Origin of the sequence: Pelagerythrobacter marensis (genome assembly GCF_001028625.1) — a bacterium.
GTDB classification, from domain to species: Bacteria; Pseudomonadota; Alphaproteobacteria; order Sphingomonadales; family Sphingomonadaceae; genus Pelagerythrobacter; species Pelagerythrobacter marensis.
Window position 1 is genome coordinate 333,492 of sequence record NZ_CP011805.1, and the last position, 112,503, is coordinate 445,994.

General features: G+C 64.2%; 108 protein-coding genes, 1 tRNA gene and 1 other RNA gene (2 of these 110 running past the window's edge). 59 read left to right on the plus strand and 51 right to left on the minus strand.

The window, feature by feature from the left end:
* Positions 1–390 carry the 5' portion of a ParA family protein gene (locus AM2010_RS01570; protein ID WP_047805581.1) on the minus strand. The gene continues 327 nt to the left of window position 1, outside the view, so the window shows 390 of its 717 coding nt (coding positions 1–390); it begins with the start codon at positions 388–390; the stop codon falls past the left edge of the window.
* 202 nt (positions 391–592) lie between these two features.
* On the opposite strand from AM2010_RS01570, the gene AM2010_RS01575 reads away from it, so the two are divergent.
* The 4 genes from AM2010_RS01575 (at position 593) to bfr (ending at position 4,013) form a co-directional block, all read left to right on the plus strand.
* A complete protein-coding gene (locus AM2010_RS01575) occupies positions 593–1,753 on the plus strand; it encodes an SPOR domain-containing protein (RefSeq protein WP_047805582.1) in 1,161 nt (386 codons plus the stop codon).
* 105 nt (positions 1,754–1,858) lie between these two features.
* Positions 1,859–3,145, plus strand: coding sequence for a DUF418 domain-containing protein (locus AM2010_RS01580; protein WP_053043850.1), 1,287 nt, complete (start codon positions 1,859–1,861; stop codon positions 3,143–3,145).
* A gap of 64 nt (positions 3,146–3,209) precedes the next feature.
* Positions 3,210–3,401 carry a (2Fe-2S)-binding protein gene (locus tag AM2010_RS01585; protein ID WP_047805583.1) on the plus strand — a complete coding sequence of 64 codons (192 nt, stop codon included), beginning with the start codon at positions 3,210–3,212 and terminating at the stop codon, positions 3,399–3,401.
* Positions 3,402–3,527: 126 nt separating this feature from the next.
* Positions 3,528–4,013 carry a bacterioferritin gene (bfr, locus tag AM2010_RS01590; RefSeq protein ID WP_047805584.1) on the plus strand — a complete coding sequence of 162 codons (486 nt, stop codon included), beginning with the start codon at positions 3,528–3,530 and terminating at the stop codon, positions 4,011–4,013.
* 34 nt (positions 4,014–4,047) lie between these two features.
* Here bfr and AM2010_RS01595 read toward each other — a convergent pair whose 3' ends face one another.
* Entirely contained in the window at positions 4,048–4,536 is a 489-nt protein-coding gene (locus AM2010_RS01595; RefSeq protein WP_047805585.1) for a DUF2721 domain-containing protein, read from the minus strand.
* Positions 4,536–5,960, minus strand: coding sequence for a ribosome biogenesis GTPase Der (gene der / locus AM2010_RS01600; protein WP_047805586.1), 1,425 nt, complete (start codon positions 5,958–5,960; stop codon positions 4,536–4,538). Before der ends, AM2010_RS01595 begins: the two co-directional genes overlap by 1 nt.
* Before the next feature lie 118 nt (positions 5,961–6,078).
* On the opposite strand from der, the gene AM2010_RS01605 reads away from it, so the two are divergent.
* Complete coding sequence (locus tag AM2010_RS01605; protein WP_047805587.1) at positions 6,079–6,876, plus strand: CHAP domain-containing protein; 798 nt, start codon at positions 6,079–6,081, stop codon at positions 6,874–6,876.
* Between the two features lie 4 nt (positions 6,877–6,880).
* Here the strand turns inward: AM2010_RS01605 and AM2010_RS01610 are convergent, their stop codons facing one another.
* Both AM2010_RS01610 and AM2010_RS01615 read right to left on the minus strand, forming a co-directional pair.
* The gene (locus AM2010_RS01610) at positions 6,881–7,162 is read right to left on the minus strand and encodes a DUF3297 family protein (protein WP_047805588.1); all 282 of its coding nucleotides are present in this window, start codon (positions 7,160–7,162) and stop codon (positions 6,881–6,883) included.
* A gap of 72 nt (positions 7,163–7,234) precedes the next feature.
* Complete coding sequence (locus tag AM2010_RS01615) at positions 7,235–7,414, minus strand: hypothetical protein (protein WP_047807601.1); 180 nt, start codon at positions 7,412–7,414, stop codon at positions 7,235–7,237.
* Positions 7,415–7,573: 159 nt separating this feature from the next.
* On the opposite strand from AM2010_RS01615, the gene AM2010_RS01620 reads away from it, so the two are divergent.
* Both AM2010_RS01620 and tig read left to right on the plus strand, forming a co-directional pair.
* Positions 7,574–7,658, plus strand: a tRNA-Leu gene (locus tag AM2010_RS01620).
* 60 nt (positions 7,659–7,718) lie between these two features.
* Positions 7,719–9,326 (plus strand): trigger factor, encoded by a 1,608-nt coding sequence (gene tig, locus AM2010_RS01625; protein WP_047805589.1) that lies wholly within the window; start codon positions 7,719–7,721, stop codon positions 9,324–9,326.
* Positions 9,327–9,404: 78 nt separating this feature from the next.
* On the opposite strand, the gene AM2010_RS01630 is transcribed toward tig, so the two are convergent.
* On the minus strand, positions 9,405–10,739 hold the full coding sequence (locus tag AM2010_RS01630) for a cation:proton antiporter (RefSeq protein WP_236699386.1): 1,335 nt from the start codon (positions 10,737–10,739) through the stop codon (positions 9,405–9,407).
* Positions 10,740–10,998: 259 nt separating this feature from the next.
* Here AM2010_RS01630 and AM2010_RS01635 point away from each other — a divergent pair, with 259 nt between their 5' ends.
* The 3 genes from AM2010_RS01635 to AM2010_RS01645 all read left to right on the plus strand — a co-directional run bounded on the left by AM2010_RS01635 (position 10,999) and on the right by AM2010_RS01645 (position 13,509).
* Positions 10,999–11,697 (plus strand): ATP-dependent Clp protease proteolytic subunit, encoded by a 699-nt coding sequence (locus AM2010_RS01635; RefSeq protein WP_047805590.1) that lies wholly within the window; start codon positions 10,999–11,001, stop codon positions 11,695–11,697.
* Positions 11,698–11,874: 177 nt separating this feature from the next.
* Positions 11,875–13,137: an ATP-dependent Clp protease ATP-binding subunit ClpX gene (gene clpX / locus AM2010_RS01640; RefSeq protein WP_047805591.1), complete on the plus strand. Its 1,263-nt coding sequence runs from the start codon at positions 11,875–11,877 to the stop codon at positions 13,135–13,137.
* Between the two features lie 162 nt (positions 13,138–13,299).
* Positions 13,300–13,509, plus strand: coding sequence for a hypothetical protein (locus tag AM2010_RS01645; protein ID WP_047805592.1), 210 nt, complete (start codon positions 13,300–13,302; stop codon positions 13,507–13,509).
* 36 nt (positions 13,510–13,545) lie between these two features.
* Here the strand turns inward: AM2010_RS01645 and AM2010_RS01650 are convergent, their stop codons facing one another.
* The 5 genes from AM2010_RS01650 to AM2010_RS01670 all read right to left on the minus strand — a co-directional run bounded on the left by AM2010_RS01650 (position 13,546) and on the right by AM2010_RS01670 (position 18,274).
* Complete coding sequence (locus AM2010_RS01650) at positions 13,546–14,310, minus strand: SDR family oxidoreductase (protein ID WP_047805593.1); 765 nt, start codon at positions 14,308–14,310, stop codon at positions 13,546–13,548.
* Positions 14,311–14,395: 85 nt separating this feature from the next.
* Positions 14,396–15,316 carry a cation diffusion facilitator family transporter gene (locus AM2010_RS01655; RefSeq protein ID WP_047805594.1) on the minus strand — a complete coding sequence of 307 codons (921 nt, stop codon included), beginning with the start codon at positions 15,314–15,316 and terminating at the stop codon, positions 14,396–14,398.
* 113 nt (positions 15,317–15,429) lie between these two features.
* Complete coding sequence (mtgA, locus tag AM2010_RS01660; RefSeq protein WP_047805595.1) at positions 15,430–16,098, minus strand: monofunctional biosynthetic peptidoglycan transglycosylase; 669 nt, start codon at positions 16,096–16,098, stop codon at positions 15,430–15,432.
* Between the two features lie 190 nt (positions 16,099–16,288).
* A complete protein-coding gene (rpoH, locus tag AM2010_RS01665) occupies positions 16,289–17,194 on the minus strand; it encodes an RNA polymerase sigma factor RpoH (RefSeq protein ID WP_082132766.1) in 906 nt (301 codons plus the stop codon).
* Positions 17,195–17,317: 123 nt separating this feature from the next.
* Positions 17,318–18,274, minus strand: a complete 957-nt coding sequence (locus AM2010_RS01670; RefSeq protein ID WP_047805596.1) for an RluA family pseudouridine synthase — start codon at positions 18,272–18,274, stop codon at positions 17,318–17,320.
* Here AM2010_RS01670 and AM2010_RS01675 point away from each other — a divergent pair.
* From AM2010_RS01675 to rnpB, 4 genes are all read left to right on the plus strand, one after another.
* Positions 18,273–18,686 carry a M67 family metallopeptidase gene (locus tag AM2010_RS01675; protein ID WP_047805597.1) on the plus strand — a complete coding sequence of 138 codons (414 nt, stop codon included), beginning with the start codon at positions 18,273–18,275 and terminating at the stop codon, positions 18,684–18,686. The genes AM2010_RS01670 and AM2010_RS01675 overlap by 2 nt on opposite strands.
* Before the next feature lie 50 nt (positions 18,687–18,736).
* On the plus strand, positions 18,737–19,381 hold the full coding sequence (locus AM2010_RS01680) for a histidine phosphotransferase family protein (RefSeq protein ID WP_047805598.1): 645 nt from the start codon (positions 18,737–18,739) through the stop codon (positions 19,379–19,381).
* A gap of 1 nt (position 19,382) precedes the next feature.
* Positions 19,383–20,087, plus strand: coding sequence for an N-acetylmuramoyl-L-alanine amidase (locus AM2010_RS01685; RefSeq protein ID WP_047805599.1), 705 nt, complete (start codon positions 19,383–19,385; stop codon positions 20,085–20,087).
* 6 nt (positions 20,088–20,093) lie between these two features.
* An RNA gene (rnpB, locus tag AM2010_RS13845) (RNase P RNA component class A) lies at positions 20,094–20,519 on the plus strand.
* Here rnpB and AM2010_RS01690 read toward each other — a convergent pair.
* Both AM2010_RS01690 and AM2010_RS01695 read right to left on the minus strand, forming a co-directional pair.
* Positions 20,520–21,830 carry a UDP-glucose dehydrogenase family protein gene (locus tag AM2010_RS01690; RefSeq protein WP_047805600.1) on the minus strand — a complete coding sequence of 437 codons (1,311 nt, stop codon included), beginning with the start codon at positions 21,828–21,830 and terminating at the stop codon, positions 20,520–20,522.
* Positions 21,827–22,630: a metallophosphoesterase family protein gene (locus AM2010_RS01695; RefSeq protein ID WP_047805601.1), complete on the minus strand. Its 804-nt coding sequence runs from the start codon at positions 22,628–22,630 to the stop codon at positions 21,827–21,829. The genes AM2010_RS01690 and AM2010_RS01695 overlap by 4 nt, the downstream gene beginning before the upstream one ends.
* A 264-nt stretch (positions 22,631–22,894) precedes the next feature.
* On the opposite strand from AM2010_RS01695, the gene AM2010_RS01700 reads away from it, so the two are divergent.
* Complete coding sequence (locus AM2010_RS01700; protein WP_047805602.1) at positions 22,895–23,656, plus strand: TorF family putative porin; 762 nt, start codon at positions 22,895–22,897, stop codon at positions 23,654–23,656.
* A 58-nt stretch (positions 23,657–23,714) separates the two neighbouring features.
* Here the strand turns inward: AM2010_RS01700 and AM2010_RS01705 are convergent, their stop codons facing one another.
* The gene (locus AM2010_RS01705; protein WP_047805603.1) at positions 23,715–24,470 is read right to left on the minus strand and encodes an SIMPL domain-containing protein; all 756 of its coding nucleotides are present in this window, start codon (positions 24,468–24,470) and stop codon (positions 23,715–23,717) included.
* A gap of 95 nt (positions 24,471–24,565) precedes the next feature.
* On the opposite strand from AM2010_RS01705, the gene AM2010_RS01710 reads away from it, so the two are divergent.
* On the plus strand, positions 24,566–25,003 hold the full coding sequence (locus AM2010_RS01710; protein ID WP_047805604.1) for a VOC family protein: 438 nt from the start codon (positions 24,566–24,568) through the stop codon (positions 25,001–25,003).
* Between the two features lie 24 nt (positions 25,004–25,027).
* Here the strand turns inward: AM2010_RS01710 and nhaA are convergent, their stop codons facing one another.
* Positions 25,028–26,257, minus strand: coding sequence for a Na+/H+ antiporter NhaA (gene nhaA, locus AM2010_RS01715; RefSeq protein ID WP_047805605.1), 1,230 nt, complete (start codon positions 26,255–26,257; stop codon positions 25,028–25,030).
* A gap of 81 nt (positions 26,258–26,338) precedes the next feature.
* Here nhaA and AM2010_RS01720 point away from each other — a divergent pair, with 81 nt between their 5' ends.
* The 5 genes from AM2010_RS01720 (at position 26,339) to AM2010_RS01740 (ending at position 32,490) form a co-directional block, all read left to right on the plus strand.
* Positions 26,339–27,748 carry a glycosyl transferase family protein gene (locus AM2010_RS01720; protein ID WP_047805606.1) on the plus strand — a complete coding sequence of 470 codons (1,410 nt, stop codon included), beginning with the start codon at positions 26,339–26,341 and terminating at the stop codon, positions 27,746–27,748.
* Complete coding sequence (locus AM2010_RS14115; RefSeq protein WP_053043858.1) at positions 27,745–28,908, plus strand: hypothetical protein; 1,164 nt, start codon at positions 27,745–27,747, stop codon at positions 28,906–28,908. Before AM2010_RS01720 ends, AM2010_RS14115 begins: the two co-directional genes overlap by 4 nt.
* A 79-nt stretch (positions 28,909–28,987) precedes the next feature.
* Positions 28,988–29,902 carry a sulfite exporter TauE/SafE family protein gene (locus tag AM2010_RS01730; protein WP_047805607.1) on the plus strand — a complete coding sequence of 305 codons (915 nt, stop codon included), beginning with the start codon at positions 28,988–28,990 and terminating at the stop codon, positions 29,900–29,902.
* Entirely contained in the window at positions 29,899–30,651 is a 753-nt protein-coding gene (locus tag AM2010_RS01735) for a TIGR02186 family protein (RefSeq protein ID WP_047805608.1), read from the plus strand. The genes AM2010_RS01730 and AM2010_RS01735 overlap by 4 nt, the downstream gene beginning before the upstream one ends.
* A gap of 96 nt (positions 30,652–30,747) precedes the next feature.
* Positions 30,748–32,490, plus strand: a complete 1,743-nt coding sequence (locus tag AM2010_RS01740) for an ATP-binding protein (protein WP_082132769.1) — start codon at positions 30,748–30,750, stop codon at positions 32,488–32,490.
* A 13-nt stretch (positions 32,491–32,503) separates the two neighbouring features.
* Here the strand turns inward: AM2010_RS01740 and AM2010_RS01745 are convergent, their stop codons facing one another.
* Both AM2010_RS01745 and AM2010_RS14120 read right to left on the minus strand, forming a co-directional pair.
* On the minus strand, positions 32,504–33,238 hold the full coding sequence (locus AM2010_RS01745; RefSeq protein ID WP_047805609.1) for a 7-carboxy-7-deazaguanine synthase QueE: 735 nt from the start codon (positions 33,236–33,238) through the stop codon (positions 32,504–32,506).
* A 336-nt stretch (positions 33,239–33,574) separates the two neighbouring features.
* Positions 33,575–36,568, minus strand: coding sequence for a valine--tRNA ligase (locus tag AM2010_RS14120; RefSeq protein WP_058350881.1), 2,994 nt, complete (start codon positions 36,566–36,568; stop codon positions 33,575–33,577).
* A 93-nt stretch (positions 36,569–36,661) separates the two neighbouring features.
* Here AM2010_RS14120 and AM2010_RS01760 point away from each other — a divergent pair, with 93 nt between their 5' ends.
* The 4 genes from AM2010_RS01760 to AM2010_RS01775 are packed head-to-tail and all read left to right on the plus strand — an operon-like array spanning position 36,662 to position 40,231.
* Positions 36,662–37,774, plus strand: coding sequence for an ABC transporter permease (locus tag AM2010_RS01760; RefSeq protein ID WP_047805610.1), 1,113 nt, complete (start codon positions 36,662–36,664; stop codon positions 37,772–37,774).
* Complete coding sequence (locus tag AM2010_RS01765) at positions 37,771–38,625, plus strand: ABC transporter ATP-binding protein (protein WP_047807608.1); 855 nt, start codon at positions 37,771–37,773, stop codon at positions 38,623–38,625. The genes AM2010_RS01760 and AM2010_RS01765 overlap by 4 nt, the downstream gene beginning before the upstream one ends.
* 32 nt (positions 38,626–38,657) lie before the next feature.
* Complete coding sequence (locus tag AM2010_RS01770; protein ID WP_047805611.1) at positions 38,658–39,617, plus strand: MlaD family protein; 960 nt, start codon at positions 38,658–38,660, stop codon at positions 39,615–39,617.
* 26 nt (positions 39,618–39,643) lie between these two features.
* Positions 39,644–40,231 carry an ABC-type transport auxiliary lipoprotein family protein gene (locus AM2010_RS01775; RefSeq protein ID WP_047807609.1) on the plus strand — a complete coding sequence of 196 codons (588 nt, stop codon included), beginning with the start codon at positions 39,644–39,646 and terminating at the stop codon, positions 40,229–40,231.
* Between the two features lie 24 nt (positions 40,232–40,255).
* Here AM2010_RS01775 and AM2010_RS01780 read toward each other — a convergent pair whose 3' ends face one another.
* Genes AM2010_RS01780 through crcB form a run of 5 tightly spaced genes read right to left on the minus strand, consistent with a single transcriptional unit; the run spans position 40,256 to position 43,404 of the window.
* Positions 40,256–40,963, minus strand: coding sequence for an ATP12 family chaperone protein (locus AM2010_RS01780; RefSeq protein ID WP_047805612.1), 708 nt, complete (start codon positions 40,961–40,963; stop codon positions 40,256–40,258).
* A complete protein-coding gene (locus AM2010_RS01785; RefSeq protein WP_047805613.1) occupies positions 40,960–41,181 on the minus strand; it encodes a hypothetical protein in 222 nt (73 codons plus the stop codon). The genes AM2010_RS01780 and AM2010_RS01785 overlap by 4 nt, the downstream gene beginning before the upstream one ends.
* Positions 41,178–41,831, minus strand: coding sequence for an HAD-IA family hydrolase (locus AM2010_RS01790; RefSeq protein ID WP_047805614.1), 654 nt, complete (start codon positions 41,829–41,831; stop codon positions 41,178–41,180). Before AM2010_RS01790 ends, AM2010_RS01785 begins: the two co-directional genes overlap by 4 nt.
* The gene (locus tag AM2010_RS01795) at positions 41,828–42,997 is read right to left on the minus strand and encodes an RluA family pseudouridine synthase (protein WP_047805615.1); all 1,170 of its coding nucleotides are present in this window, start codon (positions 42,995–42,997) and stop codon (positions 41,828–41,830) included. Before AM2010_RS01795 ends, AM2010_RS01790 begins: the two co-directional genes overlap by 4 nt.
* Complete coding sequence (gene crcB, locus AM2010_RS01800; protein ID WP_047805616.1) at positions 42,994–43,404, minus strand: fluoride efflux transporter CrcB; 411 nt, start codon at positions 43,402–43,404, stop codon at positions 42,994–42,996. The genes AM2010_RS01795 and crcB overlap by 4 nt, the downstream gene beginning before the upstream one ends.
* Positions 43,405–43,650: 246 nt before the next feature.
* Here crcB and rpsU point away from each other — a divergent pair, with 246 nt between their 5' ends.
* The 6 genes from rpsU (at position 43,651) to gatB (ending at position 48,379) form a co-directional block, all read left to right on the plus strand.
* Complete coding sequence (gene rpsU, locus AM2010_RS01810; RefSeq protein WP_047807610.1) at positions 43,651–43,857, plus strand: 30S ribosomal protein S21; 207 nt, start codon at positions 43,651–43,653, stop codon at positions 43,855–43,857.
* 121 nt (positions 43,858–43,978) lie between these two features.
* On the plus strand, positions 43,979–44,518 hold the full coding sequence (locus AM2010_RS01815) for an FKBP-type peptidyl-prolyl cis-trans isomerase (protein WP_047805618.1): 540 nt from the start codon (positions 43,979–43,981) through the stop codon (positions 44,516–44,518).
* Positions 44,519–44,636: 118 nt separating this feature from the next.
* Entirely contained in the window at positions 44,637–44,939 is a 303-nt protein-coding gene (gene gatC, locus AM2010_RS01820; protein WP_047805619.1) for an Asp-tRNA(Asn)/Glu-tRNA(Gln) amidotransferase subunit GatC, read from the plus strand.
* Positions 44,940–45,045: 106 nt separating this feature from the next.
* The gene (gene gatA / locus AM2010_RS01825; protein ID WP_047805620.1) at positions 45,046–46,545 is read left to right on the plus strand and encodes an Asp-tRNA(Asn)/Glu-tRNA(Gln) amidotransferase subunit GatA; all 1,500 of its coding nucleotides are present in this window, start codon (positions 45,046–45,048) and stop codon (positions 46,543–46,545) included.
* A gap of 2 nt (positions 46,546–46,547) precedes the next feature.
* Entirely contained in the window at positions 46,548–46,883 is a 336-nt protein-coding gene (locus AM2010_RS01830; RefSeq protein WP_047807611.1) for a hypothetical protein, read from the plus strand.
* A complete protein-coding gene (gene gatB / locus AM2010_RS01835; RefSeq protein WP_047807612.1) occupies positions 46,883–48,379 on the plus strand; it encodes an Asp-tRNA(Asn)/Glu-tRNA(Gln) amidotransferase subunit GatB in 1,497 nt (498 codons plus the stop codon). Before AM2010_RS01830 ends, gatB begins: the two co-directional genes overlap by 1 nt.
* 27 nt (positions 48,380–48,406) lie before the next feature.
* Here the strand turns inward: gatB and AM2010_RS14125 are convergent, their stop codons facing one another.
* The 3 genes from AM2010_RS14125 to AM2010_RS01845 all read right to left on the minus strand — a co-directional run bounded on the left by AM2010_RS14125 (position 48,407) and on the right by AM2010_RS01845 (position 52,650).
* Positions 48,407–49,120, minus strand: coding sequence for a putative periplasmic lipoprotein (locus AM2010_RS14125; RefSeq protein WP_150115213.1), 714 nt, complete (start codon positions 49,118–49,120; stop codon positions 48,407–48,409).
* A 236-nt stretch (positions 49,121–49,356) separates the two neighbouring features.
* Positions 49,357–49,662, minus strand: a complete 306-nt coding sequence (locus AM2010_RS01840; protein ID WP_047805621.1) for a hypothetical protein — start codon at positions 49,660–49,662, stop codon at positions 49,357–49,359.
* A gap of 63 nt (positions 49,663–49,725) precedes the next feature.
* Complete coding sequence (locus AM2010_RS01845) at positions 49,726–52,650, minus strand: M16 family metallopeptidase (protein ID WP_047805622.1); 2,925 nt, start codon at positions 52,648–52,650, stop codon at positions 49,726–49,728.
* Between the two features lie 214 nt (positions 52,651–52,864).
* On the opposite strand from AM2010_RS01845, the gene AM2010_RS01850 reads away from it, so the two are divergent.
* The 4 genes from AM2010_RS01850 (at position 52,865) to AM2010_RS01865 (ending at position 61,049) form a co-directional block, all read left to right on the plus strand.
* Positions 52,865–54,337, plus strand: coding sequence for an ATP-binding protein (locus AM2010_RS01850; RefSeq protein ID WP_047805623.1), 1,473 nt, complete (start codon positions 52,865–52,867; stop codon positions 54,335–54,337).
* A 194-nt stretch (positions 54,338–54,531) separates the two neighbouring features.
* Complete coding sequence (gene clpB, locus AM2010_RS01855) at positions 54,532–57,111, plus strand: ATP-dependent chaperone ClpB (protein WP_047805624.1); 2,580 nt, start codon at positions 54,532–54,534, stop codon at positions 57,109–57,111.
* Positions 57,112–57,318: 207 nt separating this feature from the next.
* Entirely contained in the window at positions 57,319–60,474 is a 3,156-nt protein-coding gene (locus AM2010_RS01860; RefSeq protein WP_160325566.1) for a TonB-dependent receptor domain-containing protein, read from the plus strand.
* 377 nt (positions 60,475–60,851) lie between these two features.
* Positions 60,852–61,049: a hypothetical protein gene (locus AM2010_RS01865; protein WP_047805626.1), complete on the plus strand. Its 198-nt coding sequence runs from the start codon at positions 60,852–60,854 to the stop codon at positions 61,047–61,049.
* A 41-nt stretch (positions 61,050–61,090) separates the two neighbouring features.
* On the opposite strand, the gene AM2010_RS01870 is transcribed toward AM2010_RS01865, so the two are convergent.
* The gene (locus tag AM2010_RS01870) at positions 61,091–61,378 is read right to left on the minus strand and encodes a hypothetical protein (RefSeq protein WP_047805627.1); all 288 of its coding nucleotides are present in this window, start codon (positions 61,376–61,378) and stop codon (positions 61,091–61,093) included.
* Between the two features lie 114 nt (positions 61,379–61,492).
* Positions 61,493–64,702 (minus strand): TonB-dependent receptor domain-containing protein, encoded by a 3,210-nt coding sequence (locus AM2010_RS01875; RefSeq protein WP_244881990.1) that lies wholly within the window; start codon positions 64,700–64,702, stop codon positions 61,493–61,495.
* Positions 64,703–64,776: 74 nt separating this feature from the next.
* Here AM2010_RS01875 and AM2010_RS01880 point away from each other — a divergent pair, with 74 nt between their 5' ends.
* The 4 genes from AM2010_RS01880 (at position 64,777) to AM2010_RS01895 (ending at position 68,386) form a co-directional block, all read left to right on the plus strand.
* On the plus strand, positions 64,777–65,949 hold the full coding sequence (locus tag AM2010_RS01880) for an acetyl-CoA C-acetyltransferase (RefSeq protein ID WP_047805629.1): 1,173 nt from the start codon (positions 64,777–64,779) through the stop codon (positions 65,947–65,949).
* Positions 65,950–66,040: 91 nt separating this feature from the next.
* Positions 66,041–66,826, plus strand: a complete 786-nt coding sequence (locus AM2010_RS01885) for an SDR family NAD(P)-dependent oxidoreductase (RefSeq protein ID WP_047807613.1) — start codon at positions 66,041–66,043, stop codon at positions 66,824–66,826.
* A 161-nt stretch (positions 66,827–66,987) separates the two neighbouring features.
* On the plus strand, positions 66,988–67,860 hold the full coding sequence (locus AM2010_RS01890) for a crotonase/enoyl-CoA hydratase family protein (protein ID WP_047805630.1): 873 nt from the start codon (positions 66,988–66,990) through the stop codon (positions 67,858–67,860).
* A gap of 40 nt (positions 67,861–67,900) precedes the next feature.
* Positions 67,901–68,386: a MarR family winged helix-turn-helix transcriptional regulator gene (locus tag AM2010_RS01895; protein ID WP_047805631.1), complete on the plus strand. Its 486-nt coding sequence runs from the start codon at positions 67,901–67,903 to the stop codon at positions 68,384–68,386.
* A 33-nt stretch (positions 68,387–68,419) separates the two neighbouring features.
* Here AM2010_RS01895 and AM2010_RS01900 read toward each other — a convergent pair whose 3' ends face one another.
* The 7 genes from AM2010_RS01900 to AM2010_RS01930 all read right to left on the minus strand — a co-directional run bounded on the left by AM2010_RS01900 (position 68,420) and on the right by AM2010_RS01930 (position 75,609).
* Positions 68,420–69,427, minus strand: a complete 1,008-nt coding sequence (locus AM2010_RS01900; protein WP_047805632.1) for a type II secretion system F family protein — start codon at positions 69,425–69,427, stop codon at positions 68,420–68,422.
* Positions 69,428–69,443: 16 nt separating this feature from the next.
* Entirely contained in the window at positions 69,444–70,415 is a 972-nt protein-coding gene (locus tag AM2010_RS01905) for a type II secretion system F family protein (RefSeq protein WP_047805633.1), read from the minus strand.
* Positions 70,416–70,482: 67 nt separating this feature from the next.
* Entirely contained in the window at positions 70,483–71,757 is a 1,275-nt protein-coding gene (locus tag AM2010_RS01910; RefSeq protein ID WP_047805634.1) for a pilus assembly protein CpaE, read from the minus strand.
* 3 nt (positions 71,758–71,760) lie between these two features.
* Entirely contained in the window at positions 71,761–72,423 is a 663-nt protein-coding gene (locus AM2010_RS01915; protein WP_338047413.1) for a CpaD family pilus assembly protein, read from the minus strand.
* The gene (locus AM2010_RS01920) at positions 72,420–73,949 is read right to left on the minus strand and encodes a type II and III secretion system protein family protein (RefSeq protein WP_082132951.1); all 1,530 of its coding nucleotides are present in this window, start codon (positions 73,947–73,949) and stop codon (positions 72,420–72,422) included. Before AM2010_RS01920 ends, AM2010_RS01915 begins: the two co-directional genes overlap by 4 nt.
* 65 nt (positions 73,950–74,014) lie before the next feature.
* Positions 74,015–75,031: a Flp pilus assembly protein CpaB gene (cpaB, locus tag AM2010_RS01925; protein ID WP_047805637.1), complete on the minus strand. Its 1,017-nt coding sequence runs from the start codon at positions 75,029–75,031 to the stop codon at positions 74,015–74,017.
* Between the two features lie 86 nt (positions 75,032–75,117).
* Positions 75,118–75,609: an A24 family peptidase gene (locus tag AM2010_RS01930; RefSeq protein WP_047805638.1), complete on the minus strand. Its 492-nt coding sequence runs from the start codon at positions 75,607–75,609 to the stop codon at positions 75,118–75,120.
* 43 nt (positions 75,610–75,652) lie between these two features.
* Between AM2010_RS01930 and AM2010_RS01935 the strand changes: the two genes are divergently transcribed.
* The 3 genes from AM2010_RS01935 (at position 75,653) to AM2010_RS13930 (ending at position 78,038) form a co-directional block, all read left to right on the plus strand.
* Positions 75,653–76,681 carry an alpha/beta fold hydrolase gene (locus AM2010_RS01935; protein WP_082132771.1) on the plus strand — a complete coding sequence of 343 codons (1,029 nt, stop codon included), beginning with the start codon at positions 75,653–75,655 and terminating at the stop codon, positions 76,679–76,681.
* Positions 76,671–77,786: an NAD(P)/FAD-dependent oxidoreductase gene (locus tag AM2010_RS01940; RefSeq protein WP_047805639.1), complete on the plus strand. Its 1,116-nt coding sequence runs from the start codon at positions 76,671–76,673 to the stop codon at positions 77,784–77,786. The genes AM2010_RS01935 and AM2010_RS01940 overlap by 11 nt, the downstream gene beginning before the upstream one ends.
* Positions 77,787–77,861: 75 nt before the next feature.
* Complete coding sequence (locus AM2010_RS13930) at positions 77,862–78,038, plus strand: YegP family protein (protein WP_082132772.1); 177 nt, start codon at positions 77,862–77,864, stop codon at positions 78,036–78,038.
* 12 nt (positions 78,039–78,050) lie between these two features.
* Here the strand turns inward: AM2010_RS13930 and rnhA are convergent, their stop codons facing one another.
* From rnhA to ispH, 3 genes are read right to left on the minus strand one after another with little or no spacing between them, the layout of a single operon-like run.
* Entirely contained in the window at positions 78,051–78,500 is a 450-nt protein-coding gene (gene rnhA / locus AM2010_RS01945; RefSeq protein WP_047807615.1) for a ribonuclease HI, read from the minus strand.
* A gap of 20 nt (positions 78,501–78,520) precedes the next feature.
* On the minus strand, positions 78,521–79,486 hold the full coding sequence (gene thrB, locus AM2010_RS01950) for a homoserine kinase (RefSeq protein ID WP_047805640.1): 966 nt from the start codon (positions 79,484–79,486) through the stop codon (positions 78,521–78,523).
* 7 nt (positions 79,487–79,493) lie between these two features.
* Positions 79,494–80,468 carry a 4-hydroxy-3-methylbut-2-enyl diphosphate reductase gene (ispH, locus tag AM2010_RS01955; RefSeq protein ID WP_047805641.1) on the minus strand — a complete coding sequence of 325 codons (975 nt, stop codon included), beginning with the start codon at positions 80,466–80,468 and terminating at the stop codon, positions 79,494–79,496.
* A gap of 70 nt (positions 80,469–80,538) precedes the next feature.
* Between ispH and AM2010_RS01960 the strand changes: the two genes are divergently transcribed.
* From AM2010_RS01960 to tatC, 9 genes are all read left to right on the plus strand, one after another.
* Positions 80,539–81,192, plus strand: coding sequence for a hypothetical protein (locus AM2010_RS01960; RefSeq protein ID WP_047805642.1), 654 nt, complete (start codon positions 80,539–80,541; stop codon positions 81,190–81,192).
* 70 nt (positions 81,193–81,262) lie between these two features.
* On the plus strand, positions 81,263–83,020 hold the full coding sequence (gene argS / locus AM2010_RS01965) for an arginine--tRNA ligase (protein ID WP_047805643.1): 1,758 nt from the start codon (positions 81,263–81,265) through the stop codon (positions 83,018–83,020).
* A 2-nt stretch (positions 83,021–83,022) separates the two neighbouring features.
* Positions 83,023–83,733 carry an SPOR domain-containing protein gene (locus AM2010_RS01970; RefSeq protein ID WP_047807616.1) on the plus strand — a complete coding sequence of 237 codons (711 nt, stop codon included), beginning with the start codon at positions 83,023–83,025 and terminating at the stop codon, positions 83,731–83,733.
* Positions 83,734–83,837: 104 nt separating this feature from the next.
* Positions 83,838–84,860 carry a beta-N-acetylhexosaminidase gene (gene nagZ, locus AM2010_RS01975; protein WP_047805644.1) on the plus strand — a complete coding sequence of 341 codons (1,023 nt, stop codon included), beginning with the start codon at positions 83,838–83,840 and terminating at the stop codon, positions 84,858–84,860.
* A complete protein-coding gene (locus AM2010_RS01980; RefSeq protein WP_047805645.1) occupies positions 84,857–85,666 on the plus strand; it encodes a segregation and condensation protein A in 810 nt (269 codons plus the stop codon). The genes nagZ and AM2010_RS01980 overlap by 4 nt, the downstream gene beginning before the upstream one ends.
* Entirely contained in the window at positions 85,663–86,283 is a 621-nt protein-coding gene (gene scpB, locus AM2010_RS01985) for an SMC-Scp complex subunit ScpB (RefSeq protein ID WP_047805646.1), read from the plus strand. Before AM2010_RS01980 ends, scpB begins: the two co-directional genes overlap by 4 nt.
* 75 nt (positions 86,284–86,358) lie before the next feature.
* Positions 86,359–86,610, plus strand: coding sequence for a twin-arginine translocase TatA/TatE family subunit (gene tatA, locus AM2010_RS01990; RefSeq protein WP_047805647.1), 252 nt, complete (start codon positions 86,359–86,361; stop codon positions 86,608–86,610).
* A gap of 29 nt (positions 86,611–86,639) precedes the next feature.
* Positions 86,640–87,017, plus strand: a complete 378-nt coding sequence (gene tatB / locus AM2010_RS01995) for a Sec-independent protein translocase protein TatB (RefSeq protein WP_047805648.1) — start codon at positions 86,640–86,642, stop codon at positions 87,015–87,017.
* 7 nt (positions 87,018–87,024) lie between these two features.
* Positions 87,025–87,825, plus strand: a complete 801-nt coding sequence (gene tatC, locus AM2010_RS02000; RefSeq protein ID WP_047805649.1) for a twin-arginine translocase subunit TatC — start codon at positions 87,025–87,027, stop codon at positions 87,823–87,825.
* Positions 87,826–88,099: 274 nt separating this feature from the next.
* On the opposite strand, the gene AM2010_RS02005 is transcribed toward tatC, so the two are convergent.
* Both AM2010_RS02005 and AM2010_RS02010 read right to left on the minus strand, forming a co-directional pair.
* Positions 88,100–88,333: a hypothetical protein gene (locus tag AM2010_RS02005; protein ID WP_047805650.1), complete on the minus strand. Its 234-nt coding sequence runs from the start codon at positions 88,331–88,333 to the stop codon at positions 88,100–88,102.
* A gap of 219 nt (positions 88,334–88,552) precedes the next feature.
* Positions 88,553–90,229, minus strand: coding sequence for an amidohydrolase (locus AM2010_RS02010; protein ID WP_047805651.1), 1,677 nt, complete (start codon positions 90,227–90,229; stop codon positions 88,553–88,555).
* Positions 90,230–90,385: 156 nt separating this feature from the next.
* Here AM2010_RS02010 and AM2010_RS02015 point away from each other — a divergent pair, with 156 nt between their 5' ends.
* From AM2010_RS02015 to AM2010_RS02030, 4 genes are all read left to right on the plus strand, one after another.
* Positions 90,386–91,639, plus strand: coding sequence for a threonine ammonia-lyase (locus tag AM2010_RS02015; protein ID WP_047805652.1), 1,254 nt, complete (start codon positions 90,386–90,388; stop codon positions 91,637–91,639).
* 197 nt (positions 91,640–91,836) lie between these two features.
* A complete protein-coding gene (locus tag AM2010_RS02020; RefSeq protein ID WP_047805653.1) occupies positions 91,837–92,679 on the plus strand; it encodes an arginyltransferase in 843 nt (280 codons plus the stop codon).
* Positions 92,645–94,813 carry an autotransporter assembly complex protein TamA gene (locus tag AM2010_RS02025; RefSeq protein ID WP_082132773.1) on the plus strand — a complete coding sequence of 723 codons (2,169 nt, stop codon included), beginning with the start codon at positions 92,645–92,647 and terminating at the stop codon, positions 94,811–94,813. The genes AM2010_RS02020 and AM2010_RS02025 overlap by 35 nt, the downstream gene beginning before the upstream one ends.
* Positions 94,813–99,024: a translocation/assembly module TamB domain-containing protein gene (locus tag AM2010_RS02030; RefSeq protein WP_047805654.1), complete on the plus strand. Its 4,212-nt coding sequence runs from the start codon at positions 94,813–94,815 to the stop codon at positions 99,022–99,024. Before AM2010_RS02025 ends, AM2010_RS02030 begins: the two co-directional genes overlap by 1 nt.
* On the opposite strand, the gene AM2010_RS02035 is transcribed toward AM2010_RS02030, so the two are convergent.
* The 6 genes from AM2010_RS02035 to AM2010_RS02060 form a co-directional block, all read right to left on the minus strand.
* Positions 99,018–99,692 carry a lysozyme gene (locus AM2010_RS02035; RefSeq protein ID WP_047805655.1) on the minus strand — a complete coding sequence of 225 codons (675 nt, stop codon included), beginning with the start codon at positions 99,690–99,692 and terminating at the stop codon, positions 99,018–99,020. The two genes, AM2010_RS02030 and AM2010_RS02035, sit on opposite strands and share 7 nt — an antisense overlap.
* A gap of 232 nt (positions 99,693–99,924) precedes the next feature.
* Positions 99,925–101,334, minus strand: coding sequence for a type I glutamate--ammonia ligase (gene glnA / locus AM2010_RS02040; protein ID WP_047805656.1), 1,410 nt, complete (start codon positions 101,332–101,334; stop codon positions 99,925–99,927).
* Positions 101,335–101,396: 62 nt separating this feature from the next.
* Positions 101,397–101,735, minus strand: a complete 339-nt coding sequence (locus AM2010_RS02045; RefSeq protein WP_047805657.1) for a P-II family nitrogen regulator — start codon at positions 101,733–101,735, stop codon at positions 101,397–101,399.
* A 185-nt stretch (positions 101,736–101,920) separates the two neighbouring features.
* Positions 101,921–102,856, minus strand: coding sequence for an N-acetyl-gamma-glutamyl-phosphate reductase (argC, locus tag AM2010_RS02050; protein WP_047805658.1), 936 nt, complete (start codon positions 102,854–102,856; stop codon positions 101,921–101,923).
* Complete coding sequence (locus AM2010_RS02055) at positions 102,853–103,194, minus strand: hypothetical protein (protein WP_047805659.1); 342 nt, start codon at positions 103,192–103,194, stop codon at positions 102,853–102,855. The genes argC and AM2010_RS02055 overlap by 4 nt, the downstream gene beginning before the upstream one ends.
* Before the next feature lie 84 nt (positions 103,195–103,278).
* Positions 103,279–104,682 carry a leucyl aminopeptidase family protein gene (locus tag AM2010_RS02060; protein WP_047805660.1) on the minus strand — a complete coding sequence of 468 codons (1,404 nt, stop codon included), beginning with the start codon at positions 104,680–104,682 and terminating at the stop codon, positions 103,279–103,281.
* A 36-nt stretch (positions 104,683–104,718) separates the two neighbouring features.
* Between AM2010_RS02060 and AM2010_RS02065 the strand changes: the two genes are divergently transcribed.
* Entirely contained in the window at positions 104,719–105,561 is an 843-nt protein-coding gene (locus AM2010_RS02065) for a DUF4163 domain-containing protein (protein ID WP_047805661.1), read from the plus strand.
* Positions 105,562–105,599: 38 nt separating this feature from the next.
* Positions 105,600–106,427: a type I methionyl aminopeptidase gene (gene map / locus AM2010_RS02070; RefSeq protein ID WP_047805662.1), complete on the plus strand. Its 828-nt coding sequence runs from the start codon at positions 105,600–105,602 to the stop codon at positions 106,425–106,427.
* Here map and AM2010_RS13935 read toward each other — a convergent pair.
* Both AM2010_RS13935 and AM2010_RS02080 read right to left on the minus strand, forming a co-directional pair.
* Positions 106,418–107,098, minus strand: a complete 681-nt coding sequence (locus AM2010_RS13935) for a TVP38/TMEM64 family protein (protein ID WP_047805663.1) — start codon at positions 107,096–107,098, stop codon at positions 106,418–106,420. The two genes, map and AM2010_RS13935, sit on opposite strands and share 10 nt — an antisense overlap.
* Positions 107,095–107,829, minus strand: coding sequence for an SDR family NAD(P)-dependent oxidoreductase (locus tag AM2010_RS02080; protein WP_047805664.1), 735 nt, complete (start codon positions 107,827–107,829; stop codon positions 107,095–107,097). The genes AM2010_RS13935 and AM2010_RS02080 overlap by 4 nt, the downstream gene beginning before the upstream one ends.
* Before the next feature lie 35 nt (positions 107,830–107,864).
* Between AM2010_RS02080 and AM2010_RS13645 the strand changes: the two genes are divergently transcribed.
* Entirely contained in the window at positions 107,865–108,416 is a 552-nt protein-coding gene (locus tag AM2010_RS13645) for a Crp/Fnr family transcriptional regulator (protein ID WP_082132774.1), read from the plus strand.
* Here AM2010_RS13645 and AM2010_RS02090 read toward each other — a convergent pair whose 3' ends face one another.
* Together AM2010_RS02090 and ccmA are read right to left on the minus strand one after the other, a co-directional pair.
* Positions 108,417–109,076 carry a heme exporter protein CcmB gene (locus tag AM2010_RS02090; protein WP_047805665.1) on the minus strand — a complete coding sequence of 220 codons (660 nt, stop codon included), beginning with the start codon at positions 109,074–109,076 and terminating at the stop codon, positions 108,417–108,419. It abuts the gene before it with no gap.
* Positions 109,073–109,666, minus strand: coding sequence for a heme ABC exporter ATP-binding protein CcmA (ccmA, locus tag AM2010_RS02095; protein ID WP_047805666.1), 594 nt, complete (start codon positions 109,664–109,666; stop codon positions 109,073–109,075). Before ccmA ends, AM2010_RS02090 begins: the two co-directional genes overlap by 4 nt.
* 48 nt (positions 109,667–109,714) lie before the next feature.
* Between ccmA and AM2010_RS02100 the strand changes: the two genes are divergently transcribed.
* Positions 109,715–110,002 carry a 4a-hydroxytetrahydrobiopterin dehydratase gene (locus AM2010_RS02100; RefSeq protein WP_047805667.1) on the plus strand — a complete coding sequence of 96 codons (288 nt, stop codon included), beginning with the start codon at positions 109,715–109,717 and terminating at the stop codon, positions 110,000–110,002.
* A gap of 6 nt (positions 110,003–110,008) precedes the next feature.
* Here the strand turns inward: AM2010_RS02100 and AM2010_RS02105 are convergent, their stop codons facing one another.
* On the minus strand, positions 110,009–110,815 hold the full coding sequence (locus tag AM2010_RS02105; protein WP_047805668.1) for an SDR family oxidoreductase: 807 nt from the start codon (positions 110,813–110,815) through the stop codon (positions 110,009–110,011).
* Between the two features lie 76 nt (positions 110,816–110,891).
* A protein-coding gene (locus AM2010_RS02110) for an alpha/beta hydrolase family protein (RefSeq protein ID WP_338047414.1) crosses the window boundary here: on the minus strand, positions 110,892–112,503 show its 3' portion. 455 nt of this gene lie beyond the right edge of the window; the window shows 1,612 of its 2,067 coding nt (coding positions 456–2,067); the start codon falls outside the window, past its right edge; its stop codon occupies positions 110,892–110,894.

The window sequence follows — 112,503 nt, forward strand, 5'->3', positions numbered from 1 at the left end:
CTTGCCGGCGCGCTCGCATAGGTCGACGGTCGCGCCGACCGCGCGCAGATCGTGCGGGCTGGGGCGCGTCGGCACCACGATCAGCTCCGCAACGCCGATAACCGACTGGATGGCCATTGTAATCGCCGGCGGCGTGTCGATCACGGCCAGTTTGAAGCCCTGCTGGCGCAATATCTGAAGATCGCTGGCCAAGCGGGCGACTGTCGTTTGCGCGAACGCCGGATATTCGGCCTCGCGTTCATTCCACCAATCGGCGAGGGAGCCCTGCGGGTCGATGTCGATAAGCACGACCGGCCCGGCGCCGGCGCGTTGCGCCTGCACGGCCAGGTGACCGGACAGCGTCGTTTTGCCCGATCCCCCCTTTTGTGACGCCAATGCCAATACTCGCACAGGCTTGGTCCCCCTACTGTTCCTGTCCTGTCCGCCGCGTAAAAGCGGGTCGGCTATGCAGATCGCAGGATACCCCTAATTTAGGGTTAACGATGGTAGAGAGGCGCCCTCGCAATACGAGTGCGGACGGTTAGAAACCCTTTGCTAACGGACTGTTCACTATGTCAGGCTCTCATCACTGGAAATCGAGGACCCGCCGATCATGAAGATCGCACACAGATTGCAGACATTTGCCGCAGTGTTCGCACTCGCCGGGGCGGCTGCGCCCGCGCTGGCGGACGTCAAGGCCGGTGTCGACGCGTGGAGCCGCGGAGACTTCGCCGTCGCAGTGCAGGAATGGCGCGAGCCTGCGCGGGAGGGGGACGCTGACGCCCAGTTCAACCTGGGGCAGGCCTATCGCCTAGGTCGCGAGGTCGAAAGCGACCCGGCCCAGGCGGAAGTGTTCTATGCTAAGGCGGCGGCGCAGGGTCATATCAAGGCCGCGGAAAACTTGGGGTTGATGCTGTTTCAGTCCGGCCGCCGGGAAGAGGCGTTGCCATATGTGACTGCGGCGTCCGACCGCGGCGATCCGCGCGCGCAGTATCTGCTGGGTATCGCGCACTTCAACGGCGACATGGTGGAGAAGGATTGGGTCCGCGCTTACGCCCTGCTCACGCTCGCCAATGCTGCCGGTCTGCCTCAGGCGGGGCCTGCGATCCAGCAGATGGACGATTACATCTCGCTGACCGACCGGCAGGAAGCTCAGGCTCTGGCCCAGTCGCTCAAGCGGGAAAGCGATGCTGCGCGCGCGCAGCAGCTGGCCGCTGCGGATCTGGCGCTGGGTGGAGAAACGGCGGCCGTAACGCCGCCACCGGCACCGCGTCAGGTGCAGCCCCCTGCCGTCCCCGCTACGTCAGGCCGCGTGCCTGCATCGATCCCGAACACGGGCATTTCCCCCTCGGTCGCCTCCGCCCAGGCTGCGATCGAGGAGGCGAGCCGTGTGACCGGCACGAGCACGCCTGCGCAAGCTGGCGCGGACTTCGCTCGCCCTGTCGCCGCACCGCCCCAGGCGGCGCCCAGCCAGTCTGCGGCAACCTCCGCAGCGGCATCGCCGCCACCGTCTCCGCCGGCGCAGTCAGCGCCCGAACCAACGCCTCAGGGCGTCTGGCGGGTCCAGCTGGGCGCATTTTCGGTGTCCGGGAATGCAGAGCGCATGTGGCGCAATCTTTCCGGGGAGGCCGCGCTGGCTGGAAAGGCGAAGATTCTCGTTCCGACGGGGCGGCTGACCAAGCTGCAGGCGGGCGGCTTCGCCAGTCGCGGGGACGCTCAGGCTGCCTGCGCGACTTTGAAGGCGCGCGGCCACGCTTGTCTGGTGGCGCGCTAGCGCTCGTTCCTCCCCGCTGACGGAACAGCCGCCGCGCGATTGTGCTGTTTCGCAGGCGACTGCGCGCTATATGCCGTGAACCGGTTGGTTGAGGGGAACGCATCGATGGCGAACGAACAGGGCACCGCCGGGGCGCATGCACCCGATCAGGCTGCTGCCGCACCTGCGAAGGAAGGGGAGCGGATCGCCAGCCTCGATTTCATTCGCGGCATTGCGGTCTTGGGCATTCTGGCGGCCAATATCGTCGCCTTCGGCCAGCCTTTTGCCGCCTACATGTATCCGGGTGCCTTCGCGGTGCCGCATGGCGAAACCTCGAACTGGATGTGGGTCGCGCAGTTCGTGCTGATCGACGGCAAGATGCGCGGGCTATTCACCCTGCTGTTCGGTGCAGGTCTTTTCCTGTTCATGGAAAGGGTCTGGGCACGCGGCGGATCACGCTGGCTTCAGGTGCGCCGCTTGCTGTGGCTGGGCCTGTTCGGACTGGCGCATTTCTTTCTGATCTGGCGCGGCGACATCCTGTTTTCCTATGCCGTCTGCGGGCTTGTCGCGGTGCTGTGCTTGAGATGGACGATCAAGACGCAGCTGATCGTCGGTCTTGTCGGCTATCTGGTCGGCGCACTGCTCTATCTGGCGATGATCGGTCCGGCCTATTTCGTGGCGGACACCGAACTGGGCGAGCAAGCCGCATTCGCCGAAATGCGCGCCGATCTCGAACGGGAGAAAGAAACCGAGTTACAGGATGGTCGCCAAGAGCTGGAGATCATATCGGACGGCCGCTATGGCGATTTCGTCGCCAACAACGTGACCGAACATGCCAGCGACCTGTCGTTCTACATCATGCTGTGGCTGATGGAGACGCTGCCATTAATGCTCGTGGGCATGGCGCTCTACCGGCTCGGTCTGTTCAGTGGCGGCTTCGACTCTCACCGCCAGCGACGCTGGGGCTGGATCGGACTGATCGGCGGCGGCCTGTTGACCCTGCCGATTGCGCTTTGGGTCAAGGCCACGGGGTTTACCTATTATGGAACGCTCGCGGCCATGGTCAGCTTTTCCCCTCTGCCGCGACTGGCGATGGTGCTCGGGCTCGCGGCATTGCTTGCCCTGTGGGGCGCGCAGGCAGGCGGCTGGCTGGCCGTGCGCCTGGCGGCGGCGGGCAGAGCCGCCTTTACCAACTATCTCGGCACGTCGATCGTGATGATGCTCGTCTTCCACGGCTGGGCAGGGGGGCTTTACGGCGAATTGAACCGGCCGGAACTGTATATTGTCGTGCTGGCCGCCTGGGTCCTGATGCTTGCCTGGTCGAAGCCGTGGCTCGACCGATTTCGCTATGGCCCGCTCGAATGGCTGTGGCGTTGCCTGACTTATGGTCGGATCTTTCCACTGAAGCGCTGACAGGGCTTGCTATTGCGAGGACTTCGCATAAATTGGCCTCTGCGAATCACTCGCAGGAGCTGAAATGTACATCTGCATCTGCAATGCCATTAGGGAAAGCGACCTGCGCCGTACGGCGCGGCGTTGTCCGGGCGATGCGGAAGCGGTTTATGCGGCATTGGGCAAGCGCCCCAATTGCGGCCAGTGCCTCGACGATGCGGAAGACGTCCTGGCTGAAGAGCGGGAAATGGCCTTCCTTCCGGCCTGCGCCGCCTGATTTCCCAAGCTAACGCTAATCGCTCGCAAATGGCGGAATTCCGCCATTTTTTGGCCCATCGCCCTTGATCTATGGTGCCCCGGCGCGCATAGATTGCCGCGCATTTCGGATTGATGGAGACGCCCCGTGAAAGGCGACGCGAAAGTCATAGAGTTCCTGAACAAGGCGCTCACCAACGAACTGACCGCAATCAACCAGTACTGGCTGCACTACAGGGTGCTGAAGGACTGGGGCGTCGAGCGGCTGGCCGAATATGAACGGCATGAATCGATCGACGAGATGAAGCATGCCGACATTCTCGCCGAACGCATCCTGTTCCTGAACGGGCTGCCGAACTTCCAGGCGATCCACAAGCTGAAGGTAGGCGAAACGGTCGAGGAAATCCTCAAGGCCGACCTCGCGATGGAGCAGGAAGCGATCCCGCTGCTGCGCGATGCCATCGAACACAGCGAAAGCGTGCGCGATTACGTCAGCCGCGAGATATTCGAACGCATCCTCGAAAGTGAGGAAGAGCATGTCGATTTCCTCGAAACGCAATTCGACATGATCGAGCGGATGGGCCTGCAGAACTACGTTCAGCTGCAAAGCAAGCCCGCCGGCGACGAAGACTGATCTCAGGGCGCCCCGGCGCGCAGCCGGGGTTGCCTCAACGCCTCCTTCGGTGCGGGGGGCGCACGCCGCGGGCGGCCAGGCGGGTTTCGAGCAGGAAGAAGCCCAGGCCGATGATAAGCAGCACCATCGTCAAAACCCATGCGATTGCCGTGATCGTCCCGATCTGCGGTTCGATATAGGCGCTGATGAACAGCAGGCCGATAACAACGCTGATCACAGCGGCGGACGCGGTGGAAAACACGACAGCCTTTTGCGCGTGCCGACGACGCTGGCCGAGCCAGGGAAGCTCGCTGATCTCGACCTCGCCCGCTTTCTCGTCTTCGATCCTCCGCTCGATCCGTTCGATCCGTTCGGCGATCCAGATCATGCGGGACATCATGACGTTCATGATTGCGCCAATACCGCCCAGCAGGAAGGCAGGAGCAAGCGAGAGCTGCACCATTTGCTGCACTTGCGGGGTGCTGGCGGTGCGTTCGAGCATTTCGATCGCCAGGCTGCCGCTGGAAGAAAGCAGGTCGATCATCAGCCGCTCTTATACGGATTTTTCGGGCTCTTGAGCACCACCCGCACTGGGACTGCATCGAAGCCCAGTTCGCGGCGGATCCCGTTGACGAGATAGCGTTCGTAGCTCTTCGGCAACATATCGAGCCTCGTCCCGAACACCACGAAGCGGGGCGGGCGCGTGCTGGACTGGGTGATATAGCGCAGCTTGATCCGCTTGCCCTTCGGCGCAGGCGGCGGATTGGCTTCCAGCGCATCGTCGAACCAGCGGTTGAGCGCTGCCGTCGGCACCCGCTTGGACCAGCTTGCGCGAAGCTCGAACGCGGCGGTCAGCATCGTGTCGAGCCCCTTGCCGGTGCGGGCGCTGACTGCGAACAGCGGTAACCCGCGAACCTGCGATAGACCTTCGTCCAGCGCACCGCGGATGCCGTTGAACAGGGACGACGCATTTTCCGCGATATCCCACTTGTTGATCGCAACCATGAGCGCGCGCCCTTCCTGCAGCACCATGTCGGCGATTTTCAGGTCCTGGTGTTCCAGCCCCTTCGTCGCGTCGAGCAGGAGGACCACGACTTCGGCAAAATCGACCGCGCGCCGCGCATCGGCAACGCTCAATCGTTCCAGCTTTTCGGTGACGCGGGCTTTCTTGCGCATACCGGCGGTGTCGATCAGGCGAATTTCGCGCTCGGTTCCGCTCGCTGGATCGGTCCAGTGCCAATCGACCGCAATCGAATCGCGGGTGATCCCGGCTTCCGGGCCGGTGAGCAGTCGATCTTCGCCGAGAAGGCGATTTATCAGCGTCGATTTGCCCGCGTTGGGTCGGCCCACGATCGCGAGCTTGAGCGGTCCGAGGTCCGATTCGTCCACGCTCTCCGCCTCGTCGCCGTCGATTTCCTGATCGTCGACGGTTTCGCTGTCCGCTTCGGCTTCCGGCCCTTCAGCCGTGTCGCCGATGATGGGCCAGAGCGCGCGGAACAGGTCCGCCACCCCTTCGCCATGTTCGGCTGACAGCGGCACCGGTTCGCCGAAGCCGAGGGACCATGCCTCCAGCACGCCCGCTTCGCCCATCTTGCCTTCGGCCTTGTTCGCCACCGGTACGATCGGCAATGTCTGGCTGCGCAGCCAGCGTGCGATTTCCTCGTCCAGCGGCGTCAGCCCGGCGCGCGCGTCGATCACGAACAATGCCGCATCGGCGCCTTCCAGGCTGACTTCCGTTTGCCGGCGCATGCGACCGGGCAGGGTTTCGGGATCGTCGTCTTCCCACCCTGCGGTATCGACAATCGTGAATTCCAGCCCTGCGATGACGGCATCGCCCAGCCGCCGGTCGCGGGTCACGCCGGGCTGGTCATCGACCAGCGCCAGCTTCTTGCCGACGAGGCGATTGAACAGCGTCGACTTGCCGACATTCGGCCGGCCGATGATGATGACGTGGGGCTTTCGGGTCATACGATAGGGCAGGTGGCGGCTATCGTTGCACTTGGCAAGCGCCGCGGAGCAATGGTTAATGTCCGTTAACCATATCGCGCAGCACCACTTTAAGGACGAACCGGCAAGTCCTTGCCGCATGAGGACAGTTTTCCTGATTTGTGCTGCGACCGGCTTATGCGCGCTTTCTGCGCCGGTATATGCCGATGCGAGCGCATCGTTCGAACCCCGTATCGGGGCTGGAGACGGCAAGGAATTGCCGCCTTATCTGCAATGCGTGCCCTACGCGCGGCAGCTTTCGGGTGTGCAGATCTACGGCGATGCGCACACCTGGTGGGGCCAGGCAGAGGGGCGCTACGCACGGGGGAACGAGCCGCGCATCGGTGCCGTCATGGCGTTCGAGCCGCATGGCAGTATGCGCCTGGGCCATGTCGCGACTGTGAGCCGGGTGATCGACCGGCGCACCGTCCTGCTCGATCACGCGAACTGGTCCCCGATCAATGGCCGGCGCGGACAGATCGAGCGCAACGTCAAGGCAATCGACGTCTCTCCGAACAACGACTGGAGCCAGGTCCGCGTCTGGTACGATCCGATCGAGGGCCTGGGAACGACTCCCTGGCCCGTGCATGGATTCATCTATTCCGAAAAACCGAATTTGCCCGCGCAGCGCCTTGCCCGCGCGCCGGCGCGCCAGCCCGAATCGGGGAGCCCGGTGGCAGAATCGCACCAGCCTCCAGCAGGGCCACCCTCACGCGCCTTCCTGACGGCGTTTGCAGATATGACCCCCGCGCCAATGACCCGGCAGTCGGCATCGGCTCCCACCAGCGGGCGCGTTCAGGCATTGCCGCAGCGCAAGGCCATGCCCAAGCGGAAAGAGGTTTCCGCTGTCGCTCAGGCCGATCCGATAGCGCGCGCGGTGGCCCGGTACAGCAACTGATCGGTCAGGCGCGCGCGACAGGCGCGTCTTCGCCCAGATCCTCGTACCAGGCCTCAACCGGCCCGGTGAGCCTGAGCGTCAACGGCTGCCCTTTGCGGTCGACCGTCTTGCCGGCCTGGACGCGGACCCATCCGCCGGACACCGAATATTCTTCGATATCGGTCCTGACGCGCCCCTTGAACCGTATTCCAACGCCGCGTTGCAGTTTCTCGGCATCGAAAAATTCGCTCCGCGGATTGACCGAGAGCCGGTCGGGCGGGGTGTCAGTCTTGCTTTCTTCGCTCATTCGGTGCGCCCTAATGCGGTGCGGGGGCGGCGGCAATATTCAATCGAGTCGCGGCGACAGGGCCGTGGCCGGTCAATCGGGCGGCGGCGGGGTCTCCATCGGTCCGCGATCGGGCACGTCGGTGTCTGGCGACGGGGGGCTGATTTCGTCCGGCTCGCGCATGGGATCTTCCATCGGCGGGCTGTCGGGCGGAGACTCCGGCGGGGATGCGGGTTCTATCGTGTCCGGGGCCGGATCGGGTTGAGTGGCCATGATATTATCCTCAATGGTTTCGGTGGAGAAACGTGATCGCGGCCCGTTGCGTTCCGTCGCTGCACTCCGATGATCGCGGCGCTTGCCCTTTTCGGCCCGCCCTTCTAAGGGCGCTCCCCTGTTCGTGTGGGTTTCCCCACGCGCGGCTTCGTTCGGGTTGCGGGCGTGGCGGAACTGGTAGACGCGCTGGTTTTAGGTACCAGTATCGAAAGATGTGGGGGTTCGAGTCCCTTCGCCCGCACCAGTCCTCCGCCCCGGCATCCCGTCGATAAAACGTGATTTCGAAAAGGCTTAAGTTCGCATCATGCAGATCAAAGAGACCACCAGCAAAGGCCTCAAGCGCGGTTACGAGGTGACCATTCCGGCCAAGGATATCGAGGCCCGCGTCGATGCCGAGGTGAAGAAGATCGCGCCGCAGGTGCGGATGCCCGGCTTCCGCCCCGGCAAAGTGCCCGCCAACCTGATCCGCAAGATGCATGGCGAAAGCGTCCACGCACAGGTCGTCAACGACGCGATTCGCGGATCGGTCGACGATCTCGTTCGCGAGAAGAGCCTGCGGCCTGCGATGCAGCCCAAGGTGGAACTCGCCGAAGGATACGAACAGGGCAAGGACGCCGTCCTCGACGTCGAACTGGAAATCCTGCCGCAGATTGAAACGCCGGAAACCGACGGCCTTTCGCTCGAACGTCTGACCGTGCCCGTCAGCGATGCTGCGGTGGACGAAGCGCTGGAGCGGATTGCCGGCCAGCAGAAGAGCTACAAGGACGCGGCCAAGACCAAGAAAGCCGCCGATGGCGACCAGTTGATCATCGATTTCACCGGTTCGATCGACGGCGTCGAGTTCGAAGGCGGCAAGGCCGAAGACGCGCCGCTGGTGATCGGTGCGGGCCAGTTCATCCCCGGTTTCGAAGAGCAGCTCGCTGGCGCCAAGACCGGCGACGAGAAGACCATTACGGTGACCTTCCCCGAAGATTATCCGGCAGAACACCTTGCGGGCAAGGAAGCCCAGTTCGCCGTCACCGTTAAGCAGGTGAAGGTCGAGAGCGACACGAAGATCGACGACGAGTTCGCCAAGAACCTTGGCCTCGAAAGCCTCGACAAGCTGAAGGAACTGTTGCGCGGCCAGCTGGAGCAGGAAACCGGCGGCCTCACCCGCACGCAGATGAAGCGGCAGCTGCTGGATCAGCTCGCGGCCGGGCACGACTTCGACGTTCCCGAAGGGATGGTCGAGGCGGAGTTCGAACAGATCTGGGCCCAGCTCCAGCAGGAAGCTTCGCGCGACGAGGACCCGGCCAAGGCGCTCAAGGAAATCGAATCCGAGAAGGACGATTATCGCCGCATCGCCGAACGTCGCGTGCGCCTGGGCCTGCTGCTGAGCGAAATCGGCCAGAAGAACGGGGTCGAGGTCAGTCAGCAGGAAATGAGCATGCTGATCCAGCAGGCGGCGCAGCAGTATCGCGCCGAGGATCGCGAACGGTTCATGCAGTATATCCAGTCCGACCCGATGGCCGCAGCCCAGCTTCGTGCACCGCTCTATGAAGACAAAGTGGTCGATTTCCTGTTCGAGAAAGCCGACATCACCGACCGCGAAGTGACGCGCGAGGAGCTGGAGGCCGCTATCGAGGCGGAGGAGGACGCAGCCGAGGCGACGCCCGCTGCGAAGAAGAAGGCACCTGCCAAAAAGCCTGCGGCCAAGAAAGCTCCTGCAAAGAAGGCGGACGATAGCGAAGCCGCAGCCAAGAAGCCCGCTGCGAAGAAGGCGCCGGCCAAGAAGGCTCCGGCCAAGAAAGCCGCACCGGCGAAGGCCGACGATGCAAAGGCGGCGGACAAGAAGCCTGCTGCCAAAAAGGCCCCGGCCAAGAAGGCATCCGCCAAGAAAGCTCCGGCGAAGAAGGCTGCTACCAAATCCTGAGCGCGATCTGCGCTTCCATGATCGAAAAGGGCGGCGGACTGAATGGTCCGTCGCCCTTTTTCATACGCCTCAGCCCGGTCAATCGCCCGGTTTGTCCGTCGGCTCTGGCGACAGGGCGAGCATTTCCGGGCCGGTACCGACGTGGATGTGCGCCCCACGCCGCTCGATAAGGGAAATGAGCGGGCCGGAGACCATGCCGTGCACCAGGATCGACACCAGGATCACGAAGCTGGCCGTCGCCCAGAGCGTGCTCAACCCGCTGAAATCGGCATGCGATTGCCCGTAGGCCATGTAATAGATCGAACCGATCCCGCGGACGCCCAGGAAGGCGACGGCCAGCTTTCCGGCGAGCGGCAGGTTTGAAATACTCTCCGCACAGAGCCCGGCGAGGGGCCGGATGACGAAGATCAGCGCCAGGCCGACCAGTGCCGCCGGCCAGGTCAGCGCGTCGAGCACGCCGCTGGCAAGCATCGCGCCGAAGCCGAACAGAACCACGACCAGCACGATCTGTTCGATCTGATCGATGAAGTGGTGGCTGATCTTGTGATACCGGCTGGCGTTTTCGCGCTGCCGCGTGGTCACGGCACCGACGAACACGGCCAGGAAGCCGTAGCCGCCGATGATCTCTGCCGCACCATATGCGAGCAGGAGCGACCCGAGAACGATCAGACCTTCGCTGGTCGAATATGCGGGCTGGTCGCTATCGAGTTCAGCCGCCAGCGCCTCGGCCTCGCGCTCGAACACGAACCACGCGCCAGCTCGCCCGACGACCCAGCCCATGGCGATGCCCGCCGCGATCCGCCAGACAAGGTCGAGGGCGATCCATTCCAGTGTCCAGCCCCCCAGTGCGGTCATCCCCACGGCCGCGATCGCGAGGTAGGTGAAAGGGAACGCGAGCCCATCGTTCAAACCAGCCTCCGCCGTCAGGCTGAAGCGGAGATCGTGCCGCTGGTCCTCGCCCGGCGGGCCTACCTGTACGCTGCGCGCCAGAACGGGATCGGTCGGCGCAAGTGCCGCGCCAAGCAGGATTGCGCTGGCCGGTGCAAGGCCCAGCGCCCACCAGCCGAGAAAGGCGACCGCAGCCACCGTCAGTGGCATTGCAATCGCCAGCAGAGGCCAGATCTGGCGCCAGTTCACCCAGCTCACCGGACGGTCGATCGCAATCCCAGCAGCCATCAGCGATGCGATCACGATAAATTCGGTGACATATTCCAGCGTCAGCGCGTCGAAGCCGTCGCGGGCAGGGTTGATCGCGGGCAGCCCAAGGGGCAGCGACCAGATGAGATACCCGGCCGCGACATAGACGATCGGAACGGAAAGCCAGTACCGCCCCAGCCGCCGTTCAAGCGGCGCAGCGAGGATCAGGGCCAGGCCGAACACGACGAAAAGGAATATTCGTGGGTCCAGGGTCACGTGACGTCCTGCTTTCGTTGAAGCGCAGCGCATTGCGCGAGAGAGTGCGAAATTCGGCCTGTCGGGCGCGCCGGGCTGCGCATCGTGGCCGCACTTTGCCACTGCCCCGCAACAAAGCAAGCCGATCACCAGTACAACAACGCGCCTTCACCCGGACGGTTTCCGGCGGCAAATTTGCCGCGGAAGGGTTAATGCCCTTGAACATCGCGCCAGCTATAGCGACATAGCCGGTCGCACTTCTGACGAGAGGAATTTTTGCATGATCGACCTGTTCGGCACCGATGCCCACGCTTCGCAGGGGCAGTTCACCCGCGATCCGGTGACGGGCGCGCTGGTGCCGGTGGTGGTTGAACAGACCAGCCGGGGCGAACGCAGCTTCGACATATTCAGCCGCCTGCTGCGCGAACGGATCGTGTTCGTGACCGGGCAGGTCGAAGACAATATGGCCTCGCTGATCGTCGCGCAGCTGCTGTTTCTCGAAAGCGAAAATCCGTCCAAGCCGATCAGCATGTACATCAATTCGCCCGGCGGCGTGGTGACTGCCGGCATGGCGATCCACGATACGATGCAGTACATCAAACCGCGCGTTTCCACCGTTTGCGTGGGCCAGGCGGCGTCGATGGGCAGTTTTCTGCTTGCTGCAGGTGAGCCGGGAATGCGTATCGCGCTGCCGAATGCGCGGATCATGGTGCACCAGCCTTCGGGCGGCGCACGCGGCATGGCGAGCGATATCGAGATCCAGGCGCGGGAAATCCTGCGCATCCGCCAGCGGATGAACGATCTTTACGTCAAATATACCGGCCAGAGCCTTTCCGATATCGAGAAGGCAATGGACCGCGACACTTTCCTCGAGGCCGATGAAGCGATGAAGTTCGGCATCGTCGACAAAGTGTTCGAAACCCGGCCCGAGAATGAAGAGCCGGGCGAAGAAACGGGGTCCGGCGGCGCGCCGGAGTAGTGTCGACACCGGGCCGTGCCCCGGTGTGGGACACAATCCCGGTATCGGGTCAGGCTGGGCACTTCAGCCTGTAGCAACATGTAAATGCTAGACCCGATATGTTGATTAATGACCATCCGGCTTTAGAGTCGGTCGAATCCGATGCGACATGCGCACCGGGGTTCGGGAATTACGGGAATGACCAAGTTGAGCGGAACCGATAGCAAGTCCACGCTGTATTGCAGCTTCTGCGGCAAATCGCAGCACGAGGTGAGGAAACTCATCGCCGGACCCACCGTGTTCATCTGCGATGAATGCGTCGAGCTGTGCAACGACATCATTCGGGAAGAGACCAAGGCAGGACTGACCGGCCGCAAGGAAGGCGAAGTCCCCACCCCGAACGACATTTTCGGCACACTGAACGATTACGTGATCGGGCAGGACCGCGCGAAGCGGGTGCTGTCTGTCGCGGTGCACAATCACTACAAGCGGCTGAAGCATTCCGGCAAGGCCGGCGATGTGGAACTGGCCAAATCGAACATCCTGCTGGTCGGTCCGACCGGATCGGGCAAGACGCTGCTGGCCCAGACGCTGGCGCGTACGTTCGACGTGCCGTTCACGATGGCCGATGCGACGACGCTGACCGAAGCCGGCTATGTCGGCGAGGATGTGGAGAACATCATCCTCAAGCTGTTGCAGTCGAGCGATTACAACGTCGACAAGGCCCAGCACGGCATCGTCTATATCGACGAAATCGACAAGATCACCCGCAAGGCGGAAAATCCCTCGATCACCCGCGATGTTTCGGGCGAAGGGGTCCAGCAGGCGCTGCTGAAGCTGATGGAAGGCACGACCGCTTCCGTCCCGCCTCAGGGTGGACGCAAGCATCCGCAGCAGGAATTCCTGCAGGTCGATACGACGAATATTCTGTTCATCTGTGGCGGCGCGTTCGCGGGGCTGGAGAAAGTCATCGCCGACCGGCTTCAGAAGCGTTCGATCGGCTTCGGCGCCCATGTCGCCGACCCTGACAAGCGCCGCGTGGGCGAACTGCTCGAAAAGTGCGAGCCGGAAGATCTGCTGAAGTTCGGGCTGATCCCCGAATTCGTCGGTCGTCTGCCGGTCATCGCGACGCTGCGCGATCTCGATATCGATGCGCTGGTGCAGATCCTCAGCGAGCCCAAGAATGCGCTGGCCAAGCAGTATCGCAAGCTGTTCGAGCTGGAAGATGTCGAACTGACGTTCACCGAAGATGCGCTGCGCACGATCGCGGAGAAGGCGATCCAGCGCAAAACCGGCGCGCGTGGCCTGCGTTCGATCGTTGAAGGCATTTTGCTCGACACGATGTTCGACCTTCCCGACATGGAAGGGGTCAGCGAGATCGTAATCGACGGCGATGTAGTCGAAGGCCGCAAGGAGCCGATTCGCGTGCTCGGCGGCGAAGAAAAGGAAGAGGCAGCCTGATCGCAATGGCTGCCGGGCGGCTGCTATCGCCGCCCCATCGTTCGGCCCACTTGCGGCCGACATAGCCTGTAGAAAGGCGTTCGAGGCGCGGCACACGGCTGCGCGACGGGCCGGTGGCGTTCACCGGCCCGCCTATTGATGCGAATACGAGGAAACTCAACTATGGCTACCAACGCACATCTCGCGGCGAAGCTTCTGCGCGACGCGAGCGGATTTTTCCGCAACGTCGGTGAGCAGAACCCCCCTCTGCAGCAGCAGATGGAAGACAACGCCCAGGTTTACGACCAGGTCGCCGAACTGGTCGAAAGCGATCCGAACGGCGAACTGCCCGCGCAGGAAGAAGGCGCGGCAAGCAGCGAACAGGCCCAGTAACCGGTTCGACAACCGGCCCGCGGTAGCTCTGCGACCTTAATCGCCTGCCGCGACCTTGGTCGCCGAATTGCCGCCATCGGCCCACAGCGCGCTGCCGATCACGAACCTCGACAGATCGCTGAGCAGAAACAGGGCGGCATTGGCGATCTCTTCCGGCTGAGCGATCCGCCGGACGGGATGCAGGCCCGCCGCCCAGGCCTTGGCCTCGTCGGTCCCCGCGGCCGGCGTATCGGTTCCACCCGCCATCAGGGCATTGGCCCTGATGGCGCGGTGGCCGTAATCCGCGACGATGGATTTCACGAGCCCGCCAAGGCCCGCCTTGGCAGAGCCGTACGCACCCATCGCGGGCATGCCCACGCTCGATCCGACGAAAGTGCTGGTGAAAACCAGGCTGCCACCGCCATTGGCCAGCAGCGCAGGAACCTGCGCGCGTGTCGCCAGAAATGCAGCCGTCAGATTGACCGCCAGCGTCTGGCTCCAGTCATCGTCGGAAAGATCGGCCAGCGGCTTCATCGCCCCCACGATTCCTGCATTGTTGAACGCTCCGTCGAGCTGGCCGTAGCGTTCCAGTGCCACCTCCACGGCGCGGGCATGGCATTGCGCAGCGGTGACATCGCCGGGGCAGGACACTGCCGCGCCGCCCTGTTGGACAATCTCCGTCGCGACTTCTTCCAGCATGTCGGCGCGGCGCGCGACCAGCACCAGTCGCGCGCCTTGCGCTGCGAAGATCCGCGCGGCTGCCCGCCCAATGCCCGAGCTCGCGCCGGTGATGATGATCGATTTGTCGTGAAGCAATGCCATGCGATATCTCCGCCATTCCAGGGTGAGATCATCGCCTAATCGGGGGCAGGGACGGGCGCGTCCCGTTTCGTGCGGGCAAATGCGGTCAGGTGCAGTCGGCGCAATGCGCGTCGATATCTGTTTCCACCTGCACCGTAGCGTGGCCGATCCCGAACTTGTGTTCGAGATCCTGGCTGAGGCGGTGCAGGAACGCATCGCCCGGATGCCCACCCGGCATAACGAGATGGGCCGTCAGCGCCGTCTCCGTCGTGCTCATCGGCCAGATATGAAGATCGTGAATCGCCTCGACCCCCGGAAGCCCCGAAAGGTAACTGCGCACCTCCGCCTCGGCGATACCTTCGGGCACCGCGAGCAGGCTCATCTTCACACTGTCCTTCAGTAGCCCCCAAGTGCCCCAGCCAATCACGGCGACAATCGCCAGGCTCGTCAGCGGATCGATCCAGCTCGCCCCGGTCAGCAGGATCGCGACGCCTGCGATCACCACTCCCAGCGAGACGAGCGCATCGGCGGCCATGTGCAGGAAAGCGCCGCGGATGTTCAGATCGTCGTGCCGCCCGCGCATGAACAGCATCGCGGTCCCGGCGTTGATGAGAATGCCGATCCCCGCCACGACAATCATCGTCGTTCCGGCCACCGGCGCAGGTTCAGCGAAGCGGCGGATCGTTTCGAACAGGATCGCCCCGATCGCCACCAGCAACAGGCCGGCATTGCCCAGCGCGGCGAGGATGGTGGAACTCTTGAAGCCATAAGTGAAGCGGCCGGATGCCGGACGTTTCGCGGCCGTCGCCGCCGCCCAGGCGAGCAGCAGGCTCAGCACGTCGGAAAGGTTGTGGCCGGCATCGGCCACCAGCGCCATCGACCCGGAGAGGAAGCCGTAAGTCGCCTCTATCAGCACGAAGACGCTGTTGAGCACGACCCCAATGGCGAAAGCGCGCCCGAAATCCGCCGGGGCGTGATGATGGCCGCCCGTATGATCGTGTGCCGAATGGCCGTGCGAATGCGCCAACGCTTCCTCCCGATGTGCTGCCGATTACCTAGGATGCGCGCGGCGGGCTTTCAAGAAAGTGTATTTTTATCAGCAAGATACGGAATATCATCAATGCGGCGGGGGGCTGGCGCCTAATCGTAGACGCAGGCATCGAGCCCGTCGCGCCGCACAACGCCCATCCGCGCGGCTATCGTGTTGCCATAACGGCGGGTGAATCCGGTCGGATTGACGACCGAACGCTTCTTCGGCAGCGGCAGCGCCGCGGCTATCCGGGCCGCCTGGGTGCGGGTCAGCCGCGCGGCAGAGTGGTTGAAATAGCGCTGCGCCCCCGCTTCGGCGCCATAAGTGCCGATGCCGGTCTCCGCCACGTTGAGGTAGACTTCCATGATCCGCCGCTTGCCCCAGATCTGCTCGATCAGGAACGTGAACCACGCTTCGAAGCCCTTCCGGACATAGCCGCCGCCCTGCCATAGGAAGACGTTCTTTGCGGTCTGCTGGCTGATCGTCGACCCACCGCGAATCCGCCCGCCTTTCGCGTTGCGCTCGATCGCCTGCTCGATTGCTTCGCGATCGAAACCGTCATGGCTGCAGAACTTGCCATCTTCTGCCGCGATGACTGCGGTGACGAGATTGCGGTCGATATTCGCCAGCGGCTCCCAGTCCTTGGTGATGCCGTTGGGGTCCATCAGCATCGTCGCGGTCACCGGTGGGGGAACGAAGCGGAACATCACCACCAGCACGAGGCTGAGCCCCACGAACCACAGGACGATCTTGGCAAGAAACAGGAGGAGCCAGCGCATGACCCGATCGGATAGGGGCGCCGGCCGCCGCACGCAATCGCCTTACGCGCGCGCATGGAATGGATCTTGTCGGGGGCCCTGGTTCAACCGTGGGCTGTTCGCCGATTGCGAAACCTCAACGGTGCTTCGGAAAATGAACAAGGGCGCAGGGATATATTCCCCCGCGCCCTCGTCTCATGTCATTTCGGGCTTATGCGGCGCCGGGTAGCAGCCGTTCACCGGCAATGCGCTGCATCGCCTTTTGCAGCTTTTCGAACGCACGCACCTCGATCTGGCGAATACGCTCGCGGCTGACGTCGTAAACCTGGCTCAGTTCCTCCAGAGTTTGCGGATTTTCCGTCAGGCGACGTTCGGTGAGAATGTGCTTCTCCCGATCGTTGAGACCGTCCATCGCCTCCACCAGCATGTCGTGGCGCACGTCGGCCTCTTCGGCGTTGGCGACTGTCTCGTCCTGCAGCGGGCGATCATCGGTCAGCCAGTCCTGCCATTCGCCGGAGCCTTCCTCGCTGCCACGCATCGGCGAATTGAGCGAACCGTCGCCGCCCATCATCATCCGCCGGTTCATGTTGACGACTTCCTGCTCGGGAACGCCCAGGTCGGTCGCGATTTTCTTCACGTCGTCGGGGTGGAGATCGGAATCCTCGTAAGCGTCGAGGTTCTTCTTCATCCGCCGCAAGTTGAAGAACAGCTTCTTCTGGGCGGCGGTGGTGCCCATTTTCACCAGGCTCCACGACCGCAGGATGAACTCCTGAATCGAAGCCTTGATCCACCACATCGCATACGTCGCAAGGCGGAAGCCGCGATCGGCCTCGAACTTCTTGACGCCCTGCATCAGCCCGACGTTGCCTTCGGAAATGAGATCGCTGACCGGAAGGCCGTAGCCGCGATAACCCATCGCGATTTTGGCCACGAGCCGCAGGTGGCTGGTCACGAGCTGCGCCGCCGCCTCGGGATCGTCGTGTTCCTCGTAACGCTTGGCGAGCATGTATTCCTGCTCAGCCGTCAACACCGGGAACTTCTTGATTTCGGAAAGATAGCGGTTGAGGCTCTGCTCGCCGCCCAGCGCCGGAACGCTTAATGCTTTCTTGTTGTTCACTTTACCCTGACCTTTCTCGTGTCGACCTCGCCTGTGCAGGACCCCTTGTGGGCATCCATGGTGCGGGCCACGCATTCACATATAGGACGCAAAGGGCGCGGGTTGAACCGCATTTCATCGATTTCAACGAGTGGTTTCGTCGATGAGTTCCCGCATATCGGGGGGCAACTCGGCCCGGAAATCCACCCTTTCGCCGGTGACCGGATGCTCGAATCCGAGCGATGCGGCGTGAAGCGCCTGCCGCGCGAAGCCGAGATCCCTGAGAAGCGGGCGGAGAGCCGCAGGTGTGCGTCCATAGACAGGGTCCCCCAATAGGGGATGGCCGATTGACGAACAATGAACGCGCACCTGGTGCGTGCGCCCGGTTTCCAGCCGGCATTCGATGAGCGCACATGCCTCCAGAAGCTTCACCGTGCGGTAGTGCGTGACGGCATGTTTGCCGCGCTGCGAATCCGCGGGCAGCACGGCCATTTTCTTGCGGTTTGTATCGGAACGCCCGATTCGCCCTGTAACCGTCCCCGCCGGCGGGCGGGGATGACCGGCACAGACAGCGAGATAGGCGCGGGCAATCGAATGGTCGGCGAACTGGCGGGCCAGGCCTTCGTGCGCTGCATCGGTCTTGGCAACGACGAGCAGGCCCGAGGTGTCCTTGTCGATCCGGTGCACGATGCCAGGGCGGGCGACGCCGTTGATTCCCGACAGACGCCCACGGCAGTGGTGCAACAGGGCGTTGACCAGGGTGCCATCGCGGTTGCCGGCAGCCGGGTGAACGACCATCCCGGCAGGCTTGTTCACCACCACGAGTTGATCGTCCTCGAACACGATATCGAGCGGAATGTCCTGCGGCTCCGCCGTCATCGGGGCGGGCGGGGGCACGACGATCGAGAAAGCCGCCCCCGGCGCGGACCGGGCCGAGGCACTGCGCGCCGCAGTGCCATCCACCGTCACACGCCCCTCTCCGATCAATGTCTTGATCCGTTCGCGCGACAGGCCCGATGCCTTCGCCAGCGCCCGATCGAGCCGATCGCCGCCCTCTAGCGTGCCGGTGACACTTCCTCCGGTGAATTCGCTGCCAGCCATGCTAGAGCCATGCGTGATGATGGTGGAAGTCACAAGGGCCGTGCTCGCGCGCATTCTGGATGAAGCGGCACTGGCGCATCCGCACGAATGCTGCGGCATCCTGCTTGGCGATGCGCAGACAATCCGCGCGCTGAAACCCGCGACGAATATCCATTCCGCGCCCGATCGGCATTTCGAAATTGACCCGCAGGCGCTGGTCGATGCGCACCGGGCCGCGCGGGCTGGCGGACCGGCCGTCGTGGGGTACTATCACTCGCATCCGGTCGGCCAGGCCGTTCCTTCATCGGTCGATCGCGCTCTGGCCGCGCATGATGGCAGGATCTGGGCGATCGCGGCCGAAGGCGAGGTACGGTTCTGGCAGGACGACGAAGCGGGTTTCGAAGCGCTTTCCCTGCGAGTCATAGATCGGTAAGGCTGCCCGACGGGGCATTAACCACATTACGGGGCAGAGCTTTTCATCCCATGACCAATTCCGACGCCATCGACCTCGCCAACATGCTGTGTTCGCGGCTTTGCCACGATATGCTCAGCCCGGTCGGGGCGCTTTCCAACGGCCTGGAACTGCTGGCGGAGGAAACGGACCCCGAAATGCGCCAGCGTTGCTTCGAACTGCTGGAGCAGAGCGCGCGCATCAGCGCCGACAAGCTGAAATTCTTCCGCCTCGCCTATGGCGCAGCCGGAGGTTTCGGCGACGAGGTTGACGTGTCGGAGGCGAAGGCCGTGGTCGACGCGCTCGCTGGCGAGGCCCGTCGGGTCCAGATCGCCTGGGCGCTTTCCGAAGCGCGACTGCCCAAGCCGGCAGTGAAGGTTCTGCTCAATTTCGCGCATATGGGCATCGACGCGCTGGTACGCGGCGGCACGCTGGATATCGGCGCGGAAGTTCGCGAAGGGGCGAGCGAGATCGTGGTGCGCGCTGCCGGGCCGAAGGTTGCGTTCGACCAATCGATCGGTGCGGCGCTGGAAGGCAACCTGCCGCGAGAAAAGCTGTCGAGCCGTACCGCCGCCGCGCATATGCTCTATCTGCTGGCCGATCACGCCGGCGGCGGGTTGCAATACAAGCAGACCGGCGAGACGCTGTTGCTCGGCGCGGTCTTGCCCAACGGTTGATATGGACGAACTTGTCCATCACGAGCGGCTCTCGCCCAACTGGAACGAGCGGACACTGCCGATTTCGATGGTGGTCATCCACTATACCGAAATGGCAAGCGCACAGGCCGCGCTGGATCGGTTGTGCGACCCTGAGGTGGGGGTCAGCGCCCATTACCTGATTTCGGAAGCCGGCGACGTCACTCGCCTCGTGCCAGAAGAAAAGCGCGCCTGGCACGCCGGCGTTTCCTATTGGCGCGGCCACAAGGATGTGAATTCGGCCAGCGTCGGGATCGAACTCGATCATCCCGGTCATGGGCTGGGATATCGCGCATTTGCCGAAGCGCAGATCGCCGCGCTCGTTCCGCTGGTGGCGCGGATCGTCGATAGGTACGACGTCCCCCGCGCCAATGTGGTCGCCCATTCGGACGTGGCCCCGGCGCGCAAGATCGACCCGGGTGAACTGTTCCCGTGGGAACGCCTCGCCAGCTATGGTCTGTGTCTTCCGCGCCCTACCAAACTGGAAAGGGGCGATCCGTTCGACAACGATGCGTCGTTCTACCTGGCGCTCGAACGGTTCGGCTACGATGTCACGGATGGGCGCAAGGCGGTGGAGGCGTTTCAGCGCCGCTGGCGGCCCGAACGGATCGATGGAGAGGTCGACGGCCAGGTGCGGGCGATCCTGTTCCAGTTGCTCTTGGATCGCGACCGCGGACACGCTAGATAGGCGGGGCCAGGGGGCCGGGCAGCCGCGGGTGTGCGAACATCCGAGGAAAGTCCGGGCTCCACGAAACAGGGGTGGCGGGTAACGCCCGCCGGGCCGGTGCGAGCCGGTTCAGGGAAAGTGCCACAGAGAGAAAACCGCCGACGGCCCGGGAACGGGCCGGGCAAGGGTGAAAGGGTGCGGTAAGAGCGCACCGGGATGCCGGCAACGGTATCCGCTTGGCAAACCCCACCCGGAGCAAGGCCGAATAGGGGCGGCGCGTCCTCGCAAGGGGGCAGGGGTGTTTCGCCCCGACCGCCCGGGTTGGCTGCTCGAGCGGCGGAGCAATCCGTCGCCAAGATGAATGGCTGCCCTCGCGGGGCCGGTCTCTCCCAAGGAAACGAGGGCGGGATACCGCCCGCGAGACAGAACCCGGCTTACAGGCCCCCTGGCAATCTATCCCCGCCCGACGCTGATATACGTGAAGCCCGCTGCGCGCATATCGTCGGGCTTGTATATATTCCGCAGGTCGACCAGCACCGGCGCATTGGCGAGCGCCTTCACCCGGGCGAAGTCGAGCGCGCGGAAGGCGTCCCATTCGGTCACGATGGCCACCGCGTCGGCACCCTCTATGGCGTCATAGGCACTGGCGCACATGCGCACGTTCGGCATCAACGGGGCCGCCTGCTCCATCCCTTCGGGATCGTATCCCGCGACCTCGACCCCGGCATCGGCCAGCGCCTGGCCGATCGCGATTGCCGGGCTGTCGCGCATGTCGTCGGTGTTTGGTTTGAACGTCAGGCCCAGCAGCGCGACCTTCTTGCCGCGCGCAGCGTCCAGGCCGCCCAGCGCCTCGATCACTTTGCGGCCCATCGCGCGCTTGCGGCTGTCGTTGGTCTTCACCACTGCTTCGACAATGCGCACAGGGCTGTCGTAGTCTTCGGCCGTCTTGAGCAGCGCTAGCGTATCCTTCGGAAAGCACGAGCCACCGTATCCCGGCCCGGCATGGAGGAATTTGGACCCGATCCGGTTGTCCATGCCGATTCCGCGACTGATATCCTGCACGTTAGCGCCGACTTTCTCGCACAGATCGGCCATCTCATTGATGAAGGTGATCTTGGTGGCGAGGAACGCGTTGGCCGCATACTTGATCAGTTCGGCACTGCGCCGGCTGACGAACAGAATTGGCGATTCGTTCAGGAACAGGGGGCGATAGACTTCGCGCATCACTTCGCGCCCGAAATCGTCCTCTGCCCCGATGACGATGCGGTCGGGGCGTTTGAAATCGCCGATTGCGGCGCCCTCGCGCAGAAATTCAGGGTTCGAAACGACGGAGACGCGGTGCGCGCAGCCGGTTTCCGCGATGATCCGTTCCACCTCGTCTCCGGTGCCGACCGGTACGGTGGACTTGGTGACGACGACGGCATCGCCCGCAAGGTTCTCCCCCACTTCGCGCGCGACCGCATGAACGAAGGAAAGATCGGCATGCCCGTCGCCCCGGCGGCTGGGGGTGCCAACGGCGATGAAGATCGCCTGGGCGCCGGCAACACCTTCCGCCAGATCGGTGGTGAACGACAGGCGGCCTGCCGCCGTATTGTTTTCCACCAGCGCGGCCAGACCGGGTTCGTAGATCGGCATTACGCCATCGCGAAGACGGTCGATCTTCGACTGATCCTTGTCGATGCAAACGACTTCGTGCCCGAAGTCGGCGAAGCAGGCACCGGAAACGAGGCCGACATAGCCCGAGCCGACCATTGCGATTTTCATCGTATGCTCTCCATTTCAAATGCCGTCACATCGCCCGCATTTTCGGCCGCCTGGATATAGCGGCGTGATTGCCCTTCCAGCACCAGTGCCGTCAGTTTGCCGGTGCGATAGGCACCGGTGTCGATGCCTATGCGGTTGTTGCATTCCTCGATATCCGGGCAAATCGTGTGCCCGTGAACCACGACATGCGAATGACGGCCCGGATATTTCAGGAACTGGTCGCGAATCCACAGCATGTCGTGGCGCGACTGCTCCTCCAGCGGGACTTCCGGAAGGATCCCCGCATGGACAAACAGGTAGTCGCCCATAACGACGAACTCTTCCGCCGCGGACAGGAATTCCCGATCTTCTTTCGGTACCGCCTCCCGCATCAGGGCCTGCAGCTCCTCCAGCGTGCTGTCGTTGTAGCGCTTGCGCGGCACACCATAGCTAAGCAGCGTTTCGCGCCCGCCGTGTTTCAGGAAATGGCGCAGGAGCCGCCGGTCATCGAAGGATTCGAGGAACATTTCCTCGTGATTGCCGGCGAGGACGCGGGTCGGCCGGCGCGCCTGGAGTTCGCGTGCGCGGCGCACGACGCCGGCGCTGTCCGGCCCGCGATCGACGAGATCGCCCAGCAGAACGATCGTGGTTTCTATTGCGCCCGCCGCTTCGGCATCGCGTTCGATCGCAGCGATCAGTTCGTCGAACAGGTCCAGTCTGCCGTGAATGTCGCCGATGGCATAGACGCGCTGCCCCTCCGGCACGGCCGGTGCCGGGAGCCTGGGGCGGCTGCGGAAGATCTTGCGTAAAGGTTCGAACATCGGATTACTTCGGGACTTGACCCGCCGCCGATAGGGCAGCGGCCCGTGCGCGGCAACCGATGTCTGCGTGCGCCACGGCCACAGGACTGATGCATGAAATCAACAGTACCATGACTGAATCGTGATTGAGGAAATATTTCTTGTGCGGTGCAACACGATGCTGCACGATTGTTTCGTGTCTGCAAGAGTGTGCTCGGCAAAACGAAGCACCCGGCAGACCGGCAGGTGGGACGAAGCGCAACTGCAAACGCAAGGAAGTTTGTCATGCTCACGTCCATCCGCGGCCTTACGGTCGCAACATTTCTTTCATCCGCGGTCATGATCGCTGCCCCTGCTCAGGCGCAGGACGCAACCGATCCGCCGGCCGCTGTCGAGGTATCGGGCAATGTCGCGATCACCAGCGACTATCGATTCCGCGGCGTTTCGCTTTCCGGCGGTGACCTGGCCATTCAGGGCGGGATCGACCTCGCCCATGAAAGCGGCTTCTATATCGGCACCTGGGGCAGTTCCATCGACGATGGCGGGACCGATCTTCTCGGCGACGTCGAGCTCGACCTTTACGGCGGCTGGAGCGGGGAAGTCTCCGACGGGGTGACGCTCGACGTCGGGCTGCTCTACTACATGTACCCGACCGAAGGCCTGGGCGCCGATACCGATTATTTCGAGCCATATGCCTCGGTCGCGTTCACTCTCGGCCCGGCAGAGGCGACCGTCGGCGCCGCCTATGCTTTCGATCAGGATGCGCTGGGCGATAGCGACAACCTGTATGTTTACACCGATCTGGGTGTCGGCATTCCGAACACGCCGATCAGCCTCAGCGGGCATCTCGGTTACACCGACGGTGTGCTGGCACCGCCTGCGCTCGCCGGTTCTACCGATGACAGCGGGCTCGACTGGGCGATCGGGGCCAGCGCCACGGTTCTGGGCGGGCTGGAGTTCAGCCTGACTTACGTCGGCACCGAAGGGCCTTCGGTCGATGGCCTGACCGACGATGCCGTGGTGGCGACACTTGGAATGAGCTTCTGACGGGGGGGCGGGCCGCCCTTTCGGGGGTGGCCCGTATTCCGTTCTCGCGCGTTCGGCGTCAGTCGAGCGAGAAATCGACCGTGGTGACGACGCGAACCTTCTTGTACGGCGTGTCGGACACGCCCCAGCCGCCGGCTTCGCCGTCGCGGGCTTCGATCGAGAAATAGCCCTGGGCTGCCTGACGGATGGCCCCGACATCGGCGCCGCTGTCCTTCGCAAACTGTTCCGCAGCCGCGCGTGCATCTCGCGTGGCATCGGCCACCATTTCAGGCTTGATCGCGTCGAGTTCCGTGAAGGTATACGACACGGCGGATCCGTCTTCCAGCACGACCCCGCGCCGTACCAGTTCCACCTGGCGTCTAACGGCGGTCTGTGCCCGCTCGATATCTTCGGTCCGCAGCGATAGCCGCTGGCGCACCGTGTACCGGCCGACCCCTTCGTTGTCGGTATAGTAATTCACGTTCACGCCGGTGGGCTGCAATGCCTCTTCCGGGAATCCCACATCCTTGAAGAACGCCTCTATCGACGCGGTGTCGCGGTCGACGCCAGCCTGCGCGCTCGCCAGGTCGGTGGCCGTAGAGGAGTAGGAGATCGTCCATGTGGCAAGGTCGGCAATCACCTCCCGCTCCGCCAGCCCGCGAACAGTGACCGAGCGGTCGGCGTGCTTCGCGCGAACCAGCCCGTCGCCCAGCAGGAAGCCACCGACAATCATGCCCGCTGCAACGATGGCCGAACTCGCCAGCCACGCCCTTGTTCGCGGCTCGCGCCAGAATGCGGTGGTGGCGGATGATGAGGTCACGCTATTGTCGGTCATCGCAATCCTTCCCAGATGCGCGGGTGAGATTTGCTGCGAGTAAACTCTCAGCGATGAACCGTGCTTTAATATCGATGAATGGAGTTCAAACTTAAATGGTCAAGTTCCTGCACAGCATGATTCGCGTTTCCGATATCGACGAAACGCTGGCGTTCTTCCGGCTCATTGGTCTGGAAGAGGTGCGCCGGTTCGATCACGAGCAAGGACGGTTCACGCTCGTCTTCCTCGCCGCGCCCGGTGAAGAAGGCGTTGCCGAGGTCGAACTGACGTACAACTGGCCGGCGGAAGACGGCAGCGCGCCGGAGGAGTATGCCGGAGGGCGCAATTTCGGCCATCTCGCCTATCGCGTCGATAACATTTACGAGACCTGCCAGCGGCTGATGGACGCAGGGGTCACGATCAATCGCCCCCCGCGTGACGGGCATATGGCCTTCGTCCGCTCGCCCGACGGTATTTCGGTCGAGCTTCTGCAGGATGGCCACCTGCCCGCGCAGGAACCCTGGGCCAGCATGGAAAACACCGGGACCTGGTAAGCGGGCCCCCCGCCCAGGGCCTGGTCAGCTTTCCTTGGCCAGGCCCTGGGTGTCGCCGGGGTGCTTGGTCGTCATCCGCAGGATGGTGTAGCCCAGCACTGCCGAACAGGCGGAGCCGAGCAGGATGCCGATCTTCGCCTCGTCTATCAGCAGGCGATAGCCCGGGAATGCCAGCTCGCCGATGAAGAGCGACATGGTGAAGCCGATCCCGCAGAGGATCGAAACGCCCCAGATTTCGGCCCAGCTTGCCCCGTGCGGCCGCGGTGCGAAGTCGATCTTGTCGGCGGCGAATATCGCGGCGACGATCCCCACCTGCTTGCCCAGGAAAAGACCGGCGGCAATGGCCAGCGGCAGCGGCGCCAGAACGCCTTCCATTCCCAGGTCGGAAAGATCGACGCCGGCATTGGCGAAGCCGAACACGGGCACGATCAGATAGGCGCTCCACGGCGCCAGCCCGTGTTCCAGCTTTTCCAGCATCGTGTTGTCGTCTTTGCCGACCATCGGAATGGTCAGGGCGGCGACGACCCCGGCAATTGTCGCATGGACACCGGAATTGAGCACGAAGAACCACAGCGCGATGGCCAGGATCAGGAACGGCACGACCGTCTTCACCCGCATCCGGTTGAGCGCAAGCATGATGCCGACGATCACGATCGCACCGATCAGCCATGTCAGCTTGATCCCTGCGGTATAGGCAACAGCAATAATCAGGACCGCACCGATATCGTCGACGATTGCCACTGTGAGCAGGAACAGCCGCAGTGATGCGGGCACGCGATTGCCCAGCAGCCCCAACACACCCATTGCGAAGGCGATGTCGGTTGCAGCCGGAATTGCCCAGCCTTGCGCCAGTTCGGGCGCGGCACCCTGAACGAAAAACAGATAGACCCCGGCGGGAACGATCATTCCCGCGACAGCCGCCAGCACCGGCAGACGGCGCTGGTCGGCGGAGCTGAGCTGCCCTTCGATCCATTCGCGCTTCACCTCCAGCCCGACGACGAAGAAGAAGATCGCCATCAGGCCGTCGTTGACCCACAAATGGAGCGTGTTGAGCTTCGTCACCGGCGTGAAGCCGAGCGTGCCGTGGAACAGTTCGTGATATTCGTGCGAAAGCGTCGAATTGGCGAGCAGCATCGCTGCTGCAGCCACCAGGATCAGCAGGATCCCGGCGGATGCATCGCCGACGAACAGGGCACGGACCGGCGCAAACAGGGCACGGATAGGGGCTCGGATCGGTTCGGGTGTTTTTACCATCGGTGCGCTCCATTTCGGATTTCGACGCGCGTTGCAAGGGTGACCGCAGTTAGTTAGGTAAGTTGTCCGGGGGAGAAGCGGATGGGGCCCGGCGATTTCGTGCTGTTTCAATGGCTCGTGCTCCTGGAGCGCGAGCTACTTATTTTCGCCGGCGTCTTCTTTCTGGCGGGGGCGCTGGACGAATTCGCCGTCGATCTTGCCTGGATCTGGCTGCGTCTCACCGGAAGAGCCAGGACGCGCATACACGCACCGTGCGCAACGGGGGTGCCGGCACACCGCCGCCTGCCGGGAAGGGCGGCGGTATTCATTCCGGCCTGGCGGGAAGACGCCGTGATCGGCGCGACGGTCCGCCACATGCTCGACGTGTGGTCCGATCCCGATCTTCGGATCTATGTCGGGTGCTACCGGAACGATCCGGCCACGGTAGCGGCTGCAGCGGTCGCCGCCAGCGGACAGTCCAGAGTCAGGATCGTCATTCACGAATCCCGTGGGCCGACGACCAAGGCGGATTGCCTCAACCGGCTCTATCGCGCGCTGGAAGAGGACGAAGCGCGAAGCGGCGAGCGCGCGGCGATGGTGCTGCTCCATGATGCAGAGGACATGGCCGATCCGGCTGCGCTCGATCTGATGCGGGAAACGATGCACGATGCCGACCTGGTGCAACTGCCTGTCCTGCCGCTGCCCCAGCGCGAATCGCGCTGGGTCGGCAGCCATTATTGCGAAGAATTCGTGGAAGCTCATGGCAAGGCGCTGGTCGTCCGCGACGCACTGCGTGCCGGCATTCCGCTGGCAGGCGTCGGCTGCGCCATTTCCCGCGATGCGCTGACGCTGCTGGCGGCGCAGCGCCGTGCGACTGCCCCCTTCGCAGCCGAATCGCTGACCGAGGATTACGAAATCGGCCTGGGCGTTGCGGCGATGGGCGGGCGGACGCGCTTCGTTCGCCGGCGCACCAGCGACGGACGGCTGATCGCGACGCGGGCGTACTTCCCGCCGGTGCTGAGCCAGGCGGTTCGACAGAAAACGCGCTGGGTCTTCGGCATTGCATTTCAGGGCTGGGATCGACTGGGGTGGAAGGGGGCCCCGGCAGAAGTGTGGATGCGCCTGCGCGACCGGCGGGGCCCGTTCAATGCCCTCCTGCTGGCGATTGCCTATGGCGTACTCATCATGGCCGGGGCCGGATCGCTTGCCGAACTCCTCGGCTTCGGGGCACGCCCCCGGCTTTCGCCGCTGCTGAGCGCTCTGCTCTGGGCGAACTTCGCCTTCCTTGGATGGCGCTGCGCCTTCCGCTTCGGTTTCACGGCGCGCGAGTTTGGCGCGGCCGAAGGCGTGCGCGCCGTGCTGCGCCTGCCGCTAGCGAACATTGTTGCGATCATGGCCGCACGCCGCGCGCTGCTTGCCTATATCCGCAGCCTCGGCGGGGCAGTGCCCCGATGGGACAAGACCGAACATCGCCTGCATCCGGCCATCGCGACCGAGCGGGGGGCCGCGTGATCGCCGGAACGACCGGGCGCAGGGGCCAGCCGCTGATCATGCTGGCGCTGGTGCTGACCTGCTGGATCGGTGGGCGACTGCTGACCTGGGAATCGCCGTTCATTTTTCCTGTGGCGGCGTTCGAATCGCTTTCGTCGGCTTATCCATCCGAGCGAGAGCCGACGGATCGCTCGCCCGAACCTTTCGGCTCCGGGGCGCTCCCCTCCGCCTGGGCAGCTGCCCCGGTCCGGCTCGCGCCGATGACGGGCCCGGCCGATCCTGTCGCGCATTTGGACAATCGCCGCGCGGGAATGGATGCTGACGCACCGCGTCCCGTCCGCCGAACGAGCGGGGCGGTAATGGCAGGCCATCAGCTTTTGTGGCTTGCGGCAATGGGCGGCCTGCCGGTCCCCGGCGACGTTGCCCAGGCTCTGCATCGCGCGACCGTCCCCCAACCGCCATGGATGGGCTCGATCCCGGACTCGCCCGCAAATGGCGGCGCCGTGGCCAGTCGCTGGCGGTTCGATTCGTGGCTGCTGCTGCGGCCGGGCGGGACCGGGGTTGTGGGGGGAGGCACAGGATCGAGCAGTTACGGCGCGAGCCAGGCCGGTGCGGTCGTGCGCTATCGTCTCGATCCCGATAGCGGCCACCGCCCGGCGGCCTATCTGCGCGCCACGCAGGCCTTCGCAGTGGGGAACGAGCGCGAGCTGAGCGCCGGCCTTGCGGCCAGGCCAGTACCGTCCATCCCCGTCGCGGTGCATTCCGAGGTTCGTCTTACGCAAGCAGACGGGGGCGGGGGCAGCGTCCGACCGGCGGCGTTCGCGGTGACGGACCTGCCGCCGGTGAACCTCGGTAATCGCGTCGAGGCGCGCGGCTATGCCGCGGCCGGATACGTCGGCGGCGATTTCGCCACGACGTTCGTGGATGGGCAGGCGCGGGTCGACCGCGAGCTGGCGCGATTCGATCTGGGCACGGTTCATGCGGGCACGATTCATGCGGGCGCGGGCGCATGGGGCGGCGCGCAACAGGGCGCGGCGCGGCTGGACGTCGGGCCCGCTGCGCGGTTCGAGATCGCGATTGGGGAAACCTCGGCCCGTCTGGCGATCGATTATCGCGTGCGCGTCGCCGGGCAGAGCGCGCCGGGGTCGGGGATTGCCGTGACACTGGCGGCCGGTTTCTGATCGTTGCAGACCATCTGCCGAAAGGGGCGATGGCGGCTACGGCATTGCAGGTTGGATGCCCGGGGCTTAGGGCGATGGAATGGACGTCTATCTCCCCATTGCGAACCTCTCGGTCAACGGGTTGGTCATCATCGCACTGGGGGCGCTTACCGGTGTCCTTTCGGGCCTGTTCGGCGTCGGCGGCGGGTTTCTGACGACGCCGCTGCTGATCTTCTACGGCGTGCCGCCCACTGTGGCGGCGGCTTCGGCATCCACCCAGGTCACCGGTGCCAGCGTGTCCGGCGTGCTGGCGCATGGCCGCCGCGGCGGCGTGGATTACCGGATGGGTGCCGTGACCGTGGCCGGGGGCGTGATCGGTGCTGGTATCGGGGCACTGCTGTTCCGGTTTTTCCAGGCGATCGGCCAGATCGATACCGTGATCAGCATTCTTTACGTGGTCATGCTGGGCACGATCGGTTCGCTGATGGCGAAGGAGGCGTGGGAAGCGGTGCGGCCGGGCGAGGCGGGCGACAAGCGACCGGCGAAGCGCCGCCGTCACCACCGGCTGATCGCGGTCCTGCCGCTGCGCTGGCGCTTCTACGGGTCCGGCCTTTACGTTTCGCCCATTGCGCCGCTGCTGCTGGGTGTGGCGGTCGGCGCGCTGACGATGCTGATGGGCGTGGGCGGCGGCTTCATCCTCGTGCCCGCCATGCTCTACATCCTCGGCATGAGCGCCAATGTCGTGGTCGGCACATCGCTGTTCAACATCCTGTTCGTCACCATGGCGACGACGATGATGCATGCCTTGACGACGCATGCGGTGGATATCGTGCTGGTCGCGCTGCTCCTGCTCGGTTCTGTTACAGGTGCGCAGTTCGGCACCCAGATCGCCCAGAAGTTCAAGCCGGAATACCTGCGCCTTATCCTCGCCGCGATTGTCCTGCTGGTGGCGCTGCGGATGTTCTTCGGCCTCTTCGTCCAGCCGGATGAAATCTACACTGTGGTGCCGCTGTGAAGCGGGTCTTCCTGCTTTTCGCCCTGCTGATGCTGTCGGCGCAGCGCGATCCGATCCTGGTGCCCGAGGTGTCGCAGGACGATGTCCAGGTGCAGCAGGGGTTCACCGGGACGGAGCTGTTGCTGTTCGGCGCCATTCTGGACCCGACCGGCGCCCGGGCGGGGCAGGATTACGATATCGTCGTCGTGCTCAAGGGCCCGACGGAACCGATCACGATCCGCGAGAAGGCGCGCGTCGGCGGGATCTGGGTCAATGCCGACAGTTCCGCGTTCCATTCCGCCCCCTCGTTCTTCGCCATCGCCGCGTCGCGCCCGATAGACGACCTTGTCGATGAACGGACTGCGGTGATTTACGAACTCGGCCTGGATCACCTGCAGTTGTCGCCCAGCGGCACGATCGACCCCGAAGAACAGGCGCGCTTTACATCCGGCCTGGTGGATCTGCGCGAGCGCCAGGGGTTGTACAAGGAAGTGACCGACGGGGTGCAGATCAGCGAACAGGTCCTTTATCAGGCGCGCATTTCCCTGCCATCCAACGTGCAGACCGGCACATATACGGCGGAAACCTTCGCCATCACGCGCGGGCGTGTGATCGCTTCCGCCATTGCCGAGGTGGAGGTTCGCAAGGTTGGCTTCGAACGTTTCGTCGAGGTGTTCGCCCAGCGGCAATCGCTGCTGTACGGCCTGCTCGCGGTGTTCATGTCGGTCGGAACCGGCTGGATCGCGGGCCGTCTTTTTGCGATGATCTGATCCGCTGGCAACGGGCCGGTCGCCGCCCGTTGACGCGATCTTAACCCAAAAAGCGCTAGGCCCCGTGCGGGAAAGAGCGAAGGGACCGATCATTCCATGACCGATTTTGGCCACGGCAATCCCGTGCGGCAGCCGTCGCTCGCCGCAAGATCGGCGGACCCGGCGCACGACGCTCCCCCCCCTTCCGCAGCCGCGACGCCGCCCCCGGCGCAGAGCGCTGGACGAGCGAGCAGCGACAATGCCTCCATCCCGATCGGCGTGGTCGTGGACGTTGCCGGTTCGGGATCGCAGATCGCGCTCGATACCGCGCGGCTCAACGAATGCATGGCCGATGCCGATCCCTCGATCGCGCTGGCCGGCCAGGTCGGCAGCCAGATCAAGATCCGGGTCGGAAACGCCTGGCTGCTCGCCAGCGTCCGCAACCAGCGGCAGGATCGCCGGGCGGGCGGCGGCATCATTGCCGACGTCGATTTCCTGGGCGAAGGCACCGAGGAGAAGCTGACCGGGCGCGTGCGCGGGTTCCGCCGCGGCGTCACCCGCTATCCGGTTCCCGGTGCAAAGATCTATCCGGCCGACACCACCGATCTCAGGCATATCTATGCCAGCGACGGCCGCACCAGCATCCCGATCGGGACGGTCTATCCGACCCGTGACATTCGCGCGGGTCTCTATGTCGATGCGCTGCTGGGCAAGCATTTCGCGCTGCTCGGTTCGACCGGCACCGGCAAATCGACCGCAGCCGCGCTGATCCTCCACCGGATTTGCGAGGCCGCGCCCGAAGGCCACGTGGTGATGATCGATCCGCACGGCGAATATGCCACGGCCTTTCAGCACAGCGGGCTGATCCTCGACGTTTCCAACCTGCAGCTCCCCTATTGGCTGATGAACTTCGAGGAGCATTGCGAGGCCCTCCTCACCTCCAGCGGGAACGAGCGGCAGGTGGACATGGACATCCTGGCCAAGTGCCTGCTGAAATCCCGGTCGAAAAACCGGATGGCGGAAACGATGGGCAAGATCACCGTCGATTCGCCAATCCCCTATCTGCTGTCCGACCTCGCGAACGAGCTGCAGAACGAAATGGGCCGGCTGGACAAGGCAACGTCTTCCGCCCCCTACATGCGGATCAAGACCAAGCTGGAGGAGTTGCGCGCCGATCCGCGCTATCAGTTCATGTTCTCCGGAATGCTGGTGGGCGATACGATGGCCGAATTTATCGGCAAGATCTTCCGCATGCCGGGGCAGGGCAGGCCGATTTCGATCATCGACGTGTCGGGCGTGCCGTCGGACATTACCGCCACCGTGGTCGCGGTCCTGAGCCGGCTGGTGTTCGATTTCGCGATCTGGGGGCGCGAGGAACAGACGCGACCGATCCTGTTCGTGTGCGAAGAAGCGCACCGATACGTCCCGAACGAGGCGAACGCCGATGGGTCTTCGGTCGGCGACATCCTGGGCCGCATCGCCAAGGAAGGCCGCAAATACGGCATCAGCCTGGGCCTGATCACCCAGCGCCCGTCCGACCTGGCCGAAGGCGTGCTGTCGCAATGCGGCACGATCATTTCGATGCGGCTCAACAACGAACGCGACCAGGCTTTCGTCAAGGCCGCGATGCCCGAGGGCGCGCGCGGTTTCCTCGATTCGATCCCCGCGCTGCGCAACCGCGAATGCATCATCTGCGGCGAAGGCGTGGCGATCCCCATGCGCGTCAACTTCGATGCGCTGGAGGAAGAGAAACGCCCCGCCTCCGCCGATCCCAGCTTCGTAGAGCTGTGGAACAAGGCAGGCGGTGAGGAAGAGGCGGTGCTGCGCGTCGTGCGCCGCTGGCGCTCGCAGGGGCGCTGACTGTCTGGCACGATCACGTCCCCCGCGTATCGCCGTAGAGGTGGATATGCAGCCGGTCGCTCATCCGGAAACCGTGTTCCAGGCATAGCGGGGCGAGCCATTCCTCACGCGCGCGCAGGGTTGCGCTGTCGGTCCCTTCGGGCATCAGGAACACGTGCCCGGGACGGAAGCGGTATCGCGCCTTCAGCGCCAGCACCTCGTCCACATCGCCCGGCGCGGCGATCACGAACTTGAACCACGCGCGCGGATCGGCGGCATAGGCGTCCAGCCGTTCGGGCAGCAGCGCCAGATCGGCCGGATTGCCGCTGTGCGCCAGCTTGGGGCTGACGTTGTACTGATCGATCCGCACGTCGAGCCGGGGCGGCGCGGCGACGGTGCCGTTGGTTTCCACCTCAACCGCCATGTCGGGCAGGTGTTCGAGCAGCGTCGCCAGCGCACCCGCCTGCAACAACGGTTCGCCCCCGGTGATGACGAGCCGGTTCTGGCCGAGCGCGGCGATCCGGCGGGCGACGTCCTCCTCCCCCATCACGATCTGGTTCGTCTTGCGGTCGAACGTCTCGCCCGAACGATGCGGACGCTCGTCGCCGGCGAAGTGCCAGGTATAGGCGGTGTCGCACCACTGGCAGGCAAGGTTGCAGCGCGACAGGCGCAGGAAGGCGACCGGCATCCCCGCGCTGGGCCCTTCGCCCTGCAGCGAGGCGAAGATCTCCGGCTCCCCCGGCGACTGGGTGGCAAGGGTCAGCGGCATCGTCCGGGCCGATGATATGTTGAGACATGGACCGCATGGACCACTGTCCTGGGGCAAAAAAATCCACCCTGCGCGCGCCCGGCAAAACCGGCGGCGGGGAAGGGGTCGGGGCGAGTCATGCCCACCCCATTGCACAATCCGCCGATGTAGGAAAATCCTGGTTGCCCGGCACGGAGGAAGCCGCTGGGGTGAGGTCGGCGCCACGAGCGCCGTCACCCTGAACGTGTTTCAGGGTCCATTCCTCCTCCGGCACCGACGGTACACGGAGGCGCGATGGATGCTGAAACGAGTTCAGCATGACGGTGGATTGGGCGGCGCGCGTTTGGGCGTGGCCGCCTAGCCCAGCCGTTCGAGTGCTGCCTTCAGCCGCTCCGCTTCGGCTGCGTTGTGGGCGTGGTCGGCGCGGGCTTTTTCGACCGCTTCGGGCTTGGCGCGTTCGACGAAGTTGGCGTTGTTCAGGCGGCCTTCGAGCGCCTTCACTTCCTTCTCCGCCGCGGCCAGCGCCTTGGTGAGGCGCGCCTTTTCCGCGGCGATGTCGATCAGCCCTTCCAGCGGGATCACCAGTGCATCGCGACCGGCGCCGACCTGCAGCGCGGCGCCGTCGGGGGCGGGCCGGGTGTGGACCGCGGAAAGGCGCGCCACGCGTTCCAGCGCGGCGGCATTGCCCGACAGGACCTTGCCCGCCACGTCCGACGGTTCGGGCAGCCAGGCTTCCAGCTTCGCGCCCGGCGCAATGCCCACTTCGTTCTTCGCCCCGCGCAAGTTGCGCGTCAGGTCGATCAGCCATTCGACTTCCGCCTTGGCCGCGGCATCGGGCTGCGCGGCGGGCGCGGGCCATTTGGCGACGATCAGTTCGTAAGCGCGCGGCTGGTCGGCGGGCGCAAGCTCGTGCCACAGCTCCTCGGTAATGAAGGGCATGAAGGGGTGGAGCATGACGAGGATCTGGTCGAGCGCCCAGCCGGCCACGGCGCGCGTTTCCTCGTCCACCTGGCCCTTGATCAGTTCCAGATACCAGTCGCAGAACGTGTCCCACACGAAGTGATAGATCGCATTGGCCGCCGCGTCGAAGCGCAGATCGGCCATTGCCTTGTCGAGCAGGGCCAGCGTTTCGACGACTTCGCCGATGATCCAGCGGTTGACCGCATGGCTCGCGGGCGGTGCGACGATCGTGCGGCTGCCGCCGATGCCGTTGGCCTGGCAGAAGCGGGCCGCGTTCCACAGCTTGGTGGCGAAGTTGCGATACCCCTCCACCCGGCTTTCATCCATCTTGATGTCGCGGCCCTGGCTTTCCATCGCCGCCATGAAGAAGCGCAGGGCATCGGCGCCGTACTGGTCGATCAGGCCGAGGGGATCGACCGTGTTCCCCTTGGATTTCGACATCTTCGACCCGTCCGCCGCACGCACGAGGCCGTGGAGATAGAGCCGCTTCCATGGCGCTTCGCCCAGGAAATGCATCCCCTGCATGGCCATCCGCGCATCCCAGAAGAACAGGATGTCGAAGCCGGAAATCAGCAGATCGTTCGGATAGTGCTTGGCGAGCAGCGAACGTTCCTCCCCCGCGGGGGGAGGGGAACCGCCGGAGGCGGTGGAGGGGGATGGTGCTGCGTCTGCTGCGCCCCCTCCGTCAGCGCTGCGCGCTGCCACCTCCCCCAGAGGGGGAGGATTTTCGTCGTCGGGCCAGCCGAGCGTGGCGAAGGGCCACAGGGCGGAGGAGAACCAGGTGTCGAGGACGTCGGGATCGCGCCAAATTGTGACTCCTCGATTCTCGATTGCTTTGCCGGAGCCGTAATCCGCTATCGCAATCTGATCGGGCCTCACGCCATAGATATCGGCGAACGTCAGAACTGCGGCTTCCTCGTTCTCCGCTACGACCACTTCGCCGCCAACCTCAGTTGCGCCACCGAGATTTACTGCGGTGGGCATGAGAGCAGGAAAAGTGCCCAAACCAGAAGTTTCAACAGTCTCCTTTTTCGGCCCATACCAAGCCGGGATCCGGTGGCCCCACCAGAGCTGGCGGCTGACGCACCAGGGCTGGATGTTTTCCATCCAGTTGAAGAAGGTCTTTTCCCAGCTTTTCGGGACGATCTCGATCGCGCCCGAACGCACCGCCTCGATCGGGGCCTGGGCCAGCTTTTCCGCATCGACATACCACTGGTCGGTCAGCCAGGGTTCGATCACCACGCCGCCACGGTCGCCGAAGGGGGTGGCGATCACGCGCGGTTCGGCGTCGTGTTCGACCGGGTTGCCTTCCTTGTCCTTCGCGACATGGGGGATCAGGCAGCCGAGTTCCTTCAGGCGGCGGACCACCAGTTCGCGCGCGCCATCCTCTCCATCCTTGCGGAAGCGGTGGAGGCCCAGAAATTCGTCGGGCACGAGGCCGTCCGCCGTCTGGCACACGTTGCCTTCGGCATCGAGCATGTTGAGCATGTCCGCAGGCGCAATCCCGGCGCGCTTGCCGACTTCGAAATCGTTGAAATCGTGGCCCGGTGTGATCTTCACCGCGCCGCTGCCCAGTTCGGGATCGGCGTGCTCGTCCGCCACCACCGGTACGCGGCGGCCGGTGATCGGCAGGATCACGTGCTTGCCGACCACGCCCTTGTAGCGTTCATCGTCGGGGTGGACGGCCACGGCCATGTCGGCCAGCATGGTTTCGGGGCGCGTGGTCGCAACCTCGATATAGTCCTGCCCGTTATCGAGCGTGACCCCGTCGGCCAGCGGATAGCGGAAGTGCCAGAAATGGCCCTTCACATCCTGCGTTTCGACTTCCAGATCGCTGATCGCGGTCTTCAGCTTCGGGTCCCAGTTCACCAGCCGCTTGTCGCGGTAGATCAGGCCTTGCTCGTGCAGGTCGACGAAGACTTTCGTCACCGCGCGGCTGAATTCGGGGTTCATGGTGAACTGTTCGCGGCTCCAGTCCATCGAACAGCCCAGGCGGCGCAGCTGGCGCGTGATCGTGCCGCCGCTTTCTTCCTTCCATTCCCAGACCTTCTTCACGAAGTCTTCGCGCGAATAATTGGTCCGCTTGTCCTGCTGCGCCTCCAGCTGGCGTTCGACCACCATCTGCGTGGCGATGCCGGCATGGTCGGTGCCCACGACCCACAGCGCGTCCTTGCCCCGCAGCCGCTCGTAGCGCACGACGATGTCCTGCAGCGTATTGTCCAGCGCGTGGCCGATATGCAGGCTGCCGGTGACGTTGGGCGGCGGGTTGACGATCGTGAACGGCTGCGCGTCGGGCCGCTCGGGCCGGAACAGGCCGCCCGTTTCCCAGTGCGCGTACCAGCGCGCTTCGATTTCGGCGGGGTCGAATGTCTTGGGAAGCTCTGTGCTCATAGGGCTGGGCCTTTGCCAGCGGGTGCGGTGCAGCGCAACATGTCACGAATGTGCGCTTGTAGTGGCGCGCGTTTGCCCGCATAGGTTCCGGCGATGCAGGAAGGGGCGCTCTTCGAGGTCGAGGATACGGGCGGCAACGGTGTCCGCCTCGTTCTTTCAGGCCCCTACCTCGTTTCCACGATCGGGGCGGTGGATCAGGACCTGCGCGATATCGACGGCGATCTGGACACGATCGACCTATCGAACGTCACCGAAATCGATACCGTCGGCGCCTGGATCGCCAGCAGCCTGGCCGCGCGCCACGATGCCGAAATCACCGGCGCCAGCGAACGCGCGCAACGCCTGCTGAACGCGGTCGGGCAGATCGGCGACGGGGCCGATATCCGGCCCGAACGTCTCCCCATATACCTGCGAGTGCCTGAAGAGGTTGGCGGAATCGTGCGCGAGTTCGGGCGCGGGTTCGTCGGCATCGTCGGCTTCCTGGGCCAGATCCTGGTCGCGGGCGCGGGGCTGATCCGCCACCCTTCGCGCTTTCGCGGGCGCGCGCTGGTGCGGCAGATGGAACTGGTCGGCGTGTCCTCCCTGCCGATCATCGGGCTGATGAGCTTCCTGATCGGGATCGTCATCGCGCAGCAGGGGGCCGTGCAGCTGGCGCAGTTCGGGGCCGAGACGCTGACGATCAACCTCGTCGGCCGGATCACCCTGCGCGAACTGGGCGTGCTGATGACCGCGATCATGGTCGCGGGCCGTTCGGGCAGTGCCTTCGCCGCGCAGCTCGGCACGATGAAGCTGACCGAGGAAGTCGACGCCATGCGCACCATCGGGATCTCTCCGATGGAGGCGCTGGTGATCCCGCGCATCCTCGCCGCCGTGTTGATGATGCCGCTGCTCGGCTTCTTCGCATCGTGCATTGCGATCGTGGGCGGGGCGGTGATCGGCGACGTCATGCTGGGCATTCCGTTCCTCACCTTCCTCAATCGGATACAGGAGGTCGTACCGCTCTACGATCTCTACGTCGGGCTGGCCAAGGCGCCGGTCTTCGGGCTGATCGTGGCGCTGACCGGCTGCTATCAGGGGCTGCAGGTTCAGGGCAATTCGGAACAGGTCGGGATGAAAACGACCAAGGCCGTGGTCCAGGCGATCTTCATGGTCATCGTGCTCGATGCCTTCTTCGCGGTGTTCTTCACCGAGATCGGATGGGGATGACCGAGGACGACAGCGAACTCGAAGCCAGGGGGCTGGGCCGGTATGAACGGTTCCGCGGCGATCACCCGATCGTGGTGGAAGGGCTGGTCAATCGTTTCGGCGATCAGGCCGTGCACGAAGACCTGTCGCTGACCGTCAATCGCGGCGAAATCCTGGGCGTGGTCGGCGGATCGGGCACCGGCAAATCGGTTCTGATGCGGTCCATCATCGGCTTGCAGACGCCCAGCGCGGGCGAGATCGAGGTGTTCGGACGGTCGATCACCGATGCCGAGCCGGACGAAAACCTCGGCCTGCGCAACCGCTGGGGCGTGCTGTTCCAGGGCGGTGCGCTGTTTTCGACCCTGACCGTGGGCGAAAACGTGGAGGTGCCGCTCAAGCAGTTCTATCCCGATATCAAACCGCAACTGCTGCACGAAATCGCGCGCTACAAGGTCGTGATGTCGGGCCTGCCGGAAGAGGCGGCGAGCAAGTACCCGTCGGAGCTGTCGGGCGGAATGCGCAAGCGGGCCGGCCTCGCACGTGCGCTGGCGCTGGACCCGGAGCTGCTGTTTCTGGACGAGCCGACCGCGGGGCTCGACCCGATCGGCGCGGCCAAGTTCGATCGGCTGACCCGCGAATTGCAGCAGACCCTGGGCCTTACGGTGTTTCTGATCACGCACGATCTCGATACGCTGTACGAAATCTGCGACCGCGTGGCGGTGCTGGCCGATCGCCGGGTGATCGCGGTGGGCACGATCCCCGAACTGCTCGAAACCGATCACGAATGGATCGACGAATACTTCAACGGCCCGCGCGGACGCGCCGCTCGCGAAAGCAAGGCGCGCCGAAACGATGGACAATCCCCCGGGTGACGGGGCATAGGGGCCTGAGGTAATTTATTTCCATGGAAACACGCGCAAATCATGTCTGGGTGGGGGTCGTAACGCTGGCTTTGCTGGCTGGCGCGGCCCTGTTCTTCATCTGGCTTGCCCGGCTGGGGCAGGGCGCGCAGGACGAATACGACATCTTCTTCAAGCAGTCGGTGGCGGGCCTCGCCAATGGGTCGCAGGTGTCGTTCGCCGGGGTTCCGGTGGGACAGGTCAGCCAGATCGCGCTGTGGGAAACCGATCCGCAATTCGTGCGCGTGCGTGTGAGGGTGAGGGAAGAGGTGCCGATCCGGGTCGGCACGACGGCGACGGTCCAGGGCTCCTTCACCGGCGTTTCGACCATCCTGCTCGATGGCGCGCGGCGCGATGCGCCGGCGCTCAGCTGTGCCGATGGCCCCGGCAACACCGCCTGCCCCGAAGGCGTGCCGGTAATCCCGACCAAGCCCGGCGGACTGGGCGAATTGCTGGCCAATGCGCCGCTGCTGCTGGAACGGCTGGCCACGCTGACCGAACGGCTGACGATGCTGCTGTCCGATGAAAATCAGGGCGAGATCGCGGGCATTCTGCGCAATACCAACCGTATGACGGCCGATCTCGCGCAAACCGCCCCGCAGGTGGAACGCACGATGGCCGAACTGCAGGTGACCCTGCGCGAATCGAGCGAGGCGCTGGACGCGTTCGAGAAAGTCATGGGGTCGACCGACCGGCTGCTGAATCAGGAAGGGCAGTCGCTCGCCGGGCAATTGCGCTCCACCCTGACCGCGGCCGAGGCAGCGGCCAATGCCCTGACCGAAACGATGGAACAGACGCAGCCGGCCACGCGCCAGCTCAGCGAAAGCACACTGCCCGCGGCAGAGGCGGCGCTGCAGGATCTGCGCGCGACCAGCAAGGCGCTGCGTAATGTGACCGAAAAGATCGAAACGCAGGGCGCGGGCTCGTTGATCGGCGGGCAGCAGTTGCCCGATTACGAACCATGATCGCCACCGGATTACAGGGGAAGGCAATGCGCGCGACAGTCAGGACTTTTCCGGCGCTTGCGGCACTTGCCGCGCTGGCCGGTTGCGTCAGTTTCGGCAGCGAGCCGCCCGAAAGCCTGCTGACGCTGACCCCGACGGCAGAGGCGCCGGCGGGATCGGGTGCTGCGGGCCATGCCGCCGGTTCGCTGGCAATCCTGGTTCCCGACGCGCCTGCACGGCTGGATGTCGTGCGCGTGCCGGTACAGGTGAGCGATGCCAGCCTCGCCTATCTGAAAGATGCGGTGTGGGTGGATAAGCCCGCGCGGCTGTTCCGCACCCTGCTGGCTGAAACGATCCGCACCCGCACCGCGCGGGTGGTGATCGATTCGGATGATCCGGCGCTGACCCCGAAAACCCAGTTGCGCGGGGTCCTGCGCGATTTCGGATACGATGCGTCGACTTCTTCCGTGATCGTGCGCTTCGATGCGATCCGCGACACCAGCGATCAGGGAATCGAAACCCGCCGTTTCGAAAGCATTATCCCCGGCATTGCCCCCGAAGCCGCCGAAGTCGGCCCCGCACTCAACCGTGCAGCCAACGACGTCGCCGGCCAGGTCGCGGACTGGGTGGGCTAGGCGACAATCGGCGTCGAGTTCCGGTCAGGAAACGTCTGAGCGCCCAACGAGTGTCGTGAACGTGCTTGCTGTCAGGAACCGGGCGCGGCGTTGGTCGCGGCGGGTGGCGGCTTCTTCATCGTGGCCCCACAGCTCGGCCTGCCAGTCCTCTTCCAGGTTCGCGGCGTTCCACAGCGCCCCGGCATCCGCATCGTCCTGCAGCGCGGCCAGCGCAATGCAGAGCGATGCGGCGAGCGAGGCCATTGCCTGCACCCCGGCGAGCGTGAAATCATCGGTGCGTTCCAGCCGGGCGCGCAAGGCGGCAAGCGTGGCCGGTGGCTGCGCGCGGTGAATGACTCCACTGATGCGATCCAGCCGCACCCCTTCGCGCGCCTCCAGCGCGGTCACCAGCGGTTCCCACACTTCATGCTGGCGGCGATAGAGCGGTTCGTCGGGATCGGCGCGATAGCATAGCGTATCGGTTTCCCCGAACGCCAGGATTCCGGCAATCGCGGCTGCGCGATCCGGGGCGATCACGTCGATCGCATAGTCGGCAAGGTCGCGCAGAACGAAATCGGCCGGGTCGATCGTTTCCCCCTGCCGTTCCCATTCTGCGGCCAGAGCATCGGCCAGGGCCTGGATTGGTACGATCTGCGGCGCGCCCAGTGCCGTCTTGATCGCGCGCCCATCCAGCGCGACTCGCCAGCCGCCCGCGTGAGGTTCGACCGAAACTTCGCGATAAAATCGCTTCATTCCTTGGGCGTCCGCCAGCGCCGGGCCATGAATACGGGCACCACGAACACCTCGATCAGCCCGACCGCGACCAGGACATAGCCGACGCCTTCGGCCAGATCGATGGCGCCGCGCACGGCCAGAATGCCCAGCAGGATGAATGCGATACCGGTGAAACGGACCGCGACGATCGCGAAATGGCGGCCCATTGCAGGATCGTTCGGGGCAGGATCGGTCATGGCAGCAGGTCCCCCAGTTCGGCGGGGCTGAAGGCGACATCGACGGCCCCCGCCTCGCGCAGTTCGTCTTCGGTGTGATAGCCCCAGGCCACGCCAATCGCGCGTACGCCCGCGGCGCGCGCCATTTCCATGTCGAACGTGGTGTCCCCGATCATCACGGCGTCGCCGGCCAGCGCGCCGGCTTCGAACAGGGCCGCTTCCAGCATCGCCGGATGGGGTTTGGACGGGTGGCGGTCGGCGGTCTGGAGCGTGACGAAGCGCTCGGTCAGGCCGTGTGCCGCGAGGCAGCTGGTCAGCCCGCGGTCGGATTTGCCGGTGGCGACGCCCAGCGTCCAACCGCGCGCGGCGAGACCGGTGATCGTTTCGGCGATACCTTCAAACAGCGGCTCTTCCAGCGAACCTTCCAGCCGGCAGGTGCGGAAGGCTTCCTTGTAAGCTTCCACCGCGTGGCGCTGGAGGTGTTCCTCGGCATCGGGGGCCAGCAGGCGAACGGCCTGGGGCAGGCTGAGGCCCACGATCCGGCGAACGTCATGCCGGTCGGGTGCGGGCAGGCCGGTGCTGGCGAAAGCCTTCTCCATCGAATCGCAGATCGGCGCCTGCCCGTCGACGAGCGTGCCGTCGCAATCGAACACTGCCAGGCGAACGGTCATTTGCGTTTGCCTTTCGGTCCACCCGGTCCTTTCGCCTTCGCGGGCGTTGCTGCGCCGCGTTGCCGCCGTTCGCCGCGCCGCCCCTTGCGGTATTGCTTGGCGTGCTGGCGCGCGGCCTGCTTCTTTTCCGCGCGCGAGCGTTCCGGTGGGGATTCGCGCAGCGGCTCCGCCGTGCTCAGGGTCAGGTCGAACCCGAGCTGTTCCATGCTGGCGGCGAAATGTTCGGGCAAGTCGGCGGTCACGTCCAGCTTGCCGCCGGGTTTCCCACCGCTGGCGGGCTGGTCGATGATCAGGCGGCGCGCGTGCAGGTGCATCTTGCGGCTGACGCTGCCGGTCAGGAACGCTTCCTGCCCGCCATACTTGCCGTCGCCCACGATGGGATGGCCGATCGCGGCCATGTGCACGCGCAACTGGTGGGTGCGGCCGGTCAGCGGTTCCAGCTCCACCCAGGCCGCCTTCTTGCCCGCCTTGTCGACCACGCGATAGCGGGTGACGGCGCGCTGGCCGCCTTCTTCGTCGACATGCATCTTCTCGCCGCCGGTGCCCGGCTGTTTGGCCAGCGCGGCTTCGATCGTCCCCTCGGCGACATCGGGAACGCCGACCACCAGGGCCCAGTAAACCTTCTTCGCGCTGCGACCCGCGAAACGCTTGGAATAGGCAGACGCGCTGCCGGGGGTGCGTGCGATCAGCAGAACGCCGCTGGTGTCCTTGTCCAGCCGGTGGACCAGGCGCGGGCGGGGCGTTTCTTCATCGGGTGCGAAGGCATCCAGCAGGCCATCGACATGGTGGTGCGTCTTGCTGCCGCCCTGCGTCGCGAGGCCGGGTGGCTTGTTGAGCACGATCGCCGATTTGGTTTCGGTGATCACCATCGCATGCGCTTCCGCGACCTCCGCCGGGGTCAGTGCGCGTTTTTCCCGCGGCTTGCGATGCGGGGCCTCGCCACCCGGGGGTACGCGGACGGTCTGCCCGGCGGCCAGGCGATCTTCGGGCCGGGCGCGGCCGCCATCGATCCGGATCTGCCCGGTGCGCGCCCATTTGGAAATCGTGGCAAAGCCGATCTGGGGCAGGTGCCGTTTGAACCATCGGTCAAGCCGGATGCCCTCGTCGTCGGGTTCGACGGTGAACTGGCGGACCCTGTGCTGGTCGGGACCGGTCGGCGCGCTCATGCCGCGATCCGCATGGCGATGAGGCCGATATAGAGCGCGGTCAGCCCTGCAAGCACGGAGATCAGGGCATAGCTGGCGGCGAGCCAGGGCTGTCCCCGCTCGACCAGCAGCATCAGTTCCAGGCTGAAGGCGGAAAAGGTGGTGAAGCCGCCGAGCAGGCCGACCCCGGCGAGCAGGCGCCACTGTTCGCCCGCCGCGCCCCCGTGGCGCGCCAGCCATCCGGCGAGCAGCCCCATGGCGCAGCCGCCGATCACATTGACCGCCAGTGTCGCCCAGGGGAAGGCGGTGACCGCCTGCGGGCCGAGCAGGTGGGTCAGCAACCGCCCGGTCTGGTAACGCAGGATCGCCCCTGCGCCGCCCCCGGCGAAGACATAGAGGCTGGCCGCGATCGGTGAAACGCTTGTCATGCGCCGCCCTTAGACGGCATTGCGCGGTTCGTCATCCCACCCGTGCACCTTCGCTGCGGCGCGGTGGGGAAGGCGGGAATATGCGCCATGTCGCGTGGCGGCTTGCCAATTCGCCGCGATTTGCCTATGTGCGCGCTGGTTCGAGCCGGTCCGGAACGGATTCGGCGCGTTTTTCGTTTGATTCGTAAGGGCGCATCCCCCCGCGCTGTGCGGGCTCTGCGCCATTGCTGTGAGGTGTTTGAATTCATGCAGATCATCGTTCGCGATAACAATGTCGACCAGGCCCTGCGCGCGCTCAAGAAGAAGCTGCAGCGTGAAGGCGTGTATCGCGAAATGAAGCTGCGCCGCCACTATGAAAAGCCCAGCGAAAAGCGGGCGCGCGAAAAGGCCGCCGCCGTGCGCCGCGCGCGCAAGCTGGAACGCAAGCGGGCCGAACGTGACGGCGCCAAGTAAGGCACCCGGCATCGCCCCCGCATCGGCGGCGGCGATGCTTCACGCTTGAACCCACAGCAGCGTTAAGCCTACAGGGCGCGGGAAGCGATTCCCGCGCCCTTTTGCATTTCAGGAACCTTGCATGACCGAAGTAACCCGCGTGCCGATCCAGCCCATTGCCAAGGGCAGCCTGACCCGGTTGTGGCTGGGCATTATCGTCGCGATCCTGATCGCGGGCGGACTGGCCTGGGCCGCCGTACCGCAAGGCGTGTCGGTCGAGGTGATCGAGGCAGGCGAAGGCGCGAACCCGGCGGCGGACGACGTCGTGCTGGTCAATTACACCGGCAAGCTGGCCGATGGCACCGTGTTCGACGAAGGGCAGGCCACGCCGCTGCCGCTGGAAGGGATGATCGAAGGTTTCCGCGAAGGCGCGGTCAAGATGCAGAAGGGCGGCAAGTATCTGATCGAGATCCCGGCGGACAAGGCCTATGGCGACGAGGAGAAGGTCAATCCGATGACCGGCGAAGTCGCCATCCCCGCCGGCAGCGATCTGGTGTTCGAGATCGAACTGCTCGATTTCATGCCGTTCGAACAGTTCCAGCAGCAGATGCAGGCGATGCAGCAGATGATGGAAGCGCAGCAACAGGGCGGAGCCGGCGGCGCGCCCCAGCCGGGCCAGTAACCGCCGCGCTTTCGTTCGCGACGCCAGTGCCAGCTTGCCAGTGCCAGCTTGAACGCCGCCCGGCGCGCTGCTAGCGCCAGGGCATTCGCAATCCTTTCCAGACGAAGGGCAAATCCGCATGTCCGTCGACCAGACCACCGTGGCGAAAATCGCCTCGCTGGCCCGCATCAAGATGAGTGACGAGGAACTCGCGCGCATGGCGCCCGAACTGTCGCAGATTCTCGACTGGGTCGAACAGCTTGGCGAAGTCGATACTTCGCAGGTCGAACCGATGACCGCCGTCATCCCCAACACCCTGCGCCTGCGCGCCGACGAGATCGATCCCGATCCGCTGACCGGCGGCAATCGGCGCGACGATGTTCTGGCCAATGCCCCTGCGGCGGAACACGGTTTCTTCGGCGTACCGAAGGTGATCGAGTAGAAATGTCGGCATTGTCACTCGATCATCCTGAATACCGCCGCAGCCGCGACCGTTTCAGGCTCCAGCAGCAAGGCCTCACCGCGATCAAAGTTCAGGACCACGCACTATGACCGACCTGACCGAACTGGGCGTTAAGGCGATCCGAGACGGGGTTGCCGCCGGCGAGTTCACCGCCCGCGAAGTGGCCGATGCCTTCAACGGCGCGGTTGCCGGTGCGCAGGCGCTCAACGCCTTCATCGTCGCCACGCCCGACAAGGCGGTCGAGGCCGCCGAACGGGTCGATGCCGACCGCGCCGCGGGCCGCGACCTGGGGCCGATGGCCGGCGTCCCGATCGGGATGAAGGACCTGTTCGCCACCGACGGCGTGCAGACGACCGCGGCGAGCCATATCCTCGAAGGTTTCGTCCCCCGTTACGAAAGCACGGTGTCGCAGAACCTGTGGAATGCCGGCGCGGGGATGCTGGGCAAGCTCAACCTCGACCAGTTCGCCATGGGCTCTTCCAACGAAACGAGCCATTTCGGCAATGTAATCAACCCCTGGCGGCGCCAGGATGGGGGCAACACCGATCTCGCGCCCGGCGGTTCTTCCGGCGGTTCCTCTGCCGCCGTTGCCGCGCGCATCGCCGCGGCGGCGACCGGCACCGACACCGGCGGATCGATCCGCCAGCCGGCCGCCTTCACCGGGATCTGCGGGATCAAGCCGACTTATGGCCGGTGCAGCCGCTGGGGCGTGGTCGCCTTCGCCTCCAGCCTCGACCAGGCCGGGCCGATGGCGCGCGACGTTGGCGATTGCGCGATCATGCTGGGCGCAATGGCCGGCTTCGATCCGAAGGATTCGACCAGCCTCGACCTGCCGGTGCCCGAATGGGAAGCCGGCCTGTCGGACGACTTGCGCGGCAAGAAAGTCGGCATTCCGCGCGAATACCGGATGGACGGGACCGACCCGGAAATCCTCGAAAGCTGGGAACGCGGCAAGCAATGGCTGCGCGATGCGGGGGCGGAGATCGTCGATATCTCCCTGCCGCACACCAAATATGCGCTGCCCGCTTATTACATCATTGCCCCGGCCGAAGCCTCCAGCAACCTCGCCCGGTATGACGGCGTGCGTTACGGGCTGCGCGATCTGCCGGTCGATGCGGCGGGCAAGAGCGCGGGGCTGCAGGACATGTACGCCGCGACCCGTGCCGAAGGGTTCGGGGACGAGGTGAAGCGCCGCATCCTGATCGGCACTTACGTGCTTTCCGCCGGGTTCTACGATGCCTATTACAACCAGGCGCAGAAGATCCGCACGCTGATCGCGCGCGATTTCGAACGGGCCTGGACCGAATGCGATGTGATCCTGGCCCCGACGACGCCCACCGCCAGTTTCCCGCTGGGCGACAAGGCCGACGATCCGCTGGCGATGTACCTGAACGATGTCTTCGCCGTGCCCGCCAGCCTGGCCGGCCTGCCGGCGATGAGCGTGCCCGCCATGCTCAACCGCGATGGCCTGCCGCTGGGCCTGCAGCTCGTCGGCAAGCCGTTCGATGAACAGGGCGTGCTCAACGCCGGTCTCGCGATCGAACGGCGCGCGGGCTTCGACGCCCGGCCGGAGCGCTGGTGGTGACGATGGACCTGACGACCCCGGGCGAATGGATTGCATGGGGCGGCGTGGTGGTGCCCCTGATCGCGCTTGCCTGGTCGGCGGTGACATATGCGCTGGCCAAGCGGCGCGAGGTTCGCCACCATCAGTATCAGCGGTTCTTCCAGATCATGGATCACCTGGGCAGCGCGGACAGTTCCATCGCATCCAAGATGGCGGCAGCTTACGAGCTGCGGAAGTACCCTGAATATGCCGAAGTCATTATCAACGTGTGCGAAAAGGCGGAAGTCGAAGGCCCCGCCACGCAGATGTTGAAAGAGGAAATGGCGGCGACCGCCGCCCACATGCGCGGAATCACATGATGAGCACTTATCGCATCCAGGGCGCAACCGGCGAGTGGGAGGTCGTGATCGGCCTGGAAGTTCACGCGCAGGTCACGTCCAACGCCAAGCTCTTTTCCGGCTCCTCCACCGCTTTCGGGGCGGAGCCGAACACGCAGGTCAGCCTGATCGATGCGGCAATGCCGGGAATGCTGCCGGTGCCGAACCGCGAATGCATCCGCCAGGCGGTGCGCACCGGCATGGCGATCGAGGCGCAGATCAACGCGTGGAGCCGGTTCGACCGCAAGAACTACTTCTACGCCGACCTGCCGCAGGGATATCAGATTTCGCAGCTCTATCATCCGCTTGTCGGCGAAGGTTCGCTGACGATCGAGGCGGACGAGAAGGCCGGCATTCCCGAAGACAAGGTTATCGGGATTGAGCGTATCCATGTCGAACAGGACGCGGGCAAGCTGATGCACGATCAGCATCCGACGATGTCCTACGTCGATCTCAACCGCTGCGGCGTGGCGCTGATGGAAATCGTCAGCCGCCCGGACATGCGCAGCCCGGCGGAAGCGGGCGCCTATGTCCGCAAGCTGCGCACGATCCTGCGCTATGTCGGGTCGTGCGACGGGAACATGGAAGAAGGATCGATGCGCGCGGACGTGAACGTCAGCGTGCGCAAACCGGGCGAGGAATTCGGCACCCGCACCGAAACCAAGAACGTCAACTCGGTCCGCTTCGTCATGCAGACGATCGAGCACGAGGCGCGCCGTCAGGTCGATCTGATCGAGGATGGCGGCACGGTGGTGCAGGAAACGCGGCTGTTCGATCCCGGCACCGGCACGACCCGGTCGATGCGCAGCAAGGAAGACGCGCACGATTACCGGTATTTCCCCGATCCCGATCTGCTGCCACTGGAACTGGAGCAGGCCTTCCTCGACGAATGCCGCGCCAGCTTGCCCGAGCTGCCCGATGCCAAGCGCCGCCGCTATGTCGAAACGCTGGGGCTGAGCGAATATAACGCGCGCGAGCTGACGGCCGAGGTGGAAACCTTCGCCCGCTTCGAAACGCTTCTGGCCGCAACCGCGAAGGGTATCGGCAAGAGCGAGAGCGAGGTCGCGACCCAGGTGGCCAACTGGTCGCTTTCGGTCGCGCCGGGGGTTATCAACGCCCTGGGCGACGAAGCGAACCCGGCGCACGCCACGGCCGAAGCGCAGGCGGCGATCCTCGACATGCAGGCCCGCGGCGAGATTTCGGGCGGCCAGGCGAAGGAAATCTTCGAAATCGTCCTCAAGACCGGCCGCGAGCCGGGCGAGATCGCGGAGAGCGAGGGCCTGAAGCAGGTCAGCGATACCGGCGCGATCGAGGCGGCGATCGACAAAATCCTCGCCAACAACACCGACAAGGTGGAGGAATACCGCGGCGGCAAGGACAAGCTCTTCGGCTTCTTCGTCGGCCAGACGATGAAGGCCATGCAGGGCAAGGCCAACCCGGCGGTGGTCAACCAGCTGTTGAAGGCGAAGCTGGGGTAGGGGTGACTGTGCTCCCTTTTAAGGAGGCTATCGCCCCCCAAGATTGAAATTAGACAGAACGCGATACGTTATTTCTTCGTTATTTGCGTCAATAACTTCAATTTTGGCACCCTTGTAAGCAATGATTTTTGATTGAGACAGATCGTATTCTGCTTCGTTTGTAAAAGCCGAACGGGCCATGTTGCCTGAGAATTCGCGATAGCTTGCCCGTATTTTGTCGCTCACACGCCCACTATAAATAAGTGTCTGCTGGAAATCGTTGGGCGAAACAAAAGGGCGTTCGGTAAATTGATAGCTATATTCAGTATCGCAAATTGGCTGGGACAAGCCGTACATATTTGGAACTATGGCACAAGTTTCTTGCTTCGATGTGTCAAATCGGAGACCGCGAGGATAAATAAGCTGCCCGAAAAGCCCTCCTTTTAACGATACCTGCCCAATCTCCGGATCATTGGTTCGCGTCTCGAAAGAAGTAAACACAAAGTCTCCATCTTGCCCAGTCTGAGGGTAAAAGCCTCTACTTAAGATAAAGCCCTTGATGTTATTCTCTTCCGGAAGATAAACACCTCTTGTGGTTGTTGCGGTGCCTTGCGCCAGCATCTGTTCTCCGAGAGTGACAGTCTGCACCTCGTATAGCGCAGGAAAGCTGATTTGTTCGCGCTGTGGGACGTAGTTGTTTTTGACAGTCGCACAACCAATCAGGCCAAAACTCAGTAGCGCGCAAGCGAGTGCTTTTTTCATGATCCCCCCTATGAATCAATGCAGTTCGTTACGATACTTTACAAGAATATGATCGCAATTGAAAAATTGCACAGGTTGATCGTAGAATGGCCGATGTCATTGAATTTAGCGCACAATATTCGTGATAAATTTGCGATATAGGACCGAGTAATTGGCAATTTGTGTGTTGCGCTCAAAAGAAAAAGGGCCGCCGGATCGCTCCGGCGGCCCTTCGCGTGTTGTGGTGATCGCGCGGATCAGCCGGCGCGCTGGCCGGTCATCGGCATGGCGCCGAAAGCGCCGGCGTTGACGGTGCCGGTCAGCTGGTCGCCTTCGACCGTTGCGGTGCCGTCCAGCGTCATCGGCATCGGCACGGTCATGTCCATCTTCCAGGTCAGCGTGTTGCCGTCGATCTTGCCGTCTTTCACGTCCATCGAGCCGAGCGTGCCGGCGTTCTGGCCGGTGAAGGTCGTGCCGTCGTCGCTCGGGACTACGGTGAACGTGCTCTTCTGTTCCCCCATCGGGGTCTTGGTTATGCAGTCGTAAGTGCCGCCAACAGACATTGTCATCTCCTCGGTTGAAGTTCGGCCTAGCAATCGCCTCTGCTTACATCAATGTCAACAAGCTCATTCGCCCGATGTGGTTTCGGAGCGCCGGACTTCGACCGGCAGGCCGATCCCTTCGAGCTGCGGTTCGACCACCGATGCATCGCCCACGATCACGAACACGAGATCGTCGCCCAGCAGCGCCTTGCGCGCTTCGGCATCGAGCTGGGGCGCGGTCAGCGCCGAATACTTCGCGGCCAGCGTTTCGTAGTAGTCGTCGGGCCGGTCGTAGGTAACGATGTTCACCATTCCGCCCAGCACGTCGCCCGAGGTTTCGAACCGCCCGGGCAATTCGCGCACGTTGCCGTTGATCAGGCGCGTCAGCTCTTCCGTGGTTACGCCCTTGTCATCGGTATAGGCGGCCAGGTCCTTGCGCAGTTCGACGATCGAATCCGCCGTGCGGTCGGCCTGGACCGGGGCGTAGATCAGGAAACTGGACCGGTCGAGCGGCTGCTGCACCAGGCTGCGCACGCCGTAGGACCACCCCTTCGTCTCGCGCAGATTCATGTTGATCCGGCTGAGGAAGCTGCCGCCGAACACTTCGTTCGCGGCGTTCAGCACGGTCAGGTCGTCGGTCCCCTTCTGCTCCAGCACGCGCCCGGCCATGATCACCGACTGCGGCGAATTGGGCCGGTCGACCAGGATCACGCGCGATTGCTGCTGCGGGATCGGCGCGTCGAAGTTCTTTTGCGGTGCCGGTTCGGCGGGTGCCTGCCAGTCGCCGAAGCTGGCCTCCAGCATCCGCGTGACTTCGCCCAGCGACGATTCGCCGACCACGAAAACCCGCGCCATGTCGGGGCGCAGCCACGTGCGGTGGAAATCGCGAATCTCGTCGATCGTCACCGATTCGACGACTTCGGCGCTGCCCGTACCGGACGGCGGAATGCCGTAGGGATGGCGTTCGCCGAACAGGATTGGCGCCAGCGCGCGCTGGGCGATGGCGCTGGGATTGTTCAGCTCGTTTTCGATCCGGGTCAGCTGCTGGGCGCGCACACGCTCCAGCTCGTTTGCGTCGAACGCCGGCTGGCGGACGTATTCGGCCATCAGTTCCAGCGATGGCGCAAGATTGGGCGCCAGTGCGTTGAGCCCCACCGATGTCGTGTCGGCATCCGCCGCGGCATAGAGCGAGGCGCCCAGCCGTTCCTTCGCAATCGCAAGCGCGGTCGAATTGAGCCGGGTCGTCCCTTCGTCCATCAACGACAGCATCAGCGACTGGATGCCCAGCCTGTCTTTCGGATCGGCCGAATACCCGGCGTCGAAATCGACCCGCACGCTGACGGTCGGCACTGCATCGCGCCGCGCGAAGAACACTTCCATCCCGTTCGACAGGGTGGCCCGTTCGATATCGGGGAAGTCGAGCGGCTTCAGCTCGCCCACTTCGGGCAATTGCGAACGGTCGGCTTCCGCCGCCTGCGAGGGTGCCTGAACGGCGAACGGGCCGGAATAGAAGGCGGGACCGGCCAGGCCGCTGTCGCCCCCGGCATCGGCGCCGGTGAAGAAGCCGCCGCGATTCTCGCCGCCTTCCTTCCGGTCGCCGGGTTCCACCGTCAGCGCGAAGACCGGCCGCGAAAGCCACTTGGCAGTCACATCGCGGACGCGTTCGGGCGTCATCGCGGCTGCGGATTCGAGCACTTTCTTATATTCCGCCGGATTGCCGGAATAGAGCAGGCCCTGCGCCAGCGTCGGCGCCTTGCCGCCAAAGCCGCCGACCTGCTCCAGCCCGCGGATCTGGCCGGCGGCATAAGTCGTCGTCGCTCGCTGCAATTCATCGGCGCTGGGCCCTTCGGCCACAAAGCGCGCGATTTCGGCATCCAGCGCGGCGGCCAGTTTGTCCTGGTCGACGCCGGGCCTGGCATCGGCATAGACGATAAACTGGCCCGCCTGGGCGAAGATCTGCGCGCTCGCGACGACCCGCACGGCAAGCTGCTGTTCGCGCACCAGCGCATTGTCGAGCCGCGAACTGGCCAGCCCGCCCAGCACGGTCGCGCCCATCGACAGCGGCAGATATTCGGGATTGTCGAGGCCGGGCACCGCCCACATGCGATAGATGCGCGGGCTGGCGACGCGATCGTAGATCGTCTTCGCCTTGGGTTCCGCCAGGGTCGGGACCGGCGCGCTGACGGGTTCGATCGCGGGCCCGGCGGGGATCGCGCCGAACCACTTGGTCACTTTTTCGCGCGCGGTCGCGGTATCGATGTCGCCGGCCAGCACCAGAACGGCGTTGTTGGGGCCGTAGTGATCGCGGAACCAGTTCTTCACGTCGTCCAGCGTCGCACCCGACAGGTCATCCATCGAACCGATGGTCGAATGGTGGTAAGGGTGGCCGGAGGGGTAGAGGTTTTCGAGCTGTTCGTATTCGACCAGGCCGTAAGGCTGGTTGTCGCCCTGCCGCTTCTCGTTCTGGACCACGCCGATCTGGTTATCGAGCTTCTCCTGCGTCACCGCGCCCAGGAGATAGCCCATGCGGTCGCTTTCCAGCATCAGCGCGCGGTCGAGTGCGCCGGTGGGCACGGTTTCGAAATAGTTCGTGCGGTCGAACCAGGTCGTGCCGTTGAAATCGGTCGCGCCCACTTGCTGCAGCGGTTCGAAGAAGTCGCCCGGCGCATTCTCGCTGCCGTTGAACATCAGGTGTTCGAACAGGTGGGCGAAGCCGGTCTTGCCCTCGGGTTCGTGCTTCGACCCGACGCCGTACCAGACCGACACGCCAACCACCGGCGCCTTGCGATCTTCGTGCACCAGCACGGTCAGCCCGTTGGCGAGCTGGAACTGGTCGTAGGGGATCGAAACGCTTTCGATCAGGTCGGCTACCGGGGCCGGTTCGCCGGTTACAGCGGCTGCGGCCGCTGCCGGATCGGTCGCGGGATCGGCGGTGCTGCGCGCTTGCGCCGCGGTGCCCACTGCAAAGGCGAGCGCGGCAAGACTGACGGTGGCGAGTTTGAGTTTCATGATGTCCCCCGGAATTGATTCGCAATTATCGCCGCGATCCTAAGGGCAAGCCTGCAATTCGACACGCTTTTTTCGGCAAACTGCATGGTTCGGGGGACCGGGGGCATCACTGGGATGAAACCGGCGGATCGGCGCGGGCAGGGGGCAAATACCCTCGGGATAACTCGCCGCCGGCCCTTCCTGCGCGCGGATTCGGCCCGCTACCCCGCCTGCTGTGAAAGCGAAGATCACCATAGGGCACGATGCCAGCGGGACGCCCGTCGAATTCGACGTGGAGGAACTGCTGGCCACGCGCCTGCTCGTCCAGGGCAATTCGGGCAGCGGCAAATCGCACCTGCTGCGCCGCGTTCTGGAAGAAAGCGCCCAGATGGTGCAGCAGGTGGTGATCGACCCGGAGGGGGACTTCGTCTCGCTGGCCGAACCGTTCGGCCATGTCGTGATCGACGGTGCGGCCTATTCCCCGGCGGAGATCGAGGCGCTCGCCCGCCGCATTCGCGCGCACCGGGCTTCGGTCGTCCTCGCGCTGGAGGGGCTGGAGGTCGAACAGCAGATCCGCTGCGCCGCGCAGTTCCTGACCGCGCTGTTCGATGCCCCGCGCGAACACTGGTACCCGGCGCTGGTGGTGGTGGACGAAGCGCAGATGTTCGCCCCCTCGGTCGCGGGTGAAATGGCCGAAGATACCCGGCGCATGACGCTGGGCGCGATGACCAATCTGATGTGTCGCGGGCGCAAGCGCGGCCTGGCCGGGATTGTCGCGACCCAGCGGCTGGCCAAACTGGCCAAGAATGTCGCGGCCGAAGCGTCCAATTTCCTCATGGGGCGCACGTTCCTCGATATCGACATGGTCCGCGCGGCGGACCTGTTGGGGATGGAGCGGCGCCAGGCGGAACGGATTCGCGAACTGGAACGCGGCCATTTCCTCGCCCTCGGCCCCGCAATCAGCCGCCGCCCGCTGGCGGTGAAGATCGGCCCGGTCAAATCGGGCAGCGCCGCGCGCAAGGACGGGCTGATGCCATTGCCCGATGCCGCACCGGAAGAGATGGAGACGCTCCTCCTCGGCGATCTCGCGAACGAGGCGGCAAGGCCTGTTCCGCCGCCCCCGCCCCCGCCACCGGCCCCCGCGCCGGAGCAACTGGTGGAGGCGATCGAAACGGCCGATGGGCGCGATCCGGGTCAGACCGATCCTGTCTCCGCCAAAAGCGGGGCCGATCGCCCGAAAGGCGGCGGTCAGGAGGAGGTGGAGGCCGTGATCGCGGCGATGGCGCGCGAAGACGGGGCGACGTTCCAGTCGGCTTCCGCCCTCTATCAGGGGTTCTTGCTGCGCTGTCGCAAGCAGCGACTGGTCGGCCCGCTGCCCGATATGACGGCGTTCCGCCGCAGTTTTGCCATTGCCAGCGCCGGGCTCGACCGGCTGGCCGCGGATGTGCAGCCCCGCATCCTTGCCTTGGCGGATAGCGTGCCGGACGACGTGCTTGCCCCATATCTGGCAATCGCCGCAGCGGCGGCGGAAGGGCTGGCCGCGCCCGACGATGACGAGCTGGCCCGCGTTTACGGCTCCAGCTCTCCGGGGCGCATCCGCCGGCTGCTCGAACATATGGAACGGCTGGGCCTCGTCGTCGTGCGGCAGGATTTCGGCGGCGGCCGCACGCTGCTGGTCCCCGGCATCGAAAGCGTCGTCAGCGACTGAGCGGCACCCGCGCGACCGGGCGAGCCGAACCGGGTAGGGCGCGCCAATCTTGCAAAAAGTTGCCGTTTCCTCTCGCCTCGCCGGGCGATGGTCCTATATCTGGGTAACACACCTCGCCCCGTTCGCTCGGGATGGGCTTGTGTTGCAAACTGGCAACACCATATCGAGCCGGTACTCAGGATAAGGGATCACCGATGAATCTCGAAAAATTCACCGATCGCGCCAAGGGTTTTCTCCAGTCGGCGCAGACCATTGCAATCCGCATGAACCATCAGCGGATCAGCCCCGAACACCTGCTCAAGGCCCTGCTGGAGGATAACCAGGGCATGGCTTGGCAGTTGATCGAACGGGCCGGCGGCAATCCGCGGCTGGCGGTGGACGAGGTTGACGCCGCACTGGGCAAAGTGCCCGCCGTATCCGGGTCGGGCGCGCAGCAGACGCCGGGGCTGGACAATAACGCGGTTCGCCTGCTCGACCAGGCGGAAAAGCTGGCGGAAAAGGCCGGCGACAGCTTCGTGCCGGTGCAGCGAATCCTCCAAGCGCTGGCGCTTTCTGCCGACAGTGCGGCGGGCCGCGCGCTCAAGGCAGCCAATGTCGATGCCAAGGGGCTGGAGGCCGCGATCCAGGACGTGACCGGCGGGCGTACCGCCGACAGTTCGGGCGCGGAAGAAAGCTACGACGCGATGAAGAAATATGCCCGCGACCTGACCCAGGCCGCGCGTGACGGCAAGCTCGACCCCGTGATCGGGCGCGACGAGGAAATCCGCCGCACGGTGCAGATCCTCGCCCGGCGGACCAAGAACAATCCCGCGCTGATCGGCGAACCCGGCACCGGCAAGACCGCGATCGCCGAAGGGCTGGCGCTGCGCATCGCGAACGGCGACGTGCCGGATAGCCTGAAAGGGCGCACGCTGATGTCGCTCGACATGGGCGCGCTGATCGCCGGGGCGAAGTATCGCGGCGAGTTCGAGGAACGGCTGAAGGCCGTGCTCGACGAAGTGAAGGGCGCAGACGGGCAGATCATCCTGTTCATTGACGAGATGCACACGCTGATCGGCGCCGGCGCGTCGGAAGGGTCGATGGATGCTTCCAACCTGCTCAAGCCCGCGCTCAGCCGGGGCGAGCTGCACTGCATCGGCGCCACCACGCTCGACGAGTATCAGAAATATGTCGAGAAGGACCCGGCCCTGCAGCGGCGGTTCCAGTCGGTCTATATCGACGAACCGACGGTGGAGGACACGATCTCCATCCTGCGCGGGATCAAGGACAAGTACGAGCTGCATCACGGCGTGCGCATCACCGACGGCGCGATCGTCGCCGCCGCGCAGCTTTCCAACCGCTATATTCAGAACCGTTTCCTGCCCGACAAGGCGATCGACCTGATGGACGAGGCCGCGAGCCGCATCCGCATGGAAGTGGAAAGCAAGCCGGAAGAGATCGAGGTGCTCGACCGCCGGATCATCCAGCTCAAGATCGAGGAGCAGGCGCTGGGCAAGGAAAGCGACCAGGCGTCGAAGGATCGCCTGGCCGCGCTGCGCGAGGAACTGGCCAATCTCGAACAGCAGTCGGGCGAACTGACCGCGCGCTGGCAGAACGAGCGGGACAAGATCCACGCCGAAAGCCGGCTGAAGGAAGATCTCGACCAGGCGCGGATCGAACTGGAACAGGCGCAGCGCGCAGGCGACCTCGCGAAGGCGGGCGAGCTATCCTACGGCCGCATTCCCGAGCTGGAGAAGAAGCTGGCGGAAGCGCAGGGTCACACCGAAAATGCGCTCCTGCGCGAAGAAGTGACGGACGAGGATATCGCGTCGATCGTCAGCCGCTGGACCGGGGTGCCGATCGAAAAGATGCTGGAAGGGGAGCGGGAAAAGCTGCTCCAGATGGAATCGATCCTCGGCAAGCGGGTGATCGGGCAGGAACAGGCGGTGCAGGCCGTGTCCAAGGCCGTGCGCCGCGCGCGCGCCGGCTTGCAAGACCCGAACCGGCCGCTCGGCAGCTTCCTGTTCCTCGGCCCCACGGGCGTCGGCAAGACGGAACTGACCAAGGCGCTCGCCGGCTTCCTGTTCGACGACGACGATGCTCTCGTACGCATCGATATGAGCGAATTTATGGAAAAACACGCCGTCGCCCGCCTCATCGGCGCCCCCCCGGGCTATGTCGGGTACGAAGAAGGCGGCGTGCTGACCGAAGCCGTGCGGCGACGCCCCTATCAGGTCGTCCTGTTCGACGAGGTGGAGAAAGCGCACAGCGATGTGTTCAACGTGCTGCTCCAGGTCCTCGACGACGGCCGGCTGACCGATGGGCAGGGCAGGGTGGTCGATTTCTCGAATACGCTGATCATCCTGACCAGCAACCTCGGCAGCCAGTTCCTGACCCAGATCGAGGACGGCGAAGGGGTGGAAAGCGTCGAAAACCAGGTGATGGACGTCGTGCGCGGACATTTCCGGCCCGAGTTCCTCAACCGCCTGGACGAGATTATCCTGTTCCACCGCCTGGCGGCCGAACACATGGCGCCGATCGTCGATATCCAGGTCGCGCGGGTGCAGAAACTGCTGGCCGACCGCAAGATCACGCTCGACCTGACCGACGCCGCCCGCCGCTGGCTGGGCCGCGTGGGATACGATCCCGTCTACGGCGCCCGCCCCCTCAAACGCGCGGTCCAGCGCTATCTGCAGGACCCGCTGGCGGAAAAACTCCTGGCCGGCGAAGTGCCCGACGGCAGCACGGTCAAGGTCGACGAAGGGGATGGGGAGCTGTCGATGGTTGTGGTGTGAGCCACCCCTTGCTTTCATGAGATATGTAGCCGGCAAAATGCTTGCTTCTCACCGTCGCAAAAATGCCACAACCTCCTTGCAATCATGCCGCTTGCGTGGCGTTCCATTTCAATTCAAAGGAAAGTTTGCAATTGAATGAATCATTGTGTGCCGTGGTTCTAGCGGGGCGCACAGAGCATGTTTTCCACAATGCATGAGGGGGCTGTCATGCGCTTACTTGAAATCCGTTCAGCTTTTTCCGCGATCGCGGTTGCACTTTGCGTTGGTGCCAGTGGCACCGCCATTGCTCAGGATGATACTGAAGAACAGGTTGGTGCCACACCGGGGGAGGTCAGCCCTGATAGTGGTGAGGTAACTATTGTTGTGACCGGTTCGCGTGTCCGTCGCGATACGTTCAACGCGGCTTCGCCGATTGATGTCTTCACCAAGGAGGATGCGGTTCTCGGTGGTGTTGAATCCGCAACCGATCTTCTTCAGAGCAACACTGTCACGTCTGGCTCGGGCCAGATCAATGATACTTTTGTCGGTTATGTTTCGGACAATGGTCCGGGCGCAGCCACGATCGGTCTTCGTGGCTTCGGTGCATCGCGCACTTTGACTCTGCTCAATGGACGCCGTGTTGCGCCCGCCGGTGCCGGCCCGCAGCTGATTGCGGCTGACCTGAATGTTCTTCCGTTGGGCGTCGTGCAACGGATCGAGGTCCTGCGTGAGGGCGCTTCGGCAGTTTACGGCTCTGATGCTGTTGCAGGCGTCGTCAACATCGTCACCGAAACGGACTATGATGGTGTGACTCTTGATTTTTACACCAATCAACCGATTGAGCATGGGGGTGGCGGTCGCACCTATCGTGCCTCCGTTACAGCAGGCAAAACTTTCGATCGAGGGCACATCACGGGTTCGTTGGAATATCGTGAGCGTACTGGCATGCGGTTCGATGCGCGCAGCGACTTTACCTGTCCGCAGGATGGCTTTGTCGATGCGACGACGGGCGAACCTGTTGGTCAGCTCATTCCAGGCACGAACGAACTGCGTTGTCACCCCTTCCAGGCCGCTGGCAATGGCACTGCGCAATATTATATGCTCGGTATCGATTATTTTTCTGGCCAGGTTGGCCGCTTCACTTACAACCAAAATGACCCTGCCAATGCGGATCCGAATACAGGGTTCTCAGTGGATGATTACGATCTCCGTCCGACTCATTCAAAAGTCGAAGATCGTGCACATGTCATTCCTCCAATTCAGACGGTCACTGGTTTCATCGATGCGTCTTATGAAGTGACGCCATCAATCGAAGCCTATATGGAAGGCCTTTATACCCGTCGTCGTTCGCACTACGATTACTCGTCGCAAATATCTTGGGATGGTGCGCAAACAGGCGCATACATCTATGGTGGGCCGGATGGGCAGTTTATTCGCGATACCTTTGATGATGGTGTTGTAACCCCATTTTACCCAAATGCGGCCATGACCCAGACGGCTAACGGATATCAGGAACTTCGCTTCTTCATCGTTCCGCCTTTGCGGCGGTCGAAGCAGGCGGTCGATTATGGTCGCATTCACGGCGGTTTCCGCGGCGACTTGGGTATATCCGATTGGCGGTTTGACGCGAATTTAATGTACTCAAGAACGGATGCGACCAGTCGGAATCAGAACATTGATTCTCGCCTTCTGCGCAATTCGATCGATGTGGTTCTGGCCCCCGATGGTACGCCTGCGGAGAACATCACGACTGCGATTCCGGGGCAATTTGGTTATGTCGATGGCGGCAACAACAGTTACACCTGTCGGTCGAATGTCGATGGCGGGGGTAACTTCATCGCAGGCTCCGCTTGCGTACCATTCGACCCGTTCAATCCACAATCACTTGCTGGGAACATTCCGCAGAACGTGATGAACTACATTTATTTTGACAATGTAGGGAAGACCAAGTTCGACCAGTGGACCGGACAACTCGTGGTCGACGGTTCGTTGTTCGAGCTACCGGGTGGTTCGGCTGGATTTGCGCTCGGTTATGAACACCGCCGGGATTACATCAATGATGTTCCGTCGGAAGCATCACAGACCGGTAACGTTTATAATTACTCTTCGTCGGGCATCACGACTGGCAAGGACACGGTTAACGAGGTATTTGGGGAATTGGTCCTCCCGTTGCTGGCGAATCGCCCCATGGTCCACGAACTGACGATTGAAGGTTCGGTTCGCTATACCGACTACAAGACTTATGGTTCGGATTGGACCTACGGTATCCGTGGGCAGTATGCTCCGGTTCCAGAGTTTCGCTTCCGCGGCGGATACCAAACTACCTTCCGTGCACCGAATCTTTATGAGCAGTTCGTTGCGGATCAATCCGGCTTCTTCGGTTACGATCCCTGTGATGAATATGTCGTCGGTCTTGATCCAGCCAGCAATGCCTATCAGAACTGCGATGCCGAAATTGGCGCTGCTAACTTTAACAACGATAGCGACGGCGACGGCGTTCTCGATAACTGGGTTGCCAACAGCACACCTCAAACCTTCACAAAGGGCGGTGCGGGCGTTTTGAACGCGGAAACTGGGACAAGCTATGGCTTCGGCGGTGTACTTGATTTGCCATTGGGGTCATTTTCGAACATCTCGCTTGCGGTTGACTACTGGTACATCAAGGTCGAAGGTCAGGTCGGCCAGCTCGGAACAAGTATTCTTGATCGCTGCTACGATTCCAGCGATTTCCGCTCAGGAAACTTCTTCTGCACTTTGGTCAGTGCACGTGAGGACTCTCAGAATACCTTGGTGTCGTTCGACGATCCGTATCTGAACATCGCTCAGCAGAAGGCTGACGGTATCGACTTTAACCTGCGTTTCGATACGGAACTGGCTGGGGGGCGCTTGGTCGCCCAGGCTCATGCCACACGCAATCTGTCGATGGTCTATCAGTCTTCTGCAGAAGTTGAGCCAGACGATTATCTCGGCTTGCTGGGTTACCACGGTACAACTGGTGGGCCGAAGTGGGTCGGTTCGTTTGACCTGCGGTACACCACCTCAGATGAAAAGTGGACGTTCCGTTACGGGGTTGATTACACCGGCAAGATGGACTCGACTGAAGCTCTTCAGTCCGAACCGATCAATTTCCGCGGTACGACGGTTGTCAGCGATCAGGTTGCAGAGGCTTACTGGGAACACGCACTGTCGATCCAGTACAATTGGGAAGGGCTTGCCAAGATGACGCTCGGAGTGAACAATCTGTTCAACGAGAAGCCGCCAGTGATTGGCAGCTATGGAACGGGTGCCAGCAGCCGTCGTCCAACGATAGGTAACTACTTCAACTACGGAACCTATGATTTCCTCGGACGTCAGGTGTTCCTGAATGTGACCCGCAGCTTCTGAGTAATCTTTGAAACCCACGAATTGAGGGGCGGGATTTTCCCGCCCCTTTTTTGACTTGTATATTTTGCCGTATAGTAAACGCATAAGCTGCCCCGAGTCCTGGCGGCTCGCGTGAGTCAGGCCCTCTACTACGATCAAGGATGATCGTGCGGCAACAATACGAACTGACAGGTGGGGGAATAGTCGATCACTGAACCGCAGCCAGCTGCCGAGCAAGCCGCGCATGGCGTTCCTCGCGTTGATAATCGACGATTCTCAACGGCTCCTTTGGCGGTTTGGCACGGCTCACTGTGGGCGGAGATACCTGAGCGCTACGATCCTCCTGCAGCCTGCTACAACCCGTTCGTGCGCTGGCGCGCAAAAGCCGCCCGGGGCGCATGGGAGACCAGCGGCTGCTGGCCTTCGTTTCCGGCGCATTCGAAAGGGGACTCGATGACCGCGGCATCGCCGCGCTACAGTGGGGACAAGCGCTGATCGAAGGGCGGCAATCGGCAATGACAGTCGACCGAACTTCGCTCTATCAGCTCGCCGGCACCCACTCCTTTGTGCGCGCGGGGTTCTTCCAGCCGATCTGATCGGCGACAATCCATGTTATCGAGAGGCGAGAATGTTCGCCTCAGCCTCCGCTGCACATCTCAGCGTTGGAGCAGACTCCGGTATTGGTTACCCGACCCGCTTCGTCACGCGTTTCGCGTTCGTGAGCTATCCACTGGGCGCGCGTCATGCAGACACGTTCGCGCTTGGCTCGCGAACCGGTAACGCGAAACGTTCTGCAAACCTTACGCTCGAGATCTTCCGTGGCTGCAGCCTTGCTGACGGCAGCTGTTTCTGCGGAACGAACGGCTTCGCCTTCGGTCGCCGTTCCGCCCTGAATCAAAAGCGCGGTCAAAATCAAAGAAAACATTCGGTCAACTCCTCGTCTCCCCAGCGTTGTAACCGGGTTTCACCTCGTTCGCAAATACTACAAAAAAAAGGGGCGGCCGAAGCCGCCCCTTCAAACTCCTGCACAAAATGCAGATTAGAACGTCAGACGCGCTGTAACAGAGAAACGACGTCCGAGCGGGTCATAGGTCGACGGATAAACGTTGCCGCTGTTGTACGCCGTCGAACCAATGTTGCTGCCGACAACTTTCGGCTTGTTGTTGAACAGGTTGATGATCCCTGCGGTGAACGAGAAGTTATCCGCTGCACGCCACACGGCGGTCAGATCGAAATAATGCTCGGCAGAGATCGAGCGGAATTCCGGGTTCGGTACGCAGCCACCCGGGTCCGCGCCTTCGTAATCAGGGCAGCCCTGATCAGCAACCGGCAGCAGAACACCATTATCGTCGCGGTTTTCCGCTTCGGCAGCCGCGAAGTCATTGGCGAGCTGGATCGGCTCGTACTGAACGCCGTCGATGTAGCGCCACCGCAGCGACAGATCGAAATCGTCGAACCGCAGCGTGGTGCGCTGCGTGAACGAGAACTCCGGCTGGATCGACGAGCAGTTGATGCTGTACAGCCCAACGCAATCACGGTTCAGGCCCTGCGGGTCATCCTGGTTCGCCTTGAACTCGGACCGGTTGGTCCAGTTGCCGGCGAACCCCAGGTCGAGCCCGGCGAAGCCGAGATCTGTGCTCCAGTTCATGGTCAGATCGATACCGTCGGTGAAGAGCCGGCCCTGGTTGGTCAGATTAAGCGGAAGGCCAGGTGTGGTCGCAACGCTCCCGAACAGGTTGCCGGTGGCCGGATTGCGGCGAATTGCCGTACATGCCGGATTGTTCGGCGAAGGATTGTTGTCGAAGCACGCCGCAAAAACGTCGCCGATGTTCGGTTCCGTAATCGCGTCTTCCAGCGTGATGTTGTAGTAATCGACCGTCATCGTGAAGTTACGGATGAAGTCCGGCTGGAAGACCGCACCGAGCGTCCACGTTTTCGCGTTTTCGGCATCGAGATCCGGGTTGCCGCCGGTGGTCACGTTGACCTGTCCAGCGGGGTCGACCTGAATGTTCCCGATCGAGTTCACCGGAGCGCCCTGCGCCAGGCAGATTGCGCGAAGGTTGGCGTCGTTAACCGGAGCCGAACCTGAGCACGGATCGGTGCCGAAGTTGTCCAGGCCGGTCGTGGGAACGTCGAACAGTTCTTCGATGTTCGGCGCACGCGTCACGCTCTGATAACCACCGCGAACCTGGAAGCTCGGGATCGGCGACCATGTACCGCCGACTTTCCAGGTATACTCGGTACCGGTGGTCGAATAGTCGGAGATACGTCCGCCAAGTTCCAGCGTCAGTTCATCGGCGAACGCGGTTCCGCGAGCGAGCGGAACGATGAGCTCACCGAAGACTTCCTTGACGTCATACGAACCTTCGGTATCGGGCGCTGCTGCCCCGTTACCGAGCACTTCGCCAGGCGTCTGCGACAGAAGATCGGAGCGGCTGAACGCGTAATAGTCGCGATACTCGCCGCCCAGCGCGATGCTGATCGGCTCCGAAGAAATGCCGAATCCGAGATCGCCGGCAATAAACGCCTGAACCTGGCTCAGTTCGGCGCCTTCGGTTCCGCTGTTCCCAACGTCGAGGAAATCGCGAACCGCAGGCGTCAGGCTGCCGAGCGGACCGAACAGATCGATCGGGACACAGCCATTGCTCGTGTCGAGGCATTCGTTCGGATCGGTGGCGAGCACAGCCTGCTGGAGGCGGGTCAGCGTACCATTGCCGGACTGACGAGAAACATTTTCGCTCTCACCATAAGCTCCGAAGACTTCCCAATCCAGAGTGTCGGTCAGAGGGCCACGCGCGCCGGCCTTCACCTGGAACAGACGGGTGCGATAGTCGTTCAGGCGCGGGCCGAACTCGACAAAGCGACGACCGTAATCGAGACCGACCGTCCGGTAGTTTGGATCGTTGGGATCGGTTGCCGTCGCTGCAGCGTCGCATTCTGCCTGCGAGAAGAGGCGTTGCGTACCTGGGGCGTCTCCATCGGTATCAAAGCCGCAGATCTGATTCCGGATGCCATCGCCCATGAAGGGGTTGGAGAGCGGCGTGTCCAGAACATTGCGGAACGTGCCAGACGGCGCAATGATCGTCGAGGTCGTGCTTTGCACGAACATGCCTTCGGTGAACACTTCGATCGCGTCAGATACTTCATAGCGCGCCGCGCCGTAGAGGCGGTACTGCTTCAGCGGCGTCTGATAGACATTGTACGGATTGAAGTTGAACGGCTCGTAGAACGGAACCAGCGAGTCGCCCTGCACCTGCAGCGTGCCACTGGTGGTGCCCGGAACTGTGATCACACTCGGCACGGCGGTGGACGAGCCACCTGCGTTGCCGCTGAACGAGCTAATATTGTTTACGCCATAGGGGCGGTCGCCCTGAAACACAGCATCGCGATTGGTGTAGCCGACGGCAAAAACGGCATTGCCGCGACCGTCCGCAAAGTTGCCGCCGACCAGCAAATCGGCACGGAAGGTGTGACCGTCACCCTCTTCGGTAATCTGGTTGCTGAGCGAAAGGTCGACGCCTTCGAAATCGCTCTTCGTAACGAAGTTGACAACGCCGGAAATGGCGTCCGCACCATAGGCCGCACCCGCGCCGCCGGTCAGAACATCCATGCGCTCAAGAAGAGCAACGGGAATGACGTCGATATTGGTCAGGCCGTTCAGGCCCTGGGGAACAAGGCGGGTGCCGTTCAGCAGGACGAGATTGCGATTTTCACCCAGGCCGCGGAGATTGACGTAAGTCGCACCACCATTGCCGTTGTTCACATTGGAACCGACGCTGGGAACGAGCCCGGGAATCTGCCGAAGCGATTCTTCCGGCGTGTTGGCCTGCTGAAGGCCGAGCTCTTCGCTGGTCACGACAGCGACGGGGCTGGCGTTTTCCAGGTTCGGGTTCTGAATGCGCGAGCCGGTGACGACGATCGTCTGACCGGTCTGAGCCTGAGCTCCTGCTTCGCTATCCTGCGCGAACGCCGGGGCGCTCGACAGGGCAAGACCGAGCGCGATAGGCGCTGCGCTGGCCTTGAGAATGGTTGAATTCTTCATGAGATCTCTATCCCCTTTGGATCCGCCCGAACTTGCGGGCTTCATGTTCTGCTGAGAACGAGGGTGCACTCCACACGCTCGCCTCGCTGGGGACAGGGATGCGCCACCTTTGCGTGTGTCGCAAATCCAAATGGGCCTGAGTGTCAAAGATTGGCCACGCATGTCGCCATTTTGCAACATTCGAAAAGCGACGCTTTCCCGCGCCATTGTACGAGGGGCGCGCTTGACCGTGTCCTTTTTGCTGCGTAACCAGTAGCAAAACGAAACTGGAGAGGAAGTCTATGTCAGCAGCCTATATCGTCGATGCCGTTCGCACGGCCGGGGGGCGCCGGGGTGGTCGGCTTGCCGGGGTTCATCCGGTGGATCTGGCGGCGAAATCGCTCGATGCGCTGGTTGCGCGGACCGGGATCGATCCCGCCAGCGTCGACGATGTCGTCATGGGCTGCGTCAGCCAGGCGGGCGAACAGTCGATGCATGTCGGCCGCAACGCGGTGCTGGCATCGAAGACCCTGCCGCAGTCGACCCCCGCGGTTACGATCGACCGGCAATGCGGGTCGAGCCAGCAGGCGATCCAGTTCGCGGCGCAGGCGGTGATGAGCGGGACGCAGGATGTCGTGATCGCCAGCGGCGTGGAAAGCATGAGCCGGGTGCCGATGGGCTCCACCGCGACATTCCACATGAAGGAAGGGCTGGGCACCTACAAGTCGCCGGGCCTGGAAGAGAAGTATCCCGGCGTCATGTGGTCGCAGTTCATGGGCGCCGAGATGATCGTGAACAAGCACGGTCTGACCAAGGACGATCTCGATCGTTTCGCACTCGACAGTCACCGCAAGGCAATCGCCGCGACCGAAGCCGGCGCGTTCGAAGCGGAGATCGTCCCGGTCGAGATCGAGACTGCCGAGGGCACCGAAATGCACAGGGTGGACGAAGGCATCCGGTTCGATGCCACGCTGGAAAGCATCGCCTCGGTCAAGCTGCTGAGCGAGAAGGGCACGATCACCGCGGCCACCGCCAGCCAGATCTGCGACGGGTCGAGCGCGGCCCTGATCGTTTCGGAAAAAGTACTGAAGGAACAGGGGCTGACCCCGCTGGCGCGGATCGTGAACCTGACCGTCACCGCCGGCGACCCGGTGATCATGCTGGAAGAACCGCTGTTCGCGACCGACAGGGCGCTGCAGCGCGCGGGTATGACGATCGACCAGATCGACCTGTTCGAGGTGAACGAGGCGTTCGCGCCGGTGCCGCTCGCCTGGCTGAAGCATACCGGGGCGGACCCGGACCGGCTCAACGTCAACGGCGGGGCGATCGCGCTCGGCCACCCGCTGGGCGCCAGCGGGACCAAGCTGATGGCGACGCTGGCCCACGCGCTGAAGGCGCGGGGCAAGCGTTATGGCCTGCAGACGATGTGCGAAGGCGGCGGCGTCGCCAACGTCACGATTATCGAGGCGCTTTGAACCGCCCGCAACTCGCGGCATAAGTGCCGGTTATCGGATACCATTGCACGATGCCTCCGCCGCAGCGGGGGCTCAGGAAGAGGATGAAGAAATGGAAGTCAGCAGCAATACTCCCGCAGTCGTGACCGGCGGCGCATCGGGCCTGGGCGAGGCCACGGCGCGCGCGCTCGCCGCCAAGGGCGCGAAAGTCGCGATCTTCGATCTGCAGGAAGAGAAGGGCAAGAAAGTCGCCGAAGAGATCGGCGGCGTGTTCTGCGAATGCAACGTGACGGAAGAGGCTTCGGTCGATGCGGCCTTCGCCAGGGCGCGCGAGGCGCATGGGCAGGAACGCATCCTGGTCAATTGCGCGGGCGTGGGCAACGCGATCAAGACGGCCAAGCGCGACCGGCAGACCGGCGAAATCAGCCACTTCCCGCTTGATGCTTTCAACTGGGTGATCCAGATCAACCTGGTCGGCACGTTCCGCTGCATCGCGAAATCGGCGGCCGGCATGATGACGCTCGACCCGCTGAGCGAGGATGGCGATCGCGGCGCAATCGTCAACACCGCCAGCGTCGCGGGCGAAGACGGGCAGATCGGCCAGGCGGCCTATTCCGCGTCGAAGGGTGGGGTGATCGGCATGACCCTGCCGATCGCGCGCGACCTGATGGGCGAGGGCATTCGCGTCAACACGATCCTGCCCGGCATCTTCAACACCCCGCTGATGAACGCCGCCCCGCCGCAGGTGAAGGAAGCGCTGGCGGCTTCGGTCCCGTTCCCCAAGCGGCTCGGCAATCCGGAAGAATATGCCAGGCTGGCGATGTGCATGATCGAAACCGGATACTTCAATGGAGAAGATGTGCGGCTCGACGGCGGCATTCGCATGGCGCCGCGTTGATCGCTTTCCTACAGCGTCCCTGCTGCGTTATAGTGGCGGGATGACCACAATTGGCGCCCCTGACCCGGTTCGTATTTGCGCCGGTTCGGGGGCGCCCGTTTTTTTGGGCCAGGACAGTGTAACATGCGGTCCATGTCTCACCGTTGCCGAGGGAGAAGGCGATGAGCGGCTATAGCCAGATCGGGCTCGATATCGACGAGGGGATCGCCACGATCACCCTCGACCGGCCGGAGAAGATGAACGCCTTCACCCGGACCATGATGGGCGAGATCGTCGATGCGATGGACTTCATCGACGGCGACGATGCGGTACGGGCCGTGATCTTCACCGGTGCGGGCGACCGGGCCTTCTGCGCGGGCGCGGACCTGACGCCGGAAGACGGGGCGAAGCCCTTTGCCTCCCAACAGCCGGTGGAGGATCTGTCCGATCCGGTGGTGCGCGACGGCGGCGGGCGGCTGACGCTGCGGCTGTTCAATGCGACCAAGCCGCTGATCGCGGCCTGCAACGGCGTTGCCGTGGGCGTGGGGGCGACGATGCAGCTGCCGATGGACATTCGATTGGCTTCCGACACGGCCCGATACGGTTTCGTCTTCGCGCGCCGGGGGATCGTGCCGGAAGCCTGTTCCAGCTGGTTCCTGCCGCGGCTCGTCGGCATGCAGCAGGCGCTCGAATGGACGTATACCGGGCGCATCTTCGATGCACAGGCCGCGCACGACGCCGGGCTGGTCCGCTCGGTCCATCCGGCAGATAAGCTGATGGGGGAGGCGCGGGCCCTCGCGCGGGAAATCGCCGACAACACATCGCCCGTGTCGATCGCGCTGACCCGCGCGATGATGTGGCGGCTTTCGGCTGCGGATCATCCGATGCACGCCCACCGGGTGGATAGCCGGGCGATCTATTCGATGGCGCGCACCGCCGATGCGGCCGAAGGGGTCGCGAGCTTCCTGGAAAAGCGACCGCCCGAATTCCCGATGAAGCCTTCGCGCGACATGCCGGCGTTCTACCCGTGGTGGGACGAACCCGAATATCGCTAGCCGGCTTGCCAAGCCGACCGGTTGCCTTAGAAACCATCCGATGACTGTAAAGGCCCGCCCGACCAAGCTCGACGAGTTCCTGCCCTACCAGCTTTCGATCGCCTCGAACGCCGCCAGCAACCGTATTGCGGAGGTCTATCGCAACCAGTTCGACCTGCGGATTCCCGAATGGCGGATCATGGCGGTTCTGGGCGATGCCGATTCCGCGACCCAGCGCGATCTGGCAGTGCGCACGGTGATGGACAAAGTGGCGGTGAACCGGGCCTGCCGCAGCCTGGAAGAGCGCGGCCTGGTGGAGCGCGAACCGAACGCCACCGACGGCCGATCGCATCACCTGGCGCTGACGGGGGAAGGGCGGGCGATGTACGACCGGATCATGCCGCTCGCGCGCGAGATGGAACAGCGCCTGTTCGCCGCCTTCACCGCGGAAGAGCGCGCGACCTTCAGCCGCATGCTTTCCCGGGTTCGCGAGCGGGCGGGCGAACTCGACCCCGACGACGACTTCGACGATCCCGTCGCCGGGTGACCTGTATCGCCGCTTGCCCGCCCCCAGGGCGGATCAGCGGCCCGGATTGGACGCGAAGGCGTCGCTGATCGAGCAGGCCGCCGGGCCGAGGATCACGATGAACAGGACCGGCAGGATGAACAGGATCAAGGGCACGGTCATGATCGCGGGCAGGCGCGCGGCCTTCTCTTCCGCGCGCATCATGCGCTCGTTGCGGAATTCGGCGGACAACACGCGCAGCGCCGAAGCGAGCGGCGTGCCGTAGCGCTCGGTCTGGACCATGGTCGTCACCACCCCGCGCATCGCCTCAAGATCGACGCGATAGGCAAGGTTTTCGAACGCCATCTTGCGTTCGGTGAGAAACGACAGCTCGATCGCGGTCAGGGCGAACTCGTCGCCCAGCTCGGGATAGGCACGGCCCAGTTCCTTCGCCACCCGGTTGAACGCGGTGTCGACCGTCAGGCCCGCCTCCGCGCAGATGACCAGAAGGTCGAGCGCATCGGGCAAGCCCTTGCGGATGATGTCGGTGCGCTTGCTGGCCTTGTTCTTCAGGAACAGTTCCGGCCCTTTGTATCCCAGGATCAGCAGGATCGCGACCGCACCGAACCGCTTCATCCCGCCCCAGTCGGGGAAGTAGTCGATCAGGTAGATCATCACGAAGCCCAGCCCGCCGAGCAGAAGCGGAAGGATGATCCGGCCCGCGACAACATAGACGGCCAGTTCCTTGTTGCGATAGCCGGCGTGCGCAAGCTGCTGCTGGATCGCCTCGATCTGGCTTTGCTGCAGGACCTTCATGCCCGAGAGCGTGTCCTTCACCCGCTCGGTCCCTTCGGACTTGCGGACGAGGCTCTGCCGCTTGCGGGCATTGACCTTGACGATGCCGGCTTTCAGTTCGTCGCGGCGGGCGTTCAGCGCCTTGACCCGGCGAGTCATCGGATCTCTCACCGTCACGGCGGCATAGATCGCGAACATTACCGCGACCGCGGCGATGCCCGCCAGGATCGAGCCGACGAGGATGACGTCGAAGCCGAGGAGCGTGGGGCCGGGGGGTGTATCGGGCATGTCCTGTCGTCCTCGCTCAGATCTCGAAGCTGACCATCTTGGCCATGATGAAGCCGCCGATGGACATCCACACCAGACCGCCCAGACCGGTAACGATCAGCCGCTCGTCTTCGAAGAAGCCTCCGACATATTCGGGATTGATCCACCAGATCATGCCGAAGACAAGGAACGGCAACGCGCCGACGATATAGGCCGAAGCTTTCGATTCCGAGCTCATCGCGCGGATCTTGAGCTTCATCTGGGAACGCTTGCGCAGAACGTCGGCAAGGTTCGACAGCGTTTCGGCCAGGTTGCCGCCCGTTTCGCGCTGGATCGCCAGCGCAATGCAGAAGAAGTTGAATTCCGCGATCGCCAGACGATCCGCGGTTTCCTGCAATGCCTCTTCCATCGACCGGCCGATCTTGATCCGTTCGACAACGCCCTTGAATTCGATCCCGACCGGGCCGGGCACTTCCTGTGCCACAACCTGCAGGGTTTCGGTCACCGGCAGGCCGGAACGCAAGCCGCGAACGAGCAGTTCGATGGCATCGGGGAAACGCGCGTTGAACGCATTGGTACGCTTCTTGATCAAATGACCCACGGCGAGGTGGGGAATACCCGCGCCGAGCAGCAGGCCCAGACCGAGCGAAAGCACAGGCGCGCCGGACCGAAGGTAGACGATCACCGCAACGCCCAGCGCCAGCCCCAGCGAGGTGTAGAAATACTGGGTAACCGTCCATTTCTTGCCCGTGCGATCGAGCCGCAGGGCGAGCGCGTCGATCCGGGAGGAAGACCCGGCCAGCTTGTGAACGGTCGGCTTTCGCGAAGCGATTGCCTTCTTCAGCTGCGATTCCATCTTGGCATCGGTGCTGTCGGAATGGCGGTAGCGCAGGGCATCAATGCGCCGCTGCGACTCTTTTGCGGCGGAAGGGCCCGCCACCAGCATGTAGCCGATGACCATCAGGGCCATGATCCCGCATCCGACCAGCAGAAGCTGGATGATATTCATGCGCGTATCCTGCCTTTCCCCTGCCGGCCGCTAGCGATAGCGCGTGCGACCGACGGTTCTTCGCAAATCAATCGGCCGGGGCCGCGACCTTCTTGCCCTTCTTGGCGAGAAGGGATTTGAGAGCGAGACTGCCGAGCAGCGATTTCTTGGCTGGTTCGTCGTCCATTTCCGCTTCGTCGCTGGCGCCGATCACCCGATCGGCCACCTGCCGCAGAGCCGCACTGGCCTTGCTCGACCGGTTCGCCTCCACGAATGTCTGACCCAGCTTGGCTGCATTGGCGGCGCTCTTCAGATCGAAGGGCACGGTGAAATCGAGCGCGCGCTCTATCGAAGCTTCGAAGTCGGCCTTGCTGATTTCGGTCGCACCGGGCTGAACCTTGTTTGCCACGACGACCGTTTGAACGTGCGCCGCGTTGGTCTTCAGCCACGAGAGGATGCGGATCGTGTCGCGCGCCGATGCAAGCGTCATTTCCGTCGCAAGAACCACGACGTTCACTTCCGCCAGCAGGTGCGGGAAATTGATCAGCATGTTGCGCGGCAGATCGATCACGGTCATTTCGAATGCCTGGCGGAATTCCTCCTCCAGTTGCACGAATGCCGAGCCGTCTGTCATCAGGGGCGCATTGATCGGCGCTTCTGCCGACAGAATGGCGAGATTGTCGTTCGCGCGGATCATTGCCCGCTCGATAAACAGACCGTCGATCCGGCTCGGGTTATCGATCGCGTCGGTCAGGCCCCGGCCGGGTTCGAGATCCAGCGCCAGCGCGCCGGTTCCGAAATGTACGTCCAGATCGAGCAACGCGGTCGGCAGGTCGTGATCTGTGCTGAAGAGCCAGGCGAGCGAAGTCGACAGAGTCGATGCACCAACGCCGCCACGTGTGCCGACAACGGCCGTCGAAATGTGCCGTTTTGCTGTCGTCGGATCGCTCGTACGGGGGGCGGCGAACACCGCCTGAGCCTGATTGAGGGAATCGCGAAGCTGGCCGGCGGACAGGGGTTTGAGCAGATAATCGTGAATACCGCTGGCAAGCAGGTCGCGGTAAAGCCGCACGTCGTTCACCTGACCGATGGCAATCACGACGGTGCCCGGCTCGCACACTTCGGCCAGGGCATTGATGTCGTTAAGCGGATCGCCGCTTTCGGACAGATCGACCATCAGGATGTTGGGGCTCGCCGCGACAGAAAGCGACTGAACGGCGTTGCGCAGCCCGCCACGGGCGCACTTTTCCGTCTGCCAGCCCATTTCGACGACAACCGGGCGCAACACGTCGAGCGCGGCCTCGTCGCACATGAAAGCGGCGAACGGATCGCGGTTTCCGCTGGGTTTCCAAGGTGCGTTCATGGCTCAGTTTCCTCCGGTGCCCGACGAAGACAGGGCACCTGCGCCGGTCGGTGTCTGCTCGCGGTAGCTGGTGATCGCTTTGCTCGCACTCATGACCACGGTTTCGCCTGTCCCGGATTGTCCGCTGATCAGGTCTTCCGGGTTGGCGACCATTGCGGCCATGTTGCTGTTGACAGCGCAGCCGTAATTGGGGTGCGTGCCGTTGCTGTAGTTCATATCCGACTTGGCGGACCAGTCGGGGCATCCAGGCACTTCCGCAACCGATCGTGTCACCACGACCCGCACTGTGCCGGGCTGAACGAAACCGACTGTAACCGGCGCACCTTCGCTCAGCAGGATACCGTGACGACCCGCCAGTTTCGCGATGGCTTCGCGCGTTGCGTCGCTGACGGCGACATCGTCGATGGCGACCCGATCGCCGTAACGCAGATCCACCGTCTTGAACCAGTCGGACAGGCGCTGCTGTTCGGAGATCGGAAGACCGCCCGCGCTTGCCTGAACGTCGAGCGTGTAATTGGTGCGCTCCACCACGGGCTGCTTGGTCGAATAGAGGCTGGCGTTCTGCGGCATGCCGCCGCAGGCTGCCAGAGACAGGCCAAGCGAGATGGCGAGCGCGCCGGCGAATTTGCGATTGATTGCCTTGGGCATGGTGTTCACCTTTCTCACTTCAGGCTAAAGCCGGGAGCTGCATTTCCACGGTCGCGCCGCTGGGACCCCGCCGAACCCGGAAGCACTGCCTGCGGATCGATACGCGACACCTCCGGTTGAGGCGCATCGCGATCGACAGTCGTGGGGGCAGGCCTGCGTTCTCCGCTCACCCCGGCGTTTTCCTGGAACCCGAACAGGCCGGCGGCCTCATTGGGGGCGTGGAAGCCGTCGGTCGGCAAGCGGATGTCCTTGGCGTCGACCGGAGTCACCAGGTATGGTGTCACGACGATGACCAGCTCGGTCTCGCCCTTGCGGAACTGACGCGAGCGGAACAGGTTGCCGAGGATCGGCACGTCGCCAATGCCAGGTGCCTTGTCGATCGTGCTCTGGGCATTGTTGCTCATCAGACCGGCAATCATGAAGCTCTGGCCCGATCCCAGTTCGACCGTCGTTTCCGCGCGGCGGATCGTCAGCGCCGGGATCTGGAAGCCTTCCAGCGTCACCGCGCCCTGGCTCGACAGCTCGGACACCTCTGGCCGCACGCGGATGGAAATCCGGCCATTGGCCAGAACCGTCGGCGTGTAGGCCAGGCTCACGCCGAACTTGCGGTACTCCACCGACGTGGTGCCAAGGCCCTGGCTGATCGGAATGGGAAATTCCCCGCCGGCAAGAAAATCGGCCGTCTCGCCCGACAGTGCGGTAAGGTTCGGTTGCGACAGGGTGGTCAGCAGACCGTTGCGTTCCGCAAGGTCGAGAGCGCCGGCCAGATCGAGGCCGAGAAACTTGCCGAACCCCGAAAGCGTCGTCCCGCCTTCGATCCCCGTCACCACGGTCGTGCCTTCGGTCGCCTCGGTCACGCCGGAGAAAACGCCGCCGCCGGGGGCGTACTGCGGGAACGGCGAACGACCGGTAGCGACGCCAAACTTGAACCCGCTCGACCCGTCGAACGATGCCAGATTGGCACCAATGGCCCGCACCAGCGATCGACTGACTTCGGCGAACCGGACTTGCAGGTTGACCTGAAGCGGCGTCGCCATCTTCAGCCGGCTGATGACGTTCATTTCGTCGCCGACGAATGCCTGAACCAGGCGTTCCGCTTCGGCCGCATCTTCAGGGGCTGCTACAGTGCCGGTAAGCAGCACGGTATTGGCACCCATCGTCGCGACGGAGATCTGCGCTTCGGGCATTGCCAGGGTCAGCATCTGCGGGATGCTGTCGATGTTCGAACCCACCCGGACATTTGCCGACCAGATGATGTCGCCCGCTGCGTTGCTGGCGTAGATCGTCGTCTCGCCGCCTGCCTTGCCGAAGACATAGAGCTGACGCTGCGATTTGACCTGCACGTCAGCCACCGATTCATTGGCCACGAAAATGTCGGCCATCGATCCGGGGACATTGATCAATTCGCCCCGACCGATCGACAGAACGATGTTCTGGGTCGGCCTGGCGACTGTCTGGGCGCTGGCAGCGGGGGCGTGCAATGCACCAAGCGGTGCCAGCGTTACCCCTGCGCACAGTGCGGCTGCGAGAAGGCGGCGTTCCATAGGTTTGCCTTTCGATTGCCCGCCGCGCTCGCGGCAGGGGGAATGTGTGCGATTCAGGCGCATGTTCATTTCTTCCCGACCGGAACTTCGACGGTGTCCTTGCCGCGCGTCACCCGAACGACGGGGCCGCTGGGGGCAGGGGCATTGGTGGAATAGCTGTCGCTGGAACCGCGAGGCGCAGGCGCTGTGCTGGGCGCGCTGGACCGGGTTGCCGGCATGCTCGAGCGCTGGAAGCGCGACACATCGCCGCCGGTCACGAAGCTGGCGCCCTGGTCGATCGGCCGCGCCATTGCTTCGCGCAGCAGCTTCTCTTCCTGTTCGGGGGTGGCGTCGTCCGGCACCTTGATGTCGCCGGCTGCGATCGCACGTTCGAGTTCGGACTGGCTGTCGGCGATGGCGCGCAGCGACAGGCTCAGCGTTCCGATGGTCTGTGCAACGGCGACTTTCTCGGCAATCTTCGGCGTCACTTCCAGCGTGACCGTGCGGAAGGCGCGCACCACCGTCTTGCCGTCGACCGTATCCTGGGTCGTCGACTGATCGGTTGCGAGAACCCGCAGGTTGCGCAGGATGGTTTCGGAGGCTTTCAGCGACTGGCCGTCTTCGCCCTTCACCGCCTGGGTCAGCACGAGGTCCACCCGGTCGCCCGGGAAGACAAAGCCGGCAACGCCGGTCTTGGCCGAAACCGGCACCGTCACGGCCCGCATCCCCGGACCCAGCGCGGCGGCGAGGAAGCCGCTGTCGCCGGGGCTGACGAGCGAGCCTTGCGTTACCGGCTCACCCGCAGTGATGGGATGGCGCACGACAGTCCCGAGCAATTCGGACATGTCCGATTCGCCATCGAGAAAGTAGGCGTCCTGCACCAGCTCTTCGGGCCACATCTGGAAGCCGAGCGCATCGGCGGTAATGATCGTGCCCGTCGGCAACGCACGCTGCGCGACGAGCACTTTGGGTCCTTGCGGAACCGGCGCCGCCGCCTCGGCACGCGGCGCGGAGGCCCCGGCAAACATGCTGCGGGCCGCAAGTGCCGTGGCGATCGCGATCACCAGCGCACCGAGCAGCAGAACCAGCTTCTTCCTGTCCATGGCTTAACAAGCCCCCTCGTATTGCCCGCGACCGATGCGAGCGGATATGGTTTCCGGCTCTAGAGGCCGACTGGTTAAAATCGGGTTCACCCCGAAATTGGCGGGATTCCGGCAGATGGCAGATAATGGGTGCAAAGAACCCACAGACCGCCGAACGAAATTGCGACGCCGTAAGGCACGGCAAGCCGGTCGCGCTGGCGTCGCATGACGTGCCAGGCGCCCAGCACCACAGTCAGCAAACCGCCGGCCAGAGCCATCACGATCAGCAGCTGCATGAAGATGCCCGGCTCGATCCACAGCGCGAGCGCGGTCAGCAGCTTGACGTCGCCGCCACCCATCCACCCCAGTGCGAACAGCCCGGCGAGCACGCCGAACACGGCGAGCGCAACGCCCAGTTGCATGGCCATGTCGGGCCAGAGCGAGACGCCGCTGGCCCACCAGAAAAGCGGTGCACCCAGCGCGATGGAAAGCGTCAGCCAATTGTCGATCTGGCGCCGCCGGATATCGGTGAACGCGGCAATGACCAGTGCGATTGCCAAGCCTGCGAGCAGTACGTAGTGGAATTGGCCTTCCGGCATCGGAACCCCCGAATTTCCCCCTGGGGCTTCGATATTAAAGTTAATGGCTTACCAAACGGTAACCACGTCCAGGAGAGCGGACATCAGTTCCACCGAGCAATCCCAGCCGGACCCCGGCCGGATCGATCGCCGGGCGATTCCTTCGCATGCGGTGGAAAGCAGCTGGGAGACACCGGACGCGCACCCCATTCGCCGGATCGACTGGCCCGGTGCCGGCGAGACACCGCGCGGATCGATCCTGTTCCTGCCCGGGCGCGGCGACTGTTACGAAAAGTATCTGGAATCGCTGGAGCAATGGCATCGCGCGGGATGGCGCGTGACCGCCTCTGACTGGCGCGGACAGGCGGGTTCCGGCCGGCTGGGCAACGATCGGGTGACGGGTCACATCGACGATTTTGCCCTGTGGGTCGATGACGTCGCGCATCTTTGGCAGAGCTGGAAGGCGCAGACCCCGGCGCCCCACATCCTGATGGGCCATTCGATGGGCGGGCATCTGGTTCTGCGCGCAATGGCCGAACAGCGGGTCGATCCCGACGCTGCGGTCCTGTCCGCTCCGATGCTCGGCTTTTACGGCAGCGTTCTGCCGGTTAGCTGGATGCACCGTATCGCCGATACGATGAAGCGTTTCGGCGACCCTGCCCGCCCTGCATGGAAATGGAGCGAAAAACCGGGGGAAGTGCCCGTCACGCGGATCAATCTGCTGACCCATGACGAGGAGCGATATCAGGACGAGCTGTGGTGGCGGGAGAACCGGCCGGAGCTGGTCATGGGGCCGGGCAGCTGGGGATGGGTGGAGCGCGCCTACGAATCGATGCGGTCGCTCGACCGGCCGGATGTCCTGGAAGCTATTCGCGTGCCCATTCTCCTTCTCGGAACCTCCAACGACAAGCTGGTCGACATGATTGCGATCGAAGCGGCTGCACGCCGGCTGCCGGCGGGGGAACTGCTGAAGTTCGGCGACGAAGCACGGCACGAGATTCTGCGCGAAGTCGATCCGGTGCGCGATCGGGCGATGGCCGCTATCGCGAGCTTCCTCGATCGCGCAGCCGGTTCCGGTCAAGATGAAGGATAGCTGGGGTTTGGCGGAGCAGTTCGATATTGCCGTGATCGGCGCCGGCATGGCCGGGGCAAGCCTCGCCGCCGAGCTGGCTCCCCACGCCCGGGTTCTGATGCTGGAGGGTGAAGACCGTCCCGGCTATCACGCAACCGGGCGATCGGCTGCATTCTGGGAAGAATGTTACGGCGGGCAGGGCATCGTCCCTCTCACGCTCGCATCCGGGCCCTATCTGCGAGAGAACGGCTTCCTCGCCCCGCGCGGCGCGCTGTATATCGGAACGACCGGAGACACTGCGGCGCTGGATGCGTTTATGGAGCGTTTCACCGATAGCGGCGCCACGCTGGAGCGGCTCGACAGGTCGCGGCTGGAAGCGCTCGTTCCCGGGCTCCACCCCGAATGGGTAGAGGGGATTTGGGAAGAAGCATGTGCCGATATCGACGTGGCCGGCCTTCACGCTCACTATCTCGCCGCGTTCAGCAAGGCCGGCGGGCAGCTAGAAGTCCGCTCTCGCGTCACGGAAGCGGCACGAGGTGCTGCCGGATGGTCGATCGCGACCGAACGCGGGGACCGGTTCGGAGCGGCGATCCTGGTCAACGCGGCAGGTGCATGGGCGGACGAGGTTGCGGCACTGGCGGACATCGCCCCGCTCGGCATTTCACCGCTACAGCGCACGGTCGCGCAATTGCGGGTCGACCCGCCGGTGGCAGAAGACCTCCCGCTGGTTCTGGATATTTCGGGGGCTTTCTACTTCAAGCCGGAGAGCGGGCGGCTCTGGCTCAGCCCGCAGGATGAAACACCCTCACCGCCCTGCGACACGGCGGCCGACGAATTGCCTGTGGCCCAGGCGATCGCCAGTCTGGAAAGCGTGGTCGACTGGCGGATCCAGGCTGTCGAACGCAAGTGGGCCGGGTTGCGAAGTTTTGCCCCCGATCGCCGGCCGATCTATGGCTTCGACCCGGCAGACGACGCCTTCTTCTGGTTCGCCGGACAGGGCGGGTTCGGCATCCAGACCTCGCCCGCGGCGGCGCGATTGGGGGCGCAACTGCTGCTCGGGCATGAGCGCGATGCCATGACCGCCACGCTCGATACGAAACTTTACGCGCCCGGCCGATTTTCCTGATCGGACGCGGCTGGCAATCGGACTGACATTTGTTAGGGTGCCCCCGGTTTTCACCTTCCGGGAGGAGTTTTCACGATGGCTCACCACTTCAAGATCAAGAAGAACAAGGCCGGCGAATTCGTCGCCTACTTCATGTACAATTCGGAACCGATTTTCTGGACCGAAGGCTATTCGAGCAAGGCCAGCGCCAAGAATGCGATCGAATCGGTCAAGACGAACGGCCCCGACGCGGAAACTGTCGACGAAAGCTGATCCCCTGGCGGGCTAGCCCGCCTTTTCACGAGCGATACGGTCCGCCTCGTCACTGGCGAGGCGGTCCACTCGTTCGTTTTCAGGATGGCCGTTGTGGCCTTTCACCCAGCGCCAGGTCATCTCGTGGCGCGCCGCGGCGTCGATCAGTTCGTGCCACAGATCGGCGTTGCGAACGGGCTTCTTGCTAGCGTTCGTCCACCCTCGGCGCTGCCACCCGGCAACCCATTTCGTGATGCCGTCGAGCACGTACTTGCTGTCGGAATAGAGCGTCACGCGGCAAGGCTCGGTCAACGCGTCGAGCCCGCGTATGGCGGCGGTCAATTCCATCCGGTTGTTGGTCGTGTCGCTTTCGGCGCCGGCCAGTTCCTTCTCGTGCCGGCCCAGACGCAACAACGCCGCCCAGCCTCCGGGGCCGGGGTTGCCCTTGCACGCGCCGTCGGTGAAAATTTCGACCTGCTTCATATCCATTGCCTGTTGCCGCCTTATGTCGCCGGGGCAAAGGGCGCGTCGCCCGCTTCGGCATAAAATTCCAGCCGGCGCGCAAAATCCATCGGGTCCTTGCGTGTGACCAAGGCATCATCCGGGGTGTGAAGCCAGTCGAACGCACGCGTGGCGGCGAATCGCATTGCGGCGCCGCGCGCCAGCAAGGGCAGGGCCGCGCGTTCCGCAGGTGAAAGCGGCCGCGCGCTTTCGTATCCTGCGATCAGGGCGCTGCCCACATCCTGGCGATAGTGCGCACCGGAAGCATCGAAGGACCAGGCTGCGTGAGTGACGGCCACATCGTAGGCGGCAAAATCGTTGCAGGCGAAATAGAAATCGATCAATCCGCCCACCCGGTCGCCCAGCATCAGGACATTGTCGGGAAACAGGTCGGCGTGAATCACGGTTCGAGGCAAATCTTCCGGCCAATGTTCCAGCAAGTCGGGCATATGCCGGTCGATCAGGCCCGAAAGGCGCGGATCGATGCTGGTGAGGTCCTGACCGCAACGGCCGAACAGATCCCGCCAGTCACGCGGCCGCAAATCGTTGCTGCGCGAACCCGGGTAATCGGCCGATGCGTGATGCAGTTCCGCCAGTGCGGCACCAACGGCATGGGCCTGTCCCGGCGTTGGCCGGTCGACCGATACGCCGGGAAGGAACTCGATCAGCGCGATGGCCTTGCCATCATAGTCCCGCCAGCCGCGCCCCTCGCGATCATGGATCGTTCGTGGGACCGGGCACCCCGCGGCGGAAAGATGGTCGAGAAGCCCGAGGAAGAAGGGCAGATCGTCCAGCTCGATCCGCCGTTCGTACATCGTCAGGATATAGCGCGCGCGATCTGTTTCGATCAGCCAGTTGCTGTTGGAAACACCTTCAGCGATACCTTTGGCGGAAACGAGCGTACCGACATCGTAATGGGAGATGAGATCGGCGAGATCTTCGGCACCCAGGTGTGTGTAAACCGCCATCGAAGGCTCAGTCCGCCAGTTGCCGTGGCAGTTTGAACACCATCTTCTCTTCGGCGGTAACCTGCGTGTGTTCTTCCACACTGCGCCATTGGGCAAGTTGGTCCACGACTTCGCGAACGAGCGTTTCCGGTGCTGAGGCACCTGCCGTCAGGCCGACCGTGCCCACGCCATCCAGCCATTCGGGCCGAATGTCGCTGGCGCGCTGGATCAGCTTCGCATCGGTGCCGCATCGCTCGGCCACTTCGACGAGCCGGAGCGAGTTCGACGAATTGGGCGCCCCGATCACCAGCACCAGATCGCTGCTCGGCGCTATGGCCTTGACGGAGGCCTGACGGTTGGAGGTGGCGTAGCAGATGTCTTCCGCCCGGGGGCCAACGATGCTCGGATAGCGATCCTTGAGCGCGGCGACGATGCTGCGCGTATCCTCGACCGAAAGAGTGGTCTGCGTCAGATAGGCCAGCGGTTCGTCCTGCGAGAAGCCCAGGGTCTCCACGTCGTCCAGCGTTTCAACCAACGTCATCGTGCCTGCGGGGACCTGCCCCATCGTGCCGATGACTTCCGGATGCCCCTTGTGCCCGATGAAGACGATATGCCGGCCCGCCTCGATCTGGCGTTCGGCCTGGCGGTGGACTTTGCTGACCAGCGGGCAGGTCGCGTCCAGATAATCGAGCCCGCGCCGTTCGGCTTCCGCCGGCACGGCCTTGGGCACGCCGTGCGCGCTGAACACCACCGGCGCGCCATCGGGCACTGCGTCCAGTTCTTCCACGAACACCGCGCCTTTGGCCTTCAGACTGTCGACGACATAGCGGTTGTGAACGATCTCGTGCCGCACATAGACGGGCGGGCCATAGCGATCGAGGGCGCGTTCCACGATCTCGATCGCCCGGTCCACGCCGGCGCAAAATCCGCGTGGCGCGGCGATCAGCAGGGTCAGCGCAGGGCGCTGGTCCGCGTGTGCGGGTGGCTGCAATGGGGCATTCATGTCCGCGCCTCTAGCGCTTTGCCGCTCGCGCCGCTAGGGCGGCCTCAATGGAATTCGAAGGAAGCCTTGCATGATCCCGAGCCGCCGCGCCCTTGCCCCCGTCGCTCTTGCCGCAGCACTGGCGGCCTGTGCGGGGGAGGGTGATCTCGTCATCGACCAGGGGGTGGGTATCACCGCCGTCCGCACGCCGTGCCCCGCAGTCGGCGTTCCCGACTATACCGGCGACATCACCACTTTCCGTGCACCGGGCAGCCGCGCGGCCACCGATGTCGATGTCACCGCCTCCATCACGAATCTTCGTTCGAGCTGCAACGAGCAGGGGGCGGAGCGGATTTATGCCGAGGCGACGTTCGACGTTCTCGCCCGGCGTAGCGACACGCGCGAGGCACGCCGGGTCGAACTGCCCTATTTCGCAACGGTTCTGCGCGGCGGTTCTGCGGTCCAGTCGAAGCGGCTGGGCACCGTGGTGATAGATTTCGCCGCGGGGCAGGAACGCGCGCAGGGGCGCGGCGTGGCCGGCGCTTTCGTCGATCGCGGCGCGGCGACATTGCCCGAGGATATTCGCGAACGGATCACCCGTCGCCGCCGGGCAGGCGATCCCGATGCCGCGCTCGATCCTCTGGCGAACCCGGAAGTGCGTGCCGCGCTGAATCGCGCCACGTTCGAATTGCTCGTCGGCTTCCAGCTTACAGAGGAACAGCTGGCGTATAACGCCACTCGCTGAACCCGGCGCGGCCTGCGACAGGGGCGGCGTATGCTTGCGCTTTGTCCCATTTCGTCTAACCGCCCCGGCCATGTCCGATAGAAAGACCCTCCACGCTGCATTCGCGGCGAAAGTTGATGCCGTGCTCGCCGCGCTCGAGGCCGAAGGCGCGTTGCCGGCCGGTATCTCTCGCGCAAATGTCGCCGTCGAACCTCCCCGTGATGCCAGCCATGGCGATCTGGCCACGAACGCAGCAATGGTCCTGGCGAAACATGCCGCGACCAACCCCCGCGCTCTGGCGGAAAAGATCGTCGAACATCTGCAGCGCGATGCGGAGATCGAAAGCGCGGAAATTGCCGGTCCGGGCTTTATCAACATGCGGCTGGACGATGCCGCATGGCGCCGCGAACTGGGCGCAATCGCGCAGCTCGGCAGCGATTATGGCCGTTCGACCCTGGGGCAGGGGCAGCGGGTCAACATCGAATACGTCTCTGCCAATCCGACCGGCCCGATGCACATGGGGCATTGCCGCGGCGCAGTGGTGGGCGACGCACTCGCCGCTCTGCTGGAGTTTGCCGGCCATGCGGTGACGCGGGAATACTACGTCAACGACGCTGGCGGCCAGGTCGACGTTCTCGCCCGTTCGGTGCACTTGCGGTATCGTGAGGCGTTGGGCGAGGATATCGGAACCATCCCCGAGGGGCTCTATCCCGGCGATTACCTGAAGCCTGTGGGCGAAGCGCTCGCCACCGAATTCGGCGACACCTATCGCGATCAGCCAGAAGCGGAATGGCTCGCCCTGTTCCGCGAACGTGCCGTCGCAGCAATGATGGGTTTGATCCGCGAGGATCTGGCGTTGCTGGGCATCCATCACGACGTTTTCTCTTCCGAAGCCGAGCTGCAGCGGGCAGGCAAGCCCGAGGCGGCCGAGGCGTGGCTGCGCCAGCACGATCTGGTGTACGATGGCCTGCTGGAGGCGCCCAAAGGCAAGACGCTGGAGGATTGGGAAGCGGTCGAGCTGCCGCTGTTCCGTTCGACCCGGTTCGGCGACGATCAGGACCGGCCCATTCGCAAGAGCGACGGCAAATGGACCTATTTCGGGGCCGACCTCGCCTATCATATGCAGAAGGCGGAAACCGCCGATGCGCTGATCGACATCTGGGGTGCCGATCACGCCGGCACGGTCAAACGGATCAAGGCTGCCGTCGCCGCCCTGAGCGAAGACCAGAGCGAGGAAGGCGGCCAGCCAATCCCGTTCGATGTGAAGCTGGTCCAGATGGTTCAGCTGCTGCGCGGCGGCCAACCGGTCAAGATGTCGAAACGCAGCGGAACTTTCGTCACCCTGGCGGATGTCGTGCGCGAAGTGGGCAAGGACGTGGTCCGCTTCACCATGCTGACGCGCAAGCCCGAAGCGCAGATGGATTTCGATTTCGCCAAAGTGGTGGAAGCGTCGAAGGACAATCCCGTTTTCTACGTGCAGTACGCCCATGCGCGAATCAGCTCGACCCTGCGCAAGGGTGCAGCGGAGAATATCGAGCCGTCGGCCGCCGCAGTCGAACGCCTGGGCAGTGAAGAGCTGTCGCTGATCAAGCAGGCCGCGCAATTCCCACGTGTGGTGGAAGCGGCTGCGCAGGCGCGCGAAGCGCATAGGATCGCCTTCTTCCTCTACGACCTTGCGGCGGCATTCCATGCCTACTGGAACCTGGGGAACGACGATCCGTCAAAACGCTTCATCGTGGCACAGGACGCCGAACTGACTGCCGCGAGGCTTTTCCTGGCCGCGCAGATCGGGCAGGTAGTGCGCAATGGCCTTGCCCTGCTTGGGGTGGAGGCTGTGGAGGAGATGTGATCATGGCGGGCCGCGACGGGGATTACGAAGGCGACGAGCCTGTAAACGAAGAGTGGGCGGAAGCCGACGACAACGGTCGTCTCGAACTCGACGAAGACGAGCGCTTGCCCTGGCTCGAATCCGCCGATTACGAGGATGAGGAGCCGGGCGTCGATACCGGTCGCATCGTCGGTTTCGTCCTGATCGCCCTGCTGGCCCTGGCGGCGGTGCTGGGCGGGGGCTGGTATCTGCTCAATCGCGATGCAGGCGGAGACGTCGTCGCCGATGGCAGCACGATCGAAGCTCCGCAGGAGCCTTACAAGGAAAAGCCTGACGAACCCGGCGGCCGCATTGCCGAAGGGACCGGTGATGTCGCACCTGCGACTGGCGAAGGTGAAACGCGCGAAGCAAGGCTGGCCGCGGACAATGCATCGCAATCCTCCGCGCAATCTTCTGCCGGCGATACCGATGACGGTGCCGATGCGGACAGCGCCTCATCAGGTGTCGGGGTGCAAGTCGGGGCGTTCTCCAGCCGGGAAACCGCGCAGCGCGGTTGGGCCACGCTGACCCGGCAGACCGATGCCCTCAATGGAGTGCGCCATCGCGTTGTCGAAGGGCAGGCGGATATCGGAAAGGTCTATCGTCTTCAGGCGATAGCCGGCGATCTCGGTTCGGCGCGTCAACTGTGCGACCGATTGCAGGCTGACGGAGTGGCCTGCCAGGTCAAACCCTGATCTGATCCCCGCGCCATCGTGCAATCGGGAATGCGGCGGCGTTTTGCACATCGGTGCCGCGTGTCCCGCTTGCGATAAACGGCGATAGCTGCGATTTCCCACGCATGACGCCTGCCATTTTCGGACTGTCCGGCACTTCCCTGGCTGCGGAGGAGCGGGACTTCTTCCGCGACGCCGATCCGGCGGGTTATATCCTGTTCGGGCGAAATTGCGATACGCGCGATCAGCTGCGCGCGCTGACCGACAGCCTGCGCGAATTGCACGGCCGGGAATGGCTGTTCATCTGCATCGATCAGGAAGGGGGAAGGGTTGCCCGCCTGCGGCCCCCGGAATGGGGCGATTATCCGCCGGGCGAAGCGTTCGACCGGCTCTATCGTATCGCTCCCGCTAGCGCGATAGAGGCCGCCCGGGCCAATGCGGAGGCAATGGCGCTCGAACTGTCCGCAATGGGTATCACCGTGGATTGTCATCCGCCGCTGGATGTACGGCAGGAAGGTGCGCACGATGTGATTGGCGACCGGGCCCTGGGGCGCGAGCCGATGCAGGTCGCGGCGATCGGTCGCGCGATCCTGGACGGGCTCGCGCGGGGCGGAGTAGCCGGGTGCATAAAGCACATGCCGGGACACGGTCGGTCGAGCACCGACACGCACAAGGAACTGCCCACCGTCACCGCCAGTGCGGCCGAACTGGAAACCGACCTTGCGCCGTTCCGCGCGTTGGCCGGTGCGCCGGTGGGTATGACCGGGCATCTGCTGTTCACCGCCTGGGATGGCGAAAATCCAGCCACGCTTTCCCCGACCGTGATCCGCGAAGTGATCCGCAAGCAGATCGGTTTCGAGGGGCTGTTGCTGACCGACGATATCGACATGGAAGCACTGGCAGGATCGGTGCCGGAACGTGCCGACCGGGCCATCGCCGCGGGCTGCGACGTAGTGCTGAACTGCTGGGCGAAAATGGATGACATGGTGGCGATTGCCAGTCGCCTGCCGGAACTGGGCGATCCCGGGCACGAACGGCTTGCCCGGGCGCTCGAAGGAACAGCGGTCCGCGATGATCATCCCGGCGAGCGGGACGCGCTTCTCGCCAGGCGCGATGCTCTGCTTGCACAGACGGAACAGACTGCATGACGCAGGAGGGTGGAACCCTGGCCGCTCCGCCCTCCGATGCGGAAAACAGAGGCTGGGAGGCACCCGGAACGCGCGAGGACGAGGAGACTGCTCTTTATCTCGAGCTTGATGGGTGGGAGGGGCCACTCGATCTCCTGCTCGATCTGGCGCGCAGGCAGAAGGTCGATCTGCGTTCGATTTCGATCCTGTCGCTGGTGGATCAGTATCTCGACTATATCGATCAGGCGGAGGCGTTGCGGCTGGAACTGGCGGCCGATTATCTCGTGATGGCCGCCTGGCTCGCCTATCTGAAATCGGCGCTGCTGCTACCGCGTGAGGAGCAGGAAGATCCCAGCCCCGAGGAGCTGGCCTTGCGCTTGCAGTTGCGTCTGCAACGGCTCGGCGCGATGCGTGAGGCGGCGGCGCGGCTGATGGCGCGCGACCGGATTGGGCGCGACGTGTTTCTGCGCAGCCGCCCCGAAGGGCTGCGGATCGATCGGACGACGCGCTGGACTTGCGACTGGTTTTCGCTCGTCCAGGCTTATGGCCGGGTGAAGGCACGCACTGCGCCTGCCATCCACATGGTTCGCGAACGGCCGGTAATGACGCTCGAATCGGCGCTCGATCGGGTTTCCGCCATGCTGGGCGTAACGCTCGACTGGATGGACTTGCGCGATTTTCTGCCCCCTCATGCCGAACCGCGTCTCAGACGTTCGGCACTGGCGTCCAGCTTCGTCGCCGCATTGGAACTTGCGCGACTGGGCAAGGCAGAGATCGATCAGCAGGCGACGTTCGGTCCGCTGCGATTGCGCAGAGCGCCGTCATGACCGCTGCGCCGGACGATCTCCAGCGCGCAGTGGAAGCGACATTGTTCGCAGCGGAAGAACCCATGACGGTTGATGCGCTGGCCGGTCATCTGGGGGACGCCGATCCCGCTGAAATCCGGGCAGCTTTGCGTGCGCTGGCCGGGCACTACGCCGGTCGGGGCATCGAACTGGTCGAACGCGGGCGACGCTGGCATTTTCAGACCGCGCCCGATCTGGCGCACCTGTTGCGGCGAGAGCGCGAACAGGTTCGCCGCCTGAGCCGCGCGGCGACCGAGGTTCTGGCGATCGTCGCGTATCACGAGCCGGTCAGCCGTGCCGAAATCGAATCGATTCGCGGGGTGCAAACATCCTCCGGCACGCTCGACGTACTCATGGAGGCAGGGTGGGTGCGGGTCGCGGGACGGCGCGAGGTGCCGGGCCGGCCTGTGATCTACGCGACCACGCCCGATTTTCTGCAGCATTTCGGCCTTGAATCGCGACGCGACCTGCCGGGGATCGACGAACTGCGGGCTGCGGGGTTGCTCGACCCGGTGGACGAGGCTTACGATGCCCTGGTTGCGACCGACGAAGAGGGGGACGACACCGGCGTTTCGCCCCCGCACACGCCGGAAGGCTGAAACGGTGCGGTTCGCCGCTGGCGCAAGGCGGGGCGAACGCCTATATCGGCGCCAACGCAATCGGAAAGGTCCCCCATGTCGCTCGGCCCCTGGCAGCTCATCATCATCGCCCTTGTGATTCTCGTCCTGTTCGGGCGGGGGCGCATTTCGGAGATGATGGGAGATTTCGGCAAAGGTATCAAAAGCTTCAAGCAGGGCATGAACGAGGAAGAGGGGCAGGCGGCAAAGCCAGCGCCGCGGATCGAGGGCCCTTCGCACGAAGCCAAGCCGGCGTCTGACGCCGCATCCGAAGCCAAGCCGGCGGAAACGCGCGACAACGCCAAGTGACACGGCCGAAGCGCGCCGTCTGAGATTCCATGTTCGATATCGGCGCAACCGAACTTCTCGTGATAGCGATCGTGGCGATCATCGTGATCGGCCCGAAAGACATGCCGCTCGCGCTGCGCACCGCAGGTCGCTGGATCGGCAAGATTCGCCGCGTATCGGCGCATTTCCGCACGGGAATCGACGCAATGGTGCGCGAGGCGGAAATGGAAGACATGGAGATGCAGTGGCGCGACCAGAACGCGCGCATCATGGCCCAGCATCCGCAACAGGAAATGCAGCCGCTGGAGGAAGGGGCCGCGTCGGCAGAGTCGCGATCCGAGCCTGGCGATGCATCCGAAGACAGTCTGAAATCGGACACGAACGACGATCAGCCCGGCCTTCCGCTCGGCAAACCTCCGGCAGGATAGAGGCGCAATGGCGTTGAATTTGCGCGATCTTGACGACACGCAGGCCCCTCTGCTCGATCATCTGATCGAACTGCGGACCCGCCTGGTGCGCTGTGTCGCGGCGCTGGGGGTGGCCTTCGCGGTTTGCCTTTACTTCGCGGATGACATCTTCGGCTTTCTCGTTCGCCCGCTGACTGCGGCGTTTCCTGACGGCCAGGGCCGGTTGATCTACACCCAGCTTTACGAGGCATTTTTCGTGGAGCTGAAAGTGGCCTTGTTCGCGGCGTTCTTCATCAGCTTCCCGATAATTGCCAACCAGTTGTGGGCCTTCGTTGCGCCAGGTCTTTATGCGCGTGAAAAGCGCGCGTTTCTGCCGTTCCTGATCGCGACCCCGGTGCTGTTCGTGATCGGTGCCGCGCTCGCATACTATGTCGTCATGCCCACGGCTTTCCGCTGGTTTCTCGGTTTCGAGGGGAGAGTAGGGGGCCTCGATATCGAGGCGTTGCCCGGCACTGGCAACTACCTTTCGCTCGTCATGCAGTTTATCCTAGCGTTCGGAATCAGCTTTCTGCTGCCCGTCCTGCTCCTGCTCTTGAACCGCGCCGGTATTGTTAGCCGGGCGCAGCTTGCATCGGCGCGTCGCTACGTCGTCGTCCTCGTCGTCGCGGTTTCAGCGGTCGTGACGCCGCCCGACCCGGGGTCGCAGCTGATTTTGGCGATCCCGCTGCTCCTGCTGTTCGAAGGGTCGCTGGCGCTCATGCGTATCACCGAGCGGCAACGATCTGTCGAGAGCGAGGAAGAGCCGGACAGCGCCGGGCAGGAAACCTGATCGGCGGGTGCTGGCTGGCCGGTTGAGAGCTGTCCGGGCGGTTTCGTGATCACAGGGTTGTGACGCGGTCGGTCGCGAACCGGCGCCTATCCCGATGGGAATGGTCAGGGAGCGCCTGCTGACCGGATCAGCCTGATGTGTATCTCCCTCAGCGACCGAGAGGCAGCGCGGGGATGAGGGGGCTGGAACTCGCGCGAGCCAGCATTTCCGATGGGCACAAAAAAACGGGGCCAAAAGGCCCCGTTTTCTTAAACTGTCGTCTGATTCGTTCGAATCAGGCGCTGACGGGATCGTCGTCGCCGTCGACCGCGATCACGATGCCCGCGATAACCGCAGCAGCGGCCAGGATGGCGAGGATGATGCCCGAGCCATCGCCGTCGCCGCCGAGTTCGCTTTCGCTGGCGACCGGAGCCGACGCACGATCAGCGACCGGAGCCGTCTGCGCGAGGGCCGGCGATGCGGCCAGGGACAGAGCTGCCGTTGCGGCAAGAACGTTGCGGAATTTCATCAATACGTCTCCTGAGCACTTCAATCGTTTCGAAACTCGTGGCCTCTCGTAGGGCAGCCCAATTCGAGTGACAACCCAAAATTCCCGGCAATATTCAATAACCGGGGTACTGTGGCTTAAAAGTCTCGCCACGCACCGTGCGTTGCCGGAAGAAGGTTAACAAGCGCTAATCGCATTCCTATTCGCACCGAATCGGACCAACCTGGAAACCGCCGGATACTAATCGTTGCCGGAAGGCATATCGCGCTGGACGAATCGCTGGCCGCCGACCCAGGTTTCGATGACTTTCGTGCCGCGCAGATCCTCCGGCGTGGACAACAGGGGATCGCGGTCGATTATCACGAAATCAGCGCGCTCGCCTTCAACCAGACGCCCGAAGCGCCCCTCAGCAAATCCGGCATGGGCGCCGCTGCTGGTGAATGCGGCCAGCGCCCGTTCGCGGCTGACCGCCTCTGCCGGGCGCCAGCCGCCGAACGGCTGCCCCTGCGCATCGCGCCTTGTAAACGCCGCGGCGAGCCCTGCGAACGGATCGGGCGATTCGACCGGCGCGTCCGACCCAAAGACCAGGGGCGCGCCGGCCTCGGCGATTGAACGCCATGCATAGGCGCCTTCCAGTCTTGCCGGGCCGAGACGCTGTTCGGCCATCTGTCTGTCGGAGGTCTGATGCACCGGCTGCATCGATGCGATCACGCCATGCCGGGCGAATCGGGAAATATCGGCGGGATCGACAACTTGTCCGTGTTCGATTCGCCAGCGTCGGTCGCCGGGGTAGGTGGGGGCCAGTTCCTCGATCGCGCCGAGGACTTCGGCATTGGCCGCATCCCCGATCGCGTGCACGGCCACCTGAAACTTGTCGAGTGCGGCGCGGCTCATCAGATTGCGAAGCTGCGATCCGGTAAGCAGCGGCAAGCCGGTATTCCCCGGATCGTCGGCGTAGGATTGCTTGAGCCAGGCGCCCCGCGAACCCAGCGCACCATCCAGATAGAGCTTGACCCCGTTGAGACGCAGCTTGTCGTCGTAGAGCCAGGGCGTGGGCCCCGGGCCGCCGATCAATTCCATTGCGCCCGTGCCGGCGGCGTAAGCCATGATCCGAATCTTCAGCCAGCCTGCGTCGCCGGCGCGGCGATAGGATTGCCAGTCTTCGATCGTGGTCCCCATGTCGGCCACGGCTGTGATGCCGTTGCGCAGCAGGATTTCCTGCGCTTTCTGGAATGCCAGATCGCGATCTTCGGGGCGCAGGGCCGGCAGGTGGGATGCAATCAGTTCGCTTGCCGCGTCGATGAACACACCGGAGGGTTGGCGTGTGCCCGCAGCCCGGACGATTCGTCCGCCGCTGGGATCGGGCGTTGCCTCGTCGACGTTGCCCAGTCGCATTGCGGCACTATTGGCCCAACCGGCGTGCCCATCCACCCGTTCCAGCCAGACCGGCCGGTCGGCCACAACGGCATCCAGCTCGGCTGCGGTTGGAAAGCGGCCAAGTCCCCACTTCTCCTGATTCCACCCGCGCCCGACGATCCACCGTCGTTCAGGGTTCGCCGCGGCATATTCTGCGATCTTCGCCTGCGCCTCTTCCAGCGAAGCGGTGTCCGACAGGTCCAGCGTCAATGCAGCAAGCCCGATGCCCATGACGTGGAGGTGCGAATCGATGATCCCGGGAATGACGAAGCGTCCTTCCCCATCCACCTGAAAATCAATCTCGCGGGGGCGCTTGTCGCGCCGGTCCAGCACATCCTTGATTTGGCCGTCGTCGTCGATCACCAGCCCGGTGAACGTTTCGATATCGCCGTCCGCATCGATCGTGATGCCCTGAATGTTATCGACCAGCGTGTCCGCGCGGGCCGGTGCGCCGCCGCAGCACAGGGCGATCAGCAACATGGGGAAGGCAAGGCGGATCATCGTCTCTCCTGTAATGAACCCCGCCGGGCGACCCGCCGGTTCGCCCGGCAATTACGACAAGTGGCCGTCGTTGCAAATGCCTGGGCCGTGCGAAGATCGGCCTCACGCACGAGGCGTGTTTCCTGGCCGGGTCTTTTGCCCTAGGGCGCTTGACCCATGAGCCAGAAGAACGCCGTTTCCGTTGCGGAATATTCCGCCGACAGCCTCACCATCGATGACATTCGCGCGGCTGCCGCGCGAATTGCGGGTGCTGTGGTGCGCACACCGACGATGTACAGCAAAACGCTGTCGGAAATCACCGGCGCGGAGATCTGGCTCAAGTTCGAAAATCTTCAGTTCACCGCCGCCTATAAAGAACGCGGCGCTCTCAACGCGCTCCTGCTGCTGACCCCGGAACAGCGCGAACGCGGGGTCATCGCGGCTTCGGCGGGCAACCATTCGCAGGGGCTGAGCCATCACGGAACGCGCCTGGGTGTCCCGGTAACGATCGTTATGCCGCGTCCGACACCGACGGTGAAAGTCATGCAGACCGAAAGCGTAGGCGGCAACGTCGTGCTGGAGGGGGAAACGTTCGACGAGGCTTACGCCCACGCACGCAAGCTGGAAAAGGAAATGGGCCTGACCTTCGTCCATCCTTTCGACGATCCCGATGTGGCGGCCGGTGCCGGTACGGTAGCGCTGGAGATGCTCGAGGACGCTCCCGAGATCGATTGCCTCGTCACCCCGATCGGCGGCGGCGGCTTGATCTCAGGGATGGCGACGGCGGCGCGCGCGCTCCGCCCCGGCATCGATGTGGTCGGTGTGCAGGCCGCCCTGTTCCCCTCGATGTATGCCCGCGTGAAAGGCGAGGACCGCGATTGCGGGGGCGATACCCTGGCCGAAGGCATCGCCGTCAAGGCGCCCGGGGCCTTCACCTCCAAGGTGATTGCGGAGCGGGTGGACGACATCATGCTGGTGAGCGAGGAATCGCTGGAAAAGGCGGTGTCGCTCCTCCTCCAGATCGAAAAAACCGTCGTCGAAGGGGCCGGCTCGGCAGGCCTTGCCGCGGTGCTCGAGCATGGCGAGCGCTTTGCCGGGCGCAAGATCGGCCTGGTGCTGTGCGGCGGCAATATCGACACCCGGCTGCTCGCCAACGTGCTGCTGCGCGACCTCGCCCGTTCGGGACGGCTCGCGCGGCTTCGCATCACCCTGCAGGATCGGCCGGGCGCGCTCTATCGTGTCATGCGCGAGTTTGAAGCGCACAATGTGAACATCATTGAAATCTATCACCAGCGGATATTCACCAGCCTCCCTGCCAAGGGGCTGATCACCGACATCGAATGCGAGGCGCGCGACCGCGAACAGATCGATGCGCTGGTGGAATCGCTGCGCGGGCAGGGATATTCGGTCAATCAGGTGGAACTGGCCTGAGGCCTGTAGTCTCTGATTGTCGCCAATCGCCCGGTTGCGCGCCCGTGTCCGGCGATTCACCAATTTTCAATTGTGCAAAATAACGTCTCGCTAACCATGTTATATGGTTAAGGGACTTTTACCGCCGCCGGCTTGCGGGCATAGTCGGCGCCAGTTCGCAATACGCCGCAGCAGCCGAGAGAGGTAAACGCCAAGCCGTGACGGCCCCCGTACGTTTCCCCCGCTTTTTCGTGACGAGTCCTGCGCCGTGCCCTTATCTACCCGGCCGCAACGAGCGCAAGGTGTTCACCGAGCTGAAGGGCGCGAACGCCGATGAGCTGAACGAGGCGCTGGGGCGGATCGGGTTCCGTCGCAGCCAGACGGTCGCCTATCGGCCGAGCTGCCTCGACTGTCAGGCGTGCGTATCGGTTCGGGTGGTGGCGGACGAGTTCGCGCCGTCATCCTCCCAGAAGCGGATCATGCGGCGAAACCGGGATCTGGAGGTTACCGAATGTCGCCCCTGGGCGACGGATGAGCAGTTCGATCTGCTGCAGCGCTATCTCGGCGTGCGCCATCCCGGCGGCGGTATGGCGTCGATGGACGAACTCGATTTCGCAGATATGGTGGAACACACTCCCGTAACCAGCTATGTGGTTGAATATCGGGAACCCTCTGACGGTTCGGGGCCGGGTCGCCTCGTCGGAGTGTGCCTGACCGATCGCCAGGGTGACGGGCTGTCGATGATCTACAGTTTCTATGACCCGGAGCATGAGGCGCGGTCTGGACTTGGTACCTACATCATTCTCGATCACATTCGCCGAGCTGCCGAAGAAGGCCTGCCCTATGTCTACCTCGGGTACTGGGTCGAAGGGTCGCAAAGCATGCAGTACAAGATCCGCTTTCGGCCCCTGGAGCGGCTGGGCGCGGAAGGATGGCGACGTCTTGAGCGCGAGGAGCAAAGCGCCCTCATCGCCGCCGCAGTTGGCCCGCGAAGCGATACCCGCAGCGAGGCACGCCCTGCGAAGGATGGCACCGCCAGTCAGTACCGCCTGGCCGAGTAGGCTGGCCGCAGCGCTGGCGGCGCTGGGCCTGGCCACCGCCCCGCAGGCGCTGCTGGCGCAGGACCGTCAGGCTCCCGCAACGCTGGAAGACCTTATCCCTGACGCCGCCGTTGACGATCCGGAAGGCTGGGCGGAAGACGGGGTGGAGCCGGAAGCGCGCGCCGCTTTCGAACAGTTGCCCGCCATCGATCCCGGTGATCCGCTGGTCGACGATCCGGCGATTCAGGTCGCCTGGCCTGACGAAACGCCGATTCCCGTTCCCGAACCGCTTTCGGCCGAAGACGATATCGAATTTGCAGAGATCGATCGCGAGTTCTTCCGCGGTGCCCCGGAAATGGAGGTTGTCACCCTGGGCCCTGAACTGGCGCTGGGCTTTCCGATCGAGGAAGAAGCTTTCCCGCTCCGCGCCGAATTCGCAAAGCGGTTCGAGGCGCTGTCGACGGTTGAGGAACTGCAGGACGACGACAATGACGACAATATTGCCCAGCTGGCAGCGCGCGCACGCGCCGATGAAGAGCTGCTGGCGCAGCTGCTGCGGGTGTATGGCTATTACGACGCGCAGATAATCCGAACGGTGGGCGCGACACGCCAGCGTGACGACGCTGGAGAGAACCAGGCGAACGTGCGGTTCGATATCGTGCCGGGCGAACGCTATTCGTTCGGCGCGATCGATCTGGGGCAGCTGAGGCAGGCGCCGGACGGTCCGGCCTTGCGCTCCGCCTTCGGCATCGAAACGGGCGATCCGCTGTCCAGCGATGCAATCGTGCGGGAACAATTCGACCTGGATCGGGCGCTGGGCGAAACAGGATACCCCTTCGCCGAAATCGACGAACCGCAATTGCTGGTCGATCACGAGCGGACTGAAGGCGACCTGACAATGCCGGTCCGCCCCAATGGCAAATATGCGTTCGGGGAAGTGGTCAGCGGTTCGCCCGATTTCCTTTCCGGCAGCCATCTGGAAACGATCGCCCGTTTTGATCGCGGGGACGTTTATCAGCGCAGCCTGGAACAGGATCTGCGCCGCGCAATCGTGGCCACAGGCCTGGTATCCTCCGTCACGATCACGAAGCGCGAAGTCTCGCCCCCCGATGCCACCACACCCGGCGAAATTGCGCTGGATGTCGAGATGACCGAAGCCAAGCTGCGCACGATTGCCGGCGCCATCGGCTATGGTTCGGAAGAAGGCTTCCGCATCGAAGCGAGCTGGGAACATCGCAATTTCTTCCCGCCGGAAGGCTCCATCCGCCTGCGCGGCATTGCCGGGACGCAGGAACAGCTTGCCGGTATCACGTTCCGCCGCAACAATTTCGGCGGGCGCGATCGCATTCTCAATGTCGATGCCTATGCGAGCACGATCGACAGCCCGGCGTTCGACGCACGCACGCTGGCGTTTGTCGCCAGCTACGAACGATCGTCCACCCTCCTGTTCCAGAAGCCGATCAGCTGGAGCGTCGGGCTGGAGGCGGTGGCAACGGCCGAGCGCCCACCGTCCAACGACAATTCGCCGCAGCAGGCCCGCCAGACGTATTTCGTCGGCGCCATTCCGCTGTACGTCCAGCTCGACACGACCGACGATTTGCTCGATCCCAAAGAAGGGTTCCGCGTCGCCGGCCGCTTCTCGCCCGAAGTTTCGCGCACCAATGGGGTAGAAAGCTTCTATTTGCGCAGCCAGTTCGACGCCAGCTATTACCGGCAGGTCAGCGACAGCGTCGTTGTTGCGGGCCGCGCGCGCCTTGGCACGATCCAGGGCACGGAAATCGCCAACATCGCCCCTTCGCGCAGGCTCTATGCCGGCGGGGGCGGATCGGTGCGCGGCTACGGCTACCGCGAGATCGGCCCGCATGACGATCTGGGCGATCCCACCGGCGGGCGCTCGCTGGCCGAGGTCGCTCTGGAAGCCCGTATCAGGACCGGCATGTTCGATGGTGCGCTTTCGATCGTTCCGTTCATCGATGCGGGGACGGTCAGCACTGCCACATTGCCCGACTTCGAAACGTTCCGCGTCGGCGCAGGGCTGGGCATTCGCTATCACACCGGGTTTGGCCCGATACGTGTGGATGTCGGCGTGCCGCTCAATCCCGGCCCCGATCATAACCCGGTCGCAGTATATGTGTCGCTGGGGCAGGCGTTCTGATGGCGGGAGAGGACACAGTCGAAAGCGCCGGGCCCGACGAAGCGGTGGGCCAGGATGCCAGCCCTGCCAGGCGTTCGCGCCTGGGCCGTGCAGCCCGATGGGCGATTGGCATCGTGGTGGGCCTGGTCGCGGTCGTGCTGCTGGCGCTGGCCGCGCTCAATAGCCCGATTGGCAAGCGCTTCATCGTCGATCGTATTGCCGAAGTCGCGCCCGCTTCCGGCCTGCATATCGAGATCGGGAGAATAGAAGGGGACATCTACCGCCGGGCAACCTTGCACGATGTCGTGCTGTCCGACCCGAAGGGGCAGTTCCTGACCGTGCCGGTGACCGAGCTGGACTGGCGTCCGCTGAACTGGTTGTGGAGTGGTCTCGACGTTCGGCAACTGGTCGCTCGTCGCGGGACGCTGTTGCGCACGCCGGAATTGCTGCCCGGCGATCCCGATGCGCCGATGCTGCCCGATTTCGATATTCGGGTGGACCGACTGGAGCTGGAGAATTTCAGGGTCGCGCGCGGTGTCGTCGACGATTCCGAACATCGCGTGGATCTTTCCGCAAAAGCGGACATTCGCGACGGGCACGTCTTCCTGGACGCTGGCGGCCAGTTGGGCCAGCGGGACACAGTTCGCCTGCTGGTCGATGCGGAGCCGGATGGCGATCGTTTCGATCTCGAACTCGATTACCGCGCCCCCCTTGGCGGCGTGATCGCCGGGCTGGCGGGGGCCGATGCCGGCTATCGCGCGCGCATCACCGGCGATGGGACGTGGAGCCAGTGGCGCGGCGCCATGCTGGTGGAGCGTGAGAACGAGCGCTTTGCCGCATTCCGGCTGACCAATCGCGCGGGCCGCTACGGCATCGTCGGCCAGGCGACACCGGCGCCGCTGCTGCAGGGGCCGGTCGCGGACCTCCTGACCGGACCGGTTTCGCTGGCCGCATTCGGGACGCTGCAGGATAGCGTGCTCGACGGCGAACTCGCGCTTCGTGCGCGCGGGATCGTCGGCGATGCGCGAGGGGCCGTCGACCTTGCCGACAATGCCTTCGACGATTTCGCGTTCGACGTACGGGTGGCGGAAGCGACCCCGATGGCCGATACCCGCGTGGAAGGGGCGCGGATCGCTGCGACGCTGGATGGGGCATTCCGCGACCTGTCGATTGGGCACCGGATCGTGCTGGACCGTTTCGTCAGCGGCACCACCGAAGCGCGCGGCCTGGTTCAGGAAGGGACCGCGACGTTTGACGGCGTGCGCTGGACCCTGCCGCTCGATCTGCGTGCGCAACAGCTCATGGTCGGGAACGACCTGATCGATCCGCGTCTGGTGCGCGGCCGCCTTTCGGGCGAGCTCGCCTACAGCGGGACGCGCATCGTGGCGGACGACCTGCGGCTCGTTTTCCCTGATGCCAGCGCGCGCTTTTCCGTCAGGGGGGAGACTCGCACCGGCGCCTATGCACTGGCCGGCCCGGTCGCGCTGCGCGGATTGCGGATAGACAATATCGGGGCAGCCAGCGGCAATGCGAAAGTTCTGTTCAAGATCGCCGATGGCGTGCCGTGGTCGCTGCGCGCGAACTTTGCCGGACGTATCGCCGATGTCAGCAATGCCACGCTGGCCAACCTTGCAGGCCCCACAATCGGCTTCCGCGGCGGAGTGAACATGGGCGGAGCGGGGCCGATCGTGTTCCGCGATCTCACGGTCGATTCGCAGAAGCTGCAGCTCGCGCTCGACGGAGAGGTTCGCGAAGGGACGACGACGGTCGCCGGACAGGGCACGCACACCGAATACGGCCCTTTCACCGTCGAAGCGGGCCTGGATGGGGAAGGGCCGCGCGCTGCACTGGTCTTCGCCGATCCATTCCCGGCAGCGGGTCTGGAGGACGTGCGCGTCGCCATTGCGCCAAGCGAGGATGGGTTCCTGATCGACACGCAAGGCGGCTCCATGCTCGGCGCGTTCGATGGCGAGCTGGAACTGCTCATGCCCGCAGGTGGGCCGACGCGGATAGCGATTGACCGGCTCGATGTCTGGGAAACCCGCGTGCAGGGTGATCTGATGCTGGGCGACGAAGGGGTTTCGGGCAACCTCGCACTCGCAGGTGGTGGGCTTGACGGCACGATAGCACTGGCGCCGCGTGCCGGCGGGCAGGCTTTCGATATCGATATCGACGGGCGCAACGCGCGGTTCGGCGGGGATACCCCCATTGCCATCGGTCGTGCCGATATCGAAGGAACCGGCCTGCTTGCCGATGGCAACACCACGATCGAAGGCAAGATGACCGCGCAGGGCCTGCAGTACGGCACGCTGTTCTTCAGCCGCCTGACTGCCGACGCGCAACTGCGCAATGGGGAAGGGGACGCCAACGTCGCCTTCACCGGTCGGCGCGGCAGCCGGCTGGGGATGCAGATCGACGCGGAATTCGCATCCGAACGGATCGCGGTCGCGGCCCGAGGGTTCTTTGCCGGGCGGCGTATTTCCATGCCGCGCCGTGCCGTTCTCCTCGCGCAGGATACGGGCGGCTGGGCGCTCCAGCCGACACAAGTCGGTTATGGGGACGGGATCGCGATCGCATCGGGGCGCTTCGGCGGCACCGGTCCGACCTCGCTCGAGCTGAAGATGTCGCAGATGCCGCTCTCGCTGGCTGACGCCGTGGTCCAGGATCTGGGCCTTGGCGGTACGATCTCGGGCGTGGTCGACTTCGGCGCCGACGAAAGTGGCCTGCCCACCGGAAGCGCGCGGGTGCAGGTCGACGGGCTGACCCGGTCGGGCATGGTGCTGACCTCGCGCCCGGTCGACTTGTCGCTGGTCGCGCGGCTGGGCGCGGATCAGCTGGAAACGCGTGCCGTGATCGACGAGGGTAACGAACGTCGCGGACGCCTGCAGGGTCGCATTTCCGGCCTGCCGGCTACTGGCGCGCTGTTCGATCGGCTGCGTGCGGGCAGCCTGGCGGCACAGCTTCGCTACGCCGGGCCTGCCGACGCGTTGTGGCGGCTCGCCGCGATCGACACCTTCGATCTGACCGGAGGCCTTTCGGTCGCCGCCAATGTCACCGGCACGCTGGCCGATCCGCAAGTGCGCGGATCGCTGGCGAGCGACAATCTGCGGCTGCGCAGCGGGCTTTCGGGCACGGATGTCACCGAAGTCAGCGCGCGGGGCGATTTTGCGGGTGCGCGCCTGCGCCTGACCCGTTTCGCCGGCAAGACCGCCGGTGGCGGTACGGTATCGGGCAGCGGGACCGTAACCTTGCAGGACCTGGGTGAGCGCGGCCCGCAAATGGATCTTCGCATCGCCGCGCGCAATGCCAGCCTGCTCAATGCCAATGGGCTGACCGCCACTGTCACGGGCCCGCTGCGGATCGTTTCCAACGGTGTCGGGGGCACCATCGCCGGGCGCCTGCTGGTCAATCGTGCGAGCTGGTCGCTGGGCATGATGGACGAAGTGCAGGACATGCCGCAGATCAAGACGCGCGAGATCAACACGCCCGCCGATTTCGGCCCCCGTGCCGCCCCCAGCGCCCCGTGGCGTTATCTGATCGACGCGCGCGCACCGTCGCGCGTGGACGTCGACGGGATGGGCCTGGACAGCGAATGGAGCGCCGACGTTCGCGTGCGCGGAACGACCGACGATCCCCGTATCGGCGGGGAGGCGGAGGTCGTGCGCGGCGAGTACACATTCGCCGGTGCGAGTTTCGAACTGACGCGCGGCCAGATCGAATTCGACGAGACGGGCCCCATCGATCCGCGGCTGGATATCCGGGCGGAGACCGAGCGTGACGGGCTGGATGTGATCGTCCAGGTGCAGGGCAACGCCATGCAGCCGGAAATCAGCTTCTCCTCCTCCCCCGCGCTGCCGGAAGAGGAGATCCTGGCGCGCCTGCTGTTCGGCGGATCGATCACCGACCTTTCGGCCACCGATGCTCTGCAGCTGGGCGCGGCGGTCGCATCGCTGCGCGGCGGGGGCGGGCTCGACCCGATCAACCAGCTCCGCTCCGCCATCGGGCTCGATCGCCTGCGCATCGTTGGCCCGGACCCGGCGCTCGACCGCGGCACGGCCGTGGCGGTGGGCAAGAACTTCGGCCGACGCTTCTATGCGGAAATCATCACCGACGGGCAGGGCTACAGCGCGACCGAGGTGGAATTCCGCGTGACATCGTGGCTGTCACTGCTTGCCAGCGTGTCCACCATCGGCCGCGAGAGCGTGCGCGCAGAAATCAGCCGCGATTACTGATCGGAGCCGATGGGCTTGCCGGCATAGAGGCGCGCTTCGGCCTCGCGGCGGCGGGTAAGGCCGCGCAGCACCCGCCCACCGGCACGGTTCCAGCGCGCGAACTCGCGCAGGGCCGCCGCGTGATCGCCCGCGACATGGCGGCGCGTCAGCGTGGCGCGGGCAATGGCGCCCGTGTTGTAATGGAAACTGACCAGGGCATCGAACTGCCCCTGCGTGGTCGCGGCATCGCCGATTGCGGCCGCGACATCGGCGGCATAGCGTTCCAGATCGTGTTCAAGCCGTGCGTCGCACTGCGCCTGAGTCCACACGGTTCCAGGCCCGATACCCGGCCCGGTTGCGCCCCAGCCGATCGTCCACGGCGCGCCGCCGGTTCCGGGGTCGGGATAAGCCTCCACCAGCCCATCAACCCGCTTCCGCGCGCAGCCTTCGAAACGCTTGATCAGCGCGATCCCGTCGGGCCCGATCGCACGCGGACTGGAGGGGGCAGGGGGGAGACATGGACCGGGTGTTACACTGTCCTGGGGCAAAAAATCCGGCGCCGTTTCGTGCCGTTCGCCCGCCCGTTCACCCGCCCGTTCGATCGCGGCATCAAGCGCGTCGACCTCGCTCTGCCGGAACCCGCGCCCCAGCATCTGCCGGACCGTGTCGAAAATCTTCTTGCGTTGCATCTGACCACCTCGCCTTATGGGAATCGAGGCGGAACAAGTAGGCAACAAATGGGCGTGTAGGAAAACGGTTTCTGCACCCAACGCCGCATTGAATCCCCGCGCAGGAGGGGGCCTCTGGCTATCGGACGCAGCACCATCGGCCTGAGACCCCCGCCTGCGCGGAGACCGGCTGGACACGAAAAAGGCGCCCGAACCTGGTCCGGGCGCCTTCCTCGGTGATCGGGTGCGCGGATCAGGCGCTGTAATACATGTCGAATTCGGCCGGGCAGGGCGTGGTTTCGACCCGCATGACTTCTTCCCACTTCAGTTCGACATAGGCGTCGATCTGATCCTTGGTGAACACGTCCCCCTTCAACAGGAAATCGTGATCGGCGGAAAGCGCTTCCAGCGCTTCGCGCAGCGAACCGCAAACGGTCGGCACGTCGGCCAGTTCGGCCGGCGGCAGATCGTACAGGTTCTTGTCCATCGCTTCGCCCGGATGGATCTTGTTCTGGATCCCGTCCAGCCCGGCCATCAGCAGGGCGGCATAGGCGAGATAGGGGTTGGCCATCGCGTCGGGGAAACGGAATTCGACCCGCTTCGCCTTGTCGCCCGCACCATAAGGGATGCGGCAGCTGGCCGAACGGTTGCGCGCCGAATAGGCGAGCAGGACCGGCGCCTCGAAACCCGGAACCAGCCGCTTGTAGCTGTTGGTGGTCGGGTTGGTGAAGGCGTTCAGCGCCTTGGCATGTTTGATCACGCCGCCGATGTAATAGAGGCAATTGTCCGACAGGCCGGCATAACCGTTGCCGGCGAACGTCGGCTTGCCGCCATCCCAGATCGACATGTGGGTGTGCATGCCGCTGCCGTTATCGTCCTTGATCGGCTTGGGCATGAAAGTCGCCGTCTTGCCGTAGGCATGGGCAACCTGATGCACGACGTACTTGTAGATCTGCATGTTGTCGGCAGTTTCGACGAGGGTCGAAAACAGCAGGCCCAGTTCGTGCTGGGCAGCGGCGACTTCATGGTGATGCTTGTCGCACTTCAGCCCCATTTCGATCATCGTGGCGACCATTTCGCCGCGAATGTCGACGGCGCTGTCGACCGGTGCGACGGGGAAATAGCCGCCCTTGGCACGCGGCCGGTGCGCAAGGTTGCCCGCTTCGTATTCCTTGCCCGTGTTGGTCGGCAGTTCAATATCGTCGATCGCGTAGCCCGAACCGGCATAGCCGTCTTCGAAACGGACATCGTCGAACATGAAGAATTCGGCTTCGGGGCCGACGAAGATGGTGTCGCCGAGACCGGTGGTCTTCAGATAGTTTTCCGCCCGCTTGGCGGTGGAACGCGGATCGCGCGCGTACCAGTCGCCGGTCGAAGGTTCGACGATGTCGCAGAACAGGATCAGCATCGGCGTGGCGCTGAACGGATCGATGTAAGTGCGTTCAAGATCCGGTTTCAGGATCATGTCGCTTTCGTTGATCGCTTTCCACCCGGCGATGGAAGAGCCGTCGAACATCAGCCCGTCTTCCAGCTCGTCTTCGCCCAGCAGCGCGGCGGTCATGGTCAGATGCTGCCACTTGCCCTTGGGGTCGGTAAAACGCAGATCGACCCACTCGATCTCATGCTCCTCGATCTGTTTGAGGACATCTTTGGCCTTGGACATGTGGTTCCCTCTTGATTGCCCCGAATTCGGGGATTGAACGGGTTTGCGCGCGGTGCGCGCAGTCAGATGGCGTCGTCGTCTTTCTCGCCGGTGCGGATACGCAGCGCCGATTCGACGGTGGAAACGAAGATCTTGCCGTCGCCGATGCGGCCGGTCTGCGCGGCGGCGGCGATCGCTTCCACCACCCGTTCCGCGATCTCGTCGCCCACGATCACTTCCAGCTTAACCTTGGGCAGGAAATCGACGACGTATTCGGCACCGCGATACAGTTCGGTGTGCCCTTTCTGCCGGCCGAAGCCCTTGGCTTCGAGAACGGTGATGCCGGACACGCCGATTTCATGCAGTGCCTCCTTCACCTCGTCGAGCTTGAAGGGCTTGATGATCGCTTCGATCTTTTTCATGTGGCCTTCGATCCCTGCGCAATATGCCGACCCGTGCGGAACGCGTGCCCGCCCGGTTCGGCTCATCGCTTACCGTTGCAGGCAAATCAAGAAGCGTGCCAATATCGCCGCAGGGCGCAGGACGCGCATTCGGCGCGGCGAAACGCACGAAGTTGCCCAATCGGAGTCCACTCAGTGCCTAAAAACTAGGCAGGGAGGCGCAGGCCGGCAGTCTGGTCGAGGCCGCACATCAGGTTCAGCGATTGCACCGCCGCACCGCTGGCGCCCTTGCCGAGATTGTCGAGCCGGGCGACGAGGCGCGCGTGCCCACCCCCTTCGTTGCCGAACACGAACAGGTCCATGGCATCGGACGGTGCAGCATTTTCTTCCAGCACCAGCTCGCCGATCCCGCTCTCGTCGCGCACGGACACGACGGGGGACCCGTCGAAGAACCTGCGCAATGTATCGCGCAGCACGTCGGCGGTCGGATTGCCCGGCATCGCGCCCAGGTGCAGCGGAACCTCCACGATCATCCCGCGATAGGCGGGCACGACCGAAGGGGCGAAGATCACGTCGTGTTCCAGCCCGGCATGTGCCTTCATTTCGGGCTGATGCTTGTGCGCCATTGCATAGGCATAGGCGCGAAAGGCGGGGGCGCCCCCGGATTCGAACTGTTCGATCAGCGCCTTGCCCCCGCCGGAATAGCCGCTGACGGCGTTGACGGTGTAAGGCCAGTCGGCCGGGATCACGCCGGCACGCACCAGCGGCGCGACCAGTGCGAGAAATCCCGTCGGGTAGCAGCCCGGATTGCTGACCCGCGTGGCCGCGGCGACCGTTTCGCGGCCGATCAGTTCGGGGAAGCCATATGTCCAGCCGGGTGCCGTGCGGTGGGCGCTGGAGGCATCGATCACCCGCGTTCCTGCCGCCGGATCGATCATCGCCACCGCCTCGCGCGAGGCGTCGTCGGGCAGGCACAGGATCGCGATTTCGGCTTCGTTCAGCGCCTCGCGCCGCGCCGCCGGGTCTTTCCGCCGCTCGCCATCGAGCATGTGCACCGCGAATTCGGGGCGGCCCTGCAGCCGCTCGACGATTTCCAGCCCGGTCGTGCCAGCCGCGCCGTCAACGAAAACCGAAACGGTCATTGTGTCAGCCGCTCAATACGCAAGTACCCGCTGGGCCCTTCCGGCCCGCAGCTCGCCCAGCACCAGTCGCCGGCATAATCGAGCGCTTCGACATCGGTGCCGGCCTCAAGCTGTGCCAGAGCGGGGGAATCCTCGCCCGGTGCCAGATGCAGCGCCGCGCCCTGCGTGCCGATCGTGCGCGATTGCGGTACGACATAATGCGCGGCGAGATACCGCCCCGCCAGGGCAATGTGCGCCAGGTCGCCGCGCAGCGGCAGAGTGCCGGGTGCGGGACGCGCAACGGGACCCTTCAGGCCGATCGGGCCTTCGGGTAACTGGTATTGATCGTGCGACGTCACGGAAATTTCTTGAAAACCTCGAAGTGTGAATTGGCGGGCGCTTACTCGCTGGCGGCCCACCGGGCAAGCGCGGTGCGCCTGCCGTCACCCGTGGGCATAGCGGGTGCGGAGCATGTGCCATGCAGCGCGCAGGCCATAAGCCTCGCCGCCTTTGGGCCGGCCGGGCTTGGCCGTCGGGCGCCAGGCGAACGTGTCGAAATGCGCCCAGTCGATCGGTTTGCCATCGTCCAGAGTGCCGACGAACTTGTCGAGGAACAGCCCGGCGACGCTGGCCCCTGCGAAGGCGTTGCCATGCGCATTGTTGGTATCGGCGATGTCCGATTTCAGCCATTCGGCATAGGCTTCGGGCAGGGGCAGGCGCCAGGGTTCGTCGTCGTTTGCCTTGCCCGCTTCGATCAGGGCAGCGGCCGTTTCGTCGCGCCGGGTCATCAGTGCCGGAAATTCCGGCCCCAGCGCGACCCGCGCCGCGCCGGTCAGGGTGGCGAAATCGATCACCAGGTCGGGTGACTGTTCGCTCGCCAGGGTCAGCGCATCGCCCAGGATCAGCCGCCCTTCCGCATCGGTGTTGCCGATTTCCACCGTCAGTCCCTTGCGGCTGGAGAGCACGTCGCCCGGGCGGAAGGCATTGGCCGAAATGGCATTCTCTACCGCGGGCACGATCAGGTGCAGCCGCACCGGCAGCCCCGCGCCCATGACCAGCCCGGCCAGCGCGATGGCGTGCGCCGCGCCGCCCATATCCTTCTTCATCAGCAACATGCCGGCGGACGATTTGACGTCCAGCCCCCCGGAATCGAAGCAGACGCCCTTGCCGACCAGGGCCAGCACGGGGTCGCTTTCCTTGCCCCAGGTCAGGTGCATCAGGCGCGGGGCATGGTGGCGCGCGGCGGCGCGACCGACGGCGTGGACCATGGGAAATCCCTGCTCCAGCGCGTCGCCCCGGGTGGTGGCCAGTTTCGCGCCGTGCGTCTTGGCCAGCCGCTCGCATTCTTCCTCCAGCGCGGCGGGGCCCATGTCCTCTGCCGGAGTGTTGACCAGATCGCGCACCAGGCACACGGCCTGCGCCTCGGCCAGGGCCGGCTCGATGGCCTTGACCTTGCTGGTCAGGAGCACGCGCGGGCCGGTGGCCTCGTCGTCCTTACGGTAGCGGTCGAAACGATACTGCGCGAGCTGCCAGCCGTGCACGGCCGGGCCGGGGTCCCCGCCTTCGCGCCGATAGGTTCCTGCGGGCAGGACCTCGGCCAGCCGGGCCATGCACCAGCTCGACAGCTCATCGGGATTGGCGACCCCGCCGACCGCGAACCAGCCGTCGCCATCGGGCACGATAGCGGTCTGATAACCGCTGCCGTCGAACTTCTGCGCGGCGAGCGCGGCGCGTTGCCCGGCGGACAGTTTCCTCGACCAGGCTTCGAAGCCGTCCTTGTTTACAAGGTGGACAGGAACCGCGTCTTGCCCGCGATCGTCTTGAATGAGAGTGCTGTCATGGCCCATACCGTTCCGATAGCGCCATTTGCGGGAGAAAATCCAATGCCGTTTCGCCAAATCGCCTTCGGGGCCTCGATCGCTCTGACGCTGTCCGCATGTTCTTCCCCCGACGAAGTGAGCGAAGAACTCGGGGTTACGCAGGACGCGGCGAGCGCAACCTCGTCCTCCTCCGCCGCCGCGGCATCCGCCAGCACGAGTGCATCGGCGAAGGCGCGCGCGGTCGAGGAAGAGACAGATCTTTACAGCTTCGCATTCTCCTACCCGGCCGCCGCGGCGAAAATCCCCGAGCTGGCCGCCATGCTGGACGACAAGCACGATTCGGCGAAAGCGGCGCTGAAATCGCAGGCGACCGACGACCGCGAACAGGCGCAGGCGAACGATTACCCCTATCGCGCGCACAGCTATTCGCAGGAATGGAAGGTCGTGGCCGACACGCCCGGCTTCCTCAGCCTGTCGGGCGCGTTTTCCACCTATACCGGGGGTGCGCACGGCATGTACGGCCTCGAATCGCTGGTCTGGGACAAGCAGGCGGGCGAGGCGATGAAGGGGGCGGCAATGTTCCTTTCGGCCAAGGCGCTCGACGATGCGCTGGGCGACAGGCTCTGCAAGGCGCTCAATGCCGAGCGTGCCGAGCGGCGGGGCGAACCGGTGCCCGAGGTTCTCGAAGGCGACGATTTCGGCTTCGACAGTTGCCAGCCTGTGAAGGATGCGACGGTCCTGGTCGGATCGGCGGGTGGCAAGGCCTTCGACCGGATCGGAATCTGGTTCGGCCCTTACGTGGCCGGCCCTTATGCGGAAGGGGCTTACGAGCTGAATTTCGCCGTCGATGCGGCGGTTATCGATGCGGTGAAGCCTGAATATCGGGAGGCATTTGCCGCCCGATAAGCTGGCAATTGCGCGGCAACGCGCCTACATCGCCGGTCATGACGGAATATCAGGCAATCGACGGTCGCGAGACGGTAATCCGCGACGGCACTATCAAGCTTCATGACGAAGCGGGCTTCGACGGGATGCGCCGCGCCGGCCGGCTGGCGGCCAGTATCCTCGATGCCATCGCCCCGCTGATGCAGCCGGGTGTCACGACCGCCGAGATCGACGACAAGGTGCGCGAAATGATGCTGGCGGGCGGGGCGGTTCCGGCGACGCTGGGCTATCGCGGCTATACCCATTCCTGCTGCATTTCGATCAACCACGTCGTCTGCCACGGCATTCCGGGGGAAAAGGCGCTGAAGGACGGGGACATCGTCAACGTCGACGTCACCCCGCTGCTCGACGGCTGGCATGGCGACACCAGCCGCATGTACCTGGTCGGCGACGTTGCGCTGAAGGCGCGGCGCCTGGTCGAAGTGACACACGAATGCCTGATGATCGGGATCGAGAAAGCGCAGCCCGGCGCGCGGCTCGGCGATATCGGCGCCGCGATCGAAGCGCACGCGCACCAGTTCCGTTACGGCGTCGTGCGCGAGTTCTGCGGCCACGGTGTCGGCCGCCTGTTCCACGACGCGCCGGAAGTGGTCCACGCCGCAACGGCGGGCACCGGGCCCGAACTGCGCCCCGGCATGTTCTTCACCATCGAACCGATGATCAACCTCGGTCGGCCCTGGGTGAAACTGCTGAAGGACGGCTGGACTGCCGTGACCCGCGACAAGAGCCTCTCAGCCCAGTTCGAACACTCGATCGGCATTACCGAAACCGGCAACGAGATCTTCACGCTGAGCGAGAAGGGGCTGCACAAGCCGCCTTACGACTGAATAATGGAATGGTCGTTGCCTGCCGAGCGGGCGGCACGACGGCGGAACCACATCCAGCCGGCCCACATCGCGGCGTAGAGCGTCAGCGCAGCGTAGATCGCGGGCATCGGATCGTCGATCGTGCTGATCGATCCGGCATAGGCCGCGATCGCGGCGTAGGGCAGGGTCCCGATGGCCCAGAACAGGGCGAACCGGGCAGGCGGCATGTGTGTGGCCCCGGCCATGCAGGCGGTCACTTCGGGCAGGATCGGCGCCGCCCGCGCCAGCAGGATCATTCCGGGGCCGTTCCGTTCGAATGTCGCGCGAATTTCCCTGCGCTGTTCTTCGTCGCGCACGATCACGCGCAGGGCGCCGTCGCCCCAGCGGCGGCAGAGGGCATATCCGCCGAACGCCGCGAGGGCCGATCCGGCAAGGGCGGCGAGCGTCCCTAGTTCCCAACCGAGGAAATAGCCGCCCAGGATCATGATCGTGAGCGTGGGCACCGCGACGAACAGGTCAACGAACAGCAGGCCGACCACGAGCGCGAAGACCGTGGCTGCGGACAGTGCGCTGGCCGCTTCGAGCCAGGCCTGGACATTGTCCCGAGTCAGGATCCCCAGCGCCCGCCCGATGAGGAAAGTCGAGGCGAAAACCGCGGCGAGCGTCAGCATGGCCTTGAGCAGCGGCCTCATCGTCCGCCCCCCTGGATGATTCGGCGGGCAAGGGAGGGGGATATGCGCTGGACCAGTCGCAACAGCCCCACTTTGCCAATGTCGTTGTCGGCCACACCGCGTTCCACCCCCTCCAGAATCTGCCGCGCCGCCTCGTCCGCAGAAAGCTTGCCGGTGCCGCGGCCGGCGGTCATCGGGGTGTCCACGAGCGGCAGGAAGGCCTGGACCACGCGCACCGGGCAGTCCGCCAGTTGCGCCCGCAACCCGCGCGAGAAATTGTCGAGACCGGCCTTGGTCGCGCAATAGACCGCCGATTCGGCTTTGGGCACCAGGGCCAGCCCCGAATTGACGTTCAGCACGAATGCCCCCGGCCGGCGCATGAGGCCGCGAAGAAGGCCGGCTACCAGCACGATCGGGGCGGTCAGGTTGACCGCGATCTCGCGGGCGATGGTCGCGCGGTCGAAAGTGGGATCGGCAAGGCGCGGCGTGAACTGTACTGCGGCGCAGCAAATCAGGCTATCAATCCCCTCCGGACAGAGTGTGCCGATACGTTCGATCGCGCGCTCCAGCGCCACCGGGTCGGCGAGGTCGGTCTCGACGTGGTCGAACGCGTCACCGTGGCCCGCGTCGCGCGGCGGGGCCGAACGCGAAAGGTTCACGATCCGGTTCCCCGGGGCAAGGCGGCGAAGGATTTCCAGGCCGACGCCCGAACTTCCGCCGGTCATCACGATGGTCTTGTTCTCAAGCTTCATGTCGGTAGGTTTCGACCATCGCCCCCGACGAGTAATTGACCGAGGTTCATTTGCGCGAGTTTCACAGCCTGTTCGAACTGCGCGGGCGCGCGATCGCCGTCGCGCGGGGCGATCACCTGTTTCGTCAGGGCGATACCGACGGTTCGGTCTATTTCGTGCGGTCGGGCCTGCTCAAGGCGTACTATCTGCGCCCCGACGGAAGGGAGCATATCAAGTCGTTCCTGCCCGAAGGATCGGTGATCGGCAGCCTGGTCGCCGCAACGCGAGAGGGGGCCTGCCCGTTCAGCCTGGTGGCGGCCGAAGACGGCACCCTGCTTTCGCTCCGGTACGAGATGCTGCGCGGCGCGGCGCGGGGAGACATGACGCTCGCCGCGGCGCTGATCGATTTCCTTATGGCCTATGGCATGCGCAAGGAACGGCGCGAGCATGAATTGCTGACGCTCTCGCCGGAGCAGCGCTATGCCCTGTTCCGCGAGACCATGCCGCACCTGGTGGACCGGGTCAGCCTTGCGGACCAGGCGGCCTATATCGGCGTTACCCCGCAGGCGCTGAGCCGGATTAGGCGGCGGGAAAAAGCCGCGGCCTGACTATCCCTCGCGCGTGGCGCGGATGGCGGCGGCGCCAGCGAAAGGTGCGATGGCCACGAGCAGGAGGCTGATCGCGGCGGTGAGGGCCAGGCCCCCCGCGCCAACGGGCGAGAGCGATCCTGCGCCGAAGACCAGCAGCGGCACGGCGAGGGGGATCGCCAGCAGCCCGGCCAGCGCCGCGCTGCCGCGCAGGCCGATCGTCAGCGAAGCGATCAGGATGCCGATGGCGGCCAGCCCCGGCGTCCCCGCCAGCAGACCCAGTTCCACCAGCCACAGGGTTTCGCCGTCGATCCCGACCAGCGCGCTGGCCGGCACTGCCGCGAGCATCAGGAACGGCCCGAAGCTGAGCCAGTGGGCGAGCAGGCGGATCGCGATCACCAGTTCTTCCGAAATGCCCCGCAGGGCCCATTGATCGAACAGGCCCTGTTCGACATCGTCCGCCAGCAGGCGGTCGAGCGGGAGGATCGCGGCGAGGAGCGCGGCGACCCAGATCACGCCCCCGCCGGTGGCGGCCAGCAATCGCGCGTCCGGCCCGACGGCGAAGGGATAGACCATCGCCACGGCGAGAAAGAACAGCAGCGGCAGCAGCGTTCCGCCACCGCGCCCGCCGGGCACGAAGCGGGCCAGATCGCGGCGCAGGAGAGCGGCGATCGGGGTCATGCCGAGAACTCGGCCAGGGCGAAATCGGTCAGCGGCAGCGTGGTCATCGCCGGTATCGCCATGTCCTGATGGCTGGCGACGAGGGCAATGCCGCCGGTCGCGCAGTGATCGGCCACCAGTGCTTCGCACAGCGCGACGCCCTGGCTGTCGAGGCCGTTGAGCGGTTCGTCGAGCAGCCAGATCGGCGCGGCCTGGGCCGTCAGCCGCGCGAGCGCGGCGCGCTTCTTCTGGCCGGTCGAAAGATAGCGGACGGGAACGTCCTCCAGCCCCCTCAATCCCAGCCGGCGGATATGTTCGTCAGCGCTCGTCCGGTCGAGCTGCGCCCAGAACGCCAGCGCCTGCCCCAGCGGGCGCTGCGAGTCGAGCGCGTGCCTTTCATCGAGCAGGGCGACCATGCCGCGCCGCTCGACCGTGCCGGCAAAGGGGCGCAGCAGGCCGGCGAGAATGCGGATCAGGCTGGTCTTGCCGATGCCGTTGGGCCCGGCGATGCGGCAGGCCGCGCCGGGGTGCAGATCCAGCGAAACGCCGCGGAACAGGACCCGTTCGCCCCTGCGGCAGGCGAGATCGGTCGCGGCGAGGTGCGCTTGCATGGTCGCGCGGGTTAGGCGAAAGCGCGCGACCTAACAAGGAGACACGAAATGGCTGTTGCCCGCCTGACCGATTCCGAACGCGATGACCTGTTGAGCCGGCACCCCGAATGGTCGCTCGTGCGCGATGGAGATGCGATCGAACGGACGTTCGAATTCGCCGATTTCAACGAGGCGTTCGGCTTCATGACGCGCGTTGCCCTGCTGGCCGACAAGGCCGATCATCATCCCGAATGGTCGAATGTCTACAACCGGGTGGAAATCACCCTGACCACGCATGATGCCGGCGGCCTGTCGCAGCGCGATGCCGACATGGCGGCAGCGATCGGGGCGCTGTAGGCCCGGTTACCGCCCCAGCGGCCGCGCCGTGGCCCGCGCCATTTTGCGCACCCGGCCCGGCATCCAGCGCGCGCCGAATGCCAGCCGCCGCGCGGTCTGGCCGACCAGGGTGTGCAGCCTGTCGCCGTGGACAGCTTCCCACGCGGCCCGGGCCACATCCTCGACCGGGGTGATTTCCAGCCCGGCGGACGTCACCCGGTCGCGGATCGCCTCATTGCTTTTCTGGTTCGGTGCGTGTTCGAGCAGGGGGGTATCGATAAAGCCCGGGCACAGGCTGCGGACCCGGATCCCCTGTTCCGCCCATTCGGCATCGAGCGCCTCGGTCGCGCCGCGCACGCCGAACTTGGTGGCGGAATAGACCGATGCACCGCTGGTCCCGTAGATGCCCGCCGCGCTGGCGGTATTGAGCAGGCAGCTGCCCGGCGCGGTCTTTTCCAGCCAGGGCAGGGCGGCCTGCGCGCCGTAGAGCACGCCTTTCAGATTGATATCGAGGCAGCGGTCGATTTCATCGGTGCTGTTTTCCGACAGCGATCCGCCCAGCGGGATACCGGCATTGTTTGCCACCACGTCGATCCGGCCGCCTGCTGCCGTCGCAAACGCTTCCAGCGCGGTGTCCCACGCCGCGCGGTCGCGGACATCGAACTTGTGGGCATACGTGAAGCCGTTGGCGATGCCCGCCAGGGTCTGTTCCATCCCTGCCGCGTCGATATCGCCGACACCCACGAACCAGCCGCGCTGGCTGAACAGGTGGGCAATCGCGCGCCCGATGCCCGAACCGCCCCCGGTGACGAAGATCGCCTTGCGATCGCCCATTGTGCCTCTCCCCCGCAAAATAGCCGCACGAGGGGTACCCCCGCGCGGCCGATTCTGCCAGCACTTTACGTAAGCGTCAGTTGGCGAGCGCCTCGGCCAGCCCCTGCACGAATTCTTCCCCTTCGACGATCTGGGCCGAAGACGCGGCGACCGTCTCGCCGATCGGCTCTGCCCGGCCGCCCAGGCAGGTGGCGAGGAAATTCTCGCTGATCGCGTTGAAGGCAATGTTGTTGTCGGGCCGTGCGAAGCCATGTCCTTCATCGGGGAACAGCACGTAAGTGACTGGAATGCCGTGGCCTTGCATCGCGGTAACGATCTGGTCGCTTTCCGCCTGCTTGACCCGGGGATCGTTGGCGCCCTGTCCGATCAGCAGCGGCTTGGTGATCCGGTCGGCCGAATGCAGCGGGCTGCGTTCCTTCAGCAGGGCCAGCCCTTCGGGCGTGTCGGGGTCGCCCATGCGCTGGTGGAACTGTTCGATCAGCGGCGCCCAGTACGGCGGAATGGTGTCCAGCAGCGTTTCGAGATTGGACGGGCCGACGATATCCACGCCGCAGGCGAATTTTTCGGGCGTGAATGTCAGCCCCGCCAGGGTCGCATAGCCGCCATAGGAACCGCCCATGATCGCCACTTTTTCCGGCGCGGTCACGCCCCTGTCGATTGCCCAGTCGACCGCATCGATCAGGTCGTCATGCATCTTGCGGCCCCATTCGAGATCGCCGGCGGAGATGAATTCTTTCCCGAACCCCGTCGAGCCGCGGAAATTGACGCTGAGCACGGCGTAGCCGCGGTTGGCCAGCCACTGGTGATAGGAATTGTAACCATAATCGTCGCGCGCCCAGGGGCCGCCGTGGACCAGCAGGATCATTGGCACTTCCGCTTCGGGAACACCGTCCTCGTCAGCATCCGAGCCGGGCGGCAGGGTCAGGTATGAAGGCAGCGTCAATCCATCGCGCGATGCGATCTCGACCGGGTGCATCGCCTGCAGGGGCGCGCCTTCGAGTTCGGGCCGGCTGGTATAGAATTCGTTCAGCGTCTGCGCTTCGCGGTCGAAGACGAACGTCTTGCTGGGCGCGGTCAGCGGATCGTTCCACACGATCCACTTGCTGTCGTCCTCGGTCCGCGACTGGACACCGAATTCGCCGTCGAGCCGTTCGTCGAGCCAGTCGAGCGCGCTCGCGATGTCCGGGTCGATCGCCGTCCATTCGGTGGTCAGGTAAGTGAAGCTGTAGGCTTCGATCTCGCCGGTCTTCGGGTCGGTCATCGCGCCCCCGATATCGGCCTTGTCGTTCTGCGCGATCACCGTCTTTTCGCCGGTTTCGACATTCTGCGCGACCAGCGCGGCGGTGTTCCGCCCGCGACTGTCGATCCAGTACATCGTCTTGCCATCGGTGGTGAAGCCGGCCGGCTGGGTGGTCAGCGAATCTTCCAGCCCGGTGCTTTCGCTGGGCTCGTCCGCGATCTTGCCATCGACGATGGGGAAGAAGTCCATTCCGCCCGCGGCATTGGGGCGCAGCGCCATGCGCAGCGCGAGATTGTCGTCCGCAAGGAAGCCGGCAAAGGCATCGTTCTGCTGGACCAGCGTCAGTTCACCGGTGTTGAGATCGAGCAGATGGACATCGTGAAAACGCGGATCGCGATTGTTGAGGCCGACCAGGATCTTGTCGCGGATATTCTCCGAAGTGCCGAAG

Coding starts and splice junctions, on each gene's coding strand:
- AM2010_RS01575 (WP_047805582.1), top strand. CDS start 593: ATGAAGATCGCACACAGATTGCAGACATTTGCCGCAGTGTTCGCACTC.
- AM2010_RS01580 (WP_053043850.1), top strand. CDS start 1,859: ATGGCGAACGAACAGGGCACCGCCGGGGCGCATGCACCCGATCAGGCT.
- AM2010_RS01585 (WP_047805583.1), top strand. CDS start 3,210: ATGTACATCTGCATCTGCAATGCCATTAGGGAAAGCGACCTGCGCCGT.
- AM2010_RS01595 (WP_047805585.1), bottom strand. CDS start 4,536: ATGATCGACCTGCTTTCTTCCAGCGGCAGCCTGGCGATCGAAATGCTC.
- der (WP_047805586.1), bottom strand. CDS start 5,960: ATGACCCGAAAGCCCCACGTCATCATCATCGGCCGGCCGAATGTCGGC.
- AM2010_RS01605 (WP_047805587.1), top strand. CDS start 6,079: ATGAGGACAGTTTTCCTGATTTGTGCTGCGACCGGCTTATGCGCGCTT.
- AM2010_RS01610 (WP_047805588.1), bottom strand. CDS start 7,162: ATGAGCGAAGAAAGCAAGACTGACACCCCGCCCGACCGGCTCTCGGTC.
- AM2010_RS01615 (WP_047807601.1), bottom strand. CDS start 7,414: ATGGCCACTCAACCCGATCCGGCCCCGGACACGATAGAACCCGCATCC.
- tig (WP_047805589.1), top strand. CDS start 7,719: ATGCAGATCAAAGAGACCACCAGCAAAGGCCTCAAGCGCGGTTACGAG.
- AM2010_RS01635 (WP_047805590.1), top strand. CDS start 10,999: ATGATCGACCTGTTCGGCACCGATGCCCACGCTTCGCAGGGGCAGTTC.
- clpX (WP_047805591.1), top strand. CDS start 11,875: ATGACCAAGTTGAGCGGAACCGATAGCAAGTCCACGCTGTATTGCAGC.
- AM2010_RS01645 (WP_047805592.1), top strand. CDS start 13,300: ATGGCTACCAACGCACATCTCGCGGCGAAGCTTCTGCGCGACGCGAGC.
- AM2010_RS01650 (WP_047805593.1), bottom strand. CDS start 14,310: ATGGCATTGCTTCACGACAAATCGATCATCATCACCGGCGCGAGCTCG.
- mtgA (WP_047805595.1), bottom strand. CDS start 16,098: ATGCGCTGGCTCCTCCTGTTTCTTGCCAAGATCGTCCTGTGGTTCGTG.
- AM2010_RS01675 (WP_047805597.1), top strand. CDS start 18,273: ATGCTAGAGCCATGCGTGATGATGGTGGAAGTCACAAGGGCCGTGCTC.
- AM2010_RS01670 (WP_047805596.1), bottom strand. CDS start 18,274: ATGGCTGGCAGCGAATTCACCGGAGGAAGTGTCACCGGCACGCTAGAG.
- AM2010_RS01680 (WP_047805598.1), top strand. CDS start 18,737: ATGACCAATTCCGACGCCATCGACCTCGCCAACATGCTGTGTTCGCGG.
- AM2010_RS01685 (WP_047805599.1), top strand. CDS start 19,383: ATGGACGAACTTGTCCATCACGAGCGGCTCTCGCCCAACTGGAACGAG.
- AM2010_RS01690 (WP_047805600.1), bottom strand. CDS start 21,830: ATGAAAATCGCAATGGTCGGCTCGGGCTATGTCGGCCTCGTTTCCGGT.
- AM2010_RS01695 (WP_047805601.1), bottom strand. CDS start 22,630: ATGTTCGAACCTTTACGCAAGATCTTCCGCAGCCGCCCCAGGCTCCCG.
- AM2010_RS01700 (WP_047805602.1), top strand. CDS start 22,895: ATGCTCACGTCCATCCGCGGCCTTACGGTCGCAACATTTCTTTCATCC.
- AM2010_RS01705 (WP_047805603.1), bottom strand. CDS start 24,470: ATGACCGACAATAGCGTGACCTCATCATCCGCCACCACCGCATTCTGG.
- AM2010_RS01710 (WP_047805604.1), top strand. CDS start 24,566: ATGGTCAAGTTCCTGCACAGCATGATTCGCGTTTCCGATATCGACGAA.
- nhaA (WP_047805605.1), bottom strand. CDS start 26,257: ATGGTAAAAACACCCGAACCGATCCGAGCCCCTATCCGTGCCCTGTTT.
- AM2010_RS01720 (WP_047805606.1), top strand. CDS start 26,339: ATGGGGCCCGGCGATTTCGTGCTGTTTCAATGGCTCGTGCTCCTGGAG.
- AM2010_RS01730 (WP_047805607.1), top strand. CDS start 28,988: ATGGACGTCTATCTCCCCATTGCGAACCTCTCGGTCAACGGGTTGGTC.
- AM2010_RS01740 (WP_082132769.1), top strand. CDS start 30,748: ATGACCGATTTTGGCCACGGCAATCCCGTGCGGCAGCCGTCGCTCGCC.
- AM2010_RS01745 (WP_047805609.1), bottom strand. CDS start 33,238: ATGCCGCTGACCCTTGCCACCCAGTCGCCGGGGGAGCCGGAGATCTTC.
- AM2010_RS14120 (WP_058350881.1), bottom strand. CDS start 36,568: ATGAGCACAGAGCTTCCCAAGACATTCGACCCCGCCGAAATCGAAGCG.
- AM2010_RS01760 (WP_047805610.1), top strand. CDS start 36,662: ATGCAGGAAGGGGCGCTCTTCGAGGTCGAGGATACGGGCGGCAACGGT.
- AM2010_RS01765 (WP_047807608.1), top strand. CDS start 37,771: ATGACCGAGGACGACAGCGAACTCGAAGCCAGGGGGCTGGGCCGGTAT.
- AM2010_RS01770 (WP_047805611.1), top strand. CDS start 38,658: ATGGAAACACGCGCAAATCATGTCTGGGTGGGGGTCGTAACGCTGGCT.
- AM2010_RS01775 (WP_047807609.1), top strand. CDS start 39,644: ATGCGCGCGACAGTCAGGACTTTTCCGGCGCTTGCGGCACTTGCCGCG.
- AM2010_RS01780 (WP_047805612.1), bottom strand. CDS start 40,963: ATGAAGCGATTTTATCGCGAAGTTTCGGTCGAACCTCACGCGGGCGGC.
- AM2010_RS01785 (WP_047805613.1), bottom strand. CDS start 41,181: ATGACCGATCCTGCCCCGAACGATCCTGCAATGGGCCGCCATTTCGCG.
- AM2010_RS01790 (WP_047805614.1), bottom strand. CDS start 41,831: ATGACCGTTCGCCTGGCAGTGTTCGATTGCGACGGCACGCTCGTCGAC.
- AM2010_RS01795 (WP_047805615.1), bottom strand. CDS start 42,997: ATGAGCGCGCCGACCGGTCCCGACCAGCACAGGGTCCGCCAGTTCACC.
- crcB (WP_047805616.1), bottom strand. CDS start 43,404: ATGACAAGCGTTTCACCGATCGCGGCCAGCCTCTATGTCTTCGCCGGG.
- rpsU (WP_047807610.1), top strand. CDS start 43,651: ATGCAGATCATCGTTCGCGATAACAATGTCGACCAGGCCCTGCGCGCG.
- AM2010_RS01815 (WP_047805618.1), top strand. CDS start 43,979: ATGACCGAAGTAACCCGCGTGCCGATCCAGCCCATTGCCAAGGGCAGC.
- gatC (WP_047805619.1), top strand. CDS start 44,637: ATGTCCGTCGACCAGACCACCGTGGCGAAAATCGCCTCGCTGGCCCGC.
- gatA (WP_047805620.1), top strand. CDS start 45,046: ATGACCGACCTGACCGAACTGGGCGTTAAGGCGATCCGAGACGGGGTT.
- AM2010_RS01830 (WP_047807611.1), top strand. CDS start 46,548: ATGGACCTGACGACCCCGGGCGAATGGATTGCATGGGGCGGCGTGGTG.
- gatB (WP_047807612.1), top strand. CDS start 46,883: ATGAGCACTTATCGCATCCAGGGCGCAACCGGCGAGTGGGAGGTCGTG.
- AM2010_RS14125 (WP_150115213.1), bottom strand. CDS start 49,120: ATGAAAAAAGCACTCGCTTGCGCGCTACTGAGTTTTGGCCTGATTGGT.
- AM2010_RS01840 (WP_047805621.1), bottom strand. CDS start 49,662: ATGTCTGTTGGCGGCACTTACGACTGCATAACCAAGACCCCGATGGGG.
- AM2010_RS01845 (WP_047805622.1), bottom strand. CDS start 52,650: ATGAAACTCAAACTCGCCACCGTCAGTCTTGCCGCGCTCGCCTTTGCA.
- clpB (WP_047805624.1), top strand. CDS start 54,532: ATGAATCTCGAAAAATTCACCGATCGCGCCAAGGGTTTTCTCCAGTCG.
- AM2010_RS01860 (WP_160325566.1), top strand. CDS start 57,319: ATGCGCTTACTTGAAATCCGTTCAGCTTTTTCCGCGATCGCGGTTGCA.
- AM2010_RS01865 (WP_047805626.1), top strand. CDS start 60,852: ATGGGAGACCAGCGGCTGCTGGCCTTCGTTTCCGGCGCATTCGAAAGG.
- AM2010_RS01870 (WP_047805627.1), bottom strand. CDS start 61,378: ATGTTTTCTTTGATTTTGACCGCGCTTTTGATTCAGGGCGGAACGGCG.
- AM2010_RS01875 (WP_244881990.1), bottom strand. CDS start 64,702: ATGGCGCGGGAAAGCGTCGCTTTTCGAATGTTGCAAAATGGCGACATG.
- AM2010_RS01880 (WP_047805629.1), top strand. CDS start 64,777: ATGTCAGCAGCCTATATCGTCGATGCCGTTCGCACGGCCGGGGGGCGC.
- AM2010_RS01885 (WP_047807613.1), top strand. CDS start 66,041: ATGGAAGTCAGCAGCAATACTCCCGCAGTCGTGACCGGCGGCGCATCG.
- AM2010_RS01890 (WP_047805630.1), top strand. CDS start 66,988: ATGAGCGGCTATAGCCAGATCGGGCTCGATATCGACGAGGGGATCGCC.
- AM2010_RS01895 (WP_047805631.1), top strand. CDS start 67,901: ATGACTGTAAAGGCCCGCCCGACCAAGCTCGACGAGTTCCTGCCCTAC.
- AM2010_RS01900 (WP_047805632.1), bottom strand. CDS start 69,427: ATGCCCGATACACCCCCCGGCCCCACGCTCCTCGGCTTCGACGTCATC.
- AM2010_RS01905 (WP_047805633.1), bottom strand. CDS start 70,415: ATGAATATCATCCAGCTTCTGCTGGTCGGATGCGGGATCATGGCCCTG.
- AM2010_RS01910 (WP_047805634.1), bottom strand. CDS start 71,757: ATGAACGCACCTTGGAAACCCAGCGGAAACCGCGATCCGTTCGCCGCT.
- AM2010_RS01920 (WP_082132951.1), bottom strand. CDS start 73,949: ATGGAACGCCGCCTTCTCGCAGCCGCACTGTGCGCAGGGGTAACGCTG.
- cpaB (WP_047805637.1), bottom strand. CDS start 75,031: ATGGACAGGAAGAAGCTGGTTCTGCTGCTCGGTGCGCTGGTGATCGCG.
- AM2010_RS01930 (WP_047805638.1), bottom strand. CDS start 75,609: ATGCCGGAAGGCCAATTCCACTACGTACTGCTCGCAGGCTTGGCAATC.
- AM2010_RS01935 (WP_082132771.1), top strand. CDS start 75,653: ATGGCTTACCAAACGGTAACCACGTCCAGGAGAGCGGACATCAGTTCC.
- AM2010_RS01940 (WP_047805639.1), top strand. CDS start 76,671: ATGAAGGATAGCTGGGGTTTGGCGGAGCAGTTCGATATTGCCGTGATC.
- AM2010_RS13930 (WP_082132772.1), top strand. CDS start 77,862: ATGGCTCACCACTTCAAGATCAAGAAGAACAAGGCCGGCGAATTCGTC.
- rnhA (WP_047807615.1), bottom strand. CDS start 78,500: ATGAAGCAGGTCGAAATTTTCACCGACGGCGCGTGCAAGGGCAACCCC.
- thrB (WP_047805640.1), bottom strand. CDS start 79,486: ATGGCGGTTTACACACACCTGGGTGCCGAAGATCTCGCCGATCTCATC.
- ispH (WP_047805641.1), bottom strand. CDS start 80,468: ATGAATGCCCCATTGCAGCCACCCGCACACGCGGACCAGCGCCCTGCG.
- AM2010_RS01960 (WP_047805642.1), top strand. CDS start 80,539: ATGATCCCGAGCCGCCGCGCCCTTGCCCCCGTCGCTCTTGCCGCAGCA.
- argS (WP_047805643.1), top strand. CDS start 81,263: ATGTCCGATAGAAAGACCCTCCACGCTGCATTCGCGGCGAAAGTTGAT.
- AM2010_RS01970 (WP_047807616.1), top strand. CDS start 83,023: ATGGCGGGCCGCGACGGGGATTACGAAGGCGACGAGCCTGTAAACGAA.
- nagZ (WP_047805644.1), top strand. CDS start 83,838: ATGACGCCTGCCATTTTCGGACTGTCCGGCACTTCCCTGGCTGCGGAG.
- AM2010_RS01980 (WP_047805645.1), top strand. CDS start 84,857: ATGACGCAGGAGGGTGGAACCCTGGCCGCTCCGCCCTCCGATGCGGAA.
- scpB (WP_047805646.1), top strand. CDS start 85,663: ATGACCGCTGCGCCGGACGATCTCCAGCGCGCAGTGGAAGCGACATTG.
- tatA (WP_047805647.1), top strand. CDS start 86,359: ATGTCGCTCGGCCCCTGGCAGCTCATCATCATCGCCCTTGTGATTCTC.
- tatB (WP_047805648.1), top strand. CDS start 86,640: ATGTTCGATATCGGCGCAACCGAACTTCTCGTGATAGCGATCGTGGCG.
- tatC (WP_047805649.1), top strand. CDS start 87,025: ATGGCGTTGAATTTGCGCGATCTTGACGACACGCAGGCCCCTCTGCTC.
- AM2010_RS02005 (WP_047805650.1), bottom strand. CDS start 88,333: ATGAAATTCCGCAACGTTCTTGCCGCAACGGCAGCTCTGTCCCTGGCC.
- AM2010_RS02010 (WP_047805651.1), bottom strand. CDS start 90,229: ATGATCCGCCTTGCCTTCCCCATGTTGCTGATCGCCCTGTGCTGCGGC.
- AM2010_RS02015 (WP_047805652.1), top strand. CDS start 90,386: ATGAGCCAGAAGAACGCCGTTTCCGTTGCGGAATATTCCGCCGACAGC.
- AM2010_RS02025 (WP_082132773.1), top strand. CDS start 92,645: ATGGCACCGCCAGTCAGTACCGCCTGGCCGAGTAGGCTGGCCGCAGCG.
- AM2010_RS02030 (WP_047805654.1), top strand. CDS start 94,813: ATGGCGGGAGAGGACACAGTCGAAAGCGCCGGGCCCGACGAAGCGGTG.
- AM2010_RS02035 (WP_047805655.1), bottom strand. CDS start 99,692: ATGCAACGCAAGAAGATTTTCGACACGGTCCGGCAGATGCTGGGGCGC.
- glnA (WP_047805656.1), bottom strand. CDS start 101,334: ATGTCCAAGGCCAAAGATGTCCTCAAACAGATCGAGGAGCATGAGATC.
- AM2010_RS02045 (WP_047805657.1), bottom strand. CDS start 101,735: ATGAAAAAGATCGAAGCGATCATCAAGCCCTTCAAGCTCGACGAGGTG.
- argC (WP_047805658.1), bottom strand. CDS start 102,856: ATGACCGTTTCGGTTTTCGTTGACGGCGCGGCTGGCACGACCGGGCTG.
- AM2010_RS02060 (WP_047805660.1), bottom strand. CDS start 104,682: ATGGGCCATGACAGCACTCTCATTCAAGACGATCGCGGGCAAGACGCG.
- AM2010_RS02065 (WP_047805661.1), top strand. CDS start 104,719: ATGCCGTTTCGCCAAATCGCCTTCGGGGCCTCGATCGCTCTGACGCTG.
- map (WP_047805662.1), top strand. CDS start 105,600: ATGACGGAATATCAGGCAATCGACGGTCGCGAGACGGTAATCCGCGAC.
- AM2010_RS13935 (WP_047805663.1), bottom strand. CDS start 107,098: ATGAGGCCGCTGCTCAAGGCCATGCTGACGCTCGCCGCGGTTTTCGCC.
- AM2010_RS02080 (WP_047805664.1), bottom strand. CDS start 107,829: ATGAAGCTTGAGAACAAGACCATCGTGATGACCGGCGGAAGTTCGGGC.
- AM2010_RS02090 (WP_047805665.1), bottom strand. CDS start 109,076: ATGACCCCGATCGCCGCTCTCCTGCGCCGCGATCTGGCCCGCTTCGTG.
- ccmA (WP_047805666.1), bottom strand. CDS start 109,666: ATGCAAGCGCACCTCGCCGCGACCGATCTCGCCTGCCGCAGGGGCGAA.
- AM2010_RS02100 (WP_047805667.1), top strand. CDS start 109,715: ATGGCTGTTGCCCGCCTGACCGATTCCGAACGCGATGACCTGTTGAGC.
- AM2010_RS02105 (WP_047805668.1), bottom strand. CDS start 110,815: ATGGGCGATCGCAAGGCGATCTTCGTCACCGGGGGCGGTTCGGGCATC.